A 111845-nucleotide genomic window follows, 5' to 3' on the forward strand; every position below is an offset into this window, starting at 1 on the left:
AGCGCGCAGATCGCCGCCGCGCAGGCCGCGATCGCCGCGATCCCGAAGGCCGGAGAAGCGCCCGCAGCCGCTGCTGCCCCGGCCGGCGCCGACGCCGGCAAGGCGCTGTACACGTCGACCTGCCAGGCCTGCCACGCGGCGGGCGTGCTCGGCGCGCCGAAGTTCGGCAGCAAGGAAGACTGGGCGCCGCGCCTGAAGGACTCGATGGATACGGTCTACAACTACGCGCTGCACGGCAAGGGCGCGATGCCGCCGAAGGGTGGGTCGAGCGCGTCGGACGCCGACGTGAAGGCCGCCGTCGACTACATGGTCAACGCGGCGAAGTAAGCCCACCCGGCCGTCAGTAAAAAACCCCCGCGACGCACACGCATCGCGGGGGTTTTGTTTTGCCGGCGGACCACTGGATCGCCGGAACACCGCGCGCCCGGCGGCGGCGCGTCACTTCTGCAGCAATGCCTTCAGGCTCGCGAGCCGGTCCTTCGGCGACATCGGCGCCTCTTCCGGCGTGGGCGGCGGCGCCTCGTCGAGCCCCATCTCCGGGATGAAGCGCGACGGTTCGCACACGACCGTCTCGCGCGCCCGCTTGCGCTTCTTGCACCAGTTCAGATGCAGGCTGCGCTGCGCGCGCGTGATCGCGACGTACATCAGCCGGCGCTCCTCCTCGATCCGCTCGTTGTCGATCGGGCCGTCGTCCTCGGAGCCGCCGCGGTGCGGCATGATGCCTTCCTCGACCCCCACCAGGAACACGTGCGGATACTCGAGCCCCTTCGACGCATGGACGGTCGACAGCCGCACGGCGTCCGGATCCTCGTCCTTGCCCTCGAGCATCGACATCAGCGCGACGGTCTGGATCAGGCCGAGCAGGTTCTTGCCCGTATCGGCAAGCCCGTCCGCGTTGTGAAAACCTTGCGCCTCGCCGTCGACGGCCTCCGTCTCGGGCTTGGTGCCCTTGCGCTTCAGCCATTCGAGGAATTCGAGCACGTTCTGCCACTTCGACTGCGCCTGCCGCTCGTCGAACGCGTCGTACAGGTACGCCTCGTAGTGGATCGCCTCCATCATGTCGTCGAGCACGGCGGTCGCGGGATCCTTGTCCGCGCGCTCGGTCAGGCGCTGGATGAAGTCGCAGAACATCCGCAGCGGCTCGACCTGCCGAGCGGACAGCCGCGCCTCGATCCCGCCCATGTACACGGCCTCGAACAGCGACACCTTCGCCTGCCCCGCGAACGAGCCGAGCGCCTCGAGCGTCGTGTTGCCGATCCCGCGGCGCGGTGTGGTGACCGCGCGGATGAATGCGGGATCGTCGTCGGCGTTCGCGATCAGCCGCAGGTACGCGCACAGATCCTTGATCTCGGCCTTGTCGAAGAACGACTGGCCGCCCGACAGCACGTACGGGATCCGCTCGCGCCGCAGCACCTGCTCGAAGATCCGCGCCTGGAAGTTGCCGCGATACAGGATCGCGTAGTCGCGGAACTGCGCGCGCCGCTCGAACTTGTGCGCGGACAGCCGGAATACGACCGATTCGGCTTCATGCTCCTCGTCGTTGCACGGTGTGACGGTGATCGAATCGCCCATCCCGTGCTCGGACCACAGCTTCTTCTCGAACAGCTTCGGGTTGTTCGCGATCACGTTGTTCGCGGCGGTCAGGATGCGCACCGTCGACCGGTAGTTCTGCTCGAGCTTGACCAGGTGCAGTTTCGGGAAATCCTTGCCGAGCTGCGCGAGGTTCTCGAGCGTCGCGCCGCGCCAGCCGTAGATCGCCTGGTCGTCGTCGCCCACCGCGGTGAAGGCGGCGCGCGGGCCCGCGAGCAGCTTCAGCAGCTCGTACTGGCACGCGTTGGTGTCCTGGTACTCGTCGATCAGCAGGTAGCGCAGCTTGTTTTGCCAGCGGTCGCGCACCTGCTCGTTCTTCGCGAACAGCTCGGCGGGCAGGCGGATCAGGTCGTCGAAGTCGACCGCCTGGTACGCATGCAGCGTCGCGACGTAGTTGCGGTAGACCAGCGCGGCCTGGTGCTCGTCCTCGGTGGCCGCGATCGTCATCGCTTCCTCGGGCATGATCAGGCCGTTCTTCCACAGCGAGATGGTGCTCTGGATCTTGCGGATCAGACCCTTGTCGGTCGTGCCGATCTGCTCCTGGATCATCCCGAAGCAATCGTCCGAATCCATGATCGAGAACTGCGGCTTCAGGCCGACGTGCTCGGCCTCCTGGCGCAGGATCTGCACGCCCAGCGAGTGGAACGTGCAGACGGTGAGCTGGTTGACGGGCACCTTGCGGCCTTCCTTGCCGGGCGTGGTGAGCGTCTTGCCCTCGAGCAGCTTCGACACGCGCTCGCGCATTTCGGCGGCCGCCTTGTTCGTGAACGTGACGGCGGCGATGTGGCGCGGCTCGAAGCCTTTGGCTTCGATCAGGTGCGCGATCTTCTGCGTGATCACGCGGGTCTTGCCGCTGCCCGCGCCGGCGAGCACGAGACAGGGACCGTCGAGGTAGCGCACCGCTTCGTTCTGGGCGGGATTGAGGCCTGCGGACATGATGGCGGATGGTGTTGCGGTTGACGGCGGAACGCCGGGAGGATGCCGTGCGCGGCAGGCTGGCGAAGCAGGCGGACACGCGGGCAGGACGGGCATGTTAACACGTCGGCGGCGTGCTTTTCTGGAGCGCCGCCGGACGGGGCCGCGCGGGCAGATCCCGCGGCCGCCCCCTGTCCGTTCGGCCAATCCGGCCCCGTTCGCGCACCGATCGGCCACAATATGTCCACCCGGCGGCGCCCCGCGCCGGCCCGCTTGAACCACCTGAATAAACCACCTGAACCGCCACCGGATCGACATCATGGGATACCCGTTCGCCACCGCCGCTCTCGGCCCGCTGCTGTTCGCGCAGGGGCGCTACGTGCGCCGCGTCACGCCGCGGCTGCCCGAGGCGGCTGGCCCGCGGGACGGCGTGGCGGGCGACGGCCCGCCGCTACGCGTGCTGGTGGTCGGCGATTCGGCCGCCGCGGGCGTCGGCGTCGCGACGCAGCGCGACGCGCTGTCCGGGCAACTGGCGAACGTGCTCGCGGCCACCCATCGCGTGAGCTGGAAGCTGCTCGCGCGCACGGGCCTCACCACGCAGGAGCTCGTCGACTGGCTCGCCGCCGAGCCGGCCGAGCCGTTCGACGTGGCCGTCACGTCGCTCGGCGTCAACGACGTGACGGGCGGCGTGCCGCCGGCCCGCTGGCAGGCGCAGCAGGCCGAACTCGTCCGGTTGCTCGCCGCGCGCTTCCGGGTCGGGCACGCGATCCTGTCGGCGGTGCCGCCGATGGAGCGCTTTCCGGCGCTGCCGCAGCCGCTCGCGTGGTATCTCGGGTTGCGCGCGAAGCGGCTCAACACGGCGCTCGCCGGCTGGGCCGCCACGCAGCCGCACTGCACGTTCCTGCGCGTCGCGCTGCCGCTCGAGCGCCACCTGATGGCCAGCGACGGCTTCCACCCCGGTGCAACCGCCTGCGCCGCGTGGGCTGCCCAGGTCGCCGCCGCCGTCCGGCAGCGGGCAGCCGCATGACGCGGCGCAGCGCCCCGGCGCCGGCCGCTCACCGCGTGAGCCGGCGGGCAACCCCGCGCGTGCGGCAGGCGGGGGCCTGCGCAAATTGCCGGCGTTCCTTGCGCAAGCGCCGCGTCGCGCCGCGCGTTTCGCCCAAACGCGCCAGTGCAAGCGGCGGCGCCGTGCCAAAATAGCCGGTCGTCTTCGCGCCGTCTCGGCGCGCCATCCTTTAGTTTCGTTCGCAGCCAGGGATTGCCATGTCGTCATTGCTCAGGATTGGATTGATGGGTTTCGGTTTCGCCGGCGCGACGTTCCACGCGCCCGTGATCGCCACGAGTGGCCGCACGGAAGTCGCCGCGATCGCGACGGGGCAACCCGATCGCGCGCAGGCGGCGTATCCGGGCGCGCGCGTCGTCCCCGATCTCGACACGCTGCTCGGCCTCGACGACATCGAATGCGTGGTGATCGCCACGCCGAACGACACGCACTTCGCGCTCGCGCGCCAGGTGCTCGAAGCCGGCCGCCACGTGGTCGTCGACAAGCCCGTCACGCTCACCGCCGACGAGGCGCTCGCGCTCGCGCGGCTCGCGAACACGCGCAGCCGGCTGTTCGCGCCGTTCCACAACCGCCGCTGGGACGGCGATTTCCTCACCGTGCGCCGCATCGTCGAATCGGGCGAGCTCGGCCGGCTCACCTACTTCGCGTCGCACTTCGACCGCTTCCGGCCCACGCCGCGCACGCGCTGGCGCGAGGAGCCCGCTCGCGGCGGCGGCCTGCTGCTCGACCTCGGCCCGCACCTGATCGACCAGGCGCTCGCGCTGTTCGGCCTGCCGGAAACGGTCGGCGCGACCGTCAAGACGCGCCGCGACAACGGCACGGCGCCCGATTTCGTGCATCTGCAGCTCGGCTATCCGGACAAGGACGTCGCGCTGCATGCGAGCGCGCTGTCGGCGATCGAACCGGCGCGCTTCACGCTGCACGGCACGCGCGGCAGCTACCAGAAGTTCGGGCTCGACACGCAGGAGGACCAGCTCAAGGCCGGCCTCACCGCGGACGACGTCGAATTCGGCGGCGGCAACCCGCCCGGCCTGCTGCGCGTGCTCGACGGCGACGTCGAGGTCGAGCGCCCGGTGCCGACGCTCGACGGCCAGTATGCGGAGTTCTACCGTGCGCTCGCCGCGTCGATCCGCGACGGCGCGCCGTTCCCCGTCACCCCGCAGGACGCCGTCGACGTGATGACGATCATTGAGCTCGCCGCGCAGAGCGAGCACGACGGCCGCCGGCTGCCGTTCGTGCGCCGCACGATCTGACGCCGCGCACCGGCCGGCAGCGGCCGGCCGGCGCACGTGCACTTGGATCACCCCGAACATTCGGTTACAAATGCCGGGGGAACGAAAGTCAGCGTCCGACCGGTCTGACGCGTTTCTCAAAAAAGTCGATCCGACACCAATCCGTCAGGAGAATGTTGATGCAACGGTTGATTCGCGCGGCAGCGTGCTGCGTCCTGGTTTCCTCGCTTGCGGCCTGTATCGTGCAGCCGCAGCAGCCGGTCCGCCCGGCGCCCCCGCCGCGGCCGAATCCGCAGGTCGTCGCGAACGAGCGGATGCAGCAGATCCAGGGCCGGATCGACAACCTGCACCGCCGTATCGATGCGCGCGTGAACGGCGGCTACTACCCGCCGCCGTACGGCGCGCAGCTTCACCATCGTCTCGACGTGATCCGCCAGGAATCGAACGACATATCCGCGCAGCACAGCGGCGGCCTGTCCGGCGACGAGCAGCGCGTGCTGAACCAGGAACTCGACACGGCCGCGCGCGCGATCGGCGAGTAACGCGCCGGTGCCCGCCGGTGCGGAAAAAAGCGGTGGCACCGGCTGCCGCCGCTTGTCGCGAAGCGACATTCTTTTGCTCAAATTGACAAGGTCCACCCGCTCGCGTACAGTCGCCCGCACGCGTCGGGAGAGCGTGTAACCGGGCTGTTTCAACCCGGTTGCACCGCCGAAGGGGCACACCCGCAAACTCTCAGGCAAAAGGACCGACCGCGTCGGGGAATCCCGTCCGCGCATTGCGCGGGCCACACTCTCCCCGCACTCTGGAGAGCGGCAGTAGCCCGCAGCGCATCGGCTGCGCGGGCAAGCTGCCCACCGAAGGGGCGCGCGTTCGCCAGGCCAGGCCGGCAGCGCAATCTCTCAGGTATCGAGGACAGAGGGGCATGTACCGGATCGCTCGCAGGCCGTCGGCCTCGGTGGTCGGCACATGGCCGTTCTGATCCGCGCGCAAGCGCCTTGCCTGAGGCCTCGATGACTGCACTGAATCACACCCCGCTCAACGCCGCGCACCGCGCGCTCAATGCCCGCATGGTCGACTTCGGCGGCTGGGACATGCCCGTCAACTACGGCTCGCAAATCGAAGAACATGAAGCCGTGCGCACCGACGCCGGCATGTTCGACGTGTCGCACATGTGCGTCGTCGATTTCACCGGCAGCCGCGTGCGCGCGTTCTTCGAGCATGCGATCGCGAACAACGTCGGCAAGCTCAAGACGCCCGGCAAGGCACTCTACTCGTGCCTGCTCAATCCGCAGGGCGGCGTCATCGACGACCTGATCGTCTACTACTTCACCGAAGAATTCTTCCGCGTCGTCGTCAACGCCGGCACGGCCGAGAAAGACATCGCGTGGTTCAACCAGCTGAACGAGCAAGGCGGCTTCGGCGTCACGATCGCACCGCGCCGCGATTTCGCGATCGTCGCCGTTCAAGGCCCGAACGCCCGCGAAAAGGCCTGGACGACGGTGCCCGCCGCACGCGCCGCCACCAGCGAGCTGAAGCCGTTCAACGCCGCGCAAGTCGCCGGCACGCCGTTCGGCGATCTCACCGTCGCACGCACCGGCTACACCGGTGAAGACGGTTTCGAAGTGATCGTCCCGGCCGTGCACGTCGAAGCGCTGTGGAACGCACTGCAGCAAAACGGCGTGCGTCCGTGCGGGCTCGGCGCGCGCGACACGCTGCGCCTCGAAGCCGGCATGAACCTGTACGGCCAGGACATGGACGACACCGTGTCGCCGCTCGACGCGGGCCTCGCGTGGACGGTCGACCTCACCGCGCCGCGCGACTTCGTCGGCCGCGCCGCACTGGAAGCCAACGGCACCCGCGCCGCGTTCGTCGGCCTGATCCTGCAGAAGGAAAACGGCAAGGCGGGCGGCGTGCTGCGCGCGCACCAGAAGGTCGTCACGCCGCACGGCGAAGGCGAGATCACGAGCGGCACGTTCTCGCCGTCGATGCAGGAATCGATCGCGTTCGCGCGCGTGCCGGCGGCCGTCCAGATCGGCGACCTGGTCCAGGTGCAAATTCGAGACAAGAATCTTCCCGCGCGCGTGGTAAAACTGCCGTTCGTGCGCAACGGCAAGGTCCTCGCTGCGTAACGGCCGGGAGGCCCGCCTCCCGGGAAGCCGGGAGATGGCGCCCGGCGCAACACCACACCCGGCGCGCCCCGGCGGCGCGCCAGCAAAACGAACAAACCCTTTTATCAGGAGCATCCGATGAGCAACGTCCCGGCCGATCTGAAGTACACCGACGAACACGAGTGGATCCGCACCGAAGCAGACGGCACGCTGTCGATCGGCATCACCGATCACGCGCAGAACACGCTTGGCGACATCGTGTTCCTCGAGCTGCCGAAAGTCGGCTCGCAAGTGAAGGCAGGCGACGCGATCGGCGTCGTCGAATCGGTGAAAGCCGCGTCGGACATCTACTCGCCCGTGACCGGCGAAGTGGTCGCGATCAACACGGACGTGGCCGACGCCCCGGAAGACGTGAATGGCGATGCGTATGACGCATGGCTGTTCAAGATCAAGCTCGCAGCCGGCGCATCGACCGACAACCTGCTCGACGCTGCCGCCTACAGCAAGCTGATCGACTAACCCTCCCTGAATCGCGCGGGACGGGTCAGCCGCCCTGCCCCGCGCGGAACCCGGGCCGGCGTCAAGGCGCCGCTCGGGTCGACCGCAAAGCATGGGGCCCGAGTCGGCGCTGACGCGCTAGCCTGGGCCGACCAAGGAACGCCATGAAGCTCGAACACCCGGACCGCCTGATGAACCGCACGCCCCTCTCGCTCGCCGCGCTCGAAACGCACGATGCGTTCGCCGAACGCCATATCGGCCCCGACGCCGCCAGCCAGCAGGCCATGCTCGACACGCTCGGCTTCGCGTCGCGCGCCGCCCTGATCGACGCCGTGATCCCGGCCTCGATCCGCCGCGCCGAAACGCTGCCGCTCGGCCCGTTCGCGCAGCCGAAGAGCGAGGCCGAAGCCCTCGCCGCACTGCGTGCGCTCGCAGACAAGAACCAGGTGTTCCGCTCGTATATCGGTCAGGGTTACCACGACACGCACACGCCGGCCGTCATCCTGCGCAACGTGCTCGAAAACCCGGCGTGGTACACGGCTTACACGCCGTACCAGCCTGAAATTTCCCAGGGTCGCCTCGAGGCGCTCCTGAACTTCCAGCAGATGGTCGCCGACCTCACCGGCCTCGCGATCTCGAACGCGTCGCTGCTCGATGAAGCCACCGCCGCCGCCGAAGCGATGACGCTGCTGCAGCGCACCGGCAAGCCGACGTCGAACGTGTTCTACGTCGCCGACGACGTGCTGCCGCAAACGCTCGAAGTGATCCGCACGCGCGCGCTGCCGGTCGGCATCGAGGTCAAGACCGGTCCGGCCGCCGACGCTGCCCAAGCGAATGCATTCGGCGTGCTGCTCCAGTACCCGGGCGTGAACGGCGACGTGCGCGACTACCGCGCGCTCACCGAAGCGATCCACGCGGCCGGCGGCCACGTGGTCGTCGCGGCCGACCTGCTCGCGCTGACCGTGCTCACGCCGCCCGGCGACTGGGGCGCGGACGTCGCGATCGGCAACACGCAGCGCTTCGGCGTGCCGATGGGCTTCGGCGGCCCGCACGCCGCGTATCTCGCGGTGCGTGACGAATTCAAGCGCCAGATGCCGGGCCGCCTCGTCGGCGTGACGGTCGACGCGCAGGGCAAGCCCGCGCTGCGCCTCGCGCTGCAGACGCGCGAACAGCACATCCGCCGCGAGAAGGCGACGTCGAACGTGTGTACCGCGCAGGCGCTGCTCGCGATCATGGCCAGCATGTACGCGGTCTACCACGGCCCGCACGGCCTGAAGACGATCGCGCTGCGCGTGAACCGCATCGCGGCGCTGCTCGCCGCCGGCGTGAAGCAGCTCGGCTTCGCGACCGTCAACGACACGTTCTTCGACACGCTGACGATCGACACCGGCGCGCGCACCGCGCAGGTTCACGAATTCGCGAAGGCGAAGCGCATCAACCTGCGCCGCGTGAGCGACACGCAAGTCGGCGTGTCGGTCGACGAAACCACGACGCGCGACGACCTCGCCGATCTGCTCGCCGTGTTCGCGCAAGCCGCGGGCGGCACCGCACCGGCCGTCGACGCGCTGGACGCGGGCCTCGCCGGCGTCGCCGCGCTGCCGGCCGGCCTCGAGCGCACGAGCGCGTACCTGACGCACCACGTGTTCAACCGCCACCACTCCGAAACCGAAATGCTGCGCTACCTGCGCAGCCTGTCGGACAAGGATCTCGCGCTCGACCGCTCGATGATCCCGCTCGGCTCGTGCACGATGAAGCTGAACGCGACGTCGGAAATGCTGCCCGTCACGTGGCCCGAATTCGGCGGCATCCACCCGTTCGCACCGGCCGACCAGACCGTCGGCTACCGCGAGATGATCGACCAGCTCGAGCAGATGCTCGTCGCGGCCACCGGCTACGCGGCCGTGTCGCTGCAGCCGAACGCGGGCTCGCAGGGCGAGTACGCGGGCCTGCTGATCATCCACGCCTACCACGCATCGCGCGGCGAAGCCCACCGCGACGTGTGCCTGATCCCGGCATCGGCGCACGGCACGAACCCGGCATCCGCGCACATGGCCGGCATGAAGGTCGTGGTCGTCGCATGCGACGCGCAGGGCAACGTCGACATCGCCGACCTGAAGGCGAAGGCCGACGAGCACGCGAAGGACCTCGCAGCGATCATGATCACGTATCCGTCGACGCACGGCGTGTTCGAGCAGAACGTCCGCGAGATTTGCGAGATCGTCCATGCGCACGGCGGCCAGGTGTACGTCGACGGCGCGAACATGAACGCGATGGTCGGCCTGACCGCGCCGGGCCAGTTCGGCGGCGACGTGTCGCACCTGAACCTGCACAAGACTTTCTGCATCCCGCACGGCGGTGGCGGCCCGGGCGTCGGCCCGGTTGCAGTCGGCGCGCACCTCGCGAAGTTCCTGCCGAACCAGCGTTCGACCGGCTACACGCGCGAAGAAGACGGCATCGGCGCGGTATCGGCCGCGCCGTACGGCTCGGCGTCGATCCTGCCGATCTCGTGGATGTACATCGCGATGATGGGTGCGAAGAATCTGACCGCCGCGACGGAAACCGCGATCCTCAACGCGAACTACATCGCGAAGCGCCTCGCGCCGCACTACCCGGTGCTGTATTCGGGCCCGGGCGGGCTGGTTGCGCACGAGTGCATTCTCGACCTGCGTCCGATCAAGGAATCGAGCGGCATCACCGTCGACGACGTCGCGAAGCGCCTGATGGACTACGGCTTCCATGCGCCGACGATGAGCTTCCCGGTGCCGGGCACGCTGATGGTCGAGCCGACCGAATCGGAATCGCAGGAAGAACTCGACCGCTTCATCGCCGCGATGATCGCGATCCGCGACGAAATCCGTGCCGTCGAGGAAGGCCGCGCCGACCGCGAGGACAACCCGCTGCGTCACGCCCCGCACACGGCGGCCGTCGTCACCGCGAACGAATGGCCGCACGCGTACTCGCGCGAGCAGGCTGCGTACCCGGTCGCGTCGCTCGGCACGAACAAGTACTGGCCGCCGGTCGGCCGCGCGGACAACGTCTACGGCGACCGCAACCTGTTCTGCTCGTGCGTGCCGATGTCGGAATACGCATAACGCACGCCAGGCCAGGAGCCGCCCGATGGTGACCGCACCGCACGCAACCCGGAGTTGCGTGCGGTTTTTTTGTTCGCCGCTCGAACCGGTTCACGTTCGCCCGCCAATCCGGCTAACATCACACGCGATCCAGCCAATGAAGGAGTTCCGCATGGTGCGTCCGATGTTTCCGGGCCATGGTGCAATGCAAAGGCGGCCGCGTGCGCGCCGCTTCGTGCCGATGCTCGTCGCGTCGCTGTCATTCGCCGCTGCTGGCCTCGGCGCGGCCGGCAGCGCGCGCGCGGCGATGAATTTCTGCGCGGCGCCGGCACTGCAGGCGAGCGAGACGACCCAGGCCGAGCCGGGTGTCCAGGCGCTGATCCGCAGCGTCGACGCACGCATCGGCGAACAGCCGAAGGCGATGGCTCGGGTGCACACCGAGGGCACGCTGCCGCACGAAGGCATCTACGACCAAAGCGCCGCCGCGCTGAAGGATCTCGACCTGATGCGCGACGCGGCGCTCGCGTGGCGCGTGACGAACGCGCCGCGCTACCTACAGCTCGTCGACCGGTTCCTGTCCGCGTGGGTCGCGACCTACCAGCCGAGCTTCAACCCGATTGACGAAACGCGTTTCGACAGCCTGATCGTCGCGTACGACATGACCGCGAGCGCACTGCCGGTGAAGACCCGCAACGCGACAGCCGCGTTCATCGCGAAGCTCGGCGCCGGCTATGTCGCGCAGATCGACGCGCAGAAGCGCCCGCTCACCGGCACCTGGCGCAACAACTGGCAGAGCCACCGGATCAAGCTGATCGCGCTGTCCGCGTTCACGCTCGGTGATCGCAAGATGATGAACGCCGCGCAGCGGCTGTTCGTCGAGCATCTCGCCGACAACATCGGCCCGGACGGCAAGACCTGGGATTTCGAGGAACGCGATGCGCTGCACTACGCGGTCTACGACCTGCAGCCGCTGGTGACGGCCGCGCTCGCCGCGCGCCGCTTCAACCGCAACTGGCTGCGCGAACGGGGCGCGAACGGCGCGACGCTCGCGGTCGCGCTCGACTGGCTCGTGCCGTACGCGCTCGGCGAGAAGACGCACGAGGAATTCGTGAATTCGCCGGTGCCGTTCGACGCGAAGCGCCGCGAGGCCGGCCTGCCGGGCTACACGGGGCAGTGGGACCCGAAAAACGCCACCGAACTCTTTCATCTGGCCGCGCGGCTCGACGGGCGCTATGCCCGCGTCGCGCAACAGCTTTCCCCAACGCCGCCCGCATGGCTCGCCGCGTGCCTGCCATTGCAGGCGCGCTAGCATTATTCTTAAAGCAAGGCAGGAATCAACATGGCAGTCAGCGTCTTTGACCTCTTCAAGATCGGTATCGGTCCGTCCAGTTCGCATACGGTCGGACCAATGCGCGCGGCGCTGATGTTCGTCCAGGGCCTCGAGCGCGACGGGCAACTCGACGCCACGGCGCACGTGAAGGTCGAGCTGTACGGCTCGCTCGGTGCAACCGGCAAGGGCCACGGCACCGACCGCGGCGTGATGCTCGGCCTGCTCGGCGACGCGCCCGACACCGTCGATCCCGACACGATCGACGCGCGGCTGGAAGACGTCCGCAAATCGAAGCAGCTCGCGCTGCTCGGCACGCATCCGGTGCCGTTCGTGCTGAAGGAGAACATCGCGTTCTACCGCCAGGCGCTGCCCGAGCATCCGAACGGCATGAAGCTGCGCGCGTCCGACGCGGACGGCAACGTGCTGGTCGAGCGTACCTACCTGTCGGTCGGCGGCGGCTTCGTCGTGACCGCCGGCGCACCGAACACGAAGGTGCTGAGCGCGGCCGAGCAGATGACGCACCCGTTCCGCACCGGCAACGAGCTGCTCGCGCTGACCGAATCGACCGGCAAGTCGATCGCGCAGCTGATGTGGGAAAACGAGCGCGCGTGGCACACCGAGGAAGAGACGCGCGACGGCCTGCTGAAGATCTGGGCCGTGATGCAGTCGTGCGTGTCGCGCGGCTGCGGGATCGGCAACCCAGAGGCCGACGGCAACCTGCCCGGCCCGTTCCAGGTCAAGCGCCGCGCGCCGCAGCTGTACCGCACGCTGACGGGCAGCCCGGAGCGCGCGCTGCAGGATCCGCTGTCGATGATCGACTGGATCAACCTGTACGCGATCGCGGTCAACGAGGAAAACGCGGCCGGCGGCCGGGTCGTTACCGCGCCGACCAACGGTGCGGCCGGCATCATCCCGGCCGTGCTGCACTACTACACGCGCTTCACACCCGGTGCGAACGAACAGGGCGTGATCGACTTCCTGCTGACGGCCGCCGCGATCGGCATTCTTTACAAGCTGAACGCGTCGATCTCGGGTGCGGAAGTCGGCTGCCAGGGCGAAGTGGGCGTCGCATGCTCGATGGCCGCCGGCGCGCTCGCGGCCGTGCTCGGCGGCACGCCGCAGCAGGTCGAGAACGCGGCCGAAATCGGGATGGAACACAACCTCGGCCTCACCTGCGACCCGGTCGGCGGGATGGTGCAGATCCCGTGCATCGAGCGCAACGCGATGGCATCGGTGAAGGCGGTCAACGCGGCGCGCATGGCGCTGCGCGGCGACGGCTCGCACTATGTGTCGCTCGACTCTGTGATCAAGACGATGCGCGAGACGGGTGCCGACATGAAGACGAAGTACAAGGAAACGTCGCGCGGCGGGCTCGCGGTCAATATCGTCGAGTGCTGATGCCGGATCGGGCGGTCATGCGGGACGCTTCGACGTCTCGCATGACCGCCGGGCGCCTGCGGGCACGCATCAATCGTTCAGCCAGTTCTCGACCCGCAATCCCGGGTAACTCGCAAAATCCCGCTCGTTGTTGGTCACCAGGACGACATCGAGCGATACCGCATGAGCGGCGATCAGTTTGTCGAGATGATCCTTCTTCCGCTCACGCGTCGCTTCCCGGACCGGGCCGTACGCTTGCGCGGCCGCCACGTCGAACGGGGCAGCGGGGATATCCTCGATCAGCGCAGCAAGATTGCGACGCTCGCGGACAGGATTCATGCACACTGCGACACCGTACTCGAGTTCGGCATAGGTAATCGCCGACATCACGACATCTCCGGTGTAGCACCGCGCAAAACGCCTCGCGACCTGCTCCGGCTGATTTTTCATCAGATAGATGCACATGTTGGTGTCGAGCATGTAACGCGGCATCACAAGCCCTCGCGATCAGCCTGTTCCTGATCGCCCCGCCCTTCGGCCATGAAATCCGGCCCGAATTTCGCGAACTTCTCGAGTACGCGAGTCAAAGGTCGCCGAGTAGGCCGAATACGGATTTCGTCGCCCACCCGCTCGATTTCGAGTTCCATATCGCTGCGTTCATAAGCAAGGTCCGCGGGAATCCGCACGGCCTGCGAGTTGCCGTTCCGAAATACCCTGGTGGTATGCATGTCGATCTCCCGCATCCGGATGTACGTTGGATGTACATTATATCGCGCAGCCGGCGATGTAAATCCATGTGTGTACATGGCGCACCGCCCGCGTATCGATTCGAACGCGAACGCCGTCATGCCGATCTTTCCGTTCCGAACTCCACCCTGTCTACACGCGGGTGAGCGGGCCGGTGATTCGGCTCGACACCCATAGCGCTCACTTCTCACCGTCGGGCTCGCACGTACAAGCCGGCCGTTCGGCCAGCCGAAGTCCCGGCGCGCGCCCGAATCCCCCGGCGTTCCGACACTATTCAGCGGCCGGTGCGCCGGTGCCCCGCCAACGGGCGTAAGCTGTACGTCCCGCTACCCAGGGAGACGGCAACCCATGTCGCATTCCAAGGATCTCGAGCAGCCCGCCACCACCGGCGCGCGACTGCTCGTCGATGCGTTGCTCGCCAATCACGTCGAACGCGTGTTCTGCGTGCCGGGCGAGAGTTTCCTCGCCGTACTCGATGCGCTGGCGGACGACACCGCGCGCATCCAGACGGTCGTCTGCCGCCACGAGGCGGCCGCCGCGAACATGGCCGAGGCCGTCGGCAAGCTGACCGGCCGCCCCGGCATCGCGTTCGTCACGCGCGGGCCCGGCGCGACCCATGCGTCGATCGGCGTACACACCGCGTTCCAGGATTCGACGCCGATGATCCTGTTCGTCGGCCAGTGCGCGCGCGAGCACCTCGACCGCGAAGCCTTCCAGGAAATCGACTACCGGCGGATGTTCGGCCAGATGGCGAAATGGGTCGCGCAGATCGACGATCCGCGCCGCATTCCCGAATACCTGAGCCATGCGTTCCACGTCGCGACGTCCGGCCGCCCCGGCCCGGTCGTGCTCGCGCTGCCGGAAGACGTGCTGTCCGAAGCATGCGCGCCGCAACCCGTCGTGCCGGCCGCGAAACGCGTCGCGGCCGCGCCGTCGGCCGCGCAGCTCGACGAGCTGCGCGAACGGCTCGCGCGCGCCGAACGGCCGTTCGCGATCGTCGGCGGCAGCGGCTGGACGCCCGACGCGTGCGCGAATCTGCGCACCTTTGTCGAGCGCTGGCAGTTGCCGGTCGCCTGTGCGTTCCGCTATCAGGACACGATCGACAACGCGCACCCGAACTACGCGGGCGACGTCGGGCTCGGGATCAACCCCGCGCTCGCGAAGCGCATCCGCGACGCCGACCTGCTGCTCGTGATCGGGCCGCGCCTCGGCGAAGCGACGACCGCCGGCTACACGCTGCTCGACATCCCGAAGACCCGCCAGACGCTGATCCACGTGCACCAGGGCGCGGACGAGCTCGGCCGCGTGTATGCGGCCGACCTGCCGATCGTGTCCGGGATGCCCGAGATCGCCGCACCGCTCGCCGCACTCGAGCCGCCCGAGCACCCCGCCTGGGCCGGCACGGCCGCCGACGCGCACCGCGCGTATCGCGAATGGCATGCGCCGCTGCCGATGCCCGGCGACGTCCAGCTCGGCGACGTGATGGTGCAGTTGCGCGAGCGCCTGCCGCACGACGCGATCCTCACCAACGGCGCCGGCAACTATGCGATCTGGCTGCATCGCCACTTCGCGTACCGGCACTTCCGCTCGCAGCTCGCGCCGACCAGTGGCGCGATGGGCTACGGCGTGCCGGCCGCGCTCGCCGCGAAGTCGCTGTACCCGTCGCGCGCCGTCGTCGCGCTCGCGGGCGACGGCTGCTTCATGATGGCCGGCAACGAACTCGCGACCGCAATGCAGTACGGGCTGAACATCGTCGTGATCGTCGTCAACAACGGTCATTTCGGTACGATCCGCATGCATCAGGAACGCAACTACCCGGGGCGCGTGCACGGAACGGGGCTCACGAATCCCGATTTCGCCGCGTATGCGCGCGCGTTCGGCGCACATGGCGAAACCGTCGAGCGCACCGCCGAGTTCGCGCCCGCGCTCGAACGCGCGCTGACCTGCGGGCTACCCGCGCTGATCGAGATCCGCATCCCACAGGACGCCAGCACACCGGCCGCGACACTCGAGCAGATCCGCGAACAGGGGCGCCGCGCGCGCGGCGGATGACGGTGGACACCCACACCGCGCCGCCCGCCGTCGCGCTGTCGCACGACGACGCGCTCACGCTCCCCGGCACGCTGCTCGCACCGGACGGCACGCTCGTCGCGCCTTACGACCTCGAGCACGGCGGTGTGCGTGCCGCCGGCCACGTGCCGGCCGCGCCCGCGCGCGGCCTGCTGCACGCCGCGCACCGGCCGTTCCGGCTCGACTATGACCGCGCACGGCACGTGCACGTGATCAACGGGATGGGCGTCACGCTCGGCGATTCGGTGATCGGGCTCACCGCCCTCGCCGCGCTGCGCGCCGCGCACCCGGGCCTGCGCTTCACGCTGTACCGGCCGGCCCGCGCACCGCGCTATGTCGAGGCGCTGTATGCCCTCGCGGCCGACCTCGTCGCGCCGTCGCGCACGCTGCCGTACCCCGCCGACGCGCTGCCTGCGGACGCGCCGTGCATCGACGTCGGCAATCACCTGTACTGGCCCGCGTTCGCGCGGCTGCCAATGATCGATTTCTTCCTCGACGCGCTCGGCGTGGAACCCGCGTCGGTGCCGACATCAACCAAGCGCAACCGCTGGCTCGCGCGGCTGCCGCTGCCTGCGTTGCCTGCGCAATGGCGGCGTCCGTACGTGCTGTTCTGCCCGACCGCGAGCACCGCGTTGCGCAGCGTGCCGCCGGCGCTGCAGGCAACGTTCGTCGAGCAGCTCGCGCAGCGCTACGGATTGCCGGTGGCCGGGTTCGGGCCGGTTGCGCATCCCGCGTATCTCGACGTGAGCGCCGATGCGGCCGGCGATACGGCCCGCTTCATGGCATGGGTCAAGGGCGCCAGCCTGCTGTTCGCGTCCGACACGGCCGCGCTGCATCTCGCCGACGGTTTCGACGTGCCGACGCTCGCGTGCTTCACGACGATCGCGCCGGCGCTGCGCGTGCGCGACTATCCGCATTGCGTGCCGGTCGCGCTCGACGTGCCCGCCGAATTGCGCGGGCTGCATCGCAGCGAGCGGCCGGCCGATCTCGCGGCGGTCGAGGCCGCTTACCGGGCGATCGACTGGGATGGGCTAGCGTGGCCCGCACCGCGCGAGGCGGCGGCTACGGCCGAATAGGGAAACAGGGTGCGGCGGGCAATTGCGAGGCCGAAAGCGTAGCTATATGTACGTGCAGCCGGAGCCTGAGCCTGAGCCTGAGCCTGAGCCTGAGCCTGAGCCTGAGCCTGAGCCTGAGCCTGAGCCTGAGCCTGAGCCGGAGCCGGAGCCGGAGCCGGAGCCGGAGCCGGTGCCGGAGCCGGTGCCGGTGCCGGTGCCGGTGCCGGTGCCGGTGCCGGTGCCGGTGCCGGTGCCGGTGCCGGTGCCGGTGCCGGTGCCAGTGCCAGTGCTGGTGCCTGAGTCGGCGTCGAAGCCAGAACCGCGTCGACTACCACCCCGCACTCACCCCACCGCCACCATCACCGCGCGATCGCGCAGCGTCTCCGACGGCCGCTTGCCGAACAGCCGCCGGTAATCGGTCGCGAACTGGCTGAGATGCCAGAAGCCCCACGCCTCCGCCACGTCCTGCACCGAACCGGCCGAGCGGCCGCACAGATCGCGCCGCGCGCCGTTCAGCCGCAGCGTGCGCAGGTAGGTCGCGGGCGCCATGCCGAGCACGTCCTGGAAGCAGTACTGCAACGTGCGCCGGCTCACGAGCAACTGCTCGCACAGCTCGGGCACGCCGACCGGGCGCGTGCGGTGCGCGAGCACGTAGTCGCGCGCCTGTTCGACGATCCAGCGGCGCATCGACGGCGCACGGCCGGCGTCGTCGGCGGCCGGTTGCGCGCACGCGTCGAACAGCGCGGCCAGCACCTCGGCCTGCAGGTCGTCGCGCTGTGCATCGGCGAGCGGGCCGGCCATTGCCGCCGCCCCGTCGAGCCGGCGGCCGAGCAGCGCGCACAGGCGTGCGAGCCGCGCATCGCCGACCTGCATCACGCGCTGCGTGAACAGCCGTTCGTCGAGCGCGTGGCGCTCGACCTCCTCCGCATAGCGGCGCAGCACGTCGCCGCGCACGACCACGCCGTAGATCGAGAACTGCGCGGGCGTCACCAGCTCGAACTCGACATTGCCGGGCCGGAACGCGAGCGCGCCGGGCCCGATGCGGCACGCATCGACGCGCGCGGTGCCGTCGCACACGAGCGGGATGCCGAACCAGTACGCATCGCCGCGCACCTCGCACGCCTGGCGCAGCAGGTGGCTCGTCGATTCGCGAAACAGCTTCATCGTGTCGAGCGGCAGCTCGGTCAGCGTGCCGACGAAGCGGCCGGCCGCGAGCTGGTCGTAGGTCTGCCGCCAGCCGATCAGGTTGCGCGCCTGCTCGTCGGCGTCATGCGCGACGCTGACGACCGCCTGCCCGGCCAGCGCATCGTCGCCCTGCGCGTTGCGCCGCGTGTCTTCTGCCGTCGGTTCTTCGCTGCACGCCACGTGTTGGTCCATCGTGTCCTCCTTCACCTGCCTGGAACCGCGCCTGTCACGCAAGTCCCGTGCCGAACCGTGCACGACCCGCGCAAAGCCCGTGATTCGACGCTGCACGGCACGGGCGCGCCATGCGGGCATGCCCGAGCGCCTTGTCGCACGCACCCCGCCGGTGCGGCACGCGCCGCGCCGGCGCATCCGGTACGCGTCGCCCGCCCGGCAATGCGCGGCGGCCGGCTAGCCACCGTTCGCGGGCCGCAACCGCACGACCCGCGTGCCGCAATTGCCGTATGCCTGCGTCACCGCCAGCTCGACGATCGTGCTGTCGGCCGACCACGGCGCCGCGTCCGCCTCGGACAGATCCATGCGCAGCGTCGCGCGCCCGTTGATCCGGTAGCGGATGCCGCGCAGGAAATCGACGAACAGCAGCCCGACGCCGCTGCCGTCACACTGCGCCGCATCGATCCGGCCGCCAGCGCCCGCGTCGTACACCGGCAGCGCGAAGCGCAGCGTCTTCGTGTCGATCACGCGCACGACCGGCAACAGGTCGCCGTTCGCGTCGCGCCGGCTCTGCACGATGTCGCAGGTCACGCCAGCCTGCCCGCCGCACGCGGTGCCGGCGAACATGAACGGCTGCGTCTCGATGAACTGCCGCACGCCGATGCTCAGCCGCGTCGTCACGACATCGCTCATCCGCTCGGCTTCGTCGGCAACGCCGAAGCGGCGATGCGCGTCGAGTTCGCCCGCGTGGAACACGGGATGGCGCGGACAGGATCGGGGCGGTTCTGACATGGGTTTTGCGTCCGTCGCGCCGGCTCAAGCTGCCGCTGCAAACGGACGGTAATCGGTATCGTTTCCGGCGAAAGTCGTGGCGATGCGCAGCCGATGCCGGGTTGCGAGTGCGAATGGGCGGAAGCGGCGAACCGCCGGATCACCGGTCGGCCGCGCGGCACGCATCCGCGCACCACCGTCACCCGGCGCGACACGCGTTCGACGACTCTCCGGTATCCGAAACTTCGCCGCTCGAGGCGGCGCCCCGACCGGCCGACACATCCCACCGTCGACCGGCCAGGACGCCCACGCGCGGATCAGAAGAACCCGAGCGCCTCGGCCTGATAGCTCACCAGCAGGCACTTCGTCTGCTGATAGTTCGACAGCGCCATCTTGTGCGTCTCGCGGCCGATCCCCGACTGCTTGTAGCCACCGAACGCCGCGTGCGCGGGATACAGGTGATAGCAGTTGGTCCACACGCGGCCGGCCTCGACCTCGCGGCCCATCCGGTACGCACGCGTGCCGTTGCGCGTCCACACGCCGGCGCCGAGCCCGTAGAACGTGTCGTTCGCGAGTTCGATCGCGTCCTGCTCGTCCTTGAACGTCATCACCGACGCGACCGGCCCGAAGATCTCTTCCTGGAACACGCGCATCTTGTTGTTGCCGAGCAGCATCGTCGGTTTCACGTAGTAGCCCGTGCCGAGTTCCGCCGCAGGCGCCGTGCGCTCGCCGCCCGTCAGGCATTGCGCGCCCTCGTCGCGGCCGATGTCGATGTACGACAGAATCTTGTCGAGCTGCTGCTGCGACGCCTGCGCGCCGATCATCGTCTGCAGGTCGAGCGGGTGGCCAGCCTTGATGCGCTCGACGCGCGCAACCGCCTTCTCGATGAACTTCTCGTAGATCGATTCCTGGATCAGGATCCGCGACGGGCACGTGCACACTTCGCCCTGGTTCAGCGCGAACATCGCGAGCCCTTCGAGCGCCTTGTCGAGGAACGCGTCGTCCTGGTCGAGCACGTCGGCAAAGAAGATGTTCGGACTCTTGCCGCCCAGTTCGACCGTCGACGGGATCAGGTTGTCGGCCGCCGCGCGAAGGATGTGCTTGCCGACCGGCGTCGAGCCCGTGAACGCGATCTTCGCGATCCGCTTGCTGGTCGCGAGCGCTTCGCCCGCTTCCTTGCCGAAGCCGTTCACGATGTTGAGCGTGCCGGCCGGAAACAGGTCGCCGATCAGCTCCATCAGCACCAGCACCGACGCGGGCGTTTGCTCGGCCGGCTTCATCACCACGCAGCAGCCGGCCGCGAGCGCCGGTGCGAGCTTCCATGCGGCCATCAGCAGCGGGAAGTTCCACGGGATGATCTGGCCGACGACACCGAGCGGCTCGTGGAAGTGGTACGCGACGGTGTTGTCGTCGATTTCGGAGATACCGCCTTCCTGCGCGCGGATGCAGCCCGCGAAGTAGCGGAAGTGGTCGATCGCGAGCGGCAGGTCGGCTGCCATCGTCTCGCGCAGCGGCTTGCCGTTGTCGATCGTCTCGGCCACGGCCAGCAGCTTCAGGTTCTTTTCCATCCGGTCGGCAGCGGCAAGCAGCAGGTTCGCGCGCTCGGCCACCGACGTCTTGCCCCACTTGCGGCGCGCGGCATGCGCGGCGTCCAGCGCCAGCTCGATGTCGTCGGCGCCCGAGCGCGGCACGCGGCAGAACGGCTTGCCGTTGATCGGCGACACGTTCTCGAAATACTCGCCCTTCACCGGCGGAACCCACTTGCCGCCGATGTAGTTGTCGTATTGCTGACGGTACGGGTATTCGACGTCGAGGCCCAGTTGCTTCAGGTCAAACGGGTTCATACATGTCTCCTGTTCATCGTGCTTGTGTGAGTACAGCGCCGATTGGATTGCGCTACCCCCGTTTACGCAACATGCGTGCCAAACAGGAGGAAAGCGCCACGACCACGGCCGGCCCGCGTGCGCACCGTGCCGTGTTCACCGATGCAGCACGTCGGGTGTGTCGATTCTGAACAGCGTGGCTGCGCAGTGGCCGGGCCGATGTTCGAAATTTCCACAGTGCGCAGGCGCGCCTGCGTGCCGATGCCGGCCGCGACGCGTGGCATGTCGCTTGCGTGCGCATCGCGCATTCCCACGCAACGGCGTGTGCGCCGACCGACACCATGAACGACTGCGGCCCCCTGACCGACGACGCGATCGCGTTCATCCGCGAGCAGGCGTTCCTGATCGTCGCGACCGCCGACGCGGCCGGCAACAGCGACTGCTCGTACCGCGGCCGCCAGCCACGCGCGGATGGTTCGTTCGAACCGCTCGTCGACCTGCCCGACCGCCGCACGCTCGTGCTGCCCGACTTCGCCGGCAACAACCTGTTCAACACGATCGGCAACCTGCTCGTGAATCCGGCCATCGCGCTGCTGTTCGTCGACTTCGTGCGCCAGACGACCTGGCTCGTGCAGGGCCGCGCGACGATCGACGAGGCGGCGGGAAGCCGCGCGCATCTGTGGCCGGATGCGCGACGCTATGTGGTGGTTGAAGTGGAACAGGCGCAGGTACGGGCGGATGCAGCGCTGCCGCCGCTGGTGCTGGCGTGATCCGCGTGGCGGATCGTCGGCGTGCGAATCCGGCGATGACGTAATAGGAAGGCGCCCCGGCCGCCGTGGCCGAGGCACCCGCGCGCGACGACGGGACACTCAACGCCCCTGCGTCTCCGCGCAAGCCGCTTCGATCCGGCGGCGCACCGACATGTCGGCATGCGCGTGCCCGTCGGTGTCGTCACCCGCTTCGGTAGCCGCCCGCCGCCCACCGAGAAACACAAACACCACCCCCGCACACAGCACGGTGACGACCGCCAGCCCGACCAACAACCGATCGAACGCATGCGTGTAACTCGCGAGCAACGCCGCATGCCCGACACCCGGCAGCGCAGCCGCCGCACCCGCGAGATCGCCGGTTGCAAGCCGCGCGGCCGCACGCAGCGTCGCGTCCGGCGTGCCGGCAGCGCCTGCTGCCTGCGTCAGCCCCGTCCGCGCGAGCGCGGCCAGTACCGCCCCGACGATCGCGAGCGCGATCCCCTCGCCGGCCACGCGCGTCGTACTGAAGATCCCGGTCGCCATCCCCGCACGCTCCTTCGGCACGACGCTCACCGACAGCCCGTCCATCAGCCCCCACGGCATGCCGGCCCCGACGCCGATCGCCAGCATCGGCCCGATCGCTGCGGGCCCCGCGCCGCCGCGCAGCGCGACGCCCAGCCACACGAGCCCGCCCGCCGCGATCAGGAGCCCGAGCCCCGAGATCACGCCGGCCGACAGCCAGCGCGTGAGCGTCGCCGCGACGAGCGGCACGACCAGCATCGGCGCGGAAATCGCAAGCATCAGCCAGCCGGCGTCGATCTCGCTGAAGCCGTCGATGCCGATGAAGCGCAGCGGCAGCACGACGAGCAGCACGATGTAGCAGCAGCAGGTCGACACCGGCAGCACCTGCACGCCGACGAAGCGCGCGATCCGGAACAGCGACAGGTCGAGCATCGGCCGCGCGACCCGCGTCTCGATCATCACGAACGCGCAGGCGCCGAGCGCGGCACCGGCCAGCAGCGCGATCACGAGTGTGCTCGACCAGCCGCGCGCGGGCGCCTCGATCACGCCGAACGTGAACAGCGTCAGCGCGGCGGTGAACGCGGTCGTACCGGGCCAGTCGAGCCCCGTCGCGTGCGGGTCGCGCGACTCGTGCATGCGCGGCAGCCCGACGCCGAGCGACAGCACGCCGGCCACCGCGCTCGTCACGAAGATCGCGCGCCAGCCGTAATGCCCGATCAGCGCGCCGGCCAGCACGGGCCCGAACGCGAGCCCGATCCCGAAGGTCGTGCCGAGCAGGCTGAACGCGCGCGTGCGCGCCGCGCCGTCGAACTCCTGCGCGAGCGCGGCCGTGCCGCCCGCGAGCGCCGCGGCCGCCGCGAGCCCTTGCGCAGCGCGCAGCAGGTCGACCGCGAGCATCGACGGCGCGAACGCGAGCGCAACCGACATCAGCGTGAAGCCGCCAACGCCGATCGCGAACAGGCGCTTGCGGCCGAACTGGTCGGCCAGCGCGCCCGCCGCCATCAGAAAGCTGCCGAACGCGAGCATGAACGCGTTGGTGATCCAGTTCATCGCGACCGTGCCGCCGTGCAGGTCGCGGCCAATCGCGGGCGTCGCGACCGCGCCGCCCGAAAACGACAGCGGCAGCGCGACGGCGGCCAGGCAGACGGCGGCCAGCACCCACGCGCGCCGGCGTGCCGACTGAGCCGAAGCGGCTGAAAAAGGCTGATCCATCATCGCTCCTCGAAAAGCCGGCGCGGATGCGCCGTCAGAGCGACAGAAGATAAATCCGATTCAATCGGCGAAAAACCACGCAAAGCTCCGGATATAACGGACTAGAATTCCGCAATCTACTCAGCTACGCGCCGCGGGCGCATGCTCTTCGAATCGATGGAAAACCTCACCGGCATCGTCGCCTTCGTCCGCACCGCCGAGGCGTTGAGCTTCGTCGCGGCTGGCCGCGCGCTCGGCATCTCGGCGTCGGCGGTCGGCAAGACGATCGCGAAACTCGAGCAGTCGCTCGGCGTGCGCCTGTTCAACCGCACGACGCGGCGCGTCACGCTCACCGACGAGGGGCGGCACTTCTACGAACGCTGCCAGCGGATCCTCGAGGATTTCCGCGATGCGGAGGCGACCGTGACGGCATCGGCGCAGCGCCCGCGCGGCAAGCTGCGCGTGAGCCTGCCGGTGATCGGCTACCGGTTCCTGCTGCCGGTGCTGCCCGAATTCCGGCAGCGCTACCCGGACGTCGAGCTCGATCTCGATTTCAACGACCGGATGGTGGATGTCGTCGAAGGTGGCTTCGACGCAGTGATCCGCAGCGGCCCACTGTCCGATTCGAGCCTGATGTCGCGGCGGCTCGGCCCGTTCGCGTTCGTGCTGTGCGCAACGCCCGCCTATCTCGCGCAGGCCGGCACGCCGCGCGCGCCGCGCGATCTCGAAGCGCACGAATGCGTGCGCTACTGCTTCCCGACCACCGGCAAGCTGCAGGACTGGGCGCTCGCGGCCGACGACGGCACGCCGCTGAAGCTGCGCACCGCGATAACCTGCAACAACATGGAGGCCCTGCGCGGCACCGTGCTCGCAGGGCTCGGCATCGGCTACATGCCCGACTTCCTCGCACGCGACGCGCTCGAAACAGGCCTGCTCGTCACCGTGCTCGACGACTACCGGATCGCGCCGGGGCAATTCTCGATCGTGTGGCCGTCGAGCCGGCAGTTGTCGCCAAAGCTGCGCGTGCTCGTCGATTTTCTGTGCGAGCGGCTGTTCAAGTAGCCGCGGACGGACGCCTCGACCAGCGTCCAACCCGCCGCCCGTACGGCACGACAGAACGCCGCTGTGCGGCAGCATCCCGCGCGCGCCTCAGTCCGCCGCGATCCGCTCCGCTTCCGCCTGCGGCAGCAACGCATCACTGTCATCCTTCAACCCGACGCCCGTCAGCCCGAGGCGACGCGCGTGCGTCATCAGGTAATGCAGCTTGTGCGCGGCCCCCGCGTACGGTAGCCCTTCGGGCCGCACGTTCGAGATGCAGTTGCGCAATGCGTCGTGGCAACCGACCTTCGGCGCCCAGGTCAGGTACACGCCGAGGCTGTCCGGCGAGCTGAGCCCCGGCCGTTCGCCGATCAGCATCGCGACGACCTTCGCGCGCAGCAATTCGCCGATCTCGTCGCCGAGCGCGACGCGCGCCTGCGTCGCGACCACCACCGGGCCGATCCGCCAGCCGTCCGCATCGAGCCGCGGCCTTATGGCCTGCAACAACGGCAGCGCCTGTTTCGCGGCCGCGAACGCCGACAGCCCGTCGCCGACCACGAACACGACGTCGGGCGCATCGTCGAGCGCCGCGCCATAGCCGGCAAGTAGGCCGCGGCTGTCATTCGACAGCTTGCGGCCGAGGTCGGGCCGGCGCAGATAATGGTCGCGATCCGGTGCGGCGCTCTGCACACCGAGCGTCGGCAGCAGGCCGGCCGCCTCGATCTCCCGCCGCAGCGCATCCGCATCGAGCGGCTGGTGCACCGCGTCGCGCGCCTGCGCGTGCGACAGGTTGAACGCGAGCAGCGGCGCGGTCGGCAGGCTGTTGCCCGCGCGGCCGAGCGCGATCCGTGCATTCGTGAACGATTTCAACTGCGCCCACGGGTTCTTCTCGACGGCGTCGCTCATGCCGAAATCCCCATCCAGTCGCTCGCGCCCGCGAGCAGCGGCACGCGCGACGTCGCGGTGCGCAATGCGCCGTGCGCGTCGGCGATCTCCATCGTCTCCAGCCACTCCTCGAATTCCGGCGCGCGGCGCAACCCGAGCACTTCGCGCACGTAGAGCTGATCGTGGAACGACGTGCTCTGGTAGTTCAGCATCACGTCGTCCGCGCCCGGAATCCCCATGATGAAGTTGATGCCGGCCGCGCCGAGCAGCGTGAGCAGCGTGTCCATGTCGTCCTGGTCGGCTTCCGCGTGGTTCGTGTAGCAGATGTCGCAGCCCATCGGCACGCCGAGCAGCTTCCCGCAGAAGTGATCCTCGAGCCCCGCGCGGATGATCTGCTTGCCGTCGTACAGGTATTCGGGCCCGATGAAGCCGACCACCGTGTTCACGAGGAACGGCTCGAACTTGCGCGCCACCGCATACGCGCGCACTTCGCAGGTCTGCTGGTCGACCCCGAAGTGCGCATTCGCCGACAGCGCGCTGCCCTGGCCCGTCTCGAAGTACATGAGATTGTTGCCGACGGTGCCGCGCCTGAGCGACAACGCGGCCTCGCGGGCCTCGCCGAGCAGCGCGAGCGAGATCCCGAAACTCGCGTTCGCCTTCTCGGTGCCCGCGATCGACTGGAACACGAGATCGACCGGCGCGCCCTTCTCGATCGCCGCGATCGTGTTGGTCACGTGCGTGAGCACGCACGACTGCGTCGGCACGCCGTAGCGTTCGCGAAACCCGTCGATCATCGCGAGCAGCTTCACGATCGCCGCGAGGCTGTCGGTGGCCGGGTTGATGCCGATCATCGCGTCGCCGCAGCCGTACATCAGCCCGTCGAGCATCGATGCGGCGATCCCCTTCACGTCGTCGGTCGGGTGATTCGGCTGCAGCCGCACCGACATCCGGCCCGGTAGCCCGACCGTGTTGCGAAAGCGCGTGACGACGCGGCGCTTCCGCGCCGCCGCGATCAGGTCCTGGTTGCGCATCAGCTTCGACACGGCCGCCACCATCTCGGGCGTGAGGCCCGGCGCGATCCGTTCGAGCGCCGCGCCGTCGGCCGCCGGCGACAGCAGCCAGTTGCGGAAATCGCCGACGGTGAGATGCGAGATTTCCGCGAATGCCTGCGCGTCGTGATCGTCGACGATGAGGCGCGTGACCTCGTCGTCTTCATACGGGATCACCGCTTCGTTCAGGAATGCCTTCAGCGGCACGCCCGCGAGCGCGATCTTCGCGGCGACACGCTCCTCCTCGCTCGCCGCCGCGACACCGGCGAGCTGGTCGCCGGAACGCAGCGGGCTCGCCTTCGCGAGCAGCGTCTTCAGATCCGCGAAACGGTACGTGCGCGGACCGATCGTCTCCGTATAGGACATCTGCGAGTCTCCTCCATGCCAAAAGCCGACGGCGCGCCCGTTCGACGGGGCGCGCCGGATGCCGTCAGAAACGGCCCTTCACTTTCATCCCGCTCACTCCTCCAGCAGTGCGTCGCCCGGCGCACTCGCGCGCTGCGAACGCGTCGCGAGGAAGTACGCGTAGCCGAACGCGAGGAAGCCGACGAACACCAGCGCGACCAGCCCGTTGAAGTAAATCATGGTTCCGAGACAGACGAGCGCAGCCAGGATCGCGAACGCCGGGAACATCGGGTACAGCGGCGCGCGGAACGGCCGTTCGAGATTCGGTTGCGAGCGGCGCAGCTTGAACAGCGACGCCATGCTCACGATATACATCACGATCGCACCGAATACCGACATCGTCACGATATTCGCGGTCAGCGTCTGCCCGCCGAACTGGATCAGCTCGTCGCTGTAGATCGCCGCGATGCCGACCACGCCGCCCGCGAGGATCGCGCGGTAAGGCGTCTTGAAGCGCGGATGCACCTTCGCGAGCCATTCGGGCAGGTAGCCTTCGCGGGCCAGCGCGAAGATCTGGCGCGAATAGCCGAGGATGATCCCGTGGAACGACGCGACCAGCCCGAACAGCCCGAGCCATACGAGCATGTGCATCCAGCCGCTGTTCGCGCCGACGATGTACTTCATCGCCTGCGGCAGCGGATCGTTGATGTTCGCGAGCTTGGTCCAGTCGCCCGCGCCGCCGGCGAACACCATCACGCCGACCGCGAGCGCAACGAGGGTCAGGATCCCGGCCACGTACGCGATCGGGATCGAGCGCTTCGGGTTCTTCGCTTCCTCGGCGGCCATCGCGACGCCTTCGATCGCGAGGAAAAACCAGATCGCGAACGGGATCGCCGCGAACATCCCGTGGAACGCGCCCACGCTGAAATGATCGGCGCCCGACCAGCCGCCCTTCATGAAGTTGCTCCACGCAAAGCCCGGCGACACGACACCCATGAACACCAGCAGCTCGAAGATCGCGAGCAGCGTGACGACGAGCTCGAAGGTCGCCGCGATCTGCACGCCGACGATGTTCAGCGCCATGAACACGAGATACGCGCCCATCGCCGCATGTTTCGGCTCCAGCCCCGGAAACTGCACGTGCAGGTACGCGCCGATCGCGAGCGCGATCGCGGGCGGCGCGAACACGAACTCGACGAGCGTCGCCGCGCCGGCGAGATAGCCGCCGGTCGGGCCGAACGCACGGCGCGCATACGCGAACGGGCCGCCCGCGTGCGGGATCGACGTCGTCAGCTCGGTGAAACTGAAGATGAAGGTCGTGTACATCGCCGCGACGAACAGCGCGGTGACGACGAAGCCCAGCGTGCCGGCGCTCGCCCAGCCGTAGCTCCAGCCGAAGTATTCGCCGGAAATCACGAGGCCGACCGCGATGCCCCACAGTTGCCAGGTCCCGAGCGTCTGCTGCAGCGCGGGCTGGCCGGACGACTTGGCGCCGGCGGCGGGCCGGCCATTCGACTCTGCTTTCATCGGACTCTCTCCTCAAAGGCGCCAGGCCTGCCGGCCTGCGCGACTGAGAATCGATGCTAGAGAGTCATTAAACGACGTGTTATCGAAATTCGGCAAAGATCGCGGCTGACATTTCGCTGACGGAAACGCAGACACGGCGCGACGGACGAAGCCGATCGGCAAGGCGCCCGCGCGCAGCCGGATACGCCGTTGCGGCCTGTGCCGGCTCCGGCCGAGTGGTCGTACGCATGCGAGACGACGCGCGAACGGACGCTGTCGCGTGCCGTTCGCGCGCCATGGGATGCAAGCACTGGCGTGTGCAGCACCATCCGGCCGCCCGACGCGACCGGACGGCTGCACGAGCGTGGCGTTACTGCCCGCCGCTGCGCTGGTTGAACCAGCGGTCGAGCAGCTTGCCGGCCGCTTCGCGGCCGCCGAGGCCGAACGACAGCGCCACCGCCACCGCGATCGCGCCGAGCACGAGGCCGAACGCGAGCTGGACGATCTCGTTCGCGATGCCCATCGCGCGCAGCCCCATTGCGAACACGAGGCCCAGGATCGCAAATTGCGCGATGCGCGCGAACAGTACGCTGTGCTCACGGTCGGCCTGCTCGATCACGCGGCGCGCGAGGCCCGCGAGCCACACGCCGATCACGAGGATCACGCCGCCCATCAGCACGTGGCCGCCGAATTCGATGAACAGCGTGACGACGTCGCGCACCTGCGAGAAGCCGAGCCGGTTCGCGGCTTCGACCGACGCGAACAGCATCGCGAAGAACACGATCAGCCGCGCCACCAGCACCGACGGCTGCAGGATTCCCGAGAACACGCGCTCGACGCCGAGCACGGCCGGCAGCCCGTCGGCGCCCGCGGCTTCCAGCAGCTTCTGCGCGAGCGACGCGACGAAGCGCGCGAAGTAGAACGTCACCAGCACGATCACGATCGCCGCGACGATGTCCGGCACCGCGCCGAGGAACTGGTTCAGCATGTTGGTGGCCGGCACCGAGATCGCGTCGATCTTCAGCGCGTCGAGCGCGGAGATCAGCGTCGGCACGAACACGAACACGTAGACGATCGTGCCGATCAGGCTCGACACGCGCACGGGCGTCGGGCTGTCGAGGCGCTGCGTGAGGCGGTCGGCGCCGGCGGCGACCAGCAGGTTCGTCACGAGGCCGCGCAGCACGCGCGCGACGATCCAGCCGACGATGCCGATCACCGCGGCCGCGAACAGGTTCGGCACGATCGCGAGCAGCTTGTCGACCATCCCCTGCACGGGCGACAGCAGCCCCGACAGCGCGAACGATGCGAGGATCGCCGGCAGGAACATCAGGATCACGAGCCAGAACAGCACGTCGCCGAGATAGCCGCTCATCGGCTGCATGCCGGCGCCTTCGGACAGCTTGTCGTCGATCTTGCTCGCCTTCAGCGCGCGGTTCGCGAGGCTGCGCAGCAGCGACGCGATGAGCCACGCGATCAGCGTCAGCGCCGCGCCGCCGATCAGGTTCGGCAGGTAGTTGACGATGTGCGTGACGAGCAGCGAGAACGGGTTGGAGACCGCGTACAGGTTGAGCACGTTGAAGATGCCCACCGCGGTGACGAGCAGCACGAGCCAGAACAGGCCGCCCGCGATGATGCGCTCGACATAGGCGCCCTGGCCGGTGCTTTCGTTGATCCGCTGATCGACCTTCAGCGCGCCGAGCAGGCGCATCGCGCCGGCCCGCACCACGACGGCGATCAGCCAGCCGATCACCAGGATGCCGATCGCGCCGGCGATCTTTGGCAGATACCCCCCTAGCGTGGTCTGCAGCGACGTGATGAAGCTGGAAGCATCCATTTCTTCTTCTCCCGAAAACGTGGTGTTGCGATTGAACATCGACGAACTACCTGCGTACTTCGAAAAGCGTGCTGCCCCGACGGAGCAACTTACCCGAGAAAAATGACGCGATCACCCGATTTCACCGTCTTTAACTTTAGTCATTGATCGCAGAGGGACAAGACCCTATTTCGTCAAAATAAAAAGGGCCTGACTTGTCGGCCGCCCACGCATTTCCGCAAGATTTATCAATTCGGGCCGTGCTACCGTGACGTCGGTTCCTGCCCGGACACGCCGATGACCGTCGAAACGAAGCCCGATCCGCCCGCCTGGATCCGCTACGCGGCCAGCGTGGCGCGCGTCCACGAGTACATCCGCGCGCACCTCGACGGCCCGCTCGACCTGAACCGGCTCGCCGAAGTCGCATGCCTGTCGCCGTATCACTGGCAGCGCGTCTATCGCGCGCTGTACGGCGAATCGATCGTGCTGACGGTGCGGCGGATGCGGATCGTGCGCGCGTCCGAGGATCTCGTATGCACGACGCGGCCGATCGACGAGATCGCACGGCGCGCGGGCTACGGTTCGACGCACGCGTTCGCGCGGGCGTTTCGCGACGCATACGGCGTGCCGCCCGTGCAGCACCGGCGCACGGGCAGCCACCGGCCCATCTATCCGCTACAACGAGGAGAAGAAGACATGTTCAAGCATGAAGTCGAGATCCGGCGATTGCCGGAGTTGCATGGCTATGCCGTGGCGCACACCGGGCCGTACATGAAGGTCAGCGACGCATTCATGCGAATCGGCGCATGGATCGGGCAACACGGGCTGATCGGCCCGGGCGCGAAGATGATCGGCATTTTTTACGATGACCCGGACACGACGCCCGAAGCGCAGTTGCGCGCAAAAGCCTGCTTCATGCCGGCCAACGGCGCGCCGGACGTCGAACCCGCGCCGCCGGTGGAGCGCGCGACGGTGGCGGGCGGCGAATACGCGGTGTTGCTGCATACGGGGCCGTATGCGGACCTGAAGGCGGCCTACCAGTGGCTCTACGGCGACTGGCTGCGTCACTCGGGCCGCGAAGCCGCCAACGCGCCGCCGTTCGAGCTGTATCTCAATTCGCCGATGGATACCGCGCCAGCCGATCTGCGCACCGAGCTCTACCTGCCGCTGCGCTGATCGACGGGCCGTGCGCCGGCCCTGAAACGAAGCGCGCCGGCCGGCGTTCCCACGCCGCCGGCGCGCATGCGCGGACAAACTGACTTACGCAGCCTGCGTCCCGCACCCGGGGCAAAACCGCGCGTCGTCCGCCAGCGCCGAGTGGCAGCGGCTGCAGGACTTGCCGCGTTGCGCGGCACCGCACTGCGCGCAGAAGCGCGCATCGGTCGCATTGAGCGCGCCGCAGCCCGCACAGGCAAGCCGGCTCAGCGGCACGTTACCGCCCTGCCCGCTTCGACTGTCGGCCGGCGCCTGCCAGCCCCAGCCGTGGCGATCGCGGCCGCGCGCATCATGGCCGCCATGCCCGTCCTGGCGCTGCCCGCCGTGATGCCCGCCACCGTGCCCACTGTTGCCGTGCCCGCCGCCATGACCACCGCCGTGGCCGCCCAGGATTCGTTTCAGAAAGCTCATCGCCTGCTCCTCAACGCTTGGCCTGCACGCCGCGGAACGCCCCCGAGGACGACAGCAGCCGCAAACCGTTGGCCACGACGATCAGGCTTGCGCCCGCGTCCGCAAAGACAGCCATCCACATCGTGCCGAGCCCCGCGACCGTGAGGCCGAGGAACACGATCTTCACGCCGAGCGCGAAGCCGATGTTCTGCACCAGTACGCGATGCGTCGCGCGCGACAGCCGCACGAACGCGGGAATCTTGCGCAGGTCGTCGTCCATCAGTGCGACGTCGGCCGTCTCGATCGCCGTGTCGGTGCCCATCGCGCCCATCGCGAAGCCGATGTCGGCGCGCGCGAGCGCCGGCGCATCGTTGATGCCGTCGCCGACCATCCCGACCGCACCCGCGCCGCCGGCCGCCAGTTCTTCGACCGCCGCGAGCTTGTCTTCCGGCAACTGGTTGCCGCGCGCGTCGTCGATGCCGGCCTGCTGCGCAATCGCCTGCGCGGTATGCGGGTTGTCGCCCGTCAGCATCGCGGTGCGGATGCCGAGCGCGTGCAGATCGGCGATCGCTTCACGGCTCGTGTCCTTGATCGTGTCGGCCACCGCGAAGATGCCAAGCACGCGTGCTTCGTCGACCAGCACGACGACGCTCTTGCCCTGCCGCTCGAGCGCATCGAGCTTCGCTTCGAGGGCCGTCGAGCAGCGCTCGAGTTCCTCGACGAGGCGATGGTTGCCGAGCCAGTAACGCGTGCCGTCGATCGTGCCGCGCACGCCGCGCCCGACGATCGCTTCGAAGTCCTGTACATCGGCGAAGGCCGTCGTGCCGGCGTCGCGCGCGGCAGTTGCGATCGCCTGCGACACCGGGTGATCGGAACGCACCGCGAGGCTCGCACCGAGGTGCCGTACGCGTGCCGCATCAGCGTCGTCCGCATGCAGGTCGAAGTCGGTCTGCACCGGCTTGCCATGCGTGATCGTGCCGGTCTTGTCGAGCGCGAGCCACGCGAGCTTGCGCCCTTCTTCCAGGTACACGCCGCCCTTCACGAGAATCCCGCGCCGCGCCGCGGCCGCGAGCCCCGACACGATCGTCACCGGCGTCGAGATCACCAGTGCGCACGGGCATGCGATCACGAGCAGCACCAGCGCGCGATAGATCCAGTCGTGCCACGCCCCGCCCATCACGAGCGGCGGCACGACCGCGACCAGCAGCGCGACCGCGAACACGATCGGCGTGTAGACGCGTGCGAACTGGTCGACGAAGCGTTGCGTCGGCGCCTTCGCACCTTGAGCTTCTTCAACCGCGTGGATGATCCGCGCGAGCGTCGAGTTGGCCGCGACGGCCGTCACGCGATATTCGAACGAACCCGATTCGTTGATCGTGCCCGCGTACACGGCGTCGCCGGTCGTCTTTTCGACGGGCAGGCTCTCGCCGGTGATCGGCGCCTGGTTCACCGTCGAGCGGCCCGCGACGACTTCGCCGTCCAGCCCGATCCGCTCGCCCGGCTTCACGCGCACGACTGCGCCGAGCGCCACCTGCGCGGCCTCGATCGTGCGCCACGATCCGTCGGTGTCCTGCACGGTCGCGGTGTCCGGCGCGAGTTGCATCAGGCCCTGGATCGCATTGCGCGCGCGATCGAGCGACTTCGCTTCGATCAGCTCGGCAATCGTGAACAGCACCATCACCATCGCGGCTTCCGGCCACTGGCCGATCGCCATCGCGCCCGTCACCGCGATGCTCATCAGCGCGTTGATGTTCAGGTTGCCGTTGCGAATCGCGATCCAGCCCTTCTTGTACGTGGTGAGCCCGCACGCGAGCACCGCCGCGAGCGCGAGCGCCGCCGACAGCCACACGGGCAGGCCGGCCCAGGTCGCGCCCTCGGACGCGATCGCGGCAACGCCGGCCAGCGCCAGCGGCCACCACGGCTTCGCGGGTGCGTCGGCGACGCGCGCGGCCGGCGCGCCGGGCGCTGCTGCCTCGGGCGTCATGCCGAGCGAGCGGATCGCGCTGTCGATCGCGGGCTGGGCGCCCGGCACGTGCTCGACGGTCAGCATCCGCTGCATCAGGTTGAATTCGAGCGCCGACACTTCGCTCATCCCGCCGAGCTTCTTGCGGATCAGCGTTTCCTCGGTCGGGCAGTCCATCTGCATGATCCGGAACGCGGAGCGCACGTGGCCCGACGCGGTCGCCTGCGCGACCGGCAGCGGCGCGAGCGTCAGCGCGGCAGGCGCGCAGCAGTTGCCGGCCGCGTGGTCGTGGTCGTGGTCGTGGTCGTGGTCGTGGTCGTGGTCGTGGTCGTGGTCGTGGTCGTGGTCGTGACCGGCATGGTCGTGCGCGGCGCTGCCGTGTGCGCAGGCGGCGCCATGGACATGGCCGTCGCCGTGCTCGTGCTCGTGCGCATGGTCGTGGTCGTGTTCCTTACCGCTGCCGTGGCTGCAACCGGCGCCGTGGACGTGACCATCGTCACGCCCCACGTGCCCGTGATCATGTTCATGTTCATGATCGTGGTCGTGGCTATGGACACGCGACTGCGCGCCGCGCGCTGCGGCGACCTCGCCGTGCGCGTGCTCGCCGGCCACCGGCGCCGCATCGGCGACGGTGGCCGTATCCGTATCGTGCGCGTCGGCGCAGCACGGAGCGGCGCCGCCGGCATGACGGTGTCGTGGGTCGTGGGTACGCTGGGCGTCGGTCATGACAACCTCCTGAATGGCTAACGGTGTAGAGTTAACACCCTGAAGCCACTACAAGGTCAACCCTTACACGGGAGAAAGGCATGAAGATCGGCGAACTGGCCAAAGCGGCCCGCTGCACACCCGAGACGATCCGTTTCTACGAGAAAGAGGGTCTGATGCCGGATGCGGAGCGCACCGACTCGAACTACCGCAACTACACCGACGTGCACGTCGAACGGTTGCGCTTCATCCGCAACTGCCGCGCGCTCGACATGGCACACGACGAAATCCGCGCGCTGCTGCAGCTCACCGACACGCCGGCCGATCCGTGCGATTCGATCAATTCGCTGCTCGACGAACACATCGGACACGTCGATGCGCGCCTCGCGGAACTCACGCATCTACGCGACCAGCTCACCGAATTGCGCCGCCAGTGCGTCGGCGAGCATTCGGTCGAGGATTGCGGCATCGTGCACGGTCTCGCGACGATGGAAACCGTCGCCCCGGCCGCGAAGCGCTCGCACCTCGGCTGAAACCCTTGTGAAATATGATAGCCTGGTTGAGAATAGTTATATTCTTACTAGATATATCATAACTATTCATGTCCACTAGCCGTCCGTCCCCGCTCGCGCTGGCCGTCCTCGCGACGCTCACCGAAACGCCGATGCATCCGTACGGGATGCTGCAGCAACTGAAGGCTCGCGGGTACGACGAAGTCGTCAACGTGCGGCAGCGCACGAGCCTCTATCAGACGATCGACCGGCTGCTGCGCGACGGGATGATCGCCGTGCACGACACCGAGCGGGATGGCGCGTTTCCGGAGCGCACGCTGTATGCGCTAACCGAAGCCGGGCACACGGCCGGGCAGGCGTGGCTGCATGCGCTGCTCGCGGAGCCCGCGCGTGAATTCCCGGCATTCGGCGCCGGTCTCGCGTTCCTGCCGCTGCTCGACGCGGAAGATGCACGCCATCAGCTCGAGCTTCGGATCGCCCGGCTCGACGCCGAGCGCGAGCGCCTCGAAACGCTGCGCGCCACCGCGCAGGCCGATCAGGTGCCGCGCCTGTTCCTGCTGCAGAACGAGCACGCGCTCGTGCTGCTCAATGCCGAACTCGAATGGGCACGCAGCGTCGTCGAACACCTGAAGATCGGCGCGCTGCGCTGGGTGAATGGTTGACGGGTCGCGCAGGCCGATCCACACGAACCAGGGGGATCGGCCCCGTTAAAGCACCTTGCCGGGATTCAGGATGCCGAGTGGATCCAGCGCGGCCTTCAGGCGTCGCATCAGCCCGATTTCCGCGTCGCTGCGCGTGTGCGCGAGATAAGGACGCTTGAGCACGCCGATCCCGTGCTCGGCCGACACCGAACCACCCACGTCCCGCACCACCGCGTACACGCAGTGATCGAGCGCGTCGAGGTCCGCGTCGGTCATCCCGGCCAGCGACACGCCGATATGCACGTTGCCGTCGCCGACATGGCCGAAGAACAGACACGCAACGTCCGGCCAGCGCGCCCGCAACGCCGCCTCGCAGCGCTCGGCGAACGCGCCGAGCTCGCCGGTCGGCAGACTCACGTCGAAGTTGACGAGATGCGGCAGCGCATCGATTGCGAGGCCTTCGCGCAACGTCCACAGGTCGCGCGCCTGCCGCTCCGACGTCGCGAGCACCGCATCCTCCACGAGCCCTGCGTCGAACCCCGCCGCGAGGCCGGTTTCCAGCGCATGATGCGCGTCGCCGCCCGGTGCGCTCGTCGCACATTCGATCAGGATCGCGAATCCATCGTCGCCGACAAACGGCGCCGAAACACCCGGCGTATGACGTGCAACGTAGTCGTAGAACGCCGGCCACATCGCCTCGAAGCTGACCACTTCCGGCAGCATGCGCACGCGGTTCCACAGCGCGACCACCGCGTCGTAGTCGCGCACGCGGCACAGCGCCGTGGCCGGCGCGGCCAGCAACGGATGCAGCCGCAGCACGGCGCGCGTGACGACACCGAGCGTCCCTTCGCTGCCGATGAACAGCTGCTTCAGGTCGTAGCCCGCGTTGTTCTTCAGCATCCGGTTCATCGACGACACGACCGTGCCGTCCGCGAGCACGGCCTCGAGCCCGAGCACTTGCTCGCGCATCATTCCGTAGCGGATCGCGCGCGTGCCGCCCGCGTTGGTCGCCAGCATGCCGCCGATCTGGCATGAGCCGCGCGCCCCGAGATCGACGCCGAACGTGAAACCGGCCGCTTCCGCGGCTTCCTGCACCGTCTGCAGCGGCGTTCCCGCGCGTACCGTCATCGTGCCGGCCGCCGCGTCCAGCGCTTCGATACCCGCGAAGCGTTCCATCGACAGCACGACCTCGCCGCCGAGCGCGACCGCGCCACGTGCGAGCCCCGTCAGGCCACCCTGCGGCACGACCGGCTGGCCGAGCCGCGCGCACAGCGCGAGCGTGCGCGACACATCGTCGACGCTGCGCGGGCGCACCAGCGCGCGCGGCCGCACGCCGGCCGGCTCGTTGTACGCGGTGAAATAGCGCGGATCGATGTCGGCCGCGCGCGTGACGAGTGCATCGCCCAGTTCGGCGACGAGCACGGCTTCGAGTGCGTCACCCGACAGCGATGCGCCGCCCTGTTCGCCACCCGCGGCGGCCGTATTCCGGTTCTGCATCGCGCGGCCCCGCTTACTTCGCCGAGATGTCGATATCGCCGAAATACTTCAGGCCGAGCGACTTCACCGTGCCGTCCGCCTTCAGCTTGTCGATCGCCGCATCGAGCTTCGCTTTCAGCGCGCTGTCGCCTTTACGCAGCCCGAATGCGATGCCGCTGCCGAGGATCTTGTCGTCGTGCACCGGCTGGCCGACGAACGAGAAGCCCTTGCCGTCCGGACGCGACAGGAAGCCGCGCTGGCCGGACGGCGCGAGCACGAGCGTCGCGTCGAGGCGGCCCGACACGAGGTCCGCATACGCCTGGTTCTGGTCCTGGTACGCGACGATCGCGACGCCGGCCGGCTCCCAGTGCGCCTTCGCGAAGGTCTCCTGGATCGATGCCTGCAGCACGCCAACGCGCTTGCCCTTCAGCGATTCCGGCGTCGGCAGCAGGCCGCTGCCGGTGCGCGCGATCAGCTGGGTCGGCACGCGATAGATGATCGTCGTGAAATCGATCGCCTGGCGGCGCTGCTCGGTCGCGTTCATTGCCGAATTGATCGCGTCGAACTTGCGCCCCTTCAGCGCGGGAATCAGGCCGTCGAACGACGTCTCGACCCATTTGCACGACAGCTTCGCCGTCTGGCAGACGGCATTGCCGACGTCGATGTCGAAGCCCTGCAGGTCGCCGCTCGGCGCTTTCGATTCGAACGGCGGATATTGCGCCTCGAGGCCGAAGCGCAGCGTCTGCGCGTCGGCGAGCGCCGCGCCCGAGCCGAGGGCGCACGCCAGTGCGAATGCGAGTTTCAGGGTGGCCGTGTGCTTCATCGTGATCTCCTGTGTCTGGTCGGTGCGACGCTCCCGTCGCCGGTTCCCGTACGGGCCTTACAGCGAACGCAGCCGCCGCGCGCCTTCGACCAGCGTCGCGTCGTCTTTCGAAAAACTGAGCCGGATCACGCCGGCATCGGTGCCGTCGGTATAGAACGCCGACAGCGGAATCGTCGCGACACGCGCGTCGCGGATCAGGCGCAGCACGAAATCGCTGTCGCTTTCATCCGAGAAGTGCCGGAAGCGCGCGAGCATGAAGAACGAGCCTTCGCTCGGCAGCAGCTCGAAACGCGAATCGGCCAGCTCGCGCGCGAGCAGGTCGCGCTTGGCCTGGTAGAACGCCGACAGGCCGAGATAGCTGTCCGGCCGCGCGAGAATTTCCGCGAACGCGACCTGCATCGGTGTGTCGGCCGCGAACACCATGAACTGGTGCACCTTGCGGATCTCGTCCATCAACTCGGCCGGCGCGACGCAATGGCCGACCCGCCAGCCCGTCACGTGGAACGACTTGCCGAACGACGACACGATCACGCTGCGCTCGGCCAGCTCGCGATGGCGCGCCACGCTCTGGTGTTGCGCGCCGTCGAACACGACGTGCTCGTAGACCTCGTCGGACAGCACCACGATCCCCGTGTCGCGCGTGAGCTGCGCGAGCCGTTCGAGATCGTCGGCGGAAAACACGGTCGCGGTCGGGTTGTGCGGCGTGTTCACGATGATCATCCGCGTGCGCGGGTTGATCGCCGCGGCCACCTCGTCCCAGTTCACGCGGAAATGTTCGGGCGACAGCTTGATCGCCACCGGCGTCGCGCCCTGCAGCCGCACGATCGGCGCATAGCTGTCGAACGACGGCTCGAAGTAGATCACCTCGTCGCCCGGATGCACGAGCGCGCTGATCGCCGCGTAGAGCCCTTCGCTCGCGCTCGCGATCACCGTGATCTCGGTGGCCGGGTCGTAGCGCGCGCCGTACAGCGCCTCGGTCTTTTCGGCGAGCCGCTCGCGCAGCGCCATCACGCCGGCCATCGGCGCGTACTGGTTGTGCCCGTCGCGCATCGCACGCGCGACGCCTTCGACGAGCGCCGGATCGGGCGCAAAATTCGGCGCACCCTGCGACAGGTTCAACGCATCGTGCCGAGCAGCCAATTGGCCGATCACCGTGAAGATCGTCGTCCCGACGTCGGGCAGTTTCGAACGGGGCGCGGTGGCGCTTTGCATGACTCCTCCTTCTGATGTCCTTCGGGCGGCCCCGCGCGGCGCGCGCGGCCTGCATCTGCCGCATGATTTAGCCCGAGCCAATATCGGCGGACAATCGAAAGTTCGTCATGGCGGCCATGCATTTTTCTCATGGCTCGCGAAGAGGAGCATGGAGCGGCAAGGCTCACCTGCCAGGCTGACATGCGAATCAGGCATTTCCCCTAGGCTGGCCAGCCGCCGCCAGATAGGCGAGCAGCACGGCCCGCAGTTCGTCGCGCAGCGTGGCGAGGTCGAATGCGGGCCCGAGCGTCAGCAACGCCTGCGAGAGCCCGCCGTAGCAGATCGTGTGCGCCATCCGCGCGAGCCCGTCGAGCCGCGCGGCCGGCGGCGGATCGGCCGCGTGCGCGAGCGCGTCGCGCCACAGCGCGACATACGCGTCGTAATGCCGGCGGTAGGCGGTGAGCGGCGACACCTGCCGCTCCAGCGCAAAGAGCGCGCCCCACAGCGCCGCGTCGGCGCCGATCGCCTCGACCTGCAAGTCGACGAGCGCGGCGGCGAGTTCGGCCCGTGGCGCACCGCGCCGTCGCGCCACGGTGTCGCGCAGCCGGTCGGCCAACGCCAGCACGTGCCGGTGGATACAGAGCGCCGCGAGGCTCTGCTTGTCGCCGAAATACTCGTAGAAGGTGCCGATGCTGACACCCGCGACGGCCGCGATCTCGCGAATCGTCGCCTTCGCGTAGCCGCGTTCGAGCAAAAGCTGAACGAACGCCTGCTGCAGCGCGTCCGAACTCGCCTGCGCGCGCGACTGGCGCGGCCGGCGGCGCAAGGCGGGCGCGGGTTGCGCCGCCGGCTGGCCGGGCGGCGCCGGAACCTGAACATGTCGCGGCGGCATATTTGCTACTCTGGAAATCAGCAGGGAATGCGTTTTACCGGGGGCCGGAACCGGCGCCGACGCGCCATTCGTGGGGCATGGCGCCGGCCGCCCGCGAAGCATGAGACCGGAGACAACCTCGATGACCGAATCGACTCACGCCGTCACGAACCAGTTTGACGAACTGGTCGACTATAACCTCTTCGCGACGGACATCGCGCTGCGCGACGCGCTCACCCGCGCGGGCGCCGACTGGGCCATGCCGCAGCTCGACGCGTACGGCGCGCGGCTCGGCAGCGCCGACACCGCACGGCTCGCCGACGCAGCGAACCGCCACACGCCGGAACTGAACACGTTCGACCGGCGCGGCCGGCGCATCGATCGCGTCGACTTCCATCCGGCCTGGCACACGCTGCTCGGCCAGTACCGCCACGAAGGCTTCGTGTCGCTCGCGTTCCGCGAGTCGCGCCGCGGCCGCTGGGCCGCGACTGCGGCCGGCTTCTACCTGCATGGTCAGATCGAGGCCGGCACGCTGTGCCCGGCGACGATGACGCAGGCCGCAATCCCCGTGCTGCAGAAGGAGCCCGCGCTGTGGGCGCTGCTGCGCGACAAGCTCTACAGCGACGACTACGATCCGCGCGACGTGCCGGTCGCCGACAAGCGCTCGATCTGGTTCGGCATGGGCATGACCGAGAAACAGGGCGGCTCCGACGTGCGCGCGAACACGACGCTCGCGACCGCCGTGGGCGCGGGTGGTCGCGGCGGCGAATACCGGCTGCGCGGCCACAAGTGGTTCTTCTCCGCGCCGATGTGCGATGCGCACCTCGTCGTCGCGCGCACCGAAGCCGGCAGCCCGTCGTGCTTCTACGTGCCGCGCTGGCGCCCGGACGGCACGAAGAACGCGGTCGAGATCCAGCGGCTGAAGGACAAGGTCGGCAACCGCAGCAACTCGAGCAGCGAGATCGAGCTGAACGACGCGTGGGGCATCATGCTCGGCGACGAAGGTCGCGGCATTCCGACCATCATCGAAATGGCCACCTACACGCGGCTGAACTGCGTGCTCGGCAGCGCGGCGATGCTGCGCCAGGGCGTCGTGCAGGCGATCGCGTACACGCGCCAGCGCCATGCGTTCGGCCGCGCGCTCGCCGAGCAGCCGCTGATGCGCACCGTGCTCGCCGATCTCGCGCTCGAAAGCGAAGCGGCGCTTTCGCTGTCGATGCGTCTCGCCGACGCGTTCGAGCGCGACGACTCGCCGCGCGAACGCGCGTGGAAGCGCATCGTCACGCCCGCCGCAAAATTCTGGGTGTGCAAGCGCGCGGTCGAATTGACCGGCGAAGTGATGGAAGTGTTCGGCGGCAACGGCTATGTCGACGACGGCCCGATCGCGCGGCTGTTCCGCGAGGCGCCCGTCAACTCGATCTGGGAGGGCTCGGGCAACGTGATGTGCCTCGACGTGCTGCGCGCGATCTCGCGCGAACCCGACGCGGCCGCCGCGCTGTTCGCCGAACTCGCCGACCTCGGCGCGGGCGAACCGCGCATCCGCGCGGCGCTCGATACGCTGCGCGCGATGCTCGCGGCGCCGGCCGACACGCTCGAGGCGTCCGGCCGCGTATTCGCGCAGCGGCTCGCGGTGGTCGCGCAGGCATGCCTGCTGCGCCGCGACGCGCCGGCGGCCGTCGCCGATGCATTCGTCGCGACGCGGCTCGCCGCGCCCGACTGGGGCCGCATCGCGGGCGGCTTCGACCCGCACGCGATCGACGTCGCCGCGCTGCTGCAGCGCGCGTACCCGGCCTGATGCCCTTTCGGATCGCTTAGCACCGCCCAGTTCGCCTTCGTTCGCCCGCCCGGAGCCCTGATGATGAACCTCGTCGCCGCCCTCGACCGCGCCGCCCGTGCGACGCCCGACAAGCCGTTCCTCGTCAGCGAATCCGCGACGATCACCTATGCCGCCGCGCGCGAGCGCTCGCACCGCGCGGCGGCCGTGCTGAGCGCGCTCGGCATCGCGGCCGGCGACCGCGTCGCCGCGATGTGCTTTAACACGCCGGCCTTCGTCGACCTGATGTTCGGTGCATGGCGGCTCGGCGCGACGTTCGTGCCGATCAATCACAAGCTGCAGGCGCCGGAAGTCGACTACGTGCTCGAACACAGCCGCAGCAAGGCGCTGCTGTTCGACGTAGCGCTCGCGCCGGTGATCGAACGCCTCGTGCATCCCGCGCGACGGCTCGTGACCGAAGGCGAGCTCGACGGCGTGCCGTGCTTCGACACGCTGTGTGCGACGCGTGACGGCCTCGCGGGCATCGAGCCGGCCGACGGCGACATCGCGCAGATCCTCTATACGTCCGGCACGACCGGCCACCCGAAAGGCTGCGTGCACAGCCACCGCACCGTGACGCTCGCGGCAATGCAGGCGGCGCTCGCAATCGGCATCGGCCGCAACGAGCGCACGCTGATGGCGATGCCGATCTGGCATTCGTCGCCGCTGAACAACTGGTTCGGCGGCACGCTGTATGCGGGCGGCACCGTCGTGCTGCTGCGCGAATACCATCCGCTGCGATTCCTGCAGACCGTTGAACGCGAGCGCGTGACGCTGTATTTCGGCGCGCCGGTGTCGTACCTGCTGCCGCTCGACACGATCGACGGCTTCGCGGCATTCGACCTGTCGAGCGTGCGCGCCTGGCTGTACGGCGGCGGCCCGATCGGCCCCGCTCAGGCCGAGCGGCTCGCGCGCGCGTATCGCAGCGACGCGTTCTTCCAGGTGTACGGCATGACGGAAGCGGGCCCGGCCGACACGACGCTGTATCCGGACGAGCAGATCGCGAAGGCCGGTTCAATCGGCCGCACGGGCGGCCCGGGCGTCGACCTGCGCGTCGTGCGGATGGACGGCATCGACGCGCAGCCGGGCGAGACCGGCGAAATCTGGCTGAAGACCGACAGCATGATGCTCGGCTATCTCGACGATGTGGCCGCGACACGCGCCGCGTTCGCGCCGGACGGCTGGTATCGCACCGGCGACATCGCGCGAATCGATCAGGAGGGCTACCTGTTCATCGTCGACCGGCTGAAGGACATGATCGTGACCGGCGGCGAGAACGTCTATTCGAAGGAAGTGGAGGACGTGCTCGGCGCGCACCCGGACATCGCCGAGGCGGCCGTCGTCGGCGTCCCGCATCCCGACTGGGGCGAAACGGTCGTCGCGCACGTGGTGCTGCGCGCGAACGCGTTGCCCGACGCGGAAGCGCTCCGTGCGTTCTGCGGCGAGCGGCTCGCTGCGTACAAGATCCCGCGCGAATTCACGTTCGCACAGGCGCTGCCGCGCACGCCGACGGGCAAGCTGCAGAAGTTCCTGCTGCGCGTGCGTCGCGAATAGTTGCTGGCCCCGCCACGGAAAAAGAAAAAGCCACCCGGCCCGACGGCCCGGTGGCTTTTTCGCATGATCGACGGGGCTGCGACATTCGCCGCTGCCCGTGCGTCACGTCACTGGCTGCTTACTTGCCGCCGATGCTCTTCAGCGGCTTCCACTCGCCCTTCTCGACCTTGTACATCGTGATGCCGCCGTTCTTCAGGTCGCCCTTCGCGTCATACGCGACGTGCGTCGACGTCACGCCGGCCATGTCGGTCTTCGCGAGCAGCGGCAGGTACTTCGCCGGATCGGTCGAATCGGCCTTCTTCATCGCGTTGAACAGCGCCATCGCGCCGTCGTAGGCATACGGCGAGTACGTCTGCACTTCTTCGCCGAAGCGCTTCTTGTACTTGTCCGCGTACGTCTTGCCGCCCGGCATTTCTTCCAGCGGGAGACCTGCCAACGAAGCGATCGTGCCGTCGGCCGCGTTGCCCGCGATCTTCAGGAACGTCGGCGTCTTCACCATTTCGCCGCTCATCAGCGGAGCGGTGATGCCGAGCGTCTTCATCTGCTTGACCATCGGTGCAGCCTGAGAATCCGCGCCGCCGTAGTAGACGAGATCCGGCTTCGCAGCCTTCAGCTTGGTCAGAATTGCCTTGAAGTCGACAGCCTTGTCGTTCGTGAATTCGCGGTCGACGATCGTCGCGCCGCCGGCCTTCGCGGCCTTCTCGAACTGGTCGGCAAGACCCTGGCCGTAGGCCGTGCGATCGTCGACGATCGCGATCTTCTTCATGCCGAGATCCTTCGACGCGAACGTGCCGGCCACCGAGCCTTGCTGCGTGTCGGACGTCATCATGCGGAAGGTCGTCTTGTAACCCTGCTGCGTGTATTCCGGTGCCGTCGCCATCGCGATTTCCGGGATGCCCGCGTTCGCGTAGATGCGCGAGGCCGGGATCGTCGTGCCCGAGTTGAAGTGGCCGAGCATGCCCTTGATGCCGTCGTCGACGAGCTTCTGCGCAACCGTCGTGCCGGTGCGCGGGTCAGCCTGGTCGTCCTGCGTGTCGAGTGCGAACTTCACCGGCTTGCCGCCGATCTTCGGGTTCGTCGCGTTGAAATCCTCGATCGCGAGCACGATCCCGTTCTGCATATCCTTGCCGTAGTGCGCCTGCGCACCCGTCATCGGCCCTGCGTAACCGATCTTCACGTCATCCGCATGGGCCGTCCCCGCCAGCGACATGACGGCGACAAACGTCGCGCCTGCCAGCTTTTTCATCGTGTGTTGCATAGCATCTCCTTGGTACCAGGGTAAATGGAGCGGCTTCGGGATCGCCTTGCCGCTTCCTTTGTTTGATCCGAACGGCAAGGATGATCAGCCGATCGTCATCAAATTCGCATTGCCGCCCGCCGCCGCCGTGTTTACGCTCACCGAGCGCTCCGTCAGCAGCCGTTCCAGCGCGTAATCTTCCGCGTCGCCGTTCTCGAACGCGCCCACCGACACGCCCTGCACCGACACGATCGGGCCCGGCCGCTGCGCGACGTCCTTCACGAGCGTCTGCAGTTCGTCGCTGTCGCCTTCGAACAGCACCGCGTCGAACGGCGCGTCGGCCTGCTTGCGCACGGTTGCATTCGCCTTCAGCGACGCAGGCAGCGCGGCGACCAGCGCCTCGCCGGCCGCGCCCGCGAACAGCGCGCGGTTACCGGTCGCCAGCACCGCCGCGAACTGCGCGCGCGCACCGCCCGGCGTTGCCGCAACGCACAACACCGTGCCGCGCGGGCCGAGTGTATACGTGTTTCGCTCGCCCGTCGGGCCGCTCAGCACCGCGGTCGCACCGGCCGGCACCTGGGCCAGATAGCCGTCGCAACGCGCGGCCAGCGCCGGCTCGCGCTGCTCGATCAGCCAGTCGCGCAGCGTGGTCAGCGCCGCCGCCGGGTTGCCCCGCGCATCGCCTTCCACCGCACCGTCCGCCACCAGCGACTGCGCGAGCGAACGCGGCAGGCCCGACGGACGCGTCGCGAGCAGACGCTGCAGGTACAGCGCGCCGCCGGCCTTCGGGCCCGTGCCCGACAGCCCTTCGCCGCCGAACGGCTGCACGCCGACCACTGCGCCGATCACGTTGCGGTTCACGTAGATGTTGCCCACGTGCGCATTCGAGATCACGTGCGCGATCGTCTCGTCGATCCGCGTGTGGATGCCGAGCGTCAGGCCGTAGCCGGTCGCGCGAATCTGCTCCAGCAGCTTGTCGAGCTGGCTGCGGCGGTAACGCACCACGTGCAGCACGGGGCCGAACACCTCGCGCTTCAGCTCGTCGATGCTGCCGATCTCGATCAGCGTCGGCGGCACGAACGTGCCGTGCGCGCAGGCCTCGGGCGCCGGCAGCTGCGTGACGCCGTGACCCTTGTCCTTCATCGCCGCGACGTGCGTGTCGATCGTCTGCTTCGCTTCGCCGTCGATCACCGGGCCGACGTCCGTCGACAGCCGGTCGGGGTTGCCGAGCGCCAGCTCGTGCATCGCGCCCTTCAGCATCGTCAGCGTGCGGTCCGCAACATCGTCCTGCAGACACAGAACGCGCAACGCCGAACACCGTTGACCGGCCGAGTCGAACGACGACTGCATCACGTCCGCGACGACCTGCTCCGCGAGCGCCGACGAGTCGACGATCATCGCGTTCTGACCGCCCGTTTCCGCGATCAGCGGGATCGGCTTGCCGTCCGGGTCGAGGCGCGCGGACAGCGTCTTGTTGATCAGACGCGCGACTTCGGTCGAGCCGGTGAACATCACCGCGCGGGTGCGCGGATCGGCCACCAGCGCTGCGCCGACGGTCTCGCCGGTACCCGGCAGCAGTTGCACCGCACCGGCCGGCACGCCGGCCTCGCGCAGCAGGCGCACGGCCTGCGCGGCGATCAGCGGCGTCTGTTCGGCCGGCTTCGCGAGCACCGTGTTGCCGGCCGCGAGTGCCGCGGCGACCTGGCCCATGAAGATCGCGAGCGGGAAGTTCCACGGGCTGATACAGACCACGGGACCGAGCGGACGGTGCGTGTCGTTCGAGAATTCGTCGCGGATCTGCGCGGCGTAGTAGCGCAGGAAGTCGACCGCTTCGCGGATCTCGGCGATCGCGTTCGGCAGCGATTTGCCGGCTTCGCGCACGATCAGGCCCATCAGCGTGTGCATCTGCGCTTCGAGCAGGTCGGCCGCGCGCACCAGGCAATCGGCGCGTGCATCGACCGGCGTCGCCTGCCAGATCGGCGCGGCGGCCACCGCGTGCGCGAGCGCCGCGCTCACGTGTTCGGCCGTCGCTTCGCTGACCGTGCCGACCAGGTCACGCTGGTCGGCCGGGTTGCGCACGTCGCGGGCCGGCGCGTCGGCGACCGTGTCGTCGTCGAGCATCGGCGCCGCGCGCCACGGGAAATGCGCGCTCGCGAGCAGCGCGGACGACAGCGACGCGAGACGGTGTTCGTTCGACAGGTCGAGGCCCATCGAGTTGGGCCGCTCGTCGCCGTACAGGTGGCGCGGCAGCGGGATCTTCGCGTGCGGCGCGCCGAGCGGCACGACCTTCGCCGCTTCGTCGACCGGATCGGCGACCAGTTCCTTCACCGACACGGTTTTATCCGCGATGCGGTTCACGAACGACGTGTTCGCGCCGTTTTCGAGCAGGCGGCGCACCAGGTACGCGAGCAGCGTCTCGTGCGTGCCGACCGGCGCGTACACGCGGCACGGGCGGTTCAGCTTGTCGCGGCCGGTGACTTCCTCGTACAGCGGCTCGCCCATCCCGTGCAGACACTGGAATTCGTACTGGCCCGGGTAGTAGTTCTGGCCCGCGAGCTGGTAGATCGCGGCCAGCGTGTACGCGTTGTGCGTCGCGAACTGCGGGTACACGGCGTCCGGCGCCGCGAGCAGCTTCTTCGCGCACGCAAGGTACGACACGTCGGTGTAGATCTTGCGCGTATAGACCGGATAGCCTTCGAGGCCATCGACCTGCGCACGCTTGATCTCGGTATCCCAGTACGCGCCCTTCACGAGGCGGATCATCAGGCGGTGACGGCTGCGGCGCGCGAGATCGATCAGGTAGTCGATCACGAACGGGCAGCGCTTCTGGTAGCCCTGCACGACGAAGCCGATGCCGTTCCAGCCCGCGAGTTCCGGGTCGAAGCACAGTGCTTCCAGCAGGTCGAGCGACAGCTCGAGGCGGTCGGCCTCTTCCGCGTCGATGTTCAGGCCGATGTCATAGCGGCGCGCGAGCAGCGCAAGCGCACGCACGCGCGGCAGCAGCTCGCTCATCGTGCGGTCCTGCTGCGAGCGCGAGTAGCGCGCGTGCAGCGCCGACAGCTTGATCGAGATGCCCGGGCCTTCGTAGATGCCGCGGCCGCCGGCCGCCTTGCCGATCGCGTGGATCGCCTGTTCGTACGACGCGTAGTAGCGCTGTGCGTCCTCTTCGGTCGTCGCCGCTTCGCCGAGCATGTCGTACGAGTAGCGGAAGCCGCGCGCTTCGTACTTGCGGCTGTTCGCGAGCGCTTCGGAAATCGTCTCGCCGGTGACGAACTGCTCGCCCATCAGGCGCATCGCCATGTCGACACCCTTGCGGATCAGCGGCTCGCCGCCGCGGCCGATCAGGCGCGTCAGCGCCGACGACAGCCCCGCCTCGCTGTTGGTCGTCACGAGCTTGCCGGTGATCATCAGCCCCCAGGTCGCCGCGTTCACGAACAGCGACGGCGCGTGGCCGACGTGCGAGCGCCAGTCGCCCTTGCTGATCTTGTCGCGGATCAGTGCATCGCGCGTCGCGCGATCGGGAATGCGCAGCAGCGCTTCGGCGAGACACATCAGCGCGACGCCTTCCTGGCTCGACAGCGAGAACTCGTGGATCAGCCCTTCGACGCCGCCGCCCGAGCTCTTCTCGCGCAGCGCCTCGACGAGCTTCGTCGCGAGCGCCTGCACGTCCGCCTGCAGGTTCGCGGGCAGGCGCGCCTGGCCGAGCAGGAACGGCACGCATTCCGGCTCGGGGCGGCGGTACGCGGCCGTGATCGCCGCGCGCAGCACCGATTGCGGCTGCACGTTCTGCGCGAACTCGAGGAACGGATGCGGCGAGTTGTCGTCGTCGCCGTCCGTGGACTGACCGTCGGCGAGCTCCGTCACGCCGCTGTGGCCCGACAGCTCGGGCGGCAACTGGCCGTGCTCGATCCGCTCGAGGTACGCGAAGATCGCCTGCTTGATCAGCCAGTGGGGAGTGCGCTCGAGACGCGCGGCGGCGTCCTTGAGGCGCGAGCGGAGAAGGTCGTCGACTTTGACGCCGAGAGTCGTGCTTGCCATGGTGGGTTCGTGCGCCGGTGCGAGCCCGGCAATGTGGTGTGAGAGGATGCGCGAAATCCTACGGCACGCAATAAAAAGGTGCAACCAAATTGCAAGATAGGTTGCACCCTCAAGTTAGTCAATATAATCAGCCACTTATGCGGTTGCAACCTAGGGGTTGCCCGTGGTCGGCGGATCGGTGTTTTCCCTGAGCGGGCCGGTTTGACATGCGTGCGCAACCTTCCGCGGGCGTGACGGCGGACGAAAACGGGTTGCACTGAGTGTGATGGCGGACGTGGCGCCCGGGTGCGGCCGTGCGGCAAAAGACGGTTCGGAGGCGCCCGGCGCGGCGGCTCGGGCTTCAACGCAGCGCCCCGCGGCACGATGGCCGCATGGCGCGCCGCTCAGATATCCAGCGGATCGACTTCGACGCTCCACCGCAGCACGCCCTTCAGCGTGCGCAACTCCGGTTGCCACGCGCGCAGCGCATGCTGCAGCGCCGCCCGCGACGCGCTTTCGAGCAGCAACTGCGCGCGATGAACGTTCGCGACCTTGACGATCGTCATCGGCACCGCGTCGTACACGGTCACGCGATCGGCGCCCGGCAGCCCCGGCAACGCGGCTGCGGCCTGCAGCAGGAACGCGAGCGCCGCGTCGAGCGTGCGCCCTTCGGCGCGCAGCAGCGCCTGGTAGACGAACGGCGGCAGGTGCGCGTCGCGGCGCTCGCCGAGCGTCGAATTCGCGAAGCCGACGTAATCCTGCCGCCCGAGCGCGTGGTACAGCGCGTGACGCGGGTAACGCGTCTGCACGAGCACCTCGCCCGGCAGCCCGGCGCGCCCCGCGCGGCCGCTCACCTGCATCAGCTGCGCGAACAGCCGTTCGCTCGCGCGGAAGTCATGCGAGAACAGCGCGGTATCGGCATTGAGCACGCCGACGAGCGACACGCGCTGGAAGTCGTGCCCCTTCGCGATCATCTGCGTGCCGACGAGGATATCGACCTCGCCCGCATGCACGTCGGAAAAGAGCGCCTGCGCGCTGCCCTTGCGGCGCGTGCTGTCCGCGTCGATCCGCAGCACGCGCGCGCCCGGCACCGCCTCGGCGAGCGCCTCCTCGATGCGTTGCGTGCCGCGCCCGAGCGGCGCGATGTCGACGTTCCCGCACTCGGGGCACGATCGCGGAATGCGCGACTCCCAGCCGCAGTGATGGCAACGCAGCGCGTGCTCAGGCTTGTGCAGCACGACGTACGCGCTGCAGCGCGGGCAGCCCGCGACCCAGCCGCACGCGTCGCAGGCGAGCTGCGGTGCGTAGCCGCGCCGGTTCAGGAACACGAGGCTCTGTTCGCCGCGTTCGAGCCGCGCCTTCAGCGCCGCGACGAGCGGCCCCGACAGCCCGCCCATCGACGCGCGCCCGCGCCGCCGCTCCTCTTCGAGATCGATCAGCCGTACGGTCGGCAACGTCGCGTCGGCCACTGCGCGGCGCGACAACGTGAGCCGCGTGTAGCGGCCCTGCTCGGCCTGCCACCAGCTTTCGAGCGACGGCGTCGCCGAGCCGAGCACGACCGTGATGCCGAGCTGCTTCGCGCGCCACACGGCGAGATCGCGTGCCGAGTAGCGCAGCCCTTCCTGCTGCTTGTAGGCGGGCTCGTGCTCCTCGTCGACGACGACCAGCGCGAGCGTCGGCATCGACGCGAGCACCGCGAGGCGCGTGCCGAGCACGATCCGCGCGCGGCCCGTATGCGCGGCGAGCCAGTTGCGCGCACGCTCGCCCTCGGCGAGCCCGCTGTGCAGCGTGACGATCGCGTCGTCGGCGAGCGCACCCGCGAAGCGCGCGCGAAACGCGGCCTCGAACTGCGGTGTCAGGTTGATTTCGGGGACGAGCACGAGCGCCTGCGCGTCCGGCCGCGCGTCGAGCAGCGACGCGAGCGCATGCAGATAGACCTCGGTCTTGCCGCTGCCCGTCACGCCGTGCAGCAGGAACGGCGCGAAGCCCTGCGCGGCGCGGATCGCGTCGAGCGCCTCGGCCTGCTGGTCCGTGAGCGCCGGGGGCACAGTTCGTCCACCGGCTGCCAACAGGTTATCCACAGCTTTGGGCACAGGCGCATCGGCCCAGCCGATCTCCTCGACGTCGACCCAGCCGCGCGCCGCCCAGTCGTCGAGCGTCGCGGCCGCCTTCGGATGCAGCGCGCGCGCATCGGGCAGCGCCAGCGAACCGGTATCGACCAGCGCCTGCGCGAGCCGCCGCAGCGCGGCACCGCGCGCGGGCAACGCATCGGGCAGCGCCGCGCGGCCGGCTTCCGTCGGCCGGTAGCGCACCTCGGGCGCGAGCAGCCGCCCCCAGCGCCCGGCATCGCGCAGCGCCTGCGGCAGCGCCGGCAACGCGACCTCGCCACGCCCGCGCTGGTAGTAAGCAGCGGCGAACGACACGAGCGCGAGCCAGTCCGGGGACAACGGCGGCAGATCGGTGCAGATCGCGTCGACCGCCCGTATCCGGGACGGCGGCACGTCGGTGTGAGTCGTCACTTCGCAGACGAGCCCGACGGCCTGGCGCTTGCCGAACGGCACTTGCACGAGCGTGCCGGGCACGGGCGCCGGCTGCGCATCACAGCGGTAGTCGAACAGGGTGGCGAGCGGATGGTCGAGCGCGACGCGCAGATAGGTGCCGCTCATTACAGCGCTCCGGCGGCGGCACGCGCCGCATGGCCATGGACGGCCAGTATCCGCGCCCGCATCGAGGCGACGGACTTAAAGTAAAACTTCAGATTCGGCGCTAAGTTTTGGATTCGCATTAGGAATCGCCGTATACCCTGCCCAGCCTGTGGATAACTTTGTTGAGAACTCGCCACTCACGGGCCGCAACGCACGCGGGGCCGCGCTTTCCGCTGATTTTCCGCGCTTGTCGCGGTGCCCCGCAGAGCCTTATTCCATAAGGCTGCTATTCAAATTACCGAACCATAGCGAGACAAATTGACCGATACAGGGCTCTACCGCGCTGCAACGTGGAAAATGTGTATAAGTCAAGTCTTGACAAGCACTGAATCGGCAACCGGTGCGGGGTTGCGCCCTGTTTAGCGCCGACAGCGAAACGCTGTCACCCCGCAGTGCAGCATGACAACGCTTGCGTTCAGCCGGCGGCTCCGCTACGAATCGCGCGGCTGTGGCTGTGCACTTCGTCGACGAGTTCGGCGACGTGATCGGGCGACGTGAATTGCGAAATGCCGTGCCCGAGGTTGAATACGTGGCCCGGATGGTTGCCGTAGCTGTCGAGCACCGCGCGCGCCTGTTCGCGTACCGCGGCGGGCGGCGCAAACAGGATCGTCGGGTCGAGGTTGCCTTGCAGCGCGACCTTGCCCGCAACACGCTCGCGCGCCTTGCCGAGGTTGACCGTCCAGTCGAGCCCGACCGCGTCGACGCCGGTCGCCGCGATCTCCTCGAGCCACAGCCCGCCGCCCTTCGTGAAGGTGATCACCGGCACGCGCTCGCCGTCGTGCTCGCGCTTGAGCTGCGAGACCACGCGGCGGATGTAGTCGAGCGAGAAGCGCTGGTACGCGCCGTCCGCCAGCGCGCCGCCCCACGTATCGAAGATCATCACGGCCTGGGCGCCCGCTTCGATCTGCGCGTTCAGGTACGCGGCCACCGCCTGCGCGTTCACGTCGAGGATCCGGTGCATCAGGTCGGGGCGCGAATACGCCATCGACTTCACCGTGCGGAAATCGTCCGACCCGCCGCCTTCGACCATGTAGCACGCGAGTGTCCAGGGGCTGCCCGAAAAGCCGATCAGCGGCACGCGCTGGCGGCCCTGGCCGTCGGTGAGCGCGCGGCGAATCTCGCGCACGGCGCCCGTCACGTAGCCGAGCGTCTCTTCGATGTCCGGCACCGCGAGCTTCGCGACGTCGGCCTCGGTGCGCACCGGATGCGCGAACTTCGGCCCTTCGCCGACCTGGAAGTCGAGGCCGAGCCCCATTGCGTCCGGAATCGTCAGGATGTCCGAGAACAGGATCGCGGCGTCGAGCGGAAAGCGCTCGAGCGGCTGCAGCGTCACTTCGGTCGCGTAGTCGGGATTCTTCGCGAGACCGAGAAAGCTGCCGGCGCGCGCGCGCGTCGCGTTGTATTCGGGCAGGTAGCGGCCGGCCTGGCGCATCAGCCAGATCGGCGTGTAGTCGGTCGGCTCGCGCAGAAGCGCACGCAGGAAGGTGTCGTTGAGCAGGTTATGGGCCACGGTAGGAGCGACGATGCGAGGGCAAAGCGGCATTTTACCGGACAGCCGCCACAGGGCTGCGTATGCCGACGCGATGGCGGCCATATGACGCGCGCGATGGCTCCGTTATGATCGGACGCTCATATCGAACGAAACGAAGGAGGAGACCGATGAAGACATTCGCCACGCTCGCCGCGGCCGCGCTGCTGTGCTGCGCCGCCGCGCACGCGCAGACCGGCGCGGGCGGCGCCACCGCCGCACCGGGCGCCGGCTCGCGGCTCGACGACGTGCTCGCGCGCGGCACGCTGCGCGTGTGCACGACGGGCGACTACAAGCCGTATTCGTACTACCGTGCGGACGGCCACTTCGAGGGCATCGACATCGACATGGCCGAATCGCTCGCGAAATCGCTGGGCGTGAAGACCGACTACGTGAAGACGAGCTGGCCGAACCTGACCGGCGACTTCGTCGCGAAATGCGACATCGCGGTGGGCGGCGTCTCGACGACGCTCGAGCGCCAGAAGCGCGTGTTCTTCACGCAGCCGTACGTCGTGGACGGCAAGACGCCGATCGTGCGCTGCGCGGACGCCGGCAAATATCAGACCATCGCACAGATCGACCAGCCGGAAACGCGCGTGATCGTGAACCCGGGCGGCACCAACGAGCGTTTCGCGAAGCAGTATTTCACGCACGCGAACCTCACCGTCTATCCGGACAACGTAACGATCTTCAAACAGATCCTCGCGGGCAAGGCGGACGTGATGGTGACGGATGCGTCCGAGACGCTGCTGCAGCAAAAGCTGAATCCGGGCCTGTGCTCGGTGCATCCGGACAAGCCGTTCCAGTTCGGCGAGAAGGCGTACATGGTGCCGCGCGGCGACGTCGCGTTCCAGCAGTACGTCGATCAATGGCTGCATCTCGCGCTGTCGACCGGCGAATACCAGGCGATTTCGGACAAATGGCTGAAGTAAGCGGGTGCGCGTACCGCGGCCGATAGCGGGCACCGACCCTGCGGTTGCCGCCCGCGAAAGTCGCTGCACGGCGGCGGCCGAAGCGCCGCCGTTACACTTCGACGCGGCATGCCCGCGCCCGCAAAATCGGCCCGAAGCCACCAAATTGGCCGAACGGCCAACTTCCGCGCAGGCCAATCACGTTTCAAAATCTTTCTGACGAATGAATCGTCATGCGCGGTATCGGCCGAATCGCGCATTTTCTCGCGTACAAATCGGCAGTTCGTCGAGCCTGATACGCATGAAAAACGCATCGTGCGCATGCGCTGAAAACGCTGCGGAAAATATGGGTAAAAATGACCTTTTTCAGGCCCTCAAAAACAGCAAAAAATCCCGGAAAGCCTTATCTGGCGGGCGTTACAACCTGAAACACTTTGTTACCGCGAGGGGTCATTAATTCGCCCACAATGGCCTCAACGGTTTCAACACGGATGCGGTCTCGTGTGCCAAGTGTGAGCGGACGCGAAGCGCTGCGAGCCAGTCGGTCACGTACCGAAGCCCTTCCCAGGGGCATCCCTGTTGGAGTCGTTTCCGGCCCCCCGCCGGACTCGGTTTCATCTTTGGTCTCCTCGCGCTAACCCCGTAGCGTGTGGTTTTTAGCGGGCTAATAAGCCCGCTTTTTTTCGTCCATCGAAAGCGCAACGGCCCGCAGGCCGCCGCGTTTTTCCTGCCTCCATGCCGCGCTACGCGGTCTTCTGCACGTTGAGCTTCAGCTCCTCGATCATCCGGTCGCGCATCACGAACTTCTGCACCTTGCCCGTCACCGTCATCGGCAGCTCGTCGACGAAGCGGATGTAGCGCGGGATCTTGTAATGCGCGATCTGCCCCTGGCAGAACGCACGCACATCGTCCTCGGTCATCTGCTCGTCCGCGCGCAGCACGATCCACGCGCACAGCTCCTCGCCGTACTTCGCATCGGGCACGCCGAAGACCTGCGCGCTCTGAATCTTCGGATGCCGAAACAGGAATTCCTCGATCTCGCGCGGATAGACGTTCTCGCCGCCGCGGATCACCATGTCCTTCAGCCGGCCGACGATGTTGCAGTAGCCGTCCGCATCGAGCGTCGCGAGGTCGCCCGTATGCATCCAGCCATCCACCAGCACCTCGCGCGTCTTCGCGTCGTCGTCCCAGTAGCCGAGCATCACCGAATAGCCCTTCGTGCACAGCTCGCCCGTCGCGCCGACCGGCACGATGGCGCCGCTCGGATCGACGACCTTCACCTCCAGATGCGGCTGAATGCGCCCCACCGTCGTCGTGCGCTTCTCGAGCGGATCGTCGGTCGAGCTCTGGAACGACACGGGGCTCGTTTCCGTCATTCCGTACGCGATCGTGATTTCCGACAGGTGCATCTGCGACACGACACGCTTCATCGTCTCGATCGGGCACGGCGAGCCGGCCATGATCCCGGTGCGCAGCGTCGACAGGTCGAACGTCGGGAACGACGGGTGATCGAGCTCGGCGATGAACATCGTCGGCACGCCATGCAGCGCGGTGCAGCGTTCGTCGGCCACCGCCGCGAGCGTCGCAACCGGGTCGAACGCTTCGCCGGGGAACACCATCGCCGCGCCCTTCGACACGCACGCGAGCACCGCGAGCACCATCCCGAAGCAGTGATACAGCGGCACCGGGATGCACAGCGTGTCCTGCTCGGTGAAACGCATCGCCGTCGCGATCGAGCGCCCGTTGTTGACGACGTTGCGATGCGTGAGCGTCGCGCCCTTCGGGCTGCCCGTCGTGCCGCTCGTGAACTGGATGTTGATCGGCTCGTTGGCCGTAAGCGTCGCGCCGATCGCATTGAGCAACGCGGGATCGACGGCCTGGCGGCCGCGCGCCATCAGGTCCGCGAAGCGGAACATGCCGGCCGGCGCGACGTCGCCCATCGACACGACCGTGCGCAGGCTCGGCACGCGCGCCGCATGCAGGTCGCCCGGCGTCGCGGTCGCAAGCTCCGGCGCGATGGTCTGCAGCATCTCGACGTACGCGGATGTCTTGAAGCGCTCGGCGGCGATCACGGCCTTGCAGCCAACCTTGTTCAGCGCGTATTCGAGCTCCGACAGCCGGTAGGCCGGATTGATGTTGACGAGCACCGCACCGATCCGCGCGGTCGCGAACTGCGTGAGCAGCCATTCGCTGCGGTTCGGCGACCAGATGCCGACGCGATCGCCCTTCACGATGCCGAGCGAGGCGAGGCCGGCCGCCAGCACGTCGACCTCGTTCGCGAACTCGCGCCAGGTCCAGCGCACCTGCTGCTCGCGGAACACGACGGCCGGACGATCGGGAAAGCGGCCGGCCGTGTCGAGCAGGAACCGGCCGATCGTCGCTTCCGAGAGCGGCACGTCGGACGTGCCGCGCACGTACGACAATCCGTTTTCGGGCGCGATCAGCGCGCCCACGCCAAGGTCTGCTGCCATGAATGTCTCCGTCCTTTTTGTCTGATGGAGGCCCGGCACGTGTGCCGCCGCTGCCCCTGCCGCCGGCACCGCACGCCCAGGCCATATCGCGGATGATGCCCAGCTTCGCTGACGATACTCTGACATCAAACCCCGGCGCGCGGATGAAATAGCACGACCGGACGGTATGATCCGGCCCGCAAAAAAACAGACGAAAACGACGGACGAAAAAAAAGCAGCCCGAAGGCTGCTTTCTTTCGCGGGATACGCGGCGCGGCTCAGTGCCGGCTGCGAATCTTCGCCAGACGCTGGATCGCCTCGAGCTGCGCCATCGCGGTCGCGAGCTCGGACTGCGCCTTCGCGAGGTCGAGATCCGACTTCGCGTTCTGCAGCGTTTCCTCGGCACGCTTGCGTGCTTCCTCGGCTTTCGCCGCGTCGAGGTCCTTGCCGCGGATCGCGGTATCGGCGAGCACCGTCACGGCACCCGGCTGCACTTCGAGAATGCCGCCCGCGACGAACACGAATTCGTCGTTGCCGCCCTCGACTTCGATGCGCACCGCACCCGGACGAATCCGCGTGATCAGCGGCGTGTGACCCGGCAGAATGCCCAGCTCACCCGTTTCGCCCGGCAGCGCGACGAATTTCGCCTCGCCCGAGAAGATCTGCTCTTCCGCGCTGACGACGTCTACTTTGATGGTTGCCATATGGACTCCTGTCGGCGAGAGCGCACGCCTTGCGGCGCCTGCCCTCGTCCCATGCACGGCGGATTGAGCGTGTTGCGGTCGGCGCGGCCGGCCTGACTATCGGTCAATGAAGACCGACAACCCGACCCGCACGCGCCGTGCGACTCACTCGAATCCTTACGAGATCTTCTTGGCCTTTTCGAAGGCTTCGTCGATCGTGCCGACCATGTAGAACGCCTGTTCCGGCAGGTGGTCGCACTCGCCGTCGACGATCATCTTGAAGCCGCGGATCGTTTCCTTCAGCGGCACGTACTTGCCCGGCGAGCCCGTGAACACTTCAGCGACGTGGAACGGCTGCGACAGGAAACGCTGGATCTTACGAGCGCGCGCGACCGACAGCTTGTCTTCCGGCGACAGTTCGTCCATACCCAGAATCGCGATGATGTCGCGCAGTTCCTTGTAGCGCTGCAGCGTCTGCTGAACGCGACGGGTGATCGAGTAGTGCTCCTCACCGATCACGTTCGGGTCGATCTGGCGCGACGTCGAGTCGAGCGGGTCGACCGCCGGGTAGATACCCAGCGAAGCGATGTCACGCGACAGAACGACGGTTGCGTCCAGGTGGCCGAAGGTCGTAGCCGGCGACGGGTCGGTCAAGTCATCCGCAGGGACGTACACGGCCTGAACCGACGTAATCGAGCCCTTCTTGGTCGACGTGATGCGCTCTTGCAGCTTGCCCATTTCTTCAGCCAGCGTCGGCTGATAGCCCACTGCCGACGGCATACGGCCGAGCAGTGCCGACACTTCGGTACCGGCCAGCGTGAAACGGTAGATGTTGTCGACGAAGAACAGCACGTCGAGGCCTTCGTCACGGAAGTGCTCGGCCATCGTCAGACCGGTCAGCGCGACGCGCAGACGGTTGCCCGGCGGCTCGTTCATCTGGCCGTACACCAGCGCGACCTTGTCGAGAACGTTCGAGTCCTTCATTTCGTGGTAGAAGTCGTTCCCTTCACGGGTACGCTCGCCCACGCCCGCGAACACGGAATAACCGCCGTGTTCCTTCGCGATGTTGTTGATGAGCTCCATCATGTTGACGGTCTTGCCCACGCCAGCACCGCCGAACAGGCCAACCTTGCCGCCCTTTGCGAACGGGCAGATCAGGTCGATAACCTTGATACCCGTTTCGAGCAGTTCGGTCGACGGCGACAGTTCGTCGAACGCCGGAGCCTTCTGGTGGATCGAACGCGTCACTTCGCTTTCGATCGGGCCAGCTTCGTCGATCGGACGGCCAAGCACGTCCATGATTCGGCCGAGGGTCGGCTTGCCGACCGGCACCGAGATCGGCTTTGCCGTGTTCTTCACGGTCAGGCCGCGGCGCAGGCCGTCGGATGCACCCAGACAAATGGTACGGACCACGCCGTCGCCCAGCTGTTGCTGGACTTCGAGCGTCAGTTCCGAGCCATCGAGAATGAGCGCGTCGTAGATCTTCGGCATGCTGTCGCGCGGGAATTCCACGTCGATAACGGCGCCGATGCACTGTACGATCTTGCCTTCTACCAAAGCAGCAGTACTCATCGCTTTTCCTTTAAATACCTGATTCTTTACTCGCGCAAAGGCGCAGTTGTCGTCCCGGGCGCGCGCTTAAACAGCGGCTGCGCCGCCGACGATCTCCGACAGTTCTTTCGTGATCGCGGCCTGACGGCTCTTGTTGTACACGAGCTGCAGTTCGCTGATCACCGTCTTCGCGTTGTCGGACGCGGCCTTCATCGCGACCATGCGCGCCGATTGCTCGGACGCCATGTTTTCCGCGACGGCCTGGTACACCAGCGCCTCGACGTAACGCACGAGCAGTTCGTCGACGACTGCCTGCGCGTCCGGCTCGTAGATGTAGTCCCACGACGTGGCCGGCGTACCGTCATCGGCTTCGAAGTGTTCCGACGACAGCGGCAGCAACTGCTCGATCACGGCTTCCTGCTTCATCGTGTTGACGAAGCGCGTGTAAGCGATATAAACCGCCGACAGCTTGCCTTCCGAGTACAGATCGAGCTGCGTCTTCACGGCGCCGATCAGCTTGTCCAGATGCGGGGTGTCGCCGAGGTGCACGACCTGCGACATCACCTTCGCGCCGAAGCGGTTCAGGAACCCGAGGCCCTTGCTACCGATCGCGGTGGCTTCGAGCTTCTGGCCCTTCTCTTCCAGCTCCTTGAACTTCTGCACCGTCGCACGCAGCACGTTGGTGTTCAGACCACCGCACAGACCCTTGTCCGTCGTGACGAGGATGATGCCGGCCGTCTTCGCGCCTTCGTTCGCCACCATGAACGGGTGGCGGTACTCCGGGTTCGCGCGGCTCATGTGCGCAGCGATGGCACGGACCTTGTCCGCATACGGACGAGCGGCGCGCATGCGTTCCTGCGCGCGACGCATCTTCGATGCGGCCACCATCTCCATCGCCTTCGTGATCTTGCGCGTGTTCTGCACGCTCTTGATCTTGCCGCGAATTTCCTTCATTCCAGCCATAGCTTGCTCCTTGACCGAAGCGGCGCGGGTGCATCAGCACCCGCGCGGCCTCAGTGTGTCACTCGCGGATCAATAGGCACCGGACTTCTTGAAGGATTCGATCGCCGAGCGCAGTGCGCCTTCGTCGTCCTTCGAGAGATCCTTGGTGTCTTCGATGCGCTTGATGAGGTCAGCGTGGCTGGTCTTCAGGTTTTCGCGCAGGCCCTTCTCGAACGACAGCACTTGCTTGACGTCGAGGTCGTCGAGGTAGCCGTTGTTTGCGGCGTACAGCGACACGGCCAGTTCCCACACCTGCAGCGGCTGGTACTGCGGCTGCTTCAGCAGTTCCGTCACGCGGCGGCCGCGCTCGAGCTGCTTGCGGGTCGCTTCGTCGAGGTCCGATGCGAACTGGGCGAATGCCGCCAGTTCACGATACTGCGCGAGGTCGGTACGGATACCGCCCGACAGCTTCTTCACGACCTTCGTCTGAGCGGCGCCACCGACTCGCGACACCGACACGCCGGCGTTGATTGCCGGGCGGATGCCTGCGTTGAACAGGTCGGTTTCCAGGAAGATCTGGCCGTCGGTAATCGAGATCACGTTCGTCGGAACGAACGCGGTCACGTCGCCAGCCTGCGTTTCGATGACCGGCAGTGCCGTCAGCGAGCCGCTCTTGCCCTTCACTTCGCCGTTCGTGAACTTCTCGACGTACTCTTCCGACACGCGAGCAGCACGCTCGAGCAGACGCGAGTGGAGATAGAACACGTCGCCCGGGTAAGCTTCACGGCCCGGCGGGCGGCGCAGCAGCAGCGAAATCTGACGGTATGCCCAAGCTTGCTTGGTCAAGTCGTCATAAATGATCAGCGCGTCCTGGCCGCGGTCGCGGAAGTATTCGCCCATCGTGCAGCCGGCGTACGGTGCGAGGTACTGCATCGCAGCCGAATCCGAAGCCGAAGCGGCGACGACGATCGTGTATTCCATCGCGCCCGTTTCTTCGAGCTTGCGAACCACGTTCATGATCGACGAAGCCTTCTGGCCGATCGCGACGTAGATACAGATCAGGTCCTTGCCCTTCTGGTTGATGATCGCGTCGAGCGCCACTGCGGTCTTGCCGCACTGACGGTCGCCGATGATCAGCTCACGCTGGCCACGGCCGATCGGCACCATTGCGTCGATCGACTTGATGCCCGTCTGCACCGGCTGCGACACCGACTTACGCCAGATCACGCCCGGGGCGATCTTTTCGATCGCGTCGGTCAGCTTTGCGTTGACCGGGCCCTTGCCGTCGATCGGGTTGCCGAGCGCATCGACCACGCGGCCGACGAGTTCCGGACCAACCGGGACTTCCAGAATGCGGCCCGTCGTCTTGACGATGTCGCCTTCCGAGATGTGTTCGTATTCGCCGAGAATCACCGCGCCGACCGAGTCGCGCTCGAGGTTCAGCGCGAGACCGAACGTGTTGCCCGGAAACTCGAGCATTTCGCCCTGCATCACGTCCGACAGGCCGTGGATACGCACGATACCGTCGGTCACGGAGATCACGGTGCCCTGGTTGCGAACGTCTGCGCTCGCTTCAAGGCCCTGGATCCGGCTCTTGATCAGCTCGCTGATCTCAGAGGGATTGAGTTGCATTATTCGCTCCTGATAGTCAATTCTGTTGCGTGCCGGCGTGGCGCTCAGGCGGTCAACGCAGCCTGCATCGATGCGAGACGCGCGCGAACCGAGGTGTCGAGCACTTCGTCGCCGACCGTCACGCGCACGCCGCCGATCAGCGACGAATCGACTGCGATCGTCGGTTTCAGCTTGCGCTTGAACTTGCGTTCGAGGCCCGAGACGAGACTCTCGAGATCCGCGCCGTTCAGCGGGAACGCGCTCACGATCTCGGCGTCGGCTGCACCTTCACGTTCGTTCTTGAGCGCCTCGAACTGCTCGGCGATTTCCGGCAGCAGCGCGATGCGATGATTGTCGACCAGCATCTGCACGAAGTTCTTCGCTTCGGCGCCAGCCGCGAGCGGCGACTTCACCGCAGCAAGCAGCAACTCGGCTACTTGCGTGCGCGTCACCTTCGGGCTCGACGCGACCGACAGCACTTCCGGCAGACGCGCAACCTGGGCCAGCTCTTGCACGAGCGTGGACCAGGCGGCGATGTCACCGCCCTCGGCCACGCGGAACAGCGCTTCTGCGTAAGGGCGGGCGATGGTTGCAAGTTCGGCCATGATCAGAGCTCGGCTTTCAGTTGATTCAGCAGTTGGGCGTGGGCCGTTTGATCGACTTCGCGCTTCAGGATCTGCTCGGCGCCCTTCACGGCCAGCGTAGCGACTTCGCCACGCAGCGCTTCGCGCGCCTTCACGATTTGCTGTTCTGCTTCCGCCTTCGCCTGGGCGATGATGCGGGCGGCTTCAGCCTGGGCGTTGGACTTGATTTCCTCGGCGACCGCCTGGGCACGCTTTTCAGCGTCGGCGATGCGCTGCTGGCCGTCATTGCGGGCCTGCGCGAGTTCCTGGTCCACGCGCTTGTGCGCGGCGTCGAGTTCTGCCTTGCCCTTCTCGGCGGCGGCGAGGCCGTCGGCGATCTTCTTCGAACGTTCGTCGAGGGCGTTGATCAACGGCGGCCACACGAATTTCATCGTGAACCACGCGAGGACCAGGAACACGACCATTTGCGCAAACAGAGTTGCGTTGAGATTCACGGTGTTTCCTTATCTGCTATTCCGGAAAAATGAAACGGTAAGGCGCTCATCGAGTTGCATTCGATCAGCGCCCCAAGTCTCCGTTCCGCCCTGCGCCGGCTTGCGCCGGACGCATATTTCCGAGGAACCTTAGCCTGCGACGAGCTTCGACAGGAGCGGGTTCGCGAACGCGAACAGCATTGCAACACCCACGCCGATCAGGAATGCCGCGTCGATCAGACCAGCCAGCAGGAACATCTTCGTTTGCAGCGGGTTGATGAGTTCCGGCTGACGTGCGCAGGCTTCGATGTACTTACCACCCATCAGCGCGATACCGATACAGGCGCCGATTGCACCCAGGCCGATGATGATGCCGATACCGATGGCGGTCAGACCCTGGATGTTGGCGATGTAAGCTTGCATGATCACTCCTTTGTGAAAAGACTTGGAACTGAGATTTAAAAAACTAAAACGGAAACTCTTTCTTGCACGCCGCGCTTAGTGCTTGTCGTGCGCCTGGCCGAGATACACCAGCGTCAGCATCATGAAAATGAATGCCTGCAACAGAACAATCAGAATGTGGAAGATTGCCCAGACGCTGCCCGCGATCACGTGGCCAACGAAGCCGAGGAACGTTGCGTCGCCACCGAAGCTCCACATGCTGCCGAGCAGGGCGATCAACAGGAACAACAGCTCACCCGCGTACATGTTGCCGAACAGTCGCATACCGAGGGAGACGGTCTTCGCGAGATATTCGACGATGTTGAGCGCGAGGTTCGGGATCCACAGCAGCGGGTGGGCGCCAAACGGTGCCGACAGCAGCTCATGCACAAAGCCGCCCGCGCCCTTGATCTTGATGCTGTAGTAGATCATCAGGACGAACACGCCGAGCGCGATGCCGAGCGTGCCGTTCAGGTCGGCCGTCGGGACGATGCGATGGTGGGAAATCACGTCCGACAGACCGAGCAGGCCGATCACGCGGCCCGGCAGGTCGACCGGGAGGAAGTCGAGGGAGTTCATCAGCGCGACCCACACGAACACCGTGAGCGCGAGCGGAGCGATAAAGGTACGATTGCCGTGAACGATGGCCTTCGATTGGTCTTCGACCATCTCGACGAGCATCTCGATCGCGCACTGGAAACGGCCCGGCACGCCCGACGTCGCCTTGCGGGCGGCCAGACGCAGCACGAGGATCGTCACGATGCCGCAAACGATCGACCAGAACAGCGTGTCGATATTCCAGACGTGAATGTCGAAAATCGACGTCTGATGCGAGGTGGAGAAATTCTGCAAGTGGTGCGCAATGTACTCGGACGGATCCGGACCGCGCGTGCCTTCGCTAGCTGCCATATCGTTAATGCCACCCAAATTGTCGAAAATCGTTTTGCCAGTTCCGCAACACGCTATTGCGGGAACGGGCCGGTGCGGTTCGTTGTCGAAACCACACGCTGCTTGTTCCTTACCGCCAGGCCAGCGCGATCCAGTACGTCTTCAGCACGACGAGGTACGTGACGAGGAACGGCACCCAGTGCACGCCGGACCAGCCGAACGCCACTGCAGTGAACATCCCGATCGTCAGAGCGAGCTTCAGGGCTTCGCCCATCACCCAGCTCATCACGGTGGCCGAGCCACCTGCCTTCAGTCGTGCCACGAAAACCGCACTGGGCACCCAGCCGATCGCTCCGCCCAGAAACGCGGATTGCGCAGCGGCGCCCGGCGACTTCGAAAACAGCCACCACGCCAGCGTTGCAACCAGGGACAGAACCACTTGCGCGAATACCACCTTATAGGGGGTCACGCGCGAGGGCTTGCTCACGTCCGGGCCGAACAGCTTTTCGGCTTCTACCCGTGTGAGCGGAACGATATTGTTTTCTTGCTGCTCGGCATCCCAGTCATCATCGAATTCGCGCCGCTCGCCGGCCGCTGAAGCGGTGCGTTGCGTGCGCTGATCATCGTGCCTGTCGTCCGGCGCCTGACCCGCCATCGCAATCTTCCGCAAAATCCTTGAACCCGGCCCCAAGCTTTCTGAAAGCTTTCAGGGGTGCCTAGCTAACAAATCCGGGCGATTGTAAGCGATAGTTGCAAGTGATTCAAGGCTTTAGACGCGACAAAAACCAGCGTAAAACGTCACCTCATGATGTGAAAAAACCTGCGATTCGACGACGTACGATGACAGTTGTAAGGTCGCTTTTTTGCACCGGTATTTCTTGCTCGAAAAAATCCGGTGTCGATGAAATGGCGAGGAAGCGATGCCCGCTGCGGGCGCTGGCAGGGCGGCACGATCGCCACCCAAAAACCACGCTGTGACGTGGCTCCGGGCTCGCGCTGCGCGCGAAACGCCGAACAGACAAAACACTGTGGCCGCCAGCCACATCGGATACGCGAAATCCCGACCGACGCTGGCGCGCGGATTTATCCAATCAGTTGTCATGCCACCACAGTCGATCGACTGTGGTTTGCCGCACTTATCCACAACCCCGCAACCAGCGCGAATGCTGTGCGCCCTCCCCGCCACCCGAATGGCACGCCTGTGCCGCACGAACCCGCCTCGCTCAACCGTGAACGAGCAGCCACGCGCCGAGTGCCGCGCTGGCGAGCGCGAACGGAATCGAGACCAGGTGGAACGGCAGCCACATGCGCGGCTCCTTCGCGAGACGCACCGCGATCAGGTTCGCAAGCGAGCCGATCGCGAAACCGAAACCGCCGACCGATACGCCGAATGCAAGCGCGCGCCAGTCATGCGTGAACTCCGACAGCAGGATCGCGGCCGGCACGTTGCTGATGCCCTGCGACAGCACGGCACCCGCCGCGAAGACGCGCAGCGGTGAGTCGAGACGTGCATGCGCAATCGCGTCATGGATGACGGGCAGCGCCGCCGCGCTGCGCAGCACGACGAACATCAGTACGAAGATCAGCAGCAGCAGCCAGTCGATCTTAAGGACTGCGTCACGTTTTACGGCAAGCAACACGATCGCGACGGCAAGCAGGCCCGGCAGCGGATGATGCGCATCGGCGAGCAGCACGAATACCGCGAACAGCACCGCCGCGATCAGCGCGTGCATGCGTTGGACGGGAATGGCGGCGACGTCGCCTGACAGATCGAGCGGCTTCGCGCGAAACGCGCACGCAGTCAGCACGAACAGCAGCGCCATCAGGGCGATCGCAAGCGGCCCGAGCGTCACCACGAAGCGGCCGAACGACACGCCGCTCAATTGCCACAGGAAAAGATTCTGGGGATTACCGAGCGGCGTCGCGACGGACCCCGCATTGACAGCCAGCGCGACGACGATCACGAGCCGCCGGAACGGCAGCGGCGTCAGCGCACGCAGCGACACCATCAACGGCACGACGACGAACAGCGCGACGTCGTTGGTGAGCCACATCGACAGCACCGCGGCGAACCCGACCAGCAGCATCGCGAGCCCACGTTCGGAATGCACGTGGTGCACGATGCGGTGCGCGAGCCACATCAGGCAGCCGGACAACTCGAGCGCCTTGGTCAGCATCAACAGGCCTGCGAGCGTCGCGACCGTCTGCCAGTCGACCCGATCGGCCAAGATGGAAAATGGTTGCGGATGCACCCATTGCAGCAGGATCAAGCCCAGCGCGAGCACCGATAGAACGGGCTCCTGCGCAAGCCATCCGAGCCACCGGCGCGGCGCCGGTGCGCCCGTCTCCTCCATTGGCCGCCCGTTACTCTTCGGTTGCGACGTTGCCGCGCAGCCGCACGAGAATGCCCTCGAGCGCGTCGAGGTTGCCGAAGTCGATCGTCACCTGCCCTCGCCCGCGGCGGCCGAGCTTGATCTTCACCGTTGACGCGAGCAGGTCGGACAACTCCTCCTCGAGACGGCGCGTATCGCGACCGCCGTCGTCCTTCGCGCGCGCCTTCACCGCAGGCGCCTCCTTCGTCGTGTGCGTAACGAGCTTCTCGGTCTCGCGCACCGACATGCGTTTGTTGACGACCTGATGGGCAAGCGTGATCTGCGTGGCCGCATCGACGGCGAGCAGCGCGCGTGCATGCCCCATGTCGAGATCACCGGCCAGCAGCATCGTCTGCACCGGCGAAGCCAGGTTCAGCAGGCGCAGCAGGTTCGACACCGCGCTGCGCGAACGGCCGACCGATTCGGCCGCCTGTTCGTGCGTGAAACCGAACTCGTCGAGCAAGCGCTGGATACCGTGCGCTTCTTCAAGCGGGTTCAGGTCCTCGCGCTGGATGTTCTCGATCAGCGCCATCGCCGCGGCGGCTTGATCCGACACGTCCTTCACGAGCACCGGCACTTCATCGAGGCCCGCCAGGCGCGCCGCGCGGAAACGGCGCTCGCCCGCAATGATCTCGTATTTATCTGACGAAATGGGCCGTACCAGGATCGGCTGCATCACGCCCTGCGCGCGAATGCTCGCCGCGAGCTCCTGCAGGCTGCCTTCGTCCATCCGCGTCCGCGGCTGGTACTTGCCGGCCTGCAGTTTGCCGAGCGCGAGCGTGTTCGGTGCCCCTTCGATCTTCACCGCTTCGGTGATATCGGCACTGCCGCCGAGCAGCGCTTCGAGGCCACGTCCCAAGCCCTTCTTCTTTGGTACCGCGTTCATGTCTTTCTTCCTCGCTTCGCTCATGTCCGGATCACGACACCTCGAACGCGCGAACGCGCTCGATCATCTCGGCACCGAACTGGAGATACGCTTGCGCACCGCGCGAGCTGCGGTCGAACACGACGCCCGGCAGCCCGTAACTCGGCGCTTCCGCCAGGCGCACGTTGCGCGGAATCACCGCGTCGAACACCTTGTCGCCGAAGTGCGCTTTCAGTTGATCGGAGACTTGCTGCTGCAGCGTGATGCGCGGATCGAACATCACGCGCAGCAAGCCGATGATCTTCAGGTCGCGATTCATGTTCGCGTGAACCTGCTTGATCGTGTTGACGAGATCCGACAACCCCTCCAGTGCGAAGTACTCGCACTGCATCGGGATCACGACGCCATGCGCCGCACACAGCCCGTTCAGCGTCAGCAGCGACAGCGTCGGCGGGCAGTCGATCAGCACGAAGTCGTAATCCTCGGCTACGCGCTCGAGTGCGGCCTTCAGCCGGCGCTCGCGGTTGTCGATGTTGATCAGTTCGATCTCGGCACCGGACAGCTCGCGGTTCGCGGGCAGCACGTCGTAGGTGACGCCTTCCGGGCGGATGCGCGCGTCGGTCACCGATACGCCGTCGACCAGCACTTCGTACACGGTCGCTTCGCAGGCAGCCTTGTCGATCCCGCTGCCCATCGTCGCGTTACCCTGCGGGTCGAGGTCGATCAGCAGGACTCGTTGCTCCTGCGCTGCAAGGCTTGCGGCGAGATTGACCGATGTCGTCGTCTTGCCGACGCCCCCCTTCTGGTTCGCAACGCAGAAGATCTTTGCCATCGTTGGTGTATTCCCTTTACCTTCAAACAAACGGCGCGCTACTGCGCGCCTTCCCTTCAATTCGCCTCGTCGACGGCTACTTCGATCAGATGCCGTTCGGCATCGAGCATCGGTACCGCCAACCGTATCGTCTGCTTGACGCGGCTGCCTTCCGGCAACCGCGCAATCTCGTCGTCCGGACGGACACCCTTCATTGCCCAGATCGATCCGCCCGGCGCGACCAGATGTCGAGCAAGTTTAACGAAGTCGGACAGATCCGCGAAAGCGCGGGATACGATCATGTCGAATTTTTCCGGCACTTCGACACCCGGCTGCAGCGATTCGACCCGCCCCGTGACCACCGACAGGTTCGCAAGCTTCAGCTCCGCGCGCATCTGAGTCTGGAATGCAGACTTCTTCTGCACGATATCGTTCAGCGTGATCTGCCAGTCCGGCTCAACGATCGCCAGCACGATACCGGGCAACCCGCCACCCGAGCCAACGTCGAGCACGCGGGCCGATGCACGGCCACGCAGATGCGAGACGATGGAGAGCGAATCGAGGATGTGCTGGATCAGCATCTGCTTCGGGTCGCGGATCGCGGTCAGGTTGTAGACCGCATTCCACTTGCCGAGCAGCGCGACGTAGTCGAGCAGCTGATTGCGTTGTGCATCCGTCAGAGCAAGGTCGAGCGCCGTCGTGCCTTCGACGAGCATCTCTTCCAGTACGTCCCGATTAACCGCCGGCGCGCGACGCGCCGTCATTGTTGCGTCGGGACGGTGCCGTCCCCCTGCTCCGTTGCCGCTTCGGCGGTGCCATTACGACGGCCCAGGCCGCGGCGCTTCAAGTGCACCATCAGCAGCGAGATCGCCGCCGGCGTGACACCCGAGATGCGCGATGCCTGCCCGATCGTTTCCGGCCGGAACTCGTTGAGCTTCTGGCTCACCTCGAACGACAGGCCGCGGACTTCGCGGTAATCGATACCGTCCGGCAGGCGCGTGTTCTCGTTCGCATCGTTGCGTTCGATCTCCGATGCCTGACGCTCGATATAGCCCTGATACTTGATGCCGATCTCGACCTGCTCCTTGATCTGCTCGAGCAGCACCGGATCGTCAGCCAGCGGCTCCGCGGGGCCGCATTCACCACCCTTCAGGCCGCACACGCCGTCGTAGCTGATGCCCGGACGGCGCAGCAGCTCGGCGAGGCTGTATTCGTGATCGATTGCCTTGCCGAGCAGCGCGGTCGCCTCTTCCGCCGGCAACGTTTTCGGCGTGACCCACGTCGACTTCATGCGTTCGGTTTCACGTGAAACAGCGTCGCGCTTCCGGCTAAATGCGTCCCAGCGCGCGTCGTCGACGAGCCCCAGTTCGCGGCCGATCTCGGTCAGGCGCATGTCCGCATTGTCTTCGCGCAGGCTCAGGCGATATTCGGCGCGGCTCGTGAACATCCGGTACGGCTCGGCCACACCGCGCGTCACGAGATCGTCGACCAGCACGCCAAGGTAGGCCTGGTCACGGCGCGGGCACCATGCGTCCTTCTCCTGCACGTAGCGACCCGCATTGAGGCCGGCCAGCAGACCCTGCGCGGCCGCTTCTTCATAGCCGGTCGTGCCGTTGATCTGGCCCGCAAAGAACAGCCCGTTGATCGCCTTCGTCTCGAGCGATGCCTTCAGCGCGCGCGGGTCGAAGTAGTCGTACTCGATCGCGTAGCCAGGGCGCAGGATATGCGCGTTCTCGAGGCCGCGCATCGAGTGCACGAGCTCGAGCTGGACGTCGAACGGCAGGCTCGTCGAGATCCCGTTCGGGTAGAACTCGTTGGTCGTCAGCCCTTCCGGCTCCAGGAAGATCTGGTGCGATTCCTTCGATGCAAACCGGTGAATCTTGTCCTCGATCGACGGGCAATAGCGCGGCCCGACGCCTTCGATCACGCCTGTATACATAGGCGAACGATCGAGGCCGCCGCGAATGATGTCGTGCGTGCGCTCGTTCGTGTGCGTGACCCAGCACGGCAGTTGCTGCGGATGCTGTTCCGCGCGGCCCAGGAACGAGAAGACGGGGATCGGATCGAGATCGCCCGGTTGTTCGTCCAGCTTCGAGAAATCGATCGAACGGCCATCGATACGCGGCGGCGTACCGGTCTTCAGGCGGCCCTGCGGCAGCTTCAGCTCCTTCAGGCGCGACGACAGCGACACGGCCGCCGGATCGCCCGCACGGCCGCCCGTGTAGTTGTTCAGGCCGACGTGGATCTTGCCGTCGAGGAACGTACCGGCGGTCAGCACGACCGCGCGGGCGCGGAAGCGGATGCCGATCTGCGTGACGGCGCCCACCACGCGGTCGCCTTCGACCATCAGGTCGTCGACGGCCTGCTGGAACAGCCAGAGGTTCGGCTGGTTCTCGAGCCGGTGGCGGATCGCGGCCTTGTACAGGATGCGATCGGCCTGCGCGCGCGTCGCGCGCACAGCCGGACCCTTCGACGAATTGAGGATCCGAAACTGAATACCGCTCTCGTCGGTCGCGGCTGCCATTGCGCCGCCCAGCGCATCGACTTCCTTGACCAGATGGCCCTTGCCAATGCCGCCGATCGACGGATTGCAGCTCATCTGCCCAAGCGTTTCGATGTTATGGGTCAGCAGCAGTGTCTTTGCGCCCATACGGGCGGACGCCAGCGCGGCTTCCGTGCCGGCATGACCGCCACCGACAACGATGACGTCAAATTCTGTGGGAAAAAGCATGGTGGATTCCGTCCGCAGGACTGCGCACGAACCTATCTGAGAAATGTATGGGCCGAATTATAGCGGGTTCGCTTTTCACCCGAATGCCGTCCGATTGGTAGGGTCTGTGCAATTCCGCGATTTTTCGGCATTGGACCGATGAATCTGTGGCTCAGAGCCCACTCAGGCAATGCCTCGAGCCCGCCCGCCGCACATCGTTGCGCCTGTGCAGAGATCCAGTTGCCCGGAGATTTCACGTGAAACATCCAACCCGTTCGAGGCCTGTGCCCCACCCAACACTCCGGACGAAATACTCTGTGCAACCACATCCACCCGCCTCCTCACAGAATTTCCGTCGGTTCCCTGGACAGTTATCCCCTGTGGCGCGGCACATCGTCGGCCTGTGGAGCGAGGGACCAACTCCGAACGACAAACCGGATCGCCATCTGCACTGTGGATACCTCCACCCATCGCCACTGCACAGAGCTTTTGACTGTTCCTCCGGTACTTATCCCCTGGTTGTTAACCGTCGATGTATCGGAGTCAGATCTCAACCCTAAAACAAAAACGGCGTGTTTCACGTGAAACACGCCGCCCGATTCCAGCCAACCGCTCCACCGATCAAGCCGTTTTCTTCGCCAACCCAAGGTACGTTTCGATCACGCGCGGATTCTGCGCGAGCTCGGCCGCCGGCCCTTCCAGCGCAAACTCGCCCGTCTCAAGCACATAGCCGTAGTCGGAGATCTGCAGCGCAGCCCGCGCATTCTGCTCGATCAACAGCGTCGCCACGCCCGTGCCGCGCAACGCGCTGATGATATGAAAGATCTCCTTCACGATCAGCGGCGCCAGCCCGAGGCTCGGCTCGTCCAGCATCAGCAGGTCGGGCTTGCCCATCAGCGCGCGGCCGACCGCGAGCATCTGCCGCTCGCCGCCGGACAGCGTGCCGGCCGCCTGCTTGCGCCGCTCCTTCAGCCGCGGAAACAGCGCGAACACGTGATCGAGCTGGTCGAGGAAGTTCGCTTCGCCGGCCTGCTTGCGCCGATACGCGCCCAGCACGAGGTTGTCTTCGACCGTCATCGTGCTGAACAGCTCACGCTTTTCCGGTACAAGGCACATCCCGCGTGCGACACGCTGCTCGACCGGCAAGGCGCCGACGTCGTGACCGCGATACACGACCGCGCCCGACGCATGCCCGTTCACCGGCAGCGCGCCCATGATCGCGTTCAGCAGCGTCGATTTGCCGGCGCCATTCGGGCCGATCACGCTGACGATCTGCCCCGCGCCAACCTTGATTGCCGCGCCGTGCAGCGCCTCCACCTTCCCGTACCGGACTGCCAGCCCGCGCACTTCGAGAATCGGCATCGTCGTGTCCGTCATCACTCCACCCCGCCCAGATACGCTTCGAGCACCGCCGGATCCTGCTGCACGTCCTGCGGCAGCCCTTCCGCGATCCGCGTGCCGAACTCCATCACCACCAGCCGGTCGGTGAGATTCATCACGAAATCCATATCGTGTTCCACGAGCAACACGCTCATGCCTTCCGTCTTCAGCCGGCGCAGCAGGTCGGCGAGTTGCTGTTTCTCCTGGTAGCGCAGCCCGGCGGCCGGCTCGTCGAGCAGCAGCAGCGTCGGGTCGCAGCACAGCGCGCGCGCGATTTCGAGAATCCGCTGCTGGCCCAGCGCGAGGCTGCCCGCTTCGTCGTACATGTGCTTTTCGAGCCCGACACGGCGGATCTGACGTGCGGCCTCGGCCAGCAACTGCGCTTCCTCATGGCCATTGAGCCGCGCGACGCTGCGCCACACGCCGGTATGGCCACGCAGGTGCGCACCGATCGCGACGTTCTCGAGCACCGTCATCGCCGGCAACAGCTTCACGTGCTGGAACGTCCGGCCGATGCCGCGGCGGACGATCTGGCGCGACGTCAGCCCGTCGATGCGCTCGCCGCGGAACGTGATCGTGCCGCCCGTCGGCTTCAGCACGCCCGTCACGAGGTTGAACGTGGTCGACTTGCCGGCGCCGTTCGGGCCGATCAGCCCAATGATCTGCCCCGCTTTCACGTCGAAGCTGACATCGTTGACGGCCACCAGCCCGCCAAACTGCTTGCGCGCGTTGTCGACGACGAGCAGCGGCTCGCCGGCCGCCGGCTTCGCGCGTTGCGGCAGCGGATCGGCGTGCTCGGGCACATGCGCATGCGATCCGCGCGGGAACAGCCTGGCGACGAACGGCCACACGCCCTGGCGCGCGTACTGCAGCAGCAGCACCATCAGCACGCCGAACACGATGATCTCGAAGTTGCCTTCCGACCCAAGCAGCTTCGGCAGCAGCGTCTGCAGGTAGTCCTGCAGCACGGTCAGGATCGCCGCACCGAGCACCGCGCCCCACACGTGGGACACGCCGCCGACCACGGCCATGAACAGGAACTCGATCCCGTGGTTCAGCCCGAACGGGGTCGGGTTTACCGCGCGCTGCAGGTGTGCGTACAGGAAGCCCGAGACGGCCGCGAGCACGGCCGCGTAGACGAAGATCACGACGCGCATCCACGCGGTGTTCACGCCCATCGCCTCGGCCATCACGCCGCCGCCGCGCAACGCGCGGATCGCGCGGCCCGGACGGCTGTTCAGCAGGTTCTGCACCGACACGATCGCGGCCAGCACGACCGCCCAGATCAGGAAATACAGGCTGCGGCCGCTTTCGAGCTCGATGCCGAACAGGTTCAGCGCCGGAATCCCGTTGATCCCGTCGTACTTGCCGAGCAGTTCGAGGTTGCCGAACAGGTAGAACAGCGCGAGGCCCCACGCGATCGTGCCGAGCGGCAGGAAGTGGCCGGACAGCCGCATCGTGACCGCGCCGAGCACGAGCGCAACGAGCGCCGTCAGCACGACACCGACGATCAGCGCGAGCCACGGCGACACGCCGTAGCGCGTCGTCAGGAGCGCGGTTGCATACGCGCCGATGCCGACGAACGCGGCCTGTCCGAAGCTCGTCATCCCGCCGACACCCGTGAGCAGCACGAGCCCGATCGCGACGATCGCGTAGAGGCCGATGTAGTTCAGCAGCGTGATCCAGTATTCCGGCACCTGCAGCGCGCCGGGCAGCACCGGCAGCGCGAACAGCACCACGAGAAACACCCAGAAGGTCTTGTTGCGTACCATCGTCCTCATCGTGTCACTCCTCTTCCTCTTCCGCGTGCGGCGTCGCGAAGCTCCGCCACAGCAGCACCGGAATGATCAGCGTGAACACGATCACCTCCTTGTAGGCGCTCGCCCAGAACGACGAATACGATTCGAGCACGCCGACGAGCAGCGAGCCGGCAGCCGCGAGCGGATAGCTGACGAGCCCGCCGATGATCGCGCCGACGAAGCCCTTCAGGCCGATCAGGAAGCCCGAGTCGTAGTAGATCGTCGTCAACGGGCCGACGAGGATCCCGGACAGCACGCCGAGCCCCGCCGCAAACGTGAACGCGAGCCGCCCTGCCTCGGTCGTGCCGATGCCGACGAGCCGCGCGCCGAGCCGGTTCACCGACGTCGCGCGCAGCGCCTTACCGGCGATCGTGCGGCCGAAGTACACGTAGAGCGCGCCGATCAGTACGAGCGCCGTCACGACCACCAGGATGCTCTGCACCGACACGGTCATGCTGCCGATCGACAGCGACGCATCCGAGAAGCCGTTGGTGCGCGAGCCCTCCGCGCCGAACATCACGAGCCCGAGGCCGACCATCGCGAAGTGGACGGCGACCGACACGATCAGCAACAGCAGCGTCGTGCCTTCGGCGATCGGCTGGTACACGAGCCGGTAGACGAACGGCCCCATCGGCACGACGATCGCGAGCGTCAGTGCGATCTGCGCGAGCATCGGCAGCGGCTGCGCGGCAAAGCTGCGCGTGATCGCGAACACCGCGAGCGGCAGCAGGACGTAGCGGCTGCCGAGTGTCGCAAGCGTGCGGCCGAGCTGATGACGCCGTTCGCGATGCCGGATCAGGCCGCCGACTTCGAGCAGGAAGCACGCGATGCCCATCACGAACAGCAGCCAGCAGGTGGCGGGAAATTTCTGCGCCTGCAACGCGGCAAGCGTCAGCGCACCGTAGGCGACGAATTCGCCCTGGGGAATGAAGATCACCCGCGTGACGGAAAACACCAGCACGAGCGCCAGCGACAGCAATGCGTAAATGGCGCCGGTCGTGATGCCGTCTTGCGCGAGGATCGCTGCAATCGAGAGATCCATACGTTTCGTGTATCGAGAATGCTGTGGAGAAACGGAAGACGGGAACGGCCGGGGCGCGGGCGGCAAGGTCGACGCGTCGGGCGCCCTGCAGGCGGCCCCGGTGGTTCCAGGCGGTATGGGCGCGGCCCGTCAGGCCCGGCCCTGCCGACGGCATGCACGGCGCCATTTGCGCCGCGCACGCCGGTTTCACGTGATGCTTACTCGGCCTGCAGTTTCCACTTGCCGTCGACGATCTGCACCATCACGCGCGCACGCGTGTCGAAGCCGTTGTGATCGGTCGGCGTCATGTTGATCACGCCGTGCGACACGGGCAGGTCCTTCACGCTCTCGATCGACGCGCGCAGCGCCTCGCGGAACGCCTCGGTGCCCGGCTGGCCCTTCTTCAGCGCTTCCGGAATCGCACGCTGCAGCAGCAGCCCGGCATCCCACGCATGGCCGCCGAACGTCGCGAGCGAACCCGCGCCGTATGCCTTCTCGTACGCGGCCTTGTAGCCGAGCGCCGGCTTCTTCACCGGATTCGAATCGGGCAGCTGGTCGGTCACGAGCACGGGGCCGGCCGGCAGGATCTCGCCTTCGCAGTCCTTGCCGCACACGCGCAGGAAGTCGTTGTTCGCGACGCCGTGCGTCTGGTACACCTTGCCCTTGTAGCCGCGCTCCTTCAGCGTCTTCGCCGGCAGCGCCGCCGGCGTACCCGAGCCGGCGATCAGCACCGCATCGGGATTCGAGCCCATCAGCTTCAGCACCTGCCCCATCACCGACGCGTCGGTGCGGTTGTAGCGCTCGTTCGACACCACCTTCAGGCCGTTCTTCGCGGCCGCCGCGTCGAACGTTTTGTACCAGCTGTCGCCGTACGCGTCCGCGAAGCCGATGAAGCCGACCGTCTTCACACCGTGCTTCGCCATGTAGCCGGCGATCGCGTCGGCCATCAACTGGTCGTTCTGCGGCACCTTGAACATCCACGCGCGTTTCGCGTCCATCGGCGCGATGATCTGGGCGCTCGCCGCGAGCGAGATCGTCGGCGTCTTGCCCTGCGATACGGGGTCGAGCATCGCGAGCGAATTCGGCGTGACGGACGAGCCGATGATCGCGTCGACGTGATCTTCATCGATCAGCTTGCGCACGTTCTGCACCGCGCGGCTCGTGTCGGAAGCGTCGTCGAGCACGATGTATTGCACGCTCTTGCCCGCGATCTCCTTCGGCAGCAGCGCGATCGTGTTCTTTTCCGGAATCCCGAGCGACGCGGCCGGCCCGGTGGCCGACAGCGTCACGCCGATCTTCACCTGTGCCGACGCCGTCGCCGCCGCGCACACGAGGCCCGCGGCGAGCACGGCCTCCATCCATCGATTCATCTTCATTTACGTTGTCTCCAAACGCTGCTCGAAAAAGCCACGGGTCGCTCGGGCGGCTCCCGGTCCCCAAAAACAAGTTAATAATTTAACTATCCCGCCTGGCCACGCCTACGCTCGTTTTCCCGTGAAACGCCGCATCCGCGACGGCACCCGGACGGCATCGCGCATGCATGCGCCGGCTGCCGGTCGAAACGGTCGTTCGACCGTCACGATGCGCAGCAGCGGTGTCGTCTGGATGAAGGAAGCGGAGAAATGCGGAATCGTGCGGGCACTCGATGCATGCGCAACGATCAAGGCAACGCGCGTCGATCCGGCCTGATACGGCCAGGCCCGCGAGCGGCGCACGATCGGGAAGCCGGCCGCTCATGCGCGTGCAGATGTGAAGTCCGATACGGATGCGCGCGCAACGACCGGCGATGGCGCCGGGACGCGCCTACAGCCCGCAGAACGGCTCGAGAAGGCCACGGCGACAACAGGCCCGCCCCACGACGAACGAACGGCACCAGCCGCCCTTCCTGCCCCGATCCATCGTCCTGCGCTGCTCATCCAACCGTACTCCCTCTTCTGCATTCTGCTTGTAGGAGAACTGCCGACCGATTTTCCCGACCGCACGGTCGGCGAAAGCTGAGTGTAACGGACGCGTTTTGCGCACGCCAACCGGGTTAGCCCGAACGGCTGGTGCGCGGTTGCGCATCGTCTGCGAGCGGATAGCGGGAAATGGGAAAACGGGGGGACGCGGCGAAGCGCGGAAGAAGCGCGGTGCGAACGCAAGCGCGGAAGACGGCCACTGCGCTGGCCGATGCACCATCGGCGGAAATCCGTGCACGCAAATGAAAAAGCGCTGTTGGATTCCGTCCAACAGCGCTTTGGGGTCCGGGCACTTTGTGCCTCGATTGTCTCCTCGTTCTCCACCTGCAAATTCGTTTCGCGGTGCATCAGAACTGAGACGAAGATTAAATTACCTTTCACACTGCGACAACTTAGCATTTACCCCTATGGTGCATCGCCGCACGAAAATGGGGCACCAGCCAACCGCGCGGCGCCGGCCCGAGCCCGCTGCGACGCCCTTCCGGAGCATGCCGGATGGTGCTTCGCATCAACGCCCGGTGACGCGCGCCGCACGCATTCAGGACGCCCTGAGCGGCTTGATCCGCGCGACCATCTCGCCGACGATCCCGCGCCGGAACGCGAGCACGCATGCGATGAAGATCAGCCCCGTGACGATCGTCGCCGATTCGCCGAGCGAATGGAACCAGCCGATGCCGGTCGCCGATGCGAGCCATTCGCCGATGTCGCCGAGCCGGTCTTCCAGCGCAACGATCAGCGCCGCGCCCAGCAGCGGCCCGAACAGCGTGCCCATCCCGCCGACGAGCGTCATCAGTACGACGAGGCCCGACATCGTCCAGTACGCGTCCGACAGCGTCTCGAAGCCGAGCACGAGCACCTTCAGCGAGCCGGCCAGCCCCGCGAGGCCCGCCGACAGGATGAACGCGAGCAGCTTGAAGCGGTCGGTGTCGTAGCCGAGCGAGATCGCACGCGCTTCGTTCTCCTTGATCGCGACGAGCACCTGGCCGAACGGCGAATGCACGACCCGCACGATGAATGCGCACGCGGCCACGACCACGGCCAGCACGACGTAGTACAGCGCGACGTCGTTCGACAGGTCGAGCAGCCCGAACAGATGCCCGCGCGGCACGCCCTGCAGACCGTCCTCACCGTGCGTGAACGGCGCCTGCAGGTAGATGAAGTAGACCATCTGCGCGAACGCGAGCGTGATCATCGCGAAGTAGATGCCCTGCCGCCGGATCGCGAACAGCCCGACGACGAGCCCGAGCAGCGTCGCGGCAACCGTGCCGACGAGCACGCCGAGCTCCGGCGTGAAACCGAGCGTCTGCATCGAATAACCGGTCGCATAGCCGGCGGTCGCGAGAAACATCGCATGGCCGAACGACAGCAGCCCCGTATAGCCGATCAGCAGGTTGAATGCGGCCGCGAACAGCGCGAACGTGAGCACCTTCATCACGAACACCGGGTACGCGCCGATGAACGGCGCGGCGAGCAGTGCGGCGAGCAGCACGCCGTAGAGCACTTTTCTCTGCATCATTTTTCCTTGCCGAAGAGGCCCGCCGGGCGGAACAGCAGCACGATCGCCATGATCACGAACACGACGGTGGCCGACGCTTCGGGGTAGAACACCCGCGTGAAACCCTCGATCACGCCGAGCAGCAGGCCCGTGACGATCGAGCCGAGGATCGAGCCCATCCCGCCGATCACGACCACCGCGAACACGGTGATGATCATCGGCTGGCCCATCAGCGGCGACACCTGGATCACCGGCGCGGCCAGCACGCCCGCGAACGCGGCGAGCGCGACGCCGAAGCCGTAGGTGAGCGTGATCATCATCGGCACGTTCACGCCGAACGCCTCGACGAGCTTCGGGTTCTCGGTGCCCGCACGCAGGTACGCGCCGAGGCGCGTCTTCTCGATCACGAACCACGTCACGAGACACACCGCGAGCGACGCGACCACCACCCACGCACGGTAGTTCGGCAGGAACATGAAGCCGAGGTTGGTGGCGCCGGATAGCTGCGACGGTACGTCGTACGGCTGGCCGGACGAGCCGTAGATCGACCGGAACACGCCTTCGACGACCAGCGTGAGCCCGAACGTGAGCAGCAGCCCGTACAGGTGATCGAGCTTGTACAGCCAGCGCAGCATCGAGCGCTCGATCACGATCCCGAACGCGCCGACGACCAGCGGCGCGATCACGAGCATCGCCCAGTACGGCAGCCCGAAATACGACAGGCCCATCCACGCGAGCATCGCGCCCAGCATGAACAGCGCGCCGTGCGCGAAGTTGATCACGTTGAGCAGCCCGAAGATCACCGCGAGCCCGAGGCTCAGGATCGCGTAGAACGAGCCGTTGACGAGCCCGAGCAGCAACTGGCTCAGCATCGCCGGCAACGGAATGCCAAAGATTTCCATCGACTTAGCCGTCAGAATGAGTGTCGTTGCGCGCGCAACCTTCATGCGTTGCGCACGCGGGCGGCGCAGCGGGCACATCGCTGCAGCCGCCACCGAGCGGCACGCCCGCGCGCGCCGCTACGCCCTGCTTACTTCCACAACGCGCAGCGCGATTCCTGCTTGGTCGCGAACGCCTGTTCGCCCGGAATCGTCGCGAGCACCTTGTAGTAATCCCACGGCTCCTTCGACTCCGACGGCTTCTTCACTTCCATCAGGTACATGTCGTGAATCATGCTGCCGTCCGTGCGGATGTAGCCCTTCGCGTAGAAGTCGTTGATCTTGATCTTCTTCAGCTCGGCCATCACCTTGTCGGAGTCGGTCGTGCCGGCAGCCTGGACGGCCTTCAGGTAGGTCGTCACCGATGAATAGTCGGCCGCCTGCAGGCTCGACGGCATCTTCTTCATCTTGCCGAAGTAGCGCTGCGCCCACTGGCGCGACGCCGCATCGCGGTTCCAGTACCAGCTGTCGGTCAGCACGAGACCCTGCGTCGTCTCGAGGCCGAGGCTGTGCACGTCGTCGATGAACATCAGCAGCGCGGCTAGCTTCATCGTCTTCGTGATGCCGAATTCCTTCGCGGCCTTGATCGCGTTGATCGTGTCGCCGCCGGCGTTCGCGAGGCCGAGGATCTGCGCCTTCGACGCTTGCGCCTGCAGCAGGAACGACGAGAAATCCGACGCGGACAACGGGTGACGCACCGCGCCGAGCACCTGGCCGCCGTTCGCCTTCACAACATCCGACGTGTTCTTCTCGAGCGCCTTGCCGAACGCATAGTCGGCGGTCAGGAAGAACCACGTCTTGCCGCCCTGCTTCACCACCGCCGAGCCGGTGCCCTTCGCGAGCGCCATCGTGTCGTACGCGTAGTGAACCGTGTACGGCGTGCACTGCTCGTTCGTCAGCGTGTCGGCGCCCGCGCCGATGTTGATGTAGACCTTCTTCTTCTCGGCGGCGACCTGGTTCATCGACAGCGCGGTGGCGGAGTTCGTGCCGCCGACCAGCAGGTCGAGCCCGCCGCGGTCCATCCATTCGCGCGCCTTCGACGCGGCGATGTCGGCCTTGTTCTGGTGATCGGCATAGACGACCTCGATCGGCTTGCCGAGCACCTTGCCGCCGAAATCGGCCACTGCCATGCGGATCGCTTCGAGACCGCCCTGCCCGTCGATATCCGCGTAAAGCCCCGACATGTCGGTGATGAAGCCGATCTTCACGGTATCCGCGGCCTGCGCGGCGCCGGCGGTGAACGCGGCGGTCGCGAGTGCGAGACAGGCGTGTGCGAGGGTCTTCATTTTCATTGACGTCTCCTGTTGTTCTGATGCGTTGTGGTTGTTCGAAGCCGCCACGGCTAGCGGCAAGAGAGACGGGGCGGCGTCACACCCCGAGCAGGTCGTGCAGGGTCGGCATCTTGCTTTCCAGTTCGGCCGCCTGGAAATGTTCGACGATGTTGCCGTGCTCCATCACGTAGAACCGGTCGGCGAGCGGCGCAGCGAAGCGGAAATTCTGTTCGACCATCACGATCGTGTAGCCGCGTGCCTTCAGCGCGACGATCATCCGCGCAAGCGCCTGCACGATCACCGGTGCGAGGCCTTCGGAAATCTCGTCGAGCAGCAGCAGGTTCGCGCCGGTGCGCAGGATCCGTGCGACCGCGAGCATCTGCTGCTCGCCGCCGGACAGGCGCGTGCCCTGGCTCTGCCGGCGCGACGCGAGGTTCGGGAACATCGTGTAGATCTCGTCGATCGACATCGCGTGGTCGCGCGGCCCGATCGGCGGCGGCAGCATCAGGTTCTCCTCGCACGACAGGCTCGAGAAGATCCCGCGCTCCTCCGGGCAGTAGCCGACGCCGAAATGCGCGATGCGGTGCGTCGCAAGGCCGATCGTTTCGTTGCCCGCGACCTTGATCGACCCGCTGCGGCGGCCCGTGAGGCCCATGATCGCGCGCAGCGTCGTCGTGCGGCCCGCGCCGTTACGGCCGAGCAGCGTGACGACCTCGCCGCGATGCACCGTCAGGTCGACACCGTGCAATATGTGGGATTCCCCGTACCAGGCCTCCAGGCCCGTGATCTCCAGCGCGGGCGTGCCGCTTTCGACGCCGCTCAATTCGCGTTCCTCCCGTGCGCTGTGCTTCATGCGTGCGCCCCCGCGAGCGCCGCGTCGGCGCTGCCCATGTAGGCCTCGATCACGAGCGGATTCTTCGACACTTCCGCATACGAGCCTTCGGCGAGCACCTCGCCGCGTTGCAGGACGGTGATCGTGTCGGAGATGCCCGCGATCACGTTCATGTTGTGCTCGACCATCAGGATCGTGCGGCCGCTCGCCACCTTCTTGATCAGCGCGGTCACGCGGTCGACGTCCTCGTGGCCCATCCCCTGCGTGGGCTCGTCGAGCAGCATCAGTTCGGGCTCCATCGCGAGCGTGGTCGCAATCTCCAGCGCGCGCTTGCGGCCGTACGCGAGCTCGACGGTCGGCACCTGCGCGAAATCGGTGAGGCCGACCTGCGTGAGCAGGTCCATCGCGCGGTCATCGAGCCGCTTCAGCGTGCGTTCGCTGCGCCAGAAATGGAATTCGGTGCCAAGCGCGCGCTGCAGGCCGATGCGCACGTTCTGCAGCGCGGTCAGGTGCGGGAACACGGCCGAGATCTGGAACGAGCGGATGATGCCGCGCCGCGCCACCTGCGCGGGCCGCTCGTCGGTGATGTCGATCCCGTTGAAGACGATCTGGCCGGCCGTCGGCGTCAGGAACTTGGTGAGGAGGTTGAAGCAGGTCGTCTTGCCCGCGCCGTTCGGTCCGATCAACGCATGGATCGCACCGCGACGCACACGCAGGTTCACGCCGTTGACGGCCGTGAAACCCCTGAATTCCTTGGTCAGTCCGCGTGTTTCCAGAATCGTGTCGCCGAGAATCATGTTCCCTTCCGTACGAAGTCAGGCGAAGCACCGGGAAGATTCGCGAGAAGCGTCCGCGAAACAGGTCAGCGGATGAGCGGGCTGCCCCGGGCGCCGTGTTACGCCTCGAGGGTGGTCTCCCGCGCCGACGCGTATGCACACTGCGCCACATTGTCTCGCCGTTGGTGCAGTGCAATCATCGGGATTTGCACTTATAGGGCTGGCCGCCATGTCGCGCGCGGCTGTGCACGGTTTTTCACCCCGCTTTTTTGACACGTGCATCATCGTCCGTTGCCCTTCCGCACGGCCCGGCACGCATGCAACAAAAAAGCCGTGCGACTGCACGGCTTGCATGGATCTTGCCGGCGAACCGGCACAATCGGCGCCATCGGCACCGGCGCTGCAACGACAGCTTGTTTCGCATAGCGAATCAGCGGGCGGCATCGTAACGGCCCGCTGTCGTGCGTGTCAGCGTTCCGTCACGCGGCTGTCACCGCGGCCTCCGTGCGCACCGGCGTCGCTTCACGCGCCGCGCGTCGATCGGCACGGATCATGTCGCTTGCGCGTTCGGCGATCATCAGCGTCGGCGAATTGGTATTGCCCGACGTAATGAACGGCATCACCGACGCGTCGACGATCCGCAGCCCGGCGATGCCGCGCACGCGCAACCGGCTGTCGACCACCGCGCGTTCATCGTCGGCACGCCCCATCCGGCAAGTGCCGACCGGATGGAAGATCGTCGTGCCGACCGCGCCGGCCGCCTCGATCAGCTCGGCTTCGCTCCGGTACTGCAGGCCCGGCAGGATTTCCTCGGGGCGATAGCGCGCGAGCGCCGGCGCGGACGCGATCCGGCGCGTGAGGCGCAGCGCGTTCGCGGCGACGTGGCGATCGTGGTCGGTCGACAGATAGTTCGGCGCGATCGCGGGTGCCGCGCCCGGATCGGCGCTCGCGATATGCACGCTGCCGCGCGACGTCGGCCGCAGATGGCACACGGACGCCGTAAACGCGTTGAAGCTGTGCAGCGGCTCGCCGAAGCGTTCGAGCGACAGCGGCTGCACGTGGTATTCGAGATCGGGGCGCGTGAGGGCGGGATCGTCGGGATCGGATTTCGCGAACGCGCCGAGCTGCGACGGCGCCATCGACATCGGCCCGCGCTGCAGCAACGCATATTCGGCGCCGATCATCAGCTTGCCCCACCAGTGCGCGGACAGCGTGTTGAGCGTGCGCACGCCTTCGACGCGAAACGCCATCCGCAATTGCAGGTGATCCTGCAGGTTTTCGCCGACGCCCGGCAGATCCTGCACGACGTCGATGCCGAGCGCCTGGAGCCGCCGGCCATCGCCGATGCCCGACAGTTCGAGGAGCTGCGGCGAATTCACCGCGCCGGACGTCAGCAGCACCTCCGAGCGCGCTCGCGCGACGTAGTCGGTGCCGCCGCCGCGATACTCGACGCCCACCGCGCGCCGCCCGTCGAAAATCACGCGCTGCGCCTGCGCGCCGGTGATCACGGTCAGGTTCGGGCGCGCCATCGCGGGCCGCAGGAACGCCTTCGACGTATTCCAGCGCACGCCGCGCTTCTGGTTCACCTCGAAATAGCCGACCCCGGTATTGTCGCCGCGGTTGAAATCGTCGGTTGCCGGGATGCCCGTCTGCTGCGCGGCCTGCGCGAACGATTCGAGGATCTCCCAGCGCAGCCGCTGCTTCTCGACGCGCCAGTAACCGCCCGCGCCGTGCGCGTCGCTCGCGCCTGCATGGTGATCCTCGCTGCGCTTGAAGATCGGCAGCACGCTGTCCCACGACCAGCCGGCGTCGCCGGTTTCCTGCGCCCAGCTGTCGTAATCCTCGCGCTGGCCGCGCATGTAGATCATCCCGTTGATCGACGAGCAGCCGCCGAGCACGCGGCCGCGCGGATACGACAGCGCACGGCCGTTGAGCGCGGCTTCCGGTTGCGTCTTGTACAGCCAGTCGGTGCGCGGGTTGCCGATGCAATACAGATAGCCGACCGGGATGTGGATCCAGTGATAGTCGTCCTTGCCGCCCGCTTCGAGCAGCAGCACGTGGATGTCGGGATCTTCGGTCAGGCGGTTCGCGAGCACGCAGCCCGCGGTGCCCGCACCGACGATCACGTAATCGAATTCGCCTTCTAGCGTGCGTTGGGTAGTCATGTTATCTCCTGTCACGCGGCGCGATACCGCGCGCGTCATTTCCAGCATAGTGCGTCGCCGGCCGCGCTTGCGGCCCCGCGCCACGACCGATGAAGCGTACTCCGGCAGCCGCCCGCCGATCCAATGAGTTATGCTGAACTGCGTTATAAGCTGCGCTCATATCACGACGATGGATCTCACCCTGCTCCGCGCGTTCGCGACGGTCGCGCGCGAAGGCAACCTGACGCGCGCCGCCGTACACCTGCACCTGACACAGCCAGCCGTCAGCCTGCAGATCAAGCATCTGCAGGAAACGCTCGGCGTCACGCTGTTTACCCGCACGTCGCGCGGGCTCGCGCTCACGCGCGACGGGCAGACGCTGCTGCCGCATGCGGAACGGGCGCTCGCCGCAGCCGCCGACGTGCAGCGCGCCGCTGCTGCGCTGCGGCACGAGGTGCGCGGCCGGCTGCGGATCGGCACGATCCTCGATCCGGGCTTCCTGCGGCTCGGCGGCTTCCTGCGCGCGCTCGTCGAAACCCATCCGCAGATCGAAACCGCACTGCGGCACGGGATGTCGGGCTGGGTGATCGAACAGGTGCGCGCGCAGGCGCTCGACGTCGGCTACTACATCGGACGGCCGGGCGAGGACGATCCGCTCGACGGTGCGCTGTTCCACACCGTCACGCTCACGCATTTCCAGTACCGCGTGCTCGCGCCGGCCGGCTGGAGGGAGCGCGTGCAGCGAGCGCACGACTGGCGCGCGCTCGCCGCGCTACCGTGGATCTGGACGCCGCCCGCGTCCGCGCACCACCGGCTGCTGTCGCGGCGCTTCGCGGATGCCGGCGCGCAGCCGGTCAAGGTTGCCGAGGTCGACCAGGAGCAGTCGATGCTCGATCTCGTCAAATCGGGCATCGGCTTGACGCTCGCGCGCGACTCGACCGCGCTGGCCGAAGCGCACGCGCATGCGCTGACGATCGTCGAACGCGTGACGGTGCCGACCGAACTGACGTTCGTGGCGCTCGCCGAGCGGCGCGACGAACCGGCGATCGCGGCGGCGCTGCGGCTCATCGAAGCCCAGTGGGCGGTATGAGCGGTGCTGAAGACGGCGCGGCGCGGCCTGCACGCGTCATCTCGCCTCGCCCCCCCGCGCGTCGTCACGCCACCGTCTCCGCGTTTTTGCTAGATTGTGCGTTCGCACACCGCGAGACCCCGATTGAAGGAGACCCGCATGGCCCGCAACATCGAGATCAAAGCCCGCGCCCGCGAATTCGACCACCTGCGCGAGCAGGCGGCCAAGCTCGCGACCGAAGCGCCGCTGTTCTATCGCCAGCAGGATTTCTTCTATGACGTGCCGCGCGGCCGGCTGAAGCTGCGCCGCTTCGAGGACGGCACGCCGGCCGAACTGATCTTCTACCAGCGCGACGACCGCGACGGCCCGAAGGCGTCGTACTACACGCGCAGCCCGGTGACGAACCCCGACGCGATGCACGCGCTGCTCGCCACCGCGCTGACCACGCGTGGGATCGTGACGAAGGAACGGCACGTGTATCTCGCGGGCCGCACGCGCATCCACCTCGACCGCGTCGACGGCCTCGGCGATTTCATCGAACTGGAAGTCGTGCTCGGCCCCGATGACGACGAGGCCGGCGGCGAAGCCGAAGCGCACGACGTGTTCGCGAAGCTCGGCGTGTCGCAGGACGATCTCGTCGCGGTCGCTTACGTCGACCTGCTGAACGCCGACACGCCGCACGAAACGGCCTGATCCGGCCCTGCCCTACGGCGGCGCAACCCGCGCCGCCTCCAACCCTGCCGCCGCGTCAGGCGGCGCCGGGCGCCAGGTGCGCGAGCGGCAACGCGCCGTTGCGCTTGAACGTCGTCAGCACGATGTTCGAGCGCACGCTGTCGACGCCCGGCACGCGCATCAGCTTCTTCATCACGAACTGCGACAGCGCGTTCAGGTCCGGCGCGACGATCCGCAGCAGGTAGTCGGCATCGCCCACCACCGCATGGCATTCGAGCACTTCGGGCAGCACGTCAATCTGCTGCTGGAACTGCTCGATGATCGAATCGCCATGGTGCTTGAGCTTGAGGCTCGTGAACGCGGTGACGCCGAGCCCGAGCTTTTCGGGGCGCAGCATCACGCGGTAGCCTTCGATCACGCCGGCCGCCTCGAGCCGCTGCAGCCGCCGGCCGATCTGCGACGGCGACAGCGGCACCTCCTCGCCGAGCTGCTGATGCGTCGCGCGGCCGAAGCGCTGCAGCACGTCCAGCAGCGCGAGATCGAAGTGATCGAGTTCCAGCATGAGCATTCTCCGCATTGATTCGTGATTTGATGCGCGATTATCGCATCATCGATCGAATCAGCGCCAACATTGCGCCCATTCCGCGCGCAGCCCGCTCTACACTTGCATGGTTCCCAACCGCCACGTGCAGAGCCAGATCATGTCCACCGTCGTCACCGCGAAACTGCAGGAGCAGTTCGATGCGGGCCTCGAAACCCGCGCCGATTTCACCATCGACCAGCCGCTCGCGCGCTACGGCCAGGTCGACCACGCGGTGTGGAAACAGCTCTATGCACGCCAGTCGGCGCTGCTGCGCGGTCGCGCGTGCGACGCGTTCGTCGCGGGGCTCGGGAAGATCGACCTGCCGGCCGATCGCGTGCCGTCGTTCGCCGACGTGAACCGCCAGTTGAAGCCGGCCACCGGCTGGGAGATCGTCGCCGTGCCGGGCCTCGTGCCCGACCGCGTGTTCTTCGAGCACCTGGCGAACCGGCGCTTCCCGGTCACCTGGTGGATGCGCCGCCCCGACCAGCTCGACTACCTGCAGGAACCCGACTGCTTCCACGACCTGTTCGGTCACGTGCCGCTGCTGATCGATCCGGTGTTCGCCGACTACATGCAGGCGTACGGCCGCACCGCACTCGCGGTCGCCGACGACGAAGCGGCGCTGGCGCGCCTCGCGCGGCTCTACTGGTATACGGTGGAATTCGGGCTGATCCGCGACCCGCGCGGCACGAACGGGCTGTCGATCTACGGCGCGGGGATCGTGTCGAGCAAGGGCGAAAGCCTGTACAGCCTCGAAAGCGCGGCGCCGAACCGGCTCGGCTTCGACCTCGAGCGCGTGATGCGCACGCAGTACCGGATCGACACGTTCCAGAAGACCTACTTCGTGATCGACGATTTCTCGCAGCTGTTCGCGCTGGCCGACGTCGACGGCCGTGCGCTGGCCGACCGGCTGGCGACGCTGCCCGAGTTCGCGGCCGGCGCAGTGCTCGATAGCGATCGCGTGCTGCATCGCGGCACGGGCGAAGGCTGGCCCGACGACGCCGACGCGTGACGCGCGCGGGCGCCGCAGCGCGCCGCTGCCGGTCTCCCGATCGCCTTCCCACAACTATGAAACAATGACCGGTGCCGGCTTCGCCGCGCGGCGCAGCCGTGCGCGGGCGCCGTTACCGACCGAGAGGTGCAAGATGATCCACAAGCTCACATCAGAAGAACGCAAGACCCGGCTCGAAGGCCTGCCGCTCTGGACGGCCGTACCGGGCCGCGACGCAATCCAGCGCAGCCTGCGCTTCGCCGATTTCAACGAAGCATTCGGCTTCATGACGCGCGTCGCGATCAAGGCGCAGGAAATGAACCACCATCCGGAATGGTTCAACGTGTACAACCGTGTCGACGTCACGCTGTCGACCCACGATGCCGACGGCCTGACCGAACGCGACATCGAACTGGCGCTGTTCATCGACCGTGCCGGCGCGCACGCGCAACCGGCTGCCTGAGGCCTTCCTCTACCGCCGCGCGTCTTTCGATGCGCGGCGCGTCAACTTTTCATTTCGATGAACGTTTTCTAGGATGTAGTCAGCGAAAGCCTTCAGCTTTCCAAGCCATCCTTAAGGCGCACGTAAGTCTCGTAGGCTTTCCGTGCCTTGGGGTCCAAACCTTCCAGTTGCAGCGCGCTTTCGCGCTGTACAATCAGCAGCGCATACGGCTTGGAAAGCGCGCTGGCCTCTTCGCAGAGTTTGAGTTCGTCGCCGCTCGACGGCGAGCGGGCGCGCCAGAAATTGATCGCGGCTTCTAGGTCGTTGATCGAAATATCGGACATGTTTGGATTTAATCGTTCGCTGGCCGCCATGCTTGATGTCAGGTGTTGCGGCGCCCCTGTGGAAACGGCGTCGTGCTGTCCGCGTGCCTGAACCGCCAACCCATTGTACTTGAGCGAACTTCATGCGACTCCTTCTGATTGAAGACGACCGCCCCATCGCACGCGGTATCCAGAGCAGCCTCGAGCAGGCTGGCTTCACCGTCGACATGGTGCATGACGGCATCTTTGCCGAACAGGCGCTGGCTCAGAACCGCCACGAACTCGTGATCCTCGACCTCGGTCTGCCGGGCATCGACGGGATGACGCTGCTCACGCGTTTCCGCCAGACCAACCGCCACACGCCCGTCATCGTGCTGACCGCACGCGACGAGCTGAACGACCGGATCCAGGGCCTGAACTCGGGCGCCGACGACTACATGCTCAAGCCGTTCGAGCCGGCCGAGCTCGAAGCGCGCATCCGCGCGGTGATGCGCCGCAGCGGCCCGCACAGCGACATGCCGCGTCCGGAAGTGTCGCTCGGCGGCGTCCGCCTGTCGGGCGTCGACCGCCGCATCTTCAACGACGACAAACCGCTCGAACTGTCGCCGCGCGAATTCGCGGTGCTCGAGATGCTGCTGCTGCGTCACGGCCGCGTCGTCAGCAAGGCCCAGCTGCAGGATCACCTCACACACTTCGGCGGCGATCTCGGCGACACCGCGATCGAAGTCTACGTGCACCGCGTCCGCAAGAAACTCGAGCAGTGCCGTGTCGAGATCGTCACGGTGCGCGGCTTCGGCTACCTGCTGCAGGAAATCCGCCAGACCGCGAGCGTCTGAGCGGCAGTGCCCGCGCGCCGGCCGGCCTCGTGCGCCGGCGTGCCGCCCTGCCCGCGTCGCCGTCCGGCGCAAGACCGCGCCGCTCCCCGTGAGCGGCGCTTATCCATTTGCCCGTCGAAATGTCTCCTGATCCGGCTGTGACCACCAGCCTGCGCCGCTCGCTGCTTCGGCGCCTCGCCGCCCCGCTGTCGATGCTCGCGCTGATGAGCGGCCTGATTGCCTACTGGCTCGCGTGGCAATACACGCAGCACGTGATCGACCGCTCGCTCGCCGATCTCGCCACCGCCATCTCCAAACAGATCCAGATCGCCGGCCCCGATGCGCCGTTCACGGTGCCGCCGCTCGCGCAGGCGATGTTCTCCGATCCCGCCGAAGCGCTGATCTACCGGATCAGCGACGGCGAACAGGAACTCGCCGGCGATCCGAAGCTGCCGCTGCAGGGCATCAACGTGCGCCGCATGCATCACGCATACGTATTCGAGGCCGAATACGACAACCGCGCGGTGCGGGTTGCGCAGGTGCGCGTCGACGACGTCGACGGCGGCAAGCCGATGGTCGTCGAGGTCGCGCAACCGGTGCGGCACCGCTACCGGATCGCGGCCGAATTCCTCGTCGCTATCATGATGCCGCTGCTGCTGCTGCTGCTCGCGGGCTGGGGCATCGTGTGGCGCGTCGTGAACCAGCAGCTCGGCCCGCTCACGCACCTGGCCGATTCGCTGAACCGGCAGACCCACACGTCGCTGGAACCGGTCGACGAAACCGAGGTGCCGCTGGAGATCCGGCCACTGACGAGCGCGATGAACGCGCTGCTCGGCCGCCTGAAGACCGCGCTCGACGCGCAGCGAAAGTTCATCGCCGACGCTGCGCACCAGTTGCGCACGCCGCTGACGGCCGTGAAGCTGCACGCCGAGCAGGCGGCCGTGGCGCGTGACCCGCACCAGACCCTCGCCGCGGTGCGCGAGCTCCGCGCCGCCGCCGACCGCGCGGTACGGCTGTCCAACCAGTTGCTGTCGCTCGCCCGCGCGGAACCGGGCGAACAGGCCGCACGGTTCGTCGACGTCGACCTCGCGGCGATGGCGTTCGAGACGGGTGCCGAATGGGTGCCGCGCGCACTCGCGTCGCACGTCGACCTCGGCTTCCAGCGCACCGACGATCCGGGTGACGACGAAAAACTGATCGTGCGCGGCAATCCCGTGCTGTTGCGCGAGGTCATCGCGAACCTGCTCGACAATGCGCTGAAGTACGTGCCGCTCGCGCGGCCGGATGGCGCGCGGATCACGGTGAACGTCGCACGTGGCGCGCTCGAGGACGGCCAGTCGGCCGCCGAGATCGTCGTCGAGGACAACGGCCCCGGCGTGCCCGCCAACCAGCAGGCCGACCTGTTCAAGCGTTTCTTCCGCGGCGACGCGCAAAACGGCAACGGTGTCGAGACGGGCGCCGGGCTCGGCCTCGCGATCGTGCACGACATCATCGCGATGCACGGCGGCACCGTATCGTACGAGGATGCATCGGAAGGCGGCTCGCGCTTCGTGGTGAGGGTGCCGCTGACCGCGCGCACCGAGAAGCCGGCCAGCGAAACACCGGCCGCCGCGCCGACGCACTGAGCGATTCGCGGCGCGCCGGCCGCTGGTCGGGCCGCGCGCCGGATGAGGAACGCGGCGAGCACGGCTGCGCGACGCGGCAGCCGGCCGCTGAAACGGCAGCGCACGATGCGCTGCCGCCTGCATCACTTCTTGCTTTTCTTGTCCTTCGACCGGGACTCGGACTTGCCGTCCTTCTTGTCCTTCTTCTTTTTCTTCTTCCCGCCATCGTCGGACGTCGCGAGCAGCGTGCCGCGGCACGACGCCGCGCCGCAATGGCACGCGTATTCGCGCTTGAGCGTCTTCGTCAGCTTCGCATCGATCACGAGGCCGTAGTCGTAGAACAGCTCCTCTTCCGCCCCGATGTCGCGCAGCGCGTGGATGTATACGCGGCCTTTGACTTCCTCGGCTTCGCAGTTCGGCGCGCACGAATGGTTGATCCAGCGCGCGCTGTTGCCGTCGATCTTGCCGTCGATCACCCCGCCCTCGTCGAGTGCGAAGTAGAACGTATGGTTCGGTTCGCTCGGGTCGTGCGGGTGACGGCGCAGCGCTTCCTTCCACGAAATTCGCTCGCCCTTGTATTCCACTACGCGCTCGCCGGCCTTGATCGGCGCCACGGCGAACACGCCCTTGCCGTGTACTCCCGAGCGGCGCACCGCGATCCTGCGTGAACTCATCGAACGAATCCTTGTGAAGACGACTTGAATGGAAAGCGGCCGCGGTCGCAGCCTGGCGTCGCGCAAAACGAAAACGCGGCACCGGTCGGTGCCGCGTCGGGCATGCGGCGAATCACCCGCATCCTACACGTTCGCGATTGCTTCGTTCAACATCACGCGCAATATTGCGCGCTCGGCGCTCAACGCTGGCCGAATGCGATGTCGCCGAACAACGCCTTGTGCTCGCGCGGCTGCGAACGCCAGTATTGCGGCGGCGCCGTCACCTGCGCGCCGAGCTCGGCCGCCGCGTGCCACGGCCAGCGCGGGTCGTACAGCATCGCGCGCGCCATCGCGATGAAATCGGCATCGCCGGCCTCGATGAGCCGGTTCGCATGCGCGGGCTCGTTGATCAGGCCGACGGCAAACGTCGGCATGCCGACCGCGCGCTTCACCGCCTGCGCGAACGGCACCTGGTAGCCGGGCGACAGCGGAATCTTCTGCAGCGGCGACACGCCGCCGGACGACACGTCGATCCAGTCGCAGCCGCGACGCTTCAGTTCGTGCGCGAATGCAATCGTATCGTCGAGCTCCCAGCCGCCTTCGACCCAGTCGGTCGCGGACACGCGCACGCCGACCGGCCGGTCCTCCGGAAACGCCGCGCGCACGATCTCGAAGATCTCGAGCGGAAAGCGCATCCGGTTTTCGAGCGAGCCGCCGTATTCGTCGGTGCGCTGGTTCGCGAGCAGCGACAGGAACTGGTGCAGCAGGTAGCCGTGCGCCGCGTGCACCTCGATTGCGTCGATGCCGAGCCGCGCGGCCCGCTTCGCCGACGCCGCGAACGCTTCGCGGATCCGGTTCAGGCCGGCGGCATCGAGTGCGAGCGGCGGCGTCTCGCCATCCTTGTGCGGCACGGCCGACGGCGCATGCGGCAACCAGCCGCCGTCGGCGACGGACACGAGCTGACCGCCCTGCCACGGCACGTTGCTCGACGCCTTGCGCCCCGCATGCGACAACTGCATCGCGACGCGGACCGGCGAATGCTTGCGGATCGCAGCCAGCACGGGCTTCAGCGCGGCTTCGGTCACGTCGTCCCAGAGGCCGAGGTCGCCATGCGTGATGCGCCCGTCGGGTTCCACCGCGGTCGCCTCGATGCAGAGCAGCCCCGCGCCCGACAGCGCGAGATGGCCGAGGTGAATCATGTGCCAATCGGTCGCTTCTCCGCGCTCGGCCGAATACTGGCACATCGGGGAGATCACGATCCGGTTCGGAAGGGTCACGCCGCGCAGCGTGAACGGGGAAAACAGCGCAGTCATGGAGGCCGCTCGCCAGGAAAGGAAAGAGCGAACGAGCGTAGCACGCAGGCCGGAAGCGTGCTGACGGCGCACCCGGCAGTAAGCGGACGGTCAGGAACGGGCCGCGGCGGGTGGCCGGCGACGCGGCAAACGCGGCGCAAACGACGATGCGCCGGCCTGCGACGGATGCGGGCCGGGCAACCCCTTCGCGGCGGCGAACGGCGCCGCGACTGGCAGCGTCAGAGTCCGACGCTGTCGAGCCACTCCGCGAACATGCGTCGTGCGGCCGCCTCGAGCGCGGGGCCGTGCTGTGCGGTATCGGCGCGCAACTGGCGCGCGTCGATGCCGGGCGTCGCCGCGATTTCGCCGGCGTTCGCGATCAGCCACGGTTCGAAGCGGTCGGTGCGGATTTCCGGATGGCATTGCAGCGCCAGCACATGCTGGCCCCATGCGAATGCCTGGTGACGGCAGGCCGGTGTCGACGCGAGATGCATCGCACCGCCCGGCAGGTCGAACGTGTCGCCATGCCAGTGCAGCATCGACGTCGCCGCAGCGTCGAGATGGCGCAACGGCGATGCGCGGCCGGCGTCGGTGAGCGTCAGCGGCGCCCAGCCGAGTTCGTGCTGCGCGGCCGGATAGACGCGCGCACCGAGCGCCCGGGCGATGAACTGCGCGCCGAGGCAGATGCCGAGGATCGGCAGGCCCGCGTCGATGCGCTTGCGCACGAGCGCCGCGAGCGGCGCGATCGTCGGATACTGCGCATCGTCGTACACGCTGAGCGGCCCGCCGAGCACGACGAGAAGCGATGGCTCGAGCACGTCGAGCACTTCGACCCGCGACGACCCGACGTCAACGTAGCGCACCCGCCGGCCCCGTTCGCCGAGCACCTGCTCGAAGCTCCCGAGATCCTCGAAATGCACGTGGCGGATCGCCACGACTTCAGCGTTCATCATCGGCCTCCCGGTCGATCGACGGACGTCAGCCTGCGAAAATCTTCCAGGTCTTCTTCTGCGTCGCCGCGTCGGCTTCTTCCTGCACCGAGCAGTCGAGACGCAGGTCGCTGTCGGACATCGAGATGTCGAGCGCCGCGCAGTGATGCACGGTCTTCTTCGACAGCTTGCCCGGCTGGAAGTGGGCGCACGTCACGCACATGCGCTGCGGCGGCGTCGCACCGGCCACCTGCAGTTCGCGCAGCGTCTTCAGCAGCGCGCGGTACAGTGCGCCCTGCTCGTCCGCGCCGAGCTTGCCGACGGCTTTCGTCAGGAATTCAGGCCATTGCAGCGCCTTCTTCGCGGCCGTCCGGCCACGGGCCGACAGGCGCACGGCCAGCGCGCGGCCGTCGTCCAGCGCACGGCGCTTCTCGACAAGACCCTTGGTCTCGAGCGTGCTGACGGCATCGCTCGTGGTCGCAGCGGTCAGCTGCGTCTCGCGCGCGATCTCGCCGAGCCGCATCGGGCCCTTGCGCTGCAGCAGCAGCACGAGAATCTCGCCCTGCGTCGGCGTCAGGCCAGCGCCTTCCGCCCAATCCCATGCCTGGCTCCGCATGGCCGTACTCAACCGCAGCAGGCTGTGGGTCACACGTCCCGAAGCCTGATTCCCGTAAACGCCTTCGCTCATAGTCTTTTCGCTTTGCCGCCGCCCGGTTTGCCGAGCGGCCGTAGTGTGGAGATCGAATGTCTATCTCAAAACAGACACGCTCTTGCGAGTGCGTCAGCACGGCCGTCGCGAGGGCACACGCGGCGGTCGCGTTCGCGGCGACCGGTAAGACACGCGTCGTTCCGGTGTCCGCAAAGCCGACATTCTAAGCGAGAGCGGAAAATCGCACAGCTAAGTTATCCCCTTCATTCTGTGGAAAATCGCTGGATAACCGAAATTTTTCGTTGTGCCTGCAATGCCGAACGCCCGCGGAACGGTGCGAACGGACATTTTCCTGTTCGGATCGGCCATCGAGCCGACCGCAATGATCCACCGGGTTATCCCGCGCACAGATCGTTGACTTTGCAGCGGAATATCAAGTTATCCACAGATTTTCAGGACAACCGGCAACGATTTCGGCCTCAATCGAGGCCGCCCGTCGTTCAGTGAATCGCCACTCGGTCGAGCCCGTAATCTGCAAAACATTTTTTCACTCGCGCCAACGTAAGCACTGCTGGCGGACCGTCTCATTGAGCGATTTTTCCTGTTTGAAAACGGTTCTCAACCACGATGCGTCGTTCACGCGCGCCTTGGCCTGCGCGCCGATCTCGTCGAGCGCCGCGCGCGAACCGAGCGCGGCCGCATGCGGCGCGATCCGGTCGAGCGTGTCGAGGATGTCTTCCGCGATCGTGCGGCGCTCACCCGTCTGAGGATTCACGCAGGTGCCCTCGAGCCCGAAGCGGCACGCCTCGAAACGGTTGAACGTGTAGACGAGGTAGTCGTCTTCCGACAGCTTCAGCGGCCGGTCGGTCAGCAGGTAGCGCGCAAGCGTCTGGATGTAGCAGGCGATCGCCGCCGCACGGTCGACCGACAGCGGCGTGTCCATCACGCGCACCTCGATCGTCCCGTAGCCGGGCTTCGGGCGGATGTCCCAGTAGAAGTCCTTCATCGAGTTGACGACGCCGGTGTTCACCATCTTCGTGAAGTACTCCTCGAAGCTGTCCCAGGTCAGCACGAACGGCGCGCGGCCCGACAGCGGGAACGCGAACACCGAATTCAGGCGTGCCGAATGGAAGCCGGTGTCGACGTTCTGCACGAACGGCGACGATGCCGACAGCGCAATGAAGTGCGGAATGAAGCGCGACATCGAGTGCAGCAGGAACAGCGCGCTGTCGGGATCGGGGCAGCCGATGTGCACGTGCTGGCCGAACACGGTGAACTGCTTGGCGAGATAGCCGTACAGCTCGGAGATGTACTGGAAGCGCGGCGCATCGTAGATCTGCCGGTCGCTCCATTGCTGGAACGCATGCGTGCCGCCGCCGGCCAGCCCGACGTTGAGCTGGTCGGCCGCCTTCACGAGCACGTCGCGGATCGCGTGCAGCTCGGTGACGGCCTGCTCGTGCGAATGGCAGATGCCGGTCGACAGCTCGATCATGCTCTCGGTGATTTCCGGCGTGATGTTGCCCGGAAAGGTCTCGCCCTGGATCAGGCGCATCAGGTCGGAGGCCGCTTTGGTCAGGTCGTAGTTGTGCGTGTTGACGACCTGGATCTCCAGTTCGACGCCGAACGTGAACGGCTCGGAATTGACGAAGGTTTCGAGTGCCATGGCAGGTTCCGGAATCAGTTGCTGTCGCTGCGCTCACCGACCGCCGACAGGCAGCGGTAGACGATGAACGGGCTGACGAGCTGCAGGATCACGATCGTGCACATCACGATCGCGCGCAGGTGCGGGTCGAAATTCGGATAGAGCTGGTAGGTGTCGTCGACGAGCAGGTACGACAGCGCGGACATCGGCGTGAGCGCGATGCCGAGCGCGATGCCCTGCTTCATCCCGATGCCGCTCGGCTTCGCGAACGCGACGACGCCGGCCAGCTTCGCGACGAGCCGCGTGACGATCAGCACGATCGCGAGCAACCCGCCGAGCGCGATGTCGCCCCACGTGAACGACGTGAGCGTGAGCACGAACAGGATCACCGTCAGCAGCCAGCCGGCCGTGCCGAAATGCTCGGGCCACAGTTGCGGGCGCGCCTCGAGGTTCTTCACGATGATGCCGGCGAGCAGCAGCGTGAGCAGCGTCGACAGCTTCAGCGCCTGGGCGACGGCGATCGCGAGCATCACGAGCCCGAACAAGGCGACGAACGAATGCTCGTCGCGCATCGTCGCGGTCATGTGGCGGAACAGGTAGTTGCACGAACGCGCGACGAGATACGCGACGATGAACGAACCGGCGATCAGGTAGAGCGGCTGCAGGATCGTCGCGAAAACGTTGCCGTACGCTTCCTGATGGAGCCAGCTCGTCACGAGCTTGGTCAGCACGATCGCATAGACGCTGTTGAGCGCGGTGAGCGTGATGAGGCGTTGCGACACCTGCCCTTCCGCGCGCAGTTCGGTCTTCAGCTGGATCACCATCGACGGCGACGTCGCGATCGCGATCGCCGACAGCACGAGCGCGACCATTCCCGACACCCCGAGTGCGAGCATCGCGAACAGCACCAGCACGAACGTCAGCGTGGCTTCGGCGAGGCTCGACGCGACGAGCCACGGATTGCGCCGGATCCAGCGCAGGTCGAGGCGGCTGCCGAGCTCGAACAGCAGCAGGCCGAGCGCGACGTCGATCAAGAGCCGCGAGGTTTCGTCGGTGCTTGCATCGATCACGCCGAATCCGAACGAACCGGCGATGAGACCGATCACCGCGTAACCGGTGATGCGAGGCAGGCGCCATGCGCGATAGCAAAGCTCGCCACACAGGCCGGCCGCGAACAGCGCGAGCCCGGCCCAGAACACGGCATCCGGCGTGAGCGGCCAGTTGGGCAGGAATGAGAACGCCGACTTCATCGTGGTGACTTCTCCTTTGGAAGCAACCGCCAGCGACGCGGGGTCAAGCGTCAGAAATGGATGCGCGCCGGCTGGGTATCGCCCCGAATGTGATTGCTGTGTCGACGACGGCGGGACATGGGATCCGCCTTTTCCGCCACAGGGCGGAAAGTCGTTCAGGTTGCCGATCTGGATTGTCGGCCTGGTGTGTGAACGGACTGCGCAGTCTCGAAGATTCAGATTCGAAATCGTGCCGACCGTTCCATTGAAGCATGTCCGGCGCCTGGCCGGATGAACGCGAAGGAAACCGATTGTGCCACAGCTTTTTCGGTCTGGAACCCATTGATTCGACTCGCGGCGCTGTGCGGCACCGCAGGTCTTTGGTTTCAAAGGTTTACTTGTATATATACGTAGTAGAAGTTAACAAAGGGCGCACAGTTCTGTGGATAACTTCGGTTTACGTCGACGGATCAACGCGTTGGGGAGCCCATAACCCGTTGCACAGACTGTTTGTGCACAGAGGTTTGAGTTGAGCAACTTTCGGGCCGTTTCACAGCTGTGCCGAGTTGCCCAGTTTACGTCCACTGTGATTGCACACGAAGTGCGCGCGGATTCCGCGCGGTTATCCACAGTGTCGAGTGGATAACCTTGCGCGAAAAAGTCGGGAAACTGTGAGCGGCTCGGGTGAGCAGTCAGCCGGCCTGGCCGACGCGGCGCGCGCGCAACGCGCGGATCAGGAAGCGTGCGGGATCGACGGCATCGGCGAGTTCGCGTTCGAGCGGCCACGGCTCGCCTTCGAGTTGCGAGGCGATCAGCTCGGCGCCGAGTGCGGCCCAGACGAGGCCGCGCGAGCCGAAGCCGAATGCGCCGTAGAGTCCGGGCAGGCGCGGCAGGTCGCGTGCTTGCGCACCGCTCAGTGCGCGCGCGTTGGCGATGGCGCCCGCTTCGTCGGCGAGCGGGCCGAGCAGCGGCAGACGGTCGCCGACGACCCAGCGGAACGCCACGCGGCCGCGCAGCGTGGCGGGATCCGGCAGGTCGCCGATCAGGCCCGGCAGCAGATGCCGCACGCGCTCGAGGTTTTCGAGGTGGCCGGCCGTGCGCATCGCAGGATCGACGTCGTCGGGTTCGAACGTCGCGCCGATCAGCAGCGTGCCGTCGTCGAGCGGCACCGCGTAACCGTCGCCGATCGTCGGGCACGGCAGCGGTGCCGTGCTGCCGGGGGGCAGCAACGTGAGCTGGCCACGCACCGGTTGCAGCGCGACATGCTGCAGCCCGGCGAGACGCGCGGCGTCGCCGGCGTTCGCGAGCACGACGACGGGCGCTTCGGCCAGCGTGCCGCCCGCCTCGTTCAGCGCATGCCATGCGTCGCCCCGCCGTTCGAGTTTTGCAACGCTGGTGGACGCGAGCAAGCGCACGCGCTCGCCGGCTGCCGCGTATTGAGCCGCGCAAAGGCCGGCCGGCCAGACGGCGCCGCCGTGCGGAAACAGCAGGCCGCCCTGCGCGACCGGCAGGTTCAGATGCGCACGCGCGGCATCGACGTCGAGCAGCGAGACATAGTCGGACGGTGCGCCGAACGCATCGAATGCATCGCGCATCCGTTCGAAGTCGTCGGCCGATTCGGCGAGATGGATCATCCCGTGCGTGCTGCGCGCAAACGTGTGGCCCGTGCGTTCGAGTGCGCGCCAGCGTGCAATCGCATGCAGGAAGCCGCCGCGCGTGAGGCGGCTCGCGACGTTGTCGTCGCGAGTCATCAGCGGATGGAAAACGCCGGCCGGATTGCCCGACGCTTCGCTCGCGATCCGGTCGTGCCGCTCGATCAGCGTGACATCCCAGCCGCGCGCGGCCAGGCGTTCGACGACCGCGCAGCCGGCCAGGCCCGCACCGATCACGATCGCGCGGCGCGTCGCGACGGGCAGTGCGAGCGGCGGTTCGTGCCGGCGCGCGCGCCAACGCGGCGCATATTCGCCGACGAGCACATCGTCGACCTCGCGATACGTGAAACCCGCTTTGCCGAGTGCGTGTTTCAACACATCGGAACGCGCATGCGTTGCAAACGTGGCGTGTTCGCCGGCGATTTTCGAGAGTGCGCGGACCACGTCGGTCGAGTGGAGATCCGCGTCGCTCGACGACGCGAAGCCGTCGAGACAGAACGCGTCGGCGCGCGCGACGATCTTTCCCAGCATGTCGATCGCGTCGCCGAACGCGAGCGTGAGCACCACGCGCCCTTCGTCGAATTCGAGCCGATGCAGGCCTGGTACGAGCATCGGCCACGCGTCGGCGAGCGCATCGACATCTGCCGAGATGGTTGTGTTCGCAACGATATGCGAAGTGGCGCGGCGCAGGTCGTCGCGCGAGAACGGATGCGGTTCGACTGCGACAAAATGCAGCCGCTCGCAGCGCGCGGGATCGTCGCGCCACGCGGCCCAGGCCGCGAGGAAGCTGCCGCCCGCGCCGAATCCCGTCGCGACGATCGTGAATGTGCGGCGGCCCTGCCAGCGCGCCGGCAGCGCGTTGCCCGCGACGAACACGCGATGCGCAAGCGCGGCTGACGCGCCGCGATGGAGATCGCCGAACTCGGGCGAGACGAGCGTGCCGTCGTCGCGAAGCGCGAGCGTGGCGGGAACAAGTCGGTCGGTCATGCGAAACAAAAAACGTGGCAGCCAAGCCTGGCAAGGGATTGCGCGGAGCCGTCCGACCGGTCGTTGGAAAATGCCAACGGGGCGGCGCACGGGCGGACCGCGCTGCGTATCCTGTCCGGTTGGCGCTGGTCAAAAAACGGGCAGTCGATGATTCATTCGGCGAAATACCGATGAAAATCTTTGAAACCCTTGTCGTTATTGGGTTTGCGCTGCGCTATCATAGCAACGCCGTACCGCGGGGTGGCCACCGGCTAACCGGAGGGCGCGTCGCGCGGGCCAGGATTCGGCGCTGTGTCGTCGGAGTCTGACTCTCGACGGCACGGTTCGCGCACGTATAATCGGCGCGTTCGCGCTGTTCGTGTCAACCTAACCTGATAAAGGAACCTTAATGAACAAACAGGAACTGATCGACGCCGTCGCCGCCCAAACGGGCGCCAGCAAGGCTCAAACCGGCGAAACGCTGGACACGCTGCTCGAAGTTATCAAGAAGGCCGTGTCGAAGGGTGATGCGGTTCAGCTGATCGGCTTCGGCAGCTTCGGTTCGGGCAAGCGCGCAGCACGTACGGGCCGCAACCCGAAGACCGGCGAAACCATCAAGATCCCGGCAGCCAAGACGGTCAAGTTCACGGCTGGCAAGGCGTTCAAGGACGCCGTCAACAAGCGTTAATCCAGCGCCTGTTCCAAGAAAAACCCGCCTTTCGGCGGGTTTTTTGTTGGGTGCGCGCGGCATTTTTGCCACAGTCCGCGACCCTCTTGCAAGATTTAACGGTTGTTTTTACGACGCGTTACGCGTGCACGATCTGCGTGTTGCCGTGATCGTCGTCGTCGTGCGAATCGATATCCCACACCGGAAACGGATCATCGAACGCGTGCCATTCCGCCGCGCCGAGCGCGAATTCCGCGTCGGTGAGCAGGCATGCGTCGAGCTTCGCGCGCCATGCATCCGCGTCGAGCGCGATGCCGATCATCACGAGTTCCTGCCGGCGATCGCCCACCGTGCGATCGTCGAGATCGCCGTGCCATTCGGCGCGGATTTCAGCGAGCAGCTCGTCGTCGTCCGGCCATTCCGCGCGATCCTGCGCAGCCCACCAGAGACCCGCCGGGCCATGCCGGCATACGCCGCCCGCCTGCGACAGCGAACCCGCGATGTCGTTGCGCGTCGCGAGCCAGAAGAAGCCCTTGCTGCGCAGCACGCCCGGCCACTCCTGGTGCAGCAGCGCCCAGAGTCGTGCCGGATGAAACGGCCGGCGCGCACGGTAAACAAAATTGCCGATCCCGAATTCGTCGGCTTCGCCGTGCACGTGCGCATGATGTTCGTCATGGCAGTCCGGGTCGTCGCAATGCGTGCGATCGTCATCGAGCGACGCAAGCCAGCCCGGCGCATTCGCGGCCTCGTCGAAATCGAAGCGGCCCGTGTTCAGCACTTCGTCGAGCGGCACGTTGCCGAACGTCGACACGACCTGGTGCGCGCGCGGATTGAGTCGCGCGAAGATGTGCTGCAGGTGTGCGAGTGCGTCGGCGTCGACGAGGTCGGCCTTGTTGATCACCAGCACGTCGCAGAACTCGATCTGTTCGATCAGCAGTTCGACGAGCGTGCGGTCGTCCTCTTCCGACGCGGCGATGCCGCGCGTCGCGAGCGCGTCATCCGAGCCGTAGTCGCGCAGGAAGTTGTACGCGTCGACCACGGTGACGAGCGTGTCGAGCCGCGCGACGGCCGACAGCGACGTGCCGTCGTCGTCGACGAACGTGAAGGTTTCGGCGATCGGCATCGGCTCCGCGATACCGGTCGATTCGATCATGATCGCGTCGAAGCGGCCTTCGGACGCGAGCGTGCGGATCTCGACGAGCAGGTCGTCGCGCAGCGTGCAGCAGATGCAGCCGTTCGACATCTCGACGAGGCGTTCCTCGACGTGCGACAGCGCCTGCGCGTCGCGCACGAGCGATGCGTCGATGTTGACCGCCGCGAGATCGTTGACGATCACGGCGACTTTCAGGCCCGCGCGGTTCGACAGGACGTGGTTGAGCAGCGTGGTCTTGCCGGCGCCGAGGAAGCCGGACAGCACGGTGACGGGCAACGGCTGGTTCATTGCCGGATTCATAGCGATATGCACCAACGGAAAAATTGAAAAAGCGGCCGCGGCGCCCTTCCGGGGCACGATCGGCCCGCGAACGGGCGAAATGGCGGCGTGAGCCCGCATTGTGCATCAAACGCGCGCCGGCCGGCCGGTATGACGTCGGGCCACGGCGCGGCACGGTGTCACTGCACGGGCGGCAGCAGCTTCCATTGCGCGAGGATGCCGGCGATCTGCCGCGCATATTTGTCGCGCAGCGACGGTGTTTCAGAATGATAGGCGCCGACGGCCTGCCACGTGTTGCCGTAGCGGCTCATCTTCTGCTTGAGATGCCACGCGGCGATGTAGACGTTCTTGCACGGTTCCATCAGCGTGTCGCGGCCGATTCCGTAGCGCGACAGCGTCGGCAGGTGGATCGAATTGATCTGCATCAGGCCGTAGTCGACCGAGCCGTTCGTGTTCTTGTTCAGCGCGTTGGGCCGGTTGCGCGACTCCTGCCACGCGATCGCGCGCAGGATCAGCGGATTGACCTGTTGATATCTGGCCGCTTCGTCGAAACAGTCCGCGCGAGCGTTCGCGCTGGCGAAACACGCGCCGGCGGCGATCAACGCGATCGAAACGAACCGTCTGTTCATGGTGCGGAATCGACAAGAAATTGCGTGCGGGTCGGGAAAACCCGTGCCTGTTATTCGTGCGACGAGAAACGTGCCGCCCGTATCATACCGACAGTCCGTCAGCTTGCGACATACAGGAATACGGCAGCCCGGTTATACCGCATTTGCGTGTCGGTTCATCGTGAAACGGGGACGATGGCCGGCATGCCGAGAACAGCGTCGAATCTTACATATTGCATACGGATCGCCGGATACATGTCGTATGTGAGACAGTCCTCGGATCAATGTGATATTTCGGACATGAAAAACTGCTAATGTCGCCTCTTTCGGACTTGGATCCCAGCACTACCGCCGGAAGTGGCCTGAGCCGGCATCGACCCATTCATCCATGACAAGAAATCGCTTCGTTATGCGGCGTGTCGCCACGACCTTGATCGTCGCCGGCATCATCGTCTCGCAGGCCGCCTACGCTCAGGTCACGCTCAACTTCGTGAATGCGGATATCGACCAGGTCGCCAAGGCGATCGGCGCCGCAACTGGCAAGACCATCATCGTCGACCCTCGTGTGAAGGGGCAGCTCAACCTCGTGGCCGAACGTCCGGTGCCGGAAGACCAGGCGCTGAAGACGCTGCAGTCGGCGCTGCGCATGCAGGGCTTCGCGCTCGTGCAGGATCATGGCGTGCTGAAGGTCGTGCCCGAGGCCGACGCGAAGCTGCAGGGCGTGCCGACCTACGTCGGCAATGCGCCGCAGGCGCGCGGCGACCAGGTGATCACGCAGGTGTTCGAGCTGCACAATGAATCGGCGAACAACCTGCTGCCCGTGCTGCGGCCGCTGATCTCGCCGAACAACACGGTGACGGCCTACCCGGCGAACAACACGATCGTCGTGACCGACTACGCGGACAACGTGCGGCGCATCGCGCAGATCATCGCGGGCGTGGACAGCGCCGCGGGCGCGCAGGTGCAAGTCATTCCGCTGCGCAATGCGAACGCGATCGACCTTGCCGCGCAACTGCAGAAAATGCTCGACCCGGGCGCGATCGGCAACAGCGACGCAACGCTGAAGGTGTCGGTCACGGCCGACCCGCGCACCAACTCGCTGATGCTGCGCGCATCGAGCGCGTCGCGCCTCGCGGCTGCCAAGCGGCTCGTGCAGCAGCTCGATGCGCCGAGCGGCGTGCCGGGCAACATGCACGTCGTGCCGCTGCGCAACGCCGATGCGGTGAAGCTCGCGAAGACGCTGCGCGGGATGCTCGGCAAGGGGAGCGGCAGCGACAGCGGCTCGTCGGCGTCGTCCAACGATGCGAACAGCTTCAACCAGAATGGCGGCTCGTCGTCGAGCGGCAACTTCTCGACCGGCACGTCCGGCACCCCGCCGCTGCCGTCGGGCGGCCTCGGCAGTTCGTCTTCGTCGTCGGGGTACGGCGGCTCGTCCGGCAGCAGCGGCGGCCTCGGCACCGCGGGCCTGCTCGGCGGCGACAAGGACAAGGGCGACGACAACCAGCCCGGCGGGATGATCCAGGCCGATGCAGCGACCAACTCGCTGATCATCACCGCGTCGGATCCGGTTTACCGGAACCTGCGCTCGGTGATCGACCAGCTCGACGCGCGGCGTGCGCAGGTCTATATCGAAGCGCTGATCGTCGAGCTGAACTCGAACACGCAGGGCAACCTCGGCATCCAGTGGCAGGTGGCGAGCGGCCAGTTTCTAGGCGGCACGAACCTGGCACCCACGGCCGCCAATGCTTTGGGAAACAGCATTGTCAACCTGACGGCCGGCGGTTTGACCAACGCCGCTGGCGGGATCACCGGAGGTGGGCTGGCCGCCAATCTCGGGCAGTTGAGCCAGGGGCTGAACGTCGGCTGGCTGCACAACATGTTCGGGGTACAGGGGCTCGGTGCGCTGCTGCAATATTTCGCGGGCGTGAGCGACGCGAACGTGCTGTCGACACCGAACCTGATCACGCTCGACAACGAGGAAGCGAAGATCGTCGTCGGCCAGAACGTCCCGATCGCGACCGGTTCGTACTCGAACCTGACGAGCGGCAATGCGAACAGTGCGTTCAATACCTACGATCGCCGCGACGTCGGCCTGACGCTGCACGTGAAGCCGCAGATCACCGACGGCGGGATCCTGAAACTCCAGCTCTATACCGAGGATTCGGCGGTCGTCAACGGTACCACCAACACGCAGACCGGCCCGACCTTCACGAAGCGCTCGATCCAGTCGACGATCCTGGCTGACAACGGCGAGATCATCGTGCTGGGCGGTTTGATGCAGGACAACTACCAGGTATCGAACAGCAAGGTTCCGCTGCTTGGCGACATTCCGTGGATCGGCCAGCTGTTCCGTTCGGAATCGAAGATCCGCCAGAAAACCAACCTGATGGTGTTCCTGCGCCCGGTGATCATCTCCGACCGCAGTACCGCGCAGGAAGTCACGGCGAACCGCTATGACTACATCCAGGGCGTGACGGGCGCATACAAGTCGGACAACAACGTGATCCGCGACAAGGACGATCCGGTCGTCCCGCCGATGCCGTTGGGCCCGAGCCAGGGCGGCACGCCGGCCGGCAACCTGTTCGATCTCGACAAGATGCGTCGCCAGCAGCTGCAGCGCCAGGCGGTGCCGGTTCCGGCGCAGCCGTTGCCGGAAGCGACGCCCGCGCAGCCGCAGAGCGTGCCGCAGCAGGCGGTGCCGCAACAGCCGCTGACGGCCACGCCGGGAGCGTCGCAGTGAGCGACGTGCTCGCGTCCCCTTCCCACGACGGCGCGCCGGGCGAACGGCAGCCGCCGTCGCCGCTCGCCGCGCGGCTGTTGCCGTACGGTTTCGCGAAGAACGGCCAGGTGCTGATCGCGCACCAGCTCGACGACACGCTCGAGGTATGGATCAGCGAACGCACGAGCGATGCCGCGCTCGCTGAAATCGCGCGCAACTTCGGCTCGATTTCCGTGCATCGCGTGCCGGCCGACGAGCTCGCGCAGGCGATCAACCACGCGTACGCACGTCAGGACGGCAGTGCCGCGCAGGTGGTCGGCGAGGTCGAAGGCGAAGTCGACCTGTCGCGGCTGATGCAGGACATCCCCGAAGTCGAGGATCTGCTCGAATCGGAAGACGACGCGCCGATCATCCGGATGATCAACGCGCTGCTCACGCAAGCGGCACGCGAACAGGCGTCGGACATCCACATCGAGCCGTTCGAGAACGCATCGGTCGTGCGCTTTCGCGTCGATGGCACGTTGCGCGACGTCGTGCGGCCGAAGAAGGCGCTGCACGGTGCGCTGATCTCGCGGATCAAGATCATGGCGCAGCTCGACATCGCGGAGAAGCGCTTGCCGCAGGACGGCCGCATCACGCTGCGCGTCGGCGGCCGGCCGGTCGACGTGCGCGTGTCGACGCTGCCGACCGGGCATGGCGAGCGTGCGGTGCTGCGTCTGCTGGAAAAGGATGCGCAGCGGCTGAACCTCGAAGCGCTCGGGATGGGCCGCGACACGCTCGTGCAATTCGACAAGCTGATCGCGCGCCCGCACGGCATCGTGCTCGTCACGGGCCCGACGGGTTCGGGCAAGACGACCACGCTGTATGCGTCGATGTCGCGGCTCGAAACCGCGACGACCAACATCATGACCGTCGAGGATCCGATCGAATACGATCTCGGCGGCATCGGCCAGACGCAGGTGAACGAGCGGATCGGGATGACCTTTGCCCGCGCATTGCGCTCGATTCTGCGCCAGGATCCGGACGTGATCATGATCGGCGAAATCCGCGACCTCGAAACCGCGCAGATCGCGGTGCAGGCATCGCTGACGGGCCACCTCGTGCTCGCGACGCTGCACACGAACGATGCGGCATCGGCCGTTACGCGTCTGACCGACATGGGCGTCGAGCCCTACCTGCTCGCCTCGTCGCTGCTCGGCGTGCTCGCGCAGCGGCTCGTGCGGCAGCTCTGCCCCGTCTGCAAGGAAGAACGCCACGAAGAAGGCCGCACCGTGTGGCATCCGGTCGGCTGCGACAAGTGCGGGCATTCGGGTTATTCGGGCCGGCGCGGCGTATACGAACTGCTGCTGGTCGACGAGTCGATCCGCTCGCTGATCCACCGCAATGCGGCCGATGCCGAGATTCTCGCCGCCGGCCGTGCGGAAGGGATGCGCACGCTGCGCGACGACGCCGAGCGCTGGCTCGCGTCGGGCGCAACGTCGCTCGAGGAAGTGCTGCGCGTAACGGGAGGCGCATAGCGCGATGCCGGCATTCCGTTTCGAAGCAATCGATTCGGCGGGACGCGCGCAGAAAGGCGTCATCGATGCCGACAGCGCGCGTGCCGCGCGCGGCCAGCTGCGCACGCAGGGGCTCACGCCGCTCGTCGTCGAACCGGCCGCCAGCGCGACGCGCGGGGCGCGGTCGCAGCGGCTCGCGTTCGGCCGCAAGCTGTCGCAGCGCGAACAGGCGATCCTCACGCGCCAGCTCGCGAGCCTCTTGATCGCGGGGTTGCCGCTCGACGAGGCGCTCGGCGTGCTGACCGAGCAGGCCGAGCGCGACTACATCCGCGAACTGATGGCCGCGATCCGCGCCGAGGTGCTCGGCGGCCATTCGCTCGCGAATGCGCTGGGCCAGCATCCGCGCGACTTCCCGGAAATCTACCGCGCGCTCGTCGCGGCGGGCGAACACACCGGCAAGCTCGGCATCGTGCTGTCGCGCCTCGCCGACTACATCGAGCAGAGCAACGCGCTGAAGCAGAAGATCCTGCTGGCGTTCACGTATCCGGGAATCGTCACGCTGATCGCATTCGGCATCGTCACGTTCCTGCTGAGCTACGTCGTGCCGCAGGTCGTCAACGTGTTCGCGAGCACGAAACAGCAGCTGCCCATGCTGACGATCGTGATGATGGCGCTGTCGGATTTCGTGCGGCACTGGTGGTGGGCGATCCTGATCGCGGTCGCGCTCGTCGCGTGGTTCGTGAAGGCGACGCTGTCGCGCGACGGGCCCCGCCTGCGCTTCGACCGCTGGGTGCTGACCGCCCCGCTCGCGGGCAAGCTCGTGCGCGGCTACAACACGGTGCGCTTCGCGAGCACGCTCGGCATCCTCACCGCGGCGGGCGTGCCGATCCTGCGTGCGCTGCAGGCGGCCGGCGAGACGTTGTCGAACCGCGCGATGCGCGCGAACATCGACGACGCGATCGTGCGCGTGCGCGAAGGCTCCGCGCTGTCGCGCGCGCTGAACAACGTGAAGACGTTTCCGCCGGTGCTCGTGCACCTGATCCGTTCCGGTGAAGCGACGGGCGACGTGACGACGATGCTGGATCGCGCGGCCGAAGGCGAAGCGCGCGAGCTCGAGCGTCGCACGATGTTCCTGACGAGCCTGCTGGAGCCGCTGCTGATCCTGGCGATGGGCGGCATCGTGCTCGTAATCGTGCTGGCCGTGATGCTGCCGATCATCGAGCTGAACAACATGGTGCAGTGACGGGCTGACCGTGGGTCAGGCCGTCACCTTCGGCTTCAGCGCATGTAGATCGCCGGGGACGGCGTGTTGGCGGGAAGCTGGACTTCGGTGCGGGCGCCGTTGCGCTCGACGATGATCGAGCGGGGGCGGACTTCGGCGAGCTTCGCGCCGGACGTGACGTCCGCGCCGAGCGACACGGCACGCGGCGGTTCGCCGCCGACACCGACGATCGCGGCGCCACCGTGGTCGAGCGCGAGGATGCCGAACAGGTGGATGTCCTGCACGGGATTCTTGTCGAGCTGACCGCCGAAGAGCGCCGCGGCGTCCTCGGTGCGGATCGGCAGCCGCGCGGCGGCGGCGGGCAGCGGCGCTTCGCGAGCCGACAGCGTGACGACCCAGTAGGTGGCCGTCGCGCACAAACCCGCGAAGAGGGCGAGGGAAAGGATCCGGATCGAGAGCGCGTTCATGCGCGCTATTGTACGGATGTATATGAAATTTGCGTTGGGTGAAAGCCCTCGGCAATGCGCGCCTTACAATGCGTGCTCCGCGCCCGCGGGTTCGGAAGCTTGCCGTCAGGCAATCGTCCGGTGCGCCGGGTGCGTCACTCAACCAACGACATTTTTTGGAAAGAGGTAGTCAGTCATGCAAACGTGGATCACTCGCCGCAACGCGGCCGTGCGTCGTCAGCGCGGTTTCACGCTGATCGAGATCATGGTGGTGGTCGCGATCCTCGGGATCCTGGCGGCACTGATCGTGCCGAAGATCATGAGCCGCCCGGACGAAGCGCGCCGCATCGCCGCCAAGCAGGACATCGGCACGATCATGCAGGGGCTCAAGCTGTACCGTCTCGACAACGGCCGCTACCCGACCCAGGAGCAGGGCCTGAACGCGCTGATCCAGAAGCCGTCCACCGATCCGATCCCGAACAACTGGAAGGACGGCGGCTATCTCGAGCGCCTGCCGAACGATCCGTGGGGCAACGGCTACAAGTACCTGAACCCGGGCGTGCACGGCGAGATCGACGTGTTCAGCTACGGCGCCGACGGCAAGGAAGGCGGCGAAGGCAACGATTCCGACATCGGTTCGTGGCAATAAGCCTTCACTGACCGGCCCGACGCTTCGTTCCCGTTCTTCATGCTCGCCATTCGCACGACCTCCCGCTGCGGCCGCGATTGCCGTGTGCGTCGCGGCGCGGCTGCGTCCGTGCCGGCGCATGCCGGCGGCGGGCAGGCGTGGCACGGTGCGCGGCGTCATCGCGCACGCGGCTTCACGCTGCTCGAAATGCTGGTCGTGCTCGTGATCGCGGGGCTGCTCGTGTCTCTCGCGTCGCTGTCGCTCACGCGCAATCCGCGCACCGATCTGCGCGAGGAAGCGCAGCGCATCGCGCTGCTGTTCGAGACCGCCGGCGACGAAGCGCAGGTGCGTGCCCGGCCGATCGCGTGGCAGCCGACCGCGCACGGCTTCCGGTTCGACATGAGCTCGCCCGACGGCTGGCGCACGCTGCGTGACGACCTGCTGCGCCCGCGTGACTGGGACGGTGGCGTCACGGGCGCCGACATCGACTATCCGGGGTCCGACACGCATGCGAATCGTGTCGTGTTCGGCACCGAGAGCATCGACACGCCGGTGCGCGTGACGCTGCATTCGGCCGCCGGCAGCGCGACGATCGTCGGCACCGGCAACGGCCGCTACGAGGTGCAATGACGATGCGTCGTCGCCTGCCCTTCCCCGTTGCTTCATCACGCCGCCATGCCTCAAGGGGGCTTCCTTCGAGCCGCGGTTTCACGATGATCGAGGTGCTGGTCGCGCTCGCGATCATCGCCGTCGCGCTCGCCGCGTCGATCCGCGCGGTCGGCACGATGGCGACCAATGCCTCCGATCTGCATCGCCGGCTGCTTGCCGGCTGGAGCGCCGACAACGCGCTCGCGCAGATGCGCCTCACGCATGCGTGGCCGGAGATCGGCGAACAGAGTTTCGACTGCTCGCAAGGCAACGTGCAGCTCGTCTGCACGCAGCGCGTGAGCACTACGCCCAACCCGGTGTTCCGGCGCGTCCGGATTTCGGTGAGCATGCCCGGCCGCACCGGCGTGCTCGCGCAGATGGTGACGGTGGTCGCGAATGAAACCAGCCGTCCGCTCTGACGCGCCGATGCGCCGCCCGCTCGCCCGCCGCGCCCGCGGCTTCACGCTGATCGAGCTGATGATCGCGATCGCGATCCTCGCGGTGGTCGCGATCCTCGCGTGGCGCGGGCTCGACCAGATCATGCGCGGGCGCGACAAGGTCGCGGCCGCGATGGAAGACGAGCGCGTGTTCGCGCAGATGTTCGACCAGATGCGCATCGACGCGCGGCTCGCCGCGACCGACGACGAGGCCGGCCAGCCGGCGATCGGCGTCGCCGGCAATACGCTGCAGATCGTCCGCGAACTCGACGTGCCGGGCGCCGCACCGCGGCTGCAGGTGATCCGCTACCGGATCGCCGGCGGGCGCGTCGTGCGCTATGCGTCGCCGCCGATCGACGACGCGAACCGGCTGCGCAGCGTGCTGAAGGACAGCAGTGTCGAAGGCTGGAGCTGGGTCGCGTTGATGGGCGGCGTCGGCGCGATCGACGCGAAGCTGTACGTGCCGCGCGTGGGCTGGACCACCAACCTGCAGACGGCCAACGATGCGCTCGCGCAGAACAACGATGCGCTCAAGGTGCCGCAGATCGGCAACGCGCCGCCGACGCGCGCGGTGACGGGGCTGCAGGTCAGCATCGGCGCGACGTCGCTGCGCGTGCCGGTCACGCGCATCTTTCTCGTCGGGGAATGACGATGCGCACGCGCCCTCACCGCTCATTGCGTGCCGCCCGCGCGGCCGGTCGCGCACCGGCACGCGGCCGCCAGCGCGGCGCGGCGATCATTACCGCGCTGCTCGTCGTCGCGCTGTCGGCGATCCTGGTCTCGGGGATGCTGTGGCGCCAGCAGGTGCAGATCCGTCGCATCGAAAATCAGCGCATGCTCGCGCAGGCGCAGTGGGTCGCACGCGGCGCGCTCGACTGGACGCGGATGATCCTGCGCTCCGAAGGCGACACGGCGCCCGGCATCACGTATCTCGGCGGTATCTGGGGCGTACCGATCGCGAAGACCAAGCTGTCGGATTTCCTCGGCCGGATCGGCGCGCCCAACGACACCGGCGGCGAAGACACCTATATCTCCGGCTCGATCGAGGATGCGCAGGCGAAGTTCAACCTGCGCAACCTGGTGGCGTCGCCGGCGCCCGGCGTGCTGCAGTTGAACGTCACACAAGTCCAGGCGTTCCAGCGCCTGCTGACGACGCTCGGCTACGACGGCGCGTTCGCGAAGCGCATCGCGCTGCAGGTGCGCGCGAGCCTGCTGAATTCGGCGACGCGTTTCCAGATGCCGACACTGCCGGGGGGCGGCACGGCGCCGCCGATCACCGCACCGGTGACGACCGATCAGCAAGGCGGCGGCGGCTTCTCCGACGATCCGGGCATGACGGGTGGCGATCGCGGGCCCGCGCCGCTGATGATGACGGGCGTCGACAGCCTGCTCGACGTCGACGGCGTGACGCCCGAGATGGTCGCGCGGCTGCGCCCGTTCGTCACCGTGCTGCCGACCACGACGCCCGTGAACATGAATACCGCGCCGGCCGAGGTGATCGCGGCGCTGATGCCGGGGATGAGCGTGTCGTCCGCGCAGGCGCTCGTGTCGCGCCGCGAGACCGTGTTTTTCCGCAACGTCGCCGACGTGCAGCTCGCGCTGCGCGGCGCCGGTGCACCGAACGTGACGCTCGACGCGAGCGTCGTCGACGTCAATTCGAGCTATTTCATCGTGCATGGCCGGATCCAGCACGATCGCGCGGAGGTCGATCGCACCTCGCTCGTGTATCGTGATCCGACCACGCATTCGACACGGGTCGTGCGCATCCGCGACCAGCTATAACGACGCCAATCGGGAGAGGAGCTCTTGTGAGCACGTTGATTGTTTCTTTGCCGCCGCGCGAGCCTGCCGTGCCGTTGCAGGAATGGCAGTGGCCCGAGCTGCCGTTCACGCTCGTCGACAAGGCCGGCCATGTGCAGCGCGCCGGCCGTGCCGCGCTCGCGCTGCTGCCGCGAGCGAATGCGACGGTGCTGATCGTCGCCGCGCGCGACGTGCTGCTGCTGGCCGCGACCGTGCCGCCGCTGAAGGGACCGAAGCTGCGCCAGGCGCTGCCCAACATCGTCGAGGATCAGCTGATCCAGGATCCGCTCGGCTGCCATATCGCGCTCGATCCGGACGCGCTGCCCGACGGGCGCCGCGTGCTGGCCGTCGTCGATCGCGCGTGGTTCCGCACGATCTGCGAAGCGTTCACGGCGGTCGGCCACCGGCACCTGAGCGCCGTGCCCGCGACCCGCTGCCTGCCGGCACCGCACGCGTCCGCCGCACCAGCCGACAGCGAAGTCGATGCCGCCGCGGTTGCCGCCGACGCCGTCGACGCGGCGCCGGCCCGCCCGGCGACGGTGGCCGCGGTGCTCGGCCTCGCGGCATCGGTCGAACCGGT

The 111845-nt window shown here is 67.0% G+C and carries 95 protein-coding genes and 2 riboswitches; of the genes, 37 read left to right on the plus strand and 58 right to left on the minus strand.

The genetic code is table 11. The features are described 5' to 3' along the window. Positions 1–327, plus strand: a 327-nt coding sequence (locus tag BDO18943_RS17845) for a c-type cytochrome (RefSeq protein ID WP_175023433.1), incomplete at its 5' end; no start/stop codon positions are given. A 111-nt stretch (positions 328–438) separates the two neighbouring features. Here BDO18943_RS17845 and BDO18943_RS17850 read toward each other — a convergent pair. After that, complete coding sequence (locus tag BDO18943_RS17850) at positions 439–2526, minus strand: UvrD-helicase domain-containing protein (protein ID WP_175023434.1); 2088 nt, start codon at positions 2524–2526, stop codon at positions 439–441. Positions 2527–2824: 298 nt separating this feature from the next. On the opposite strand from BDO18943_RS17850, the gene BDO18943_RS17855 reads away from it, so the two are divergent. The 8 genes from BDO18943_RS17855 to BDO18943_RS17890 all read left to right on the plus strand — a co-directional run bounded on the left by BDO18943_RS17855 (position 2825) and on the right by BDO18943_RS17890 (position 13205). Then, complete coding sequence (locus tag BDO18943_RS17855; RefSeq protein WP_175023435.1) at positions 2825–3532, plus strand: SGNH/GDSL hydrolase family protein; 708 nt, start codon at positions 2825–2827, stop codon at positions 3530–3532. Between the two features lie 236 nt (positions 3533–3768). Then, a complete protein-coding gene (locus BDO18943_RS17860) occupies positions 3769–4821 on the plus strand; it encodes an oxidoreductase (RefSeq protein WP_175023436.1) in 1053 nt (350 codons plus the stop codon). Between the two features lie 158 nt (positions 4822–4979). Further along, positions 4980–5342 carry a hypothetical protein gene (locus BDO18943_RS17865; protein ID WP_175023437.1) on the plus strand — a complete coding sequence of 121 codons (363 nt, stop codon included), beginning with the start codon at positions 4980–4982 and terminating at the stop codon, positions 5340–5342. A gap of 114 nt (positions 5343–5456) precedes the next feature. Beyond that, positions 5457–5558: riboswitch (glycine riboswitch) on the plus strand. Positions 5559–5592: 34 nt separating this feature from the next. Continuing rightward, positions 5593–5726: riboswitch (glycine riboswitch) on the plus strand. A gap of 84 nt (positions 5727–5810) precedes the next feature. Beyond that, positions 5811–6929 (plus strand): glycine cleavage system aminomethyltransferase GcvT, encoded by a 1119-nt coding sequence (gcvT, locus tag BDO18943_RS17870; protein ID WP_175023438.1) that lies wholly within the window; start codon positions 5811–5813, stop codon positions 6927–6929. Positions 6930–7046: 117 nt separating this feature from the next. Further along, positions 7047–7427 (plus strand): glycine cleavage system protein GcvH, encoded by a 381-nt coding sequence (gcvH, locus tag BDO18943_RS17875; protein WP_043184996.1) that lies wholly within the window; start codon positions 7047–7049, stop codon positions 7425–7427. A gap of 143 nt (positions 7428–7570) precedes the next feature. After that, a complete protein-coding gene (gene gcvP / locus BDO18943_RS17880; protein ID WP_089449684.1) occupies positions 7571–10498 on the plus strand; it encodes an aminomethyl-transferring glycine dehydrogenase in 2928 nt (975 codons plus the stop codon). A 151-nt stretch (positions 10499–10649) separates the two neighbouring features. Beyond that, a complete protein-coding gene (locus BDO18943_RS17885) occupies positions 10650–11786 on the plus strand; it encodes an alginate lyase family protein (RefSeq protein WP_089449683.1) in 1137 nt (378 codons plus the stop codon). A gap of 30 nt (positions 11787–11816) precedes the next feature. Further along, positions 11817–13205 (plus strand): L-serine ammonia-lyase, encoded by a 1389-nt coding sequence (locus BDO18943_RS17890; RefSeq protein WP_089449682.1) that lies wholly within the window; start codon positions 11817–11819, stop codon positions 13203–13205. A 69-nt stretch (positions 13206–13274) separates the two neighbouring features. Here BDO18943_RS17890 and BDO18943_RS17895 read toward each other — a convergent pair whose 3' ends face one another. Then, complete coding sequence (locus BDO18943_RS17895; RefSeq protein ID WP_175023439.1) at positions 13275–13676, minus strand: type II toxin-antitoxin system VapC family toxin; 402 nt, start codon at positions 13674–13676, stop codon at positions 13275–13277. Next, positions 13676–13912, minus strand: a complete 237-nt coding sequence (locus tag BDO18943_RS17900; RefSeq protein WP_175023440.1) for an antitoxin — start codon at positions 13910–13912, stop codon at positions 13676–13678. Before BDO18943_RS17900 ends, BDO18943_RS17895 begins: the two co-directional genes overlap by 1 nt. A gap of 367 nt (positions 13913–14279) precedes the next feature. Here BDO18943_RS17900 and BDO18943_RS17905 point away from each other — a divergent pair, with 367 nt between their 5' ends. Together BDO18943_RS17905 and BDO18943_RS17910 are read left to right on the plus strand one after the other, a co-directional pair. Next, the gene (locus tag BDO18943_RS17905) at positions 14280–15983 is read left to right on the plus strand and encodes a thiamine pyrophosphate-binding protein (protein WP_175023441.1); all 1704 of its coding nucleotides are present in this window, start codon (positions 14280–14282) and stop codon (positions 15981–15983) included. Further along, on the plus strand, positions 15980–17077 hold the full coding sequence (locus BDO18943_RS17910) for a glycosyltransferase family 9 protein (RefSeq protein WP_175023442.1): 1098 nt from the start codon (positions 15980–15982) through the stop codon (positions 17075–17077). The genes BDO18943_RS17905 and BDO18943_RS17910 overlap by 4 nt, the downstream gene beginning before the upstream one ends. Positions 17078–17398: 321 nt before the next feature. Here the strand turns inward: BDO18943_RS17910 and BDO18943_RS17915 are convergent, their stop codons facing one another. The 3 genes from BDO18943_RS17915 to exaC all read right to left on the minus strand — a co-directional run bounded on the left by BDO18943_RS17915 (position 17399) and on the right by exaC (position 21027). Beyond that, positions 17399–18433 (minus strand): helix-turn-helix domain-containing protein, encoded by a 1035-nt coding sequence (locus BDO18943_RS17915; protein ID WP_175023443.1) that lies wholly within the window; start codon positions 18431–18433, stop codon positions 17399–17401. 216 nt (positions 18434–18649) lie between these two features. Beyond that, positions 18650–19204, minus strand: coding sequence for a hypothetical protein (locus BDO18943_RS17920; protein WP_175023444.1), 555 nt, complete (start codon positions 19202–19204; stop codon positions 18650–18652). 296 nt (positions 19205–19500) lie between these two features. Beyond that, entirely contained in the window at positions 19501–21027 is a 1527-nt protein-coding gene (gene exaC / locus BDO18943_RS17925) for an acetaldehyde dehydrogenase ExaC (protein WP_089449674.1), read from the minus strand. A gap of 320 nt (positions 21028–21347) precedes the next feature. On the opposite strand from exaC, the gene BDO18943_RS17930 reads away from it, so the two are divergent. Beyond that, positions 21348–21776: a pyridoxamine 5'-phosphate oxidase family protein gene (locus BDO18943_RS17930; RefSeq protein WP_175023445.1), complete on the plus strand. Its 429-nt coding sequence runs from the start codon at positions 21348–21350 to the stop codon at positions 21774–21776. Positions 21777–21875: 99 nt separating this feature from the next. Here the strand turns inward: BDO18943_RS17930 and BDO18943_RS17935 are convergent, their stop codons facing one another. Beyond that, a complete protein-coding gene (locus BDO18943_RS17935) occupies positions 21876–23489 on the minus strand; it encodes an MFS transporter (protein WP_175023446.1) in 1614 nt (537 codons plus the stop codon). A 156-nt stretch (positions 23490–23645) separates the two neighbouring features. On the opposite strand from BDO18943_RS17935, the gene BDO18943_RS17940 reads away from it, so the two are divergent. Then, complete coding sequence (locus BDO18943_RS17940) at positions 23646–24530, plus strand: LysR family transcriptional regulator (protein WP_175023487.1); 885 nt, start codon at positions 23646–23648, stop codon at positions 24528–24530. 87 nt (positions 24531–24617) lie between these two features. Here BDO18943_RS17940 and eutC read toward each other — a convergent pair whose 3' ends face one another. The 4 genes from eutC to BDO18943_RS17960 all read right to left on the minus strand — a co-directional run bounded on the left by eutC (position 24618) and on the right by BDO18943_RS17960 (position 30125). After that, positions 24618–25412: an ethanolamine ammonia-lyase subunit EutC gene (gene eutC / locus BDO18943_RS17945; protein WP_175023447.1), complete on the minus strand. Its 795-nt coding sequence runs from the start codon at positions 25410–25412 to the stop codon at positions 24618–24620. Then, the gene (locus BDO18943_RS17950; RefSeq protein WP_175023448.1) at positions 25409–26806 is read right to left on the minus strand and encodes an ethanolamine ammonia-lyase subunit EutB; all 1398 of its coding nucleotides are present in this window, start codon (positions 26804–26806) and stop codon (positions 25409–25411) included. Before BDO18943_RS17950 ends, eutC begins: the two co-directional genes overlap by 4 nt. Positions 26807–26899: 93 nt before the next feature. Further along, the gene (eat, locus tag BDO18943_RS17955; protein ID WP_175023449.1) at positions 26900–28312 is read right to left on the minus strand and encodes an ethanolamine permease; all 1413 of its coding nucleotides are present in this window, start codon (positions 28310–28312) and stop codon (positions 26900–26902) included. A 349-nt stretch (positions 28313–28661) separates the two neighbouring features. Continuing rightward, positions 28662–30125, minus strand: a complete 1464-nt coding sequence (locus BDO18943_RS17960; protein WP_089449663.1) for a mechanosensitive ion channel — start codon at positions 30123–30125, stop codon at positions 28662–28664. A 276-nt stretch (positions 30126–30401) separates the two neighbouring features. Between BDO18943_RS17960 and BDO18943_RS17965 the strand changes: the two genes are divergently transcribed. Then, positions 30402–31280 (plus strand): AraC family transcriptional regulator, encoded by an 879-nt coding sequence (locus tag BDO18943_RS17965; RefSeq protein ID WP_175023450.1) that lies wholly within the window; start codon positions 30402–30404, stop codon positions 31278–31280. Between the two features lie 84 nt (positions 31281–31364). On the opposite strand, the gene BDO18943_RS17970 is transcribed toward BDO18943_RS17965, so the two are convergent. Further along, the gene (locus tag BDO18943_RS17970; protein ID WP_175023451.1) at positions 31365–31730 is read right to left on the minus strand and encodes a zinc ribbon domain-containing protein; all 366 of its coding nucleotides are present in this window, start codon (positions 31728–31730) and stop codon (positions 31365–31367) included. 10 nt (positions 31731–31740) lie between these two features. After that, positions 31741–33849: a heavy metal translocating P-type ATPase gene (locus BDO18943_RS17975; protein WP_235996092.1), complete on the minus strand. Its 2109-nt coding sequence runs from the start codon at positions 33847–33849 to the stop codon at positions 31741–31743. Between the two features lie 27 nt (positions 33850–33876). Here BDO18943_RS17975 and BDO18943_RS43205 point away from each other — a divergent pair, with 27 nt between their 5' ends. The 3 genes from BDO18943_RS43205 (at position 33877) to BDO18943_RS17985 (ending at position 35551) form a co-directional block, all read left to right on the plus strand. Continuing rightward, the gene (locus BDO18943_RS43205; RefSeq protein ID WP_235996094.1) at positions 33877–34419 is read left to right on the plus strand and encodes a hypothetical protein; all 543 of its coding nucleotides are present in this window, start codon (positions 33877–33879) and stop codon (positions 34417–34419) included. Positions 34420–34478: 59 nt separating this feature from the next. Next, entirely contained in the window at positions 34479–34910 is a 432-nt protein-coding gene (cadR, locus tag BDO18943_RS17980; RefSeq protein ID WP_011350541.1) for a Cd(II)/Pb(II)-responsive transcriptional regulator, read from the plus strand. Between the two features lie 68 nt (positions 34911–34978). Beyond that, on the plus strand, positions 34979–35551 hold the full coding sequence (locus BDO18943_RS17985; RefSeq protein WP_175023453.1) for a PadR family transcriptional regulator: 573 nt from the start codon (positions 34979–34981) through the stop codon (positions 35549–35551). A 45-nt stretch (positions 35552–35596) separates the two neighbouring features. Here BDO18943_RS17985 and BDO18943_RS17990 read toward each other — a convergent pair whose 3' ends face one another. The 4 genes from BDO18943_RS17990 to BDO18943_RS18005 all read right to left on the minus strand — a co-directional run bounded on the left by BDO18943_RS17990 (position 35597) and on the right by BDO18943_RS18005 (position 39912). Further along, on the minus strand, positions 35597–37027 hold the full coding sequence (locus BDO18943_RS17990; RefSeq protein ID WP_175023454.1) for an FAD-binding oxidoreductase: 1431 nt from the start codon (positions 37025–37027) through the stop codon (positions 35597–35599). Between the two features lie 13 nt (positions 37028–37040). Beyond that, the gene (locus BDO18943_RS17995; RefSeq protein WP_089449658.1) at positions 37041–37829 is read right to left on the minus strand and encodes an ABC transporter substrate-binding protein; all 789 of its coding nucleotides are present in this window, start codon (positions 37827–37829) and stop codon (positions 37041–37043) included. 57 nt (positions 37830–37886) lie between these two features. After that, entirely contained in the window at positions 37887–39041 is a 1155-nt protein-coding gene (locus tag BDO18943_RS18000; protein WP_175023455.1) for a pyridoxal phosphate-dependent aminotransferase, read from the minus strand. Between the two features lie 187 nt (positions 39042–39228). Further along, a complete protein-coding gene (locus BDO18943_RS18005; RefSeq protein ID WP_175023456.1) occupies positions 39229–39912 on the minus strand; it encodes a TetR/AcrR family transcriptional regulator in 684 nt (227 codons plus the stop codon). 121 nt (positions 39913–40033) lie between these two features. Between BDO18943_RS18005 and BDO18943_RS18010 the strand changes: the two genes are divergently transcribed. Next, positions 40034–41686: an acyl-CoA dehydrogenase family protein gene (locus tag BDO18943_RS18010; RefSeq protein ID WP_175023457.1), complete on the plus strand. Its 1653-nt coding sequence runs from the start codon at positions 40034–40036 to the stop codon at positions 41684–41686. A gap of 63 nt (positions 41687–41749) precedes the next feature. Next, the gene (locus BDO18943_RS18015; protein ID WP_175023488.1) at positions 41750–43258 is read left to right on the plus strand and encodes a class I adenylate-forming enzyme family protein; all 1509 of its coding nucleotides are present in this window, start codon (positions 41750–41752) and stop codon (positions 43256–43258) included. A 118-nt stretch (positions 43259–43376) separates the two neighbouring features. Here BDO18943_RS18015 and BDO18943_RS18020 read toward each other — a convergent pair whose 3' ends face one another. The 4 genes from BDO18943_RS18020 to hemE all read right to left on the minus strand — a co-directional run bounded on the left by BDO18943_RS18020 (position 43377) and on the right by hemE (position 52727). Then, a complete protein-coding gene (locus tag BDO18943_RS18020; protein WP_089449654.1) occupies positions 43377–44516 on the minus strand; it encodes a branched-chain amino acid ABC transporter substrate-binding protein in 1140 nt (379 codons plus the stop codon). An 84-nt stretch (positions 44517–44600) separates the two neighbouring features. Continuing rightward, on the minus strand, positions 44601–48533 hold the full coding sequence (putA, locus tag BDO18943_RS18025; RefSeq protein WP_175023458.1) for a trifunctional transcriptional regulator/proline dehydrogenase/L-glutamate gamma-semialdehyde dehydrogenase: 3933 nt from the start codon (positions 48531–48533) through the stop codon (positions 44601–44603). A 383-nt stretch (positions 48534–48916) separates the two neighbouring features. After that, positions 48917–51178 carry a primosomal protein N' gene (locus BDO18943_RS18030; RefSeq protein ID WP_175023459.1) on the minus strand — a complete coding sequence of 754 codons (2262 nt, stop codon included), beginning with the start codon at positions 51176–51178 and terminating at the stop codon, positions 48917–48919. Between the two features lie 454 nt (positions 51179–51632). Continuing rightward, on the minus strand, positions 51633–52727 hold the full coding sequence (gene hemE / locus BDO18943_RS18035; RefSeq protein WP_301807061.1) for a uroporphyrinogen decarboxylase: 1095 nt from the start codon (positions 52725–52727) through the stop codon (positions 51633–51635). A 149-nt stretch (positions 52728–52876) separates the two neighbouring features. On the opposite strand from hemE, the gene BDO18943_RS18040 reads away from it, so the two are divergent. Further along, the gene (locus BDO18943_RS18040) at positions 52877–53677 is read left to right on the plus strand and encodes a transporter substrate-binding domain-containing protein (RefSeq protein WP_175023461.1); all 801 of its coding nucleotides are present in this window, start codon (positions 52877–52879) and stop codon (positions 53675–53677) included. Positions 53678–54399: 722 nt separating this feature from the next. Here the strand turns inward: BDO18943_RS18040 and BDO18943_RS18045 are convergent. The 19 genes from BDO18943_RS18045 to BDO18943_RS18135 all read right to left on the minus strand — a co-directional run bounded on the left by BDO18943_RS18045 (position 54400) and on the right by BDO18943_RS18135 (position 75613). Then, complete coding sequence (locus tag BDO18943_RS18045) at positions 54400–56127, minus strand: AMP-binding protein (RefSeq protein WP_175023462.1); 1728 nt, start codon at positions 56125–56127, stop codon at positions 54400–54402. Between the two features lie 257 nt (positions 56128–56384). After that, positions 56385–56810, minus strand: a complete 426-nt coding sequence (locus BDO18943_RS18050) for a F0F1 ATP synthase subunit epsilon (protein ID WP_006477288.1) — start codon at positions 56808–56810, stop codon at positions 56385–56387. A gap of 156 nt (positions 56811–56966) precedes the next feature. After that, a complete protein-coding gene (gene atpD / locus BDO18943_RS18055; RefSeq protein ID WP_043184897.1) occupies positions 56967–58361 on the minus strand; it encodes a F0F1 ATP synthase subunit beta in 1395 nt (464 codons plus the stop codon). Positions 58362–58427: 66 nt separating this feature from the next. Further along, a complete protein-coding gene (gene atpG, locus BDO18943_RS18060) occupies positions 58428–59303 on the minus strand; it encodes a F0F1 ATP synthase subunit gamma (protein ID WP_175023463.1) in 876 nt (291 codons plus the stop codon). Positions 59304–59372: 69 nt separating this feature from the next. Beyond that, positions 59373–60914, minus strand: coding sequence for a F0F1 ATP synthase subunit alpha (gene atpA, locus BDO18943_RS18065; protein WP_021160444.1), 1542 nt, complete (start codon positions 60912–60914; stop codon positions 59373–59375). 44 nt (positions 60915–60958) lie between these two features. Further along, on the minus strand, positions 60959–61498 hold the full coding sequence (locus tag BDO18943_RS18070; RefSeq protein ID WP_043184892.1) for a F0F1 ATP synthase subunit delta: 540 nt from the start codon (positions 61496–61498) through the stop codon (positions 60959–60961). Between the two features lie 2 nt (positions 61499–61500). Then, on the minus strand, positions 61501–61971 hold the full coding sequence (locus BDO18943_RS18075) for a F0F1 ATP synthase subunit B (RefSeq protein ID WP_011350523.1): 471 nt from the start codon (positions 61969–61971) through the stop codon (positions 61501–61503). A 129-nt stretch (positions 61972–62100) separates the two neighbouring features. After that, on the minus strand, positions 62101–62373 hold the full coding sequence (gene atpE / locus BDO18943_RS18080; RefSeq protein ID WP_021160442.1) for a F0F1 ATP synthase subunit C: 273 nt from the start codon (positions 62371–62373) through the stop codon (positions 62101–62103). Between the two features lie 75 nt (positions 62374–62448). Then, positions 62449–63300, minus strand: coding sequence for a F0F1 ATP synthase subunit A (atpB, locus tag BDO18943_RS18085; RefSeq protein WP_043184890.1), 852 nt, complete (start codon positions 63298–63300; stop codon positions 62449–62451). 109 nt (positions 63301–63409) lie between these two features. After that, positions 63410–63934 carry an ATP synthase subunit I gene (locus BDO18943_RS18090; protein ID WP_174960087.1) on the minus strand — a complete coding sequence of 175 codons (525 nt, stop codon included), beginning with the start codon at positions 63932–63934 and terminating at the stop codon, positions 63410–63412. A gap of 568 nt (positions 63935–64502) precedes the next feature. Then, positions 64503–65633, minus strand: a complete 1131-nt coding sequence (locus tag BDO18943_RS18095; protein ID WP_175023464.1) for an SLC13 family permease — start codon at positions 65631–65633, stop codon at positions 64503–64505. Between the two features lie 10 nt (positions 65634–65643). Then, complete coding sequence (locus tag BDO18943_RS18100) at positions 65644–66537, minus strand: ParB/RepB/Spo0J family partition protein (RefSeq protein WP_027788713.1); 894 nt, start codon at positions 66535–66537, stop codon at positions 65644–65646. A gap of 31 nt (positions 66538–66568) precedes the next feature. Then, positions 66569–67348: a ParA family protein gene (locus BDO18943_RS18105; RefSeq protein ID WP_089449645.1), complete on the minus strand. Its 780-nt coding sequence runs from the start codon at positions 67346–67348 to the stop codon at positions 66569–66571. Between the two features lie 56 nt (positions 67349–67404). After that, positions 67405–68091 (minus strand): 16S rRNA (guanine(527)-N(7))-methyltransferase RsmG, encoded by a 687-nt coding sequence (gene rsmG, locus BDO18943_RS18110; RefSeq protein ID WP_175023465.1) that lies wholly within the window; start codon positions 68089–68091, stop codon positions 67405–67407. Then, positions 68088–70058 carry a tRNA uridine-5-carboxymethylaminomethyl(34) synthesis enzyme MnmG gene (gene mnmG, locus BDO18943_RS18115; protein ID WP_175023466.1) on the minus strand — a complete coding sequence of 657 codons (1971 nt, stop codon included), beginning with the start codon at positions 70056–70058 and terminating at the stop codon, positions 68088–68090. Before mnmG ends, rsmG begins: the two co-directional genes overlap by 4 nt. Before the next feature lie 600 nt (positions 70059–70658). Continuing rightward, entirely contained in the window at positions 70659–71414 is a 756-nt protein-coding gene (locus tag BDO18943_RS18120; RefSeq protein WP_043184876.1) for an ABC transporter ATP-binding protein, read from the minus strand. Continuing rightward, positions 71414–73198: a branched-chain amino acid ABC transporter ATP-binding protein/permease gene (locus BDO18943_RS18125; protein WP_175023467.1), complete on the minus strand. Its 1785-nt coding sequence runs from the start codon at positions 73196–73198 to the stop codon at positions 71414–71416. Before BDO18943_RS18125 ends, BDO18943_RS18120 begins: the two co-directional genes overlap by 1 nt. A gap of 4 nt (positions 73199–73202) precedes the next feature. After that, a complete protein-coding gene (locus tag BDO18943_RS18130) occupies positions 73203–74258 on the minus strand; it encodes a branched-chain amino acid ABC transporter permease (RefSeq protein WP_043184875.1) in 1056 nt (351 codons plus the stop codon). Positions 74259–74455: 197 nt separating this feature from the next. Next, positions 74456–75613 carry an ABC transporter substrate-binding protein gene (locus BDO18943_RS18135; protein WP_175023468.1) on the minus strand — a complete coding sequence of 386 codons (1158 nt, stop codon included), beginning with the start codon at positions 75611–75613 and terminating at the stop codon, positions 74456–74458. A gap of 118 nt (positions 75614–75731) precedes the next feature. On the opposite strand from BDO18943_RS18135, the gene BDO18943_RS18140 reads away from it, so the two are divergent. Next, positions 75732–75926 carry a hypothetical protein gene (locus BDO18943_RS18140; protein ID WP_175023469.1) on the plus strand — a complete coding sequence of 65 codons (195 nt, stop codon included), beginning with the start codon at positions 75732–75734 and terminating at the stop codon, positions 75924–75926. 807 nt (positions 75927–76733) lie between these two features. On the opposite strand, the gene BDO18943_RS18145 is transcribed toward BDO18943_RS18140, so the two are convergent. The 6 genes from BDO18943_RS18145 to BDO18943_RS18170 form a co-directional block, all read right to left on the minus strand. Next, complete coding sequence (locus BDO18943_RS18145) at positions 76734–77708, minus strand: branched-chain amino acid ABC transporter permease (protein ID WP_043184866.1); 975 nt, start codon at positions 77706–77708, stop codon at positions 76734–76736. Next, entirely contained in the window at positions 77708–78592 is an 885-nt protein-coding gene (locus BDO18943_RS18150; RefSeq protein ID WP_043184865.1) for a branched-chain amino acid ABC transporter permease, read from the minus strand. Before BDO18943_RS18150 ends, BDO18943_RS18145 begins: the two co-directional genes overlap by 1 nt. Positions 78593–78720: 128 nt before the next feature. Beyond that, positions 78721–79920 carry an ABC transporter substrate-binding protein gene (locus BDO18943_RS18155; RefSeq protein WP_043184862.1) on the minus strand — a complete coding sequence of 400 codons (1200 nt, stop codon included), beginning with the start codon at positions 79918–79920 and terminating at the stop codon, positions 78721–78723. Positions 79921–79996: 76 nt separating this feature from the next. Then, a complete protein-coding gene (locus BDO18943_RS18160; protein WP_175023470.1) occupies positions 79997–80752 on the minus strand; it encodes an ABC transporter ATP-binding protein in 756 nt (251 codons plus the stop codon). Then, positions 80749–81528: an ABC transporter ATP-binding protein gene (locus tag BDO18943_RS18165; protein ID WP_021160426.1), complete on the minus strand. Its 780-nt coding sequence runs from the start codon at positions 81526–81528 to the stop codon at positions 80749–80751. The genes BDO18943_RS18160 and BDO18943_RS18165 overlap by 4 nt, the downstream gene beginning before the upstream one ends. 458 nt (positions 81529–81986) lie before the next feature. Next, positions 81987–83672: a GMC family oxidoreductase gene (locus BDO18943_RS18170; protein ID WP_175023471.1), complete on the minus strand. Its 1686-nt coding sequence runs from the start codon at positions 83670–83672 to the stop codon at positions 81987–81989. 169 nt (positions 83673–83841) lie between these two features. On the opposite strand from BDO18943_RS18170, the gene BDO18943_RS18175 reads away from it, so the two are divergent. After that, positions 83842–84741, plus strand: coding sequence for a LysR family transcriptional regulator (locus BDO18943_RS18175; RefSeq protein ID WP_175023472.1), 900 nt, complete (start codon positions 83842–83844; stop codon positions 84739–84741). Positions 84742–84879: 138 nt separating this feature from the next. After that, positions 84880–85413: a class IV adenylate cyclase gene (locus tag BDO18943_RS18180; protein ID WP_043184855.1), complete on the plus strand. Its 534-nt coding sequence runs from the start codon at positions 84880–84882 to the stop codon at positions 85411–85413. Positions 85414–85468: 55 nt separating this feature from the next. Here BDO18943_RS18180 and BDO18943_RS18185 read toward each other — a convergent pair whose 3' ends face one another. Continuing rightward, positions 85469–85954 carry an Lrp/AsnC family transcriptional regulator gene (locus tag BDO18943_RS18185; RefSeq protein ID WP_006408082.1) on the minus strand — a complete coding sequence of 162 codons (486 nt, stop codon included), beginning with the start codon at positions 85952–85954 and terminating at the stop codon, positions 85469–85471. Positions 85955–86093: 139 nt separating this feature from the next. On the opposite strand from BDO18943_RS18185, the gene phhA reads away from it, so the two are divergent. Beyond that, positions 86094–86987 carry a phenylalanine 4-monooxygenase gene (gene phhA / locus BDO18943_RS18190; RefSeq protein WP_222106646.1) on the plus strand — a complete coding sequence of 298 codons (894 nt, stop codon included), beginning with the start codon at positions 86094–86096 and terminating at the stop codon, positions 86985–86987. A 133-nt stretch (positions 86988–87120) separates the two neighbouring features. Further along, a complete protein-coding gene (locus tag BDO18943_RS18195; protein ID WP_039352208.1) occupies positions 87121–87429 on the plus strand; it encodes a 4a-hydroxytetrahydrobiopterin dehydratase in 309 nt (102 codons plus the stop codon). Positions 87430–87521: 92 nt separating this feature from the next. Here the strand turns inward: BDO18943_RS18195 and BDO18943_RS18200 are convergent, their stop codons facing one another. Beyond that, positions 87522–87752: a DUF3717 domain-containing protein gene (locus BDO18943_RS18200; RefSeq protein WP_034183818.1), complete on the minus strand. Its 231-nt coding sequence runs from the start codon at positions 87750–87752 to the stop codon at positions 87522–87524. 122 nt (positions 87753–87874) lie between these two features. On the opposite strand from BDO18943_RS18200, the gene BDO18943_RS18205 reads away from it, so the two are divergent. Then, a complete protein-coding gene (locus BDO18943_RS18205; RefSeq protein ID WP_006401494.1) occupies positions 87875–88567 on the plus strand; it encodes a response regulator in 693 nt (230 codons plus the stop codon). Between the two features lie 119 nt (positions 88568–88686). Beyond that, the gene (locus BDO18943_RS18210) at positions 88687–90171 is read left to right on the plus strand and encodes a sensor histidine kinase (RefSeq protein WP_175023474.1); all 1485 of its coding nucleotides are present in this window, start codon (positions 88687–88689) and stop codon (positions 90169–90171) included. Between the two features lie 122 nt (positions 90172–90293). On the opposite strand, the gene BDO18943_RS18215 is transcribed toward BDO18943_RS18210, so the two are convergent. From BDO18943_RS18215 to mnmC, 7 genes are all read right to left on the minus strand, one after another. Further along, positions 90294–90824, minus strand: a complete 531-nt coding sequence (locus BDO18943_RS18215) for an SET domain-containing protein (protein ID WP_175023475.1) — start codon at positions 90822–90824, stop codon at positions 90294–90296. A gap of 179 nt (positions 90825–91003) precedes the next feature. After that, a complete protein-coding gene (locus tag BDO18943_RS18220; RefSeq protein ID WP_175023476.1) occupies positions 91004–92116 on the minus strand; it encodes an NADH:flavin oxidoreductase/NADH oxidase in 1113 nt (370 codons plus the stop codon). Between the two features lie 218 nt (positions 92117–92334). Next, a complete protein-coding gene (locus tag BDO18943_RS18225) occupies positions 92335–93045 on the minus strand; it encodes a glutamine amidotransferase (RefSeq protein ID WP_043185216.1) in 711 nt (236 codons plus the stop codon). Between the two features lie 28 nt (positions 93046–93073). Then, complete coding sequence (locus BDO18943_RS18230; RefSeq protein WP_043184842.1) at positions 93074–93712, minus strand: MarR family winged helix-turn-helix transcriptional regulator; 639 nt, start codon at positions 93710–93712, stop codon at positions 93074–93076. 508 nt (positions 93713–94220) lie between these two features. Then, a complete protein-coding gene (locus tag BDO18943_RS18235; RefSeq protein ID WP_043184841.1) occupies positions 94221–95336 on the minus strand; it encodes a YbdK family carboxylate-amine ligase in 1116 nt (371 codons plus the stop codon). Between the two features lie 14 nt (positions 95337–95350). Further along, entirely contained in the window at positions 95351–96565 is a 1215-nt protein-coding gene (locus tag BDO18943_RS18240) for a cation:proton antiporter (RefSeq protein WP_175023477.1), read from the minus strand. A gap of 671 nt (positions 96566–97236) precedes the next feature. After that, on the minus strand, positions 97237–99183 hold the full coding sequence (gene mnmC, locus BDO18943_RS18245; protein ID WP_175023478.1) for a bifunctional tRNA (5-methylaminomethyl-2-thiouridine)(34)-methyltransferase MnmD/FAD-dependent 5-carboxymethylaminomethyl-2-thiouridine(34) oxidoreductase MnmC: 1947 nt from the start codon (positions 99181–99183) through the stop codon (positions 97237–97239). A gap of 388 nt (positions 99184–99571) precedes the next feature. On the opposite strand from mnmC, the gene BDO18943_RS18250 reads away from it, so the two are divergent. Continuing rightward, positions 99572–99850 carry an HU family DNA-binding protein gene (locus BDO18943_RS18250; protein WP_006401505.1) on the plus strand — a complete coding sequence of 93 codons (279 nt, stop codon included), beginning with the start codon at positions 99572–99574 and terminating at the stop codon, positions 99848–99850. Positions 99851–99968: 118 nt separating this feature from the next. Here BDO18943_RS18250 and BDO18943_RS18255 read toward each other — a convergent pair whose 3' ends face one another. Both BDO18943_RS18255 and BDO18943_RS18260 read right to left on the minus strand, forming a co-directional pair. Next, positions 99969–101282 (minus strand): GTP-binding protein, encoded by a 1314-nt coding sequence (locus BDO18943_RS18255; RefSeq protein WP_175023479.1) that lies wholly within the window; start codon positions 101280–101282, stop codon positions 99969–99971. Positions 101283–101440: 158 nt separating this feature from the next. Further along, the gene (locus BDO18943_RS18260) at positions 101441–101890 is read right to left on the minus strand and encodes a lytic transglycosylase domain-containing protein (RefSeq protein ID WP_175023480.1); all 450 of its coding nucleotides are present in this window, start codon (positions 101888–101890) and stop codon (positions 101441–101443) included. Positions 101891–102257: 367 nt separating this feature from the next. Between BDO18943_RS18260 and gspD the strand changes: the two genes are divergently transcribed. Genes gspD through gspF form a run of 3 tightly spaced genes read left to right on the plus strand, consistent with a single transcriptional unit; the run spans position 102258 to position 107327 of the window. Further along, a complete protein-coding gene (gene gspD / locus BDO18943_RS18265; protein ID WP_175023481.1) occupies positions 102258–104609 on the plus strand; it encodes a type II secretion system secretin GspD in 2352 nt (783 codons plus the stop codon). Between the two features lie 5 nt (positions 104610–104614). Further along, positions 104615–106105 (plus strand): type II secretion system ATPase GspE, encoded by a 1491-nt coding sequence (gspE, locus tag BDO18943_RS18270; RefSeq protein WP_374101762.1) that lies wholly within the window; start codon positions 104615–104617, stop codon positions 106103–106105. A gap of 4 nt (positions 106106–106109) precedes the next feature. Then, entirely contained in the window at positions 106110–107327 is a 1218-nt protein-coding gene (gene gspF, locus BDO18943_RS18275; protein WP_043184834.1) for a type II secretion system inner membrane protein GspF, read from the plus strand. A gap of 35 nt (positions 107328–107362) precedes the next feature. Here gspF and BDO18943_RS18280 read toward each other — a convergent pair whose 3' ends face one another. Continuing rightward, positions 107363–107773: a type II secretion system protein N gene (locus BDO18943_RS18280; protein ID WP_043184833.1), complete on the minus strand. Its 411-nt coding sequence runs from the start codon at positions 107771–107773 to the stop codon at positions 107363–107365. Positions 107774–107948: 175 nt separating this feature from the next. Here BDO18943_RS18280 and gspG point away from each other — a divergent pair, with 175 nt between their 5' ends. From gspG to gspL, 6 genes are all read left to right on the plus strand, one after another. Beyond that, on the plus strand, positions 107949–108401 hold the full coding sequence (gene gspG / locus BDO18943_RS18285) for a type II secretion system major pseudopilin GspG (protein WP_122944042.1): 453 nt from the start codon (positions 107949–107951) through the stop codon (positions 108399–108401). A 39-nt stretch (positions 108402–108440) separates the two neighbouring features. Then, entirely contained in the window at positions 108441–109010 is a 570-nt protein-coding gene (locus BDO18943_RS18290; protein ID WP_175023483.1) for a GspH/FimT family pseudopilin, read from the plus strand. Positions 109011–109012: 2 nt separating this feature from the next. Continuing rightward, complete coding sequence (gene gspI, locus BDO18943_RS18295) at positions 109013–109447, plus strand: type II secretion system minor pseudopilin GspI (protein ID WP_374101763.1); 435 nt, start codon at positions 109013–109015, stop codon at positions 109445–109447. A 7-nt stretch (positions 109448–109454) separates the two neighbouring features. Further along, positions 109455–110114: a PulJ/GspJ family protein gene (locus BDO18943_RS18300; protein ID WP_374101764.1), complete on the plus strand. Its 660-nt coding sequence runs from the start codon at positions 109455–109457 to the stop codon at positions 110112–110114. A 2-nt stretch (positions 110115–110116) separates the two neighbouring features. Then, complete coding sequence (gspK, locus tag BDO18943_RS18305; protein WP_175023486.1) at positions 110117–111247, plus strand: type II secretion system minor pseudopilin GspK; 1131 nt, start codon at positions 110117–110119, stop codon at positions 111245–111247. A 26-nt stretch (positions 111248–111273) separates the two neighbouring features. Beyond that, on the plus strand, positions 111274–111845 hold a 572-nt coding region (gspL, locus tag BDO18943_RS18310), incomplete at its 3' end, for a type II secretion system protein GspL (RefSeq protein WP_235996096.1).

Source organism: Burkholderia aenigmatica, assembly GCF_902499175.1.
GTDB lineage: Bacteria > Pseudomonadota > Gammaproteobacteria > Burkholderiales > Burkholderiaceae > Burkholderia > Burkholderia aenigmatica.

Excerpts from the sequence above, each read along its gene's own strand:
- BDO18943_RS18300 (WP_374101764.1), top strand. The coding sequence starts at position 109,455 with ATGCGCCGCCCGCTCGCCCGCCGCGCCCGCGGCTTCACGCTGATCGAG.
- gcvH (WP_043184996.1), top strand. The coding sequence starts at position 7,047 with ATGAGCAACGTCCCGGCCGATCTGAAGTACACCGACGAACACGAGTGG.
- BDO18943_RS17960 (WP_089449663.1), bottom strand. The coding sequence starts at position 30,125 with ATGGATGCTTCCAGCTTCATCACGTCGCTGCAGACCACGCTAGGGGGG.
- BDO18943_RS18005 (WP_175023456.1), bottom strand. The coding sequence starts at position 39,912 with ATGCCGCCGCGACATGTTCAGGTTCCGGCGCCGCCCGGCCAGCCGGCG.
- exaC (WP_089449674.1), bottom strand. The coding sequence starts at position 21,027 with ATGAACCCGTTTGACCTGAAGCAACTGGGCCTCGACGTCGAATACCCG.
- putA (WP_175023458.1), bottom strand. The coding sequence starts at position 48,533 with ATGGCAAGCACGACTCTCGGCGTCAAAGTCGACGACCTTCTCCGCTCG.
- BDO18943_RS18255 (WP_175023479.1), bottom strand. The coding sequence starts at position 101,282 with ATGAATCCGGCAATGAACCAGCCGTTGCCCGTCACCGTGCTGTCCGGC.
- gspI (WP_374101763.1), top strand. The coding sequence starts at position 109,013 with ATGCGTCGTCGCCTGCCCTTCCCCGTTGCTTCATCACGCCGCCATGCC.
- BDO18943_RS18000 (WP_175023455.1), bottom strand. The coding sequence starts at position 39,041 with ATGCAAAGCGCCACCGCGCCCCGTTCGAAACTGCCCGACGTCGGGACG.
- BDO18943_RS17850 (WP_175023434.1), bottom strand. The coding sequence starts at position 2,526 with ATGTCCGCAGGCCTCAATCCCGCCCAGAACGAAGCGGTGCGCTACCTC.
- rsmG (WP_175023465.1), bottom strand. The coding sequence starts at position 68,091 with ATGACGGCGCGTCGCGCGCCGGCGGTTAATCGGGACGTACTGGAAGAG.
- BDO18943_RS17920 (WP_175023444.1), bottom strand. The coding sequence starts at position 19,204 with ATGTCAGAACCGCCCCGATCCTGTCCGCGCCATCCCGTGTTCCACGCG.
- BDO18943_RS18290 (WP_175023483.1), top strand. The coding sequence starts at position 108,441 with ATGCTCGCCATTCGCACGACCTCCCGCTGCGGCCGCGATTGCCGTGTG.
- BDO18943_RS17950 (WP_175023448.1), bottom strand. The coding sequence starts at position 26,806 with ATGTCCTATACGGAGACGATCGGTCCGCGCACGTACCGTTTCGCGGAT.
- BDO18943_RS18015 (WP_175023488.1), top strand. The coding sequence starts at position 41,750 with ATGAACCTCGTCGCCGCCCTCGACCGCGCCGCCCGTGCGACGCCCGAC.
- BDO18943_RS18180 (WP_043184855.1), top strand. The coding sequence starts at position 84,880 with ATGGCCCGCAACATCGAGATCAAAGCCCGCGCCCGCGAATTCGACCAC.
- atpE (WP_021160442.1), bottom strand. The coding sequence starts at position 62,373 with ATGCAAGCTTACATCGCCAACATCCAGGGTCTGACCGCCATCGGTATC.
- BDO18943_RS18215 (WP_175023475.1), bottom strand. The coding sequence starts at position 90,824 with ATGAGTTCACGCAGGATCGCGGTGCGCCGCTCGGGAGTACACGGCAAG.
- BDO18943_RS18195 (WP_039352208.1), top strand. The coding sequence starts at position 87,121 with ATGATCCACAAGCTCACATCAGAAGAACGCAAGACCCGGCTCGAAGGC.
- BDO18943_RS17995 (WP_089449658.1), bottom strand. The coding sequence starts at position 37,829 with ATGAAGCACACGGCCACCCTGAAACTCGCATTCGCACTGGCGTGCGCC.
- BDO18943_RS18120 (WP_043184876.1), bottom strand. The coding sequence starts at position 71,414 with ATGACGGACACGACGATGCCGATTCTCGAAGTGCGCGGGCTGGCAGTC.
- BDO18943_RS17940 (WP_175023487.1), top strand. The coding sequence starts at position 23,646 with ATGGAAAACCTCACCGGCATCGTCGCCTTCGTCCGCACCGCCGAGGCG.
- atpD (WP_043184897.1), bottom strand. The coding sequence starts at position 58,361 with ATGAGTACTGCTGCTTTGGTAGAAGGCAAGATCGTACAGTGCATCGGC.
- BDO18943_RS17975 (WP_235996092.1), bottom strand. The coding sequence starts at position 33,849 with ATGGACTGCCCGACCGAGGAAACGCTGATCCGCAAGAAGCTCGGCGGG.
- BDO18943_RS18170 (WP_175023471.1), bottom strand. The coding sequence starts at position 83,672 with ATGACTACCCAACGCACGCTAGAAGGCGAATTCGATTACGTGATCGTC.
- atpA (WP_021160444.1), bottom strand. The coding sequence starts at position 60,914 with ATGCAACTCAATCCCTCTGAGATCAGCGAGCTGATCAAGAGCCGGATC.
- mnmC (WP_175023478.1), bottom strand. The coding sequence starts at position 99,183 with ATGACCGACCGACTTGTTCCCGCCACGCTCGCGCTTCGCGACGACGGC.
- BDO18943_RS18130 (WP_043184875.1), bottom strand. The coding sequence starts at position 74,258 with ATGGATCTCTCGATTGCAGCGATCCTCGCGCAAGACGGCATCACGACC.
- BDO18943_RS18280 (WP_043184833.1), bottom strand. The coding sequence starts at position 107,773 with ATGAACGCGCTCTCGATCCGGATCCTTTCCCTCGCCCTCTTCGCGGGT.
- gspG (WP_122944042.1), top strand. The coding sequence starts at position 107,949 with ATGCAAACGTGGATCACTCGCCGCAACGCGGCCGTGCGTCGTCAGCGC.
- BDO18943_RS17965 (WP_175023450.1), top strand. The coding sequence starts at position 30,402 with ATGACCGTCGAAACGAAGCCCGATCCGCCCGCCTGGATCCGCTACGCG.
- BDO18943_RS18260 (WP_175023480.1), bottom strand. The coding sequence starts at position 101,890 with ATGAACAGACGGTTCGTTTCGATCGCGTTGATCGCCGCCGGCGCGTGT.
- BDO18943_RS18135 (WP_175023468.1), bottom strand. The coding sequence starts at position 75,613 with ATGAAGATGAATCGATGGATGGAGGCCGTGCTCGCCGCGGGCCTCGTG.
- BDO18943_RS18125 (WP_175023467.1), bottom strand. The coding sequence starts at position 73,198 with ATGAGGACGATGGTACGCAACAAGACCTTCTGGGTGTTTCTCGTGGTG.
- phhA (WP_222106646.1), top strand. The coding sequence starts at position 86,094 with ATGTCCACCGTCGTCACCGCGAAACTGCAGGAGCAGTTCGATGCGGGC.
- BDO18943_RS18175 (WP_175023472.1), top strand. The coding sequence starts at position 83,842 with ATGGATCTCACCCTGCTCCGCGCGTTCGCGACGGTCGCGCGCGAAGGC.
- BDO18943_RS18050 (WP_006477288.1), bottom strand. The coding sequence starts at position 56,810 with ATGGCAACCATCAAAGTAGACGTCGTCAGCGCGGAAGAGCAGATCTTC.
- BDO18943_RS17865 (WP_175023437.1), top strand. The coding sequence starts at position 4,980 with ATGCAACGGTTGATTCGCGCGGCAGCGTGCTGCGTCCTGGTTTCCTCG.
- gspD (WP_175023481.1), top strand. The coding sequence starts at position 102,258 with ATGACAAGAAATCGCTTCGTTATGCGGCGTGTCGCCACGACCTTGATC.
- BDO18943_RS17915 (WP_175023443.1), bottom strand. The coding sequence starts at position 18,433 with ATGGACCAACACGTGGCGTGCAGCGAAGAACCGACGGCAGAAGACACG.
- atpB (WP_043184890.1), bottom strand. The coding sequence starts at position 63,300 with ATGGCAGCTAGCGAAGGCACGCGCGGTCCGGATCCGTCCGAGTACATT.
- BDO18943_RS18045 (WP_175023462.1), bottom strand. The coding sequence starts at position 56,127 with ATGGCAGCAGACCTTGGCGTGGGCGCGCTGATCGCGCCCGAAAACGGA.
- BDO18943_RS17905 (WP_175023441.1), top strand. The coding sequence starts at position 14,280 with ATGTCGCATTCCAAGGATCTCGAGCAGCCCGCCACCACCGGCGCGCGA.
- BDO18943_RS18225 (WP_043185216.1), bottom strand. The coding sequence starts at position 93,045 with ATGAACGCTGAAGTCGTGGCGATCCGCCACGTGCATTTCGAGGATCTC.
- BDO18943_RS18020 (WP_089449654.1), bottom strand. The coding sequence starts at position 44,516 with ATGCAACACACGATGAAAAAGCTGGCAGGCGCGACGTTTGTCGCCGTC.
- BDO18943_RS18160 (WP_175023470.1), bottom strand. The coding sequence starts at position 80,752 with ATGAAGCACAGCGCACGGGAGGAACGCGAATTGAGCGGCGTCGAAAGC.
- BDO18943_RS17970 (WP_175023451.1), bottom strand. The coding sequence starts at position 31,730 with ATGAGCTTTCTGAAACGAATCCTGGGCGGCCACGGCGGTGGTCATGGC.
- gcvT (WP_175023438.1), top strand. The coding sequence starts at position 5,811 with ATGACTGCACTGAATCACACCCCGCTCAACGCCGCGCACCGCGCGCTC.
- BDO18943_RS18040 (WP_175023461.1), top strand. The coding sequence starts at position 52,877 with ATGAAGACATTCGCCACGCTCGCCGCGGCCGCGCTGCTGTGCTGCGCC.
- atpG (WP_175023463.1), bottom strand. The coding sequence starts at position 59,303 with ATGGCTGGAATGAAGGAAATTCGCGGCAAGATCAAGAGCGTGCAGAAC.
- BDO18943_RS18090 (WP_174960087.1), bottom strand. The coding sequence starts at position 63,934 with ATGGCGGGTCAGGCGCCGGACGACAGGCACGATGATCAGCGCACGCAA.
- BDO18943_RS18165 (WP_021160426.1), bottom strand. The coding sequence starts at position 81,528 with ATGATTCTCGGCGACACGATTCTGGAAACACGCGGACTGACCAAGGAA.
- eutC (WP_175023447.1), bottom strand. The coding sequence starts at position 25,412 with ATGAGCGACGCCGTCGAGAAGAACCCGTGGGCGCAGTTGAAATCGTTC.
- cadR (WP_011350541.1), top strand. The coding sequence starts at position 34,479 with ATGAAGATCGGCGAACTGGCCAAAGCGGCCCGCTGCACACCCGAGACG.
- gcvP (WP_089449684.1), top strand. The coding sequence starts at position 7,571 with ATGAAGCTCGAACACCCGGACCGCCTGATGAACCGCACGCCCCTCTCG.
- BDO18943_RS17860 (WP_175023436.1), top strand. The coding sequence starts at position 3,769 with ATGTCGTCATTGCTCAGGATTGGATTGATGGGTTTCGGTTTCGCCGGC.
- BDO18943_RS18250 (WP_006401505.1), top strand. The coding sequence starts at position 99,572 with ATGAACAAACAGGAACTGATCGACGCCGTCGCCGCCCAAACGGGCGCC.
- BDO18943_RS18185 (WP_006408082.1), bottom strand. The coding sequence starts at position 85,954 with ATGCTGGAACTCGATCACTTCGATCTCGCGCTGCTGGACGTGCTGCAG.
- BDO18943_RS18150 (WP_043184865.1), bottom strand. The coding sequence starts at position 78,592 with ATGGAAATCTTTGGCATTCCGTTGCCGGCGATGCTGAGCCAGTTGCTG.
- BDO18943_RS18105 (WP_089449645.1), bottom strand. The coding sequence starts at position 67,348 with ATGGCAAAGATCTTCTGCGTTGCGAACCAGAAGGGGGGCGTCGGCAAG.
- BDO18943_RS17895 (WP_175023439.1), bottom strand. The coding sequence starts at position 13,676 with ATGCCGCGTTACATGCTCGACACCAACATGTGCATCTATCTGATGAAA.
- BDO18943_RS18145 (WP_043184866.1), bottom strand. The coding sequence starts at position 77,708 with ATGCAGAGAAAAGTGCTCTACGGCGTGCTGCTCGCCGCACTGCTCGCC.
- BDO18943_RS17885 (WP_089449683.1), top strand. The coding sequence starts at position 10,650 with ATGGTGCGTCCGATGTTTCCGGGCCATGGTGCAATGCAAAGGCGGCCG.
- BDO18943_RS17930 (WP_175023445.1), top strand. The coding sequence starts at position 21,348 with ATGAACGACTGCGGCCCCCTGACCGACGACGCGATCGCGTTCATCCGC.
- BDO18943_RS18100 (WP_027788713.1), bottom strand. The coding sequence starts at position 66,537 with ATGAACGCGGTACCAAAGAAGAAGGGCTTGGGACGTGGCCTCGAAGCG.
- BDO18943_RS18240 (WP_175023477.1), bottom strand. The coding sequence starts at position 96,565 with ATGAAGTCGGCGTTCTCATTCCTGCCCAACTGGCCGCTCACGCCGGAT.
- BDO18943_RS18155 (WP_043184862.1), bottom strand. The coding sequence starts at position 79,920 with ATGAAAATGAAGACCCTCGCACACGCCTGTCTCGCACTCGCGACCGCC.
- BDO18943_RS17990 (WP_175023454.1), bottom strand. The coding sequence starts at position 37,027 with ATGCAGAACCGGAATACGGCCGCCGCGGGTGGCGAACAGGGCGGCGCA.
- BDO18943_RS17890 (WP_089449682.1), top strand. The coding sequence starts at position 11,817 with ATGGCAGTCAGCGTCTTTGACCTCTTCAAGATCGGTATCGGTCCGTCC.
- mnmG (WP_175023466.1), bottom strand. The coding sequence starts at position 70,058 with ATGCTTTTTCCCACAGAATTTGACGTCATCGTTGTCGGTGGCGGTCAT.
- BDO18943_RS18220 (WP_175023476.1), bottom strand. The coding sequence starts at position 92,116 with ATGACTGCGCTGTTTTCCCCGTTCACGCTGCGCGGCGTGACCCTTCCG.
- BDO18943_RS18205 (WP_006401494.1), top strand. The coding sequence starts at position 87,875 with ATGCGACTCCTTCTGATTGAAGACGACCGCCCCATCGCACGCGGTATC.
- BDO18943_RS18010 (WP_175023457.1), top strand. The coding sequence starts at position 40,034 with ATGACCGAATCGACTCACGCCGTCACGAACCAGTTTGACGAACTGGTC.
- BDO18943_RS18230 (WP_043184842.1), bottom strand. The coding sequence starts at position 93,712 with ATGAGCGAAGGCGTTTACGGGAATCAGGCTTCGGGACGTGTGACCCAC.
- BDO18943_RS17900 (WP_175023440.1), bottom strand. The coding sequence starts at position 13,912 with ATGCATACCACCAGGGTATTTCGGAACGGCAACTCGCAGGCCGTGCGG.
- BDO18943_RS17910 (WP_175023442.1), top strand. The coding sequence starts at position 15,980 with ATGACGGTGGACACCCACACCGCGCCGCCCGCCGTCGCGCTGTCGCAC.
- BDO18943_RS18200 (WP_034183818.1), bottom strand. The coding sequence starts at position 87,752 with ATGTCCGATATTTCGATCAACGACCTAGAAGCCGCGATCAATTTCTGG.
- gspK (WP_175023486.1), top strand. The coding sequence starts at position 110,117 with ATGCGCACGCGCCCTCACCGCTCATTGCGTGCCGCCCGCGCGGCCGGT.
- eat (WP_175023449.1), bottom strand. The coding sequence starts at position 28,312 with ATGAAAGCAGAGTCGAATGGCCGGCCCGCCGCCGGCGCCAAGTCGTCC.
- BDO18943_RS17985 (WP_175023453.1), top strand. The coding sequence starts at position 34,979 with ATGTCCACTAGCCGTCCGTCCCCGCTCGCGCTGGCCGTCCTCGCGACG.
- BDO18943_RS17855 (WP_175023435.1), top strand. The coding sequence starts at position 2,825 with ATGGGATACCCGTTCGCCACCGCCGCTCTCGGCCCGCTGCTGTTCGCG.
- gspF (WP_043184834.1), top strand. The coding sequence starts at position 106,110 with ATGCCGGCATTCCGTTTCGAAGCAATCGATTCGGCGGGACGCGCGCAG.
- BDO18943_RS18030 (WP_175023459.1), bottom strand. The coding sequence starts at position 51,178 with ATGAGCGGCACCTATCTGCGCGTCGCGCTCGACCATCCGCTCGCCACC.
- BDO18943_RS18235 (WP_043184841.1), bottom strand. The coding sequence starts at position 95,336 with ATGGCACTCGAAACCTTCGTCAATTCCGAGCCGTTCACGTTCGGCGTC.
- BDO18943_RS17935 (WP_175023446.1), bottom strand. The coding sequence starts at position 23,489 with ATGGATCAGCCTTTTTCAGCCGCTTCGGCTCAGTCGGCACGCCGGCGC.
- BDO18943_RS18070 (WP_043184892.1), bottom strand. The coding sequence starts at position 61,498 with ATGGCCGAACTTGCAACCATCGCCCGCCCTTACGCAGAAGCGCTGTTC.
- BDO18943_RS18095 (WP_175023464.1), bottom strand. The coding sequence starts at position 65,633 with ATGGAGGAGACGGGCGCACCGGCGCCGCGCCGGTGGCTCGGATGGCTT.
- BDO18943_RS18210 (WP_175023474.1), top strand. The coding sequence starts at position 88,687 with ATGTCTCCTGATCCGGCTGTGACCACCAGCCTGCGCCGCTCGCTGCTT.